General features: G+C 39.5%; 93 protein-coding genes (2 of these 93 only partly in view). 43 read left to right on the top strand and 50 right to left on the bottom strand.

The genetic code is table 11. The annotated features are described in order from the left end of the window. Positions 1-508, bottom strand: partial view of a thioredoxin family protein gene (locus AB657_RS08100; RefSeq protein WP_047246030.1) — the 5' portion only. 53 nt of this gene lie to the left of the window's left edge; the window shows 508 of its 561 coding nt (coding positions 1-508); it begins with the start codon at positions 506-508; its stop codon lies beyond the left edge, outside the window. 315 nt (positions 509-823) lie between these two features. Between AB657_RS08100 and AB657_RS08095 the strand changes: the two genes are divergently transcribed. Together AB657_RS08095 and AB657_RS08090 are read left to right on the top strand one after the other, a co-directional pair. Further along, positions 824-1,744 (top strand): bile acid:sodium symporter family protein, encoded by a 921-nt coding sequence (locus AB657_RS08095; RefSeq protein WP_047246029.1) that lies wholly within the window; start codon positions 824-826, stop codon positions 1,742-1,744. Next, a complete protein-coding gene (locus AB657_RS08090) occupies positions 1,741-2,793 on the top strand; it encodes a lysophospholipid acyltransferase family protein (protein WP_198146893.1) in 1,053 nt (350 codons plus the stop codon). The genes AB657_RS08095 and AB657_RS08090 overlap by 4 nt, the downstream gene beginning before the upstream one ends. Positions 2,794-2,860: 67 nt before the next feature. Here the strand turns inward: AB657_RS08090 and AB657_RS08085 are convergent, their stop codons facing one another. Then, the gene (locus AB657_RS08085) at positions 2,861-3,241 is read right to left on the bottom strand and encodes a PUR family DNA/RNA-binding protein (RefSeq protein WP_047246027.1); all 381 of its coding nucleotides are present in this window, start codon (positions 3,239-3,241) and stop codon (positions 2,861-2,863) included. 67 nt (positions 3,242-3,308) lie between these two features. Continuing rightward, a complete protein-coding gene (locus AB657_RS08080) occupies positions 3,309-5,060 on the bottom strand; it encodes an ABC transporter ATP-binding protein (RefSeq protein ID WP_047246026.1) in 1,752 nt (583 codons plus the stop codon). A 227-nt stretch (positions 5,061-5,287) separates the two neighbouring features. Between AB657_RS08080 and nusB the strand changes: the two genes are divergently transcribed. The 3 genes from nusB to yajC are packed head-to-tail and all read left to right on the top strand — an operon-like array spanning position 5,288 to position 7,061. After that, entirely contained in the window at positions 5,288-6,235 is a 948-nt protein-coding gene (gene nusB, locus AB657_RS08075; protein ID WP_047246025.1) for a transcription antitermination factor NusB, read from the top strand. Between the two features lie 41 nt (positions 6,236-6,276). Then, positions 6,277-6,747: a DUF1573 domain-containing protein gene (locus AB657_RS08070; protein WP_047246024.1), complete on the top strand. Its 471-nt coding sequence runs from the start codon at positions 6,277-6,279 to the stop codon at positions 6,745-6,747. A gap of 26 nt (positions 6,748-6,773) precedes the next feature. Continuing rightward, positions 6,774-7,061 carry a preprotein translocase subunit YajC gene (gene yajC, locus AB657_RS08065; RefSeq protein ID WP_047246023.1) on the top strand — a complete coding sequence of 96 codons (288 nt, stop codon included), beginning with the start codon at positions 6,774-6,776 and terminating at the stop codon, positions 7,059-7,061. A gap of 69 nt (positions 7,062-7,130) precedes the next feature. Here the strand turns inward: yajC and AB657_RS08060 are convergent, their stop codons facing one another. Together AB657_RS08060 and pepT are read right to left on the bottom strand one after the other, a co-directional pair. Next, positions 7,131-7,730: a YdeI/OmpD-associated family protein gene (locus tag AB657_RS08060; protein ID WP_047246022.1), complete on the bottom strand. Its 600-nt coding sequence runs from the start codon at positions 7,728-7,730 to the stop codon at positions 7,131-7,133. 4 nt (positions 7,731-7,734) lie between these two features. Next, positions 7,735-8,961 (bottom strand): peptidase T, encoded by a 1,227-nt coding sequence (pepT, locus tag AB657_RS08055; protein ID WP_047246021.1) that lies wholly within the window; start codon positions 8,959-8,961, stop codon positions 7,735-7,737. A 70-nt stretch (positions 8,962-9,031) separates the two neighbouring features. On the opposite strand from pepT, the gene AB657_RS08050 reads away from it, so the two are divergent. Together AB657_RS08050 and AB657_RS08045 are read left to right on the top strand one after the other, a co-directional pair. Further along, a complete protein-coding gene (locus AB657_RS08050) occupies positions 9,032-9,481 on the top strand; it encodes a hypothetical protein (RefSeq protein ID WP_047246020.1) in 450 nt (149 codons plus the stop codon). 82 nt (positions 9,482-9,563) lie between these two features. Further along, positions 9,564-10,601 carry a quinone-dependent dihydroorotate dehydrogenase gene (locus tag AB657_RS08045; RefSeq protein ID WP_047246019.1) on the top strand — a complete coding sequence of 346 codons (1,038 nt, stop codon included), beginning with the start codon at positions 9,564-9,566 and terminating at the stop codon, positions 10,599-10,601. A gap of 31 nt (positions 10,602-10,632) precedes the next feature. Here the strand turns inward: AB657_RS08045 and AB657_RS08040 are convergent, their stop codons facing one another. Continuing rightward, entirely contained in the window at positions 10,633-11,058 is a 426-nt protein-coding gene (locus AB657_RS08040) for a Dabb family protein (RefSeq protein WP_047246018.1), read from the bottom strand. A gap of 72 nt (positions 11,059-11,130) precedes the next feature. On the opposite strand from AB657_RS08040, the gene AB657_RS08035 reads away from it, so the two are divergent. Together AB657_RS08035 and AB657_RS08030 are read left to right on the top strand one after the other, a co-directional pair. Further along, positions 11,131-11,763, top strand: a complete 633-nt coding sequence (locus AB657_RS08035) for a LysE family translocator (RefSeq protein WP_232304861.1) — start codon at positions 11,131-11,133, stop codon at positions 11,761-11,763. Between the two features lie 55 nt (positions 11,764-11,818). Beyond that, complete coding sequence (locus AB657_RS08030) at positions 11,819-12,688, top strand: hydroxymethylglutaryl-CoA lyase (protein ID WP_047246017.1); 870 nt, start codon at positions 11,819-11,821, stop codon at positions 12,686-12,688. 54 nt (positions 12,689-12,742) lie between these two features. Here AB657_RS08030 and AB657_RS08025 read toward each other — a convergent pair whose 3' ends face one another. The 4 genes from AB657_RS08025 to AB657_RS08010 form a co-directional block, all read right to left on the bottom strand. Further along, the gene (locus AB657_RS08025; protein WP_052958658.1) at positions 12,743-14,941 is read right to left on the bottom strand and encodes a PepSY domain-containing protein; all 2,199 of its coding nucleotides are present in this window, start codon (positions 14,939-14,941) and stop codon (positions 12,743-12,745) included. An 8-nt stretch (positions 14,942-14,949) separates the two neighbouring features. Then, the gene (locus AB657_RS08020; RefSeq protein ID WP_047247880.1) at positions 14,950-15,441 is read right to left on the bottom strand and encodes a DUF2271 domain-containing protein; all 492 of its coding nucleotides are present in this window, start codon (positions 15,439-15,441) and stop codon (positions 14,950-14,952) included. A 77-nt stretch (positions 15,442-15,518) separates the two neighbouring features. Further along, entirely contained in the window at positions 15,519-17,015 is a 1,497-nt protein-coding gene (locus AB657_RS08015; RefSeq protein WP_047246016.1) for an ankyrin repeat domain-containing protein, read from the bottom strand. A 4-nt stretch (positions 17,016-17,019) separates the two neighbouring features. Beyond that, on the bottom strand, positions 17,020-17,925 hold the full coding sequence (locus AB657_RS08010; RefSeq protein WP_047246015.1) for a DUF6607 family protein: 906 nt from the start codon (positions 17,923-17,925) through the stop codon (positions 17,020-17,022). A 101-nt stretch (positions 17,926-18,026) separates the two neighbouring features. On the opposite strand from AB657_RS08010, the gene AB657_RS08005 reads away from it, so the two are divergent. From AB657_RS08005 to guaB, 4 genes are all read left to right on the top strand, one after another. Next, the gene (locus AB657_RS08005) at positions 18,027-20,123 is read left to right on the top strand and encodes a TonB-dependent receptor plug domain-containing protein (RefSeq protein WP_047246014.1); all 2,097 of its coding nucleotides are present in this window, start codon (positions 18,027-18,029) and stop codon (positions 20,121-20,123) included. Positions 20,124-20,128: 5 nt separating this feature from the next. Beyond that, positions 20,129-21,004, top strand: a complete 876-nt coding sequence (locus AB657_RS08000) for an IPT/TIG domain-containing protein (protein WP_084696401.1) — start codon at positions 20,129-20,131, stop codon at positions 21,002-21,004. 245 nt (positions 21,005-21,249) lie between these two features. Further along, positions 21,250-21,498, top strand: a complete 249-nt coding sequence (locus AB657_RS07995) for a hypothetical protein (protein WP_047246013.1) — start codon at positions 21,250-21,252, stop codon at positions 21,496-21,498. A gap of 140 nt (positions 21,499-21,638) precedes the next feature. After that, complete coding sequence (guaB, locus tag AB657_RS07990) at positions 21,639-23,111, top strand: IMP dehydrogenase (RefSeq protein ID WP_047246012.1); 1,473 nt, start codon at positions 21,639-21,641, stop codon at positions 23,109-23,111. 18 nt (positions 23,112-23,129) lie between these two features. Here the strand turns inward: guaB and AB657_RS07985 are convergent, their stop codons facing one another. From AB657_RS07985 to lysA, 3 genes are all read right to left on the bottom strand, one after another. Continuing rightward, on the bottom strand, positions 23,130-25,715 hold the full coding sequence (locus AB657_RS07985; RefSeq protein WP_047246011.1) for a M1 family metallopeptidase: 2,586 nt from the start codon (positions 25,713-25,715) through the stop codon (positions 23,130-23,132). A gap of 133 nt (positions 25,716-25,848) precedes the next feature. Beyond that, entirely contained in the window at positions 25,849-26,364 is a 516-nt protein-coding gene (locus AB657_RS07980; protein WP_047246010.1) for a thioredoxin family protein, read from the bottom strand. Between the two features lie 289 nt (positions 26,365-26,653). After that, complete coding sequence (lysA, locus tag AB657_RS07975) at positions 26,654-27,895, bottom strand: diaminopimelate decarboxylase (protein ID WP_047246009.1); 1,242 nt, start codon at positions 27,893-27,895, stop codon at positions 26,654-26,656. A 150-nt stretch (positions 27,896-28,045) separates the two neighbouring features. Between lysA and AB657_RS07970 the strand changes: the two genes are divergently transcribed. From AB657_RS07970 to AB657_RS07960, 3 genes are all read left to right on the top strand, one after another. Next, positions 28,046-28,684 carry an LON peptidase substrate-binding domain-containing protein gene (locus AB657_RS07970; protein ID WP_047246008.1) on the top strand — a complete coding sequence of 213 codons (639 nt, stop codon included), beginning with the start codon at positions 28,046-28,048 and terminating at the stop codon, positions 28,682-28,684. A gap of 141 nt (positions 28,685-28,825) precedes the next feature. Continuing rightward, complete coding sequence (gene sucC, locus AB657_RS07965) at positions 28,826-30,019, top strand: ADP-forming succinate--CoA ligase subunit beta (protein ID WP_047246007.1); 1,194 nt, start codon at positions 28,826-28,828, stop codon at positions 30,017-30,019. 426 nt (positions 30,020-30,445) lie between these two features. After that, positions 30,446-30,781 carry a hypothetical protein gene (locus AB657_RS07960; RefSeq protein WP_047246006.1) on the top strand — a complete coding sequence of 112 codons (336 nt, stop codon included), beginning with the start codon at positions 30,446-30,448 and terminating at the stop codon, positions 30,779-30,781. A 46-nt stretch (positions 30,782-30,827) separates the two neighbouring features. On the opposite strand, the gene AB657_RS07955 is transcribed toward AB657_RS07960, so the two are convergent. Continuing rightward, positions 30,828-31,190, bottom strand: coding sequence for a DUF1456 family protein (locus AB657_RS07955; RefSeq protein ID WP_047246005.1), 363 nt, complete (start codon positions 31,188-31,190; stop codon positions 30,828-30,830). A 271-nt stretch (positions 31,191-31,461) separates the two neighbouring features. On the opposite strand from AB657_RS07955, the gene AB657_RS07950 reads away from it, so the two are divergent. The 7 genes from AB657_RS07950 (at position 31,462) to AB657_RS07920 (ending at position 39,952) form a co-directional block, all read left to right on the top strand. Then, complete coding sequence (locus tag AB657_RS07950; protein ID WP_047246004.1) at positions 31,462-31,935, top strand: CAP domain-containing protein; 474 nt, start codon at positions 31,462-31,464, stop codon at positions 31,933-31,935. A 310-nt stretch (positions 31,936-32,245) separates the two neighbouring features. Next, the gene (locus AB657_RS07945) at positions 32,246-35,266 is read left to right on the top strand and encodes a T9SS C-terminal target domain-containing protein (RefSeq protein ID WP_047246003.1); all 3,021 of its coding nucleotides are present in this window, start codon (positions 32,246-32,248) and stop codon (positions 35,264-35,266) included. A gap of 40 nt (positions 35,267-35,306) precedes the next feature. Further along, entirely contained in the window at positions 35,307-36,233 is a 927-nt protein-coding gene (locus AB657_RS07940; RefSeq protein WP_047246002.1) for a PorP/SprF family type IX secretion system membrane protein, read from the top strand. Positions 36,234-36,244: 11 nt separating this feature from the next. Then, complete coding sequence (locus tag AB657_RS18230; protein ID WP_047246001.1) at positions 36,245-38,188, top strand: OmpA family protein; 1,944 nt, start codon at positions 36,245-36,247, stop codon at positions 38,186-38,188. Between the two features lie 122 nt (positions 38,189-38,310). After that, a complete protein-coding gene (locus AB657_RS07930; RefSeq protein ID WP_052958657.1) occupies positions 38,311-38,709 on the top strand; it encodes a TerB family tellurite resistance protein in 399 nt (132 codons plus the stop codon). Between the two features lie 122 nt (positions 38,710-38,831). Continuing rightward, positions 38,832-39,233, top strand: coding sequence for a hypothetical protein (locus tag AB657_RS07925; RefSeq protein ID WP_047246000.1), 402 nt, complete (start codon positions 38,832-38,834; stop codon positions 39,231-39,233). A 293-nt stretch (positions 39,234-39,526) separates the two neighbouring features. Further along, positions 39,527-39,952, top strand: a complete 426-nt coding sequence (locus tag AB657_RS07920; RefSeq protein ID WP_047245999.1) for an Hsp20/alpha crystallin family protein — start codon at positions 39,527-39,529, stop codon at positions 39,950-39,952. 657 nt (positions 39,953-40,609) lie between these two features. On the opposite strand, the gene uvrB is transcribed toward AB657_RS07920, so the two are convergent. The 5 genes from uvrB to AB657_RS07895 all read right to left on the bottom strand — a co-directional run bounded on the left by uvrB (position 40,610) and on the right by AB657_RS07895 (position 59,579). Further along, positions 40,610-42,601, bottom strand: coding sequence for an excinuclease ABC subunit UvrB (gene uvrB / locus AB657_RS07915; protein WP_047245998.1), 1,992 nt, complete (start codon positions 42,599-42,601; stop codon positions 40,610-40,612). 77 nt (positions 42,602-42,678) lie between these two features. After that, entirely contained in the window at positions 42,679-43,512 is an 834-nt protein-coding gene (locus tag AB657_RS07910; RefSeq protein WP_047245997.1) for an ABC transporter permease, read from the bottom strand. An 11-nt stretch (positions 43,513-43,523) separates the two neighbouring features. Further along, positions 43,524-44,426, bottom strand: a complete 903-nt coding sequence (locus AB657_RS07905; RefSeq protein ID WP_047245996.1) for an ABC transporter ATP-binding protein — start codon at positions 44,424-44,426, stop codon at positions 43,524-43,526. A gap of 70 nt (positions 44,427-44,496) precedes the next feature. Then, a complete protein-coding gene (locus AB657_RS07900; protein WP_198146892.1) occupies positions 44,497-46,941 on the bottom strand; it encodes a DUF11 domain-containing protein in 2,445 nt (814 codons plus the stop codon). A 224-nt stretch (positions 46,942-47,165) separates the two neighbouring features. Continuing rightward, on the bottom strand, positions 47,166-59,579 hold the full coding sequence (locus tag AB657_RS07895) for a T9SS type B sorting domain-containing protein (protein ID WP_047245995.1): 12,414 nt from the start codon (positions 59,577-59,579) through the stop codon (positions 47,166-47,168). Between the two features lie 210 nt (positions 59,580-59,789). Here AB657_RS07895 and AB657_RS07890 point away from each other — a divergent pair, with 210 nt between their 5' ends. Beyond that, positions 59,790-60,869: a hypothetical protein gene (locus tag AB657_RS07890; protein ID WP_047245994.1), complete on the top strand. Its 1,080-nt coding sequence runs from the start codon at positions 59,790-59,792 to the stop codon at positions 60,867-60,869. Here the strand turns inward: AB657_RS07890 and AB657_RS07885 are convergent. From AB657_RS07885 to AB657_RS07845, 9 genes are all read right to left on the bottom strand, one after another. Beyond that, positions 60,866-61,924 carry a nucleoid-associated protein gene (locus AB657_RS07885; RefSeq protein ID WP_047245993.1) on the bottom strand — a complete coding sequence of 353 codons (1,059 nt, stop codon included), beginning with the start codon at positions 61,922-61,924 and terminating at the stop codon, positions 60,866-60,868. The two genes, AB657_RS07890 and AB657_RS07885, sit on opposite strands and share 4 nt — an antisense overlap. Before the next feature lie 48 nt (positions 61,925-61,972). After that, a complete protein-coding gene (locus AB657_RS07880) occupies positions 61,973-62,470 on the bottom strand; it encodes an IS1096 element passenger TnpR family protein (RefSeq protein WP_047245992.1) in 498 nt (165 codons plus the stop codon). A 26-nt stretch (positions 62,471-62,496) separates the two neighbouring features. Then, a complete protein-coding gene (locus tag AB657_RS07875) occupies positions 62,497-63,531 on the bottom strand; it encodes a COX15/CtaA family protein (RefSeq protein WP_047245991.1) in 1,035 nt (344 codons plus the stop codon). A gap of 104 nt (positions 63,532-63,635) precedes the next feature. Further along, on the bottom strand, positions 63,636-65,549 hold the full coding sequence (locus AB657_RS07870; RefSeq protein WP_047245990.1) for an OmpA family protein: 1,914 nt from the start codon (positions 65,547-65,549) through the stop codon (positions 63,636-63,638). 10 nt (positions 65,550-65,559) lie between these two features. Beyond that, positions 65,560-66,513, bottom strand: coding sequence for a PorP/SprF family type IX secretion system membrane protein (locus AB657_RS07865; RefSeq protein ID WP_047245989.1), 954 nt, complete (start codon positions 66,511-66,513; stop codon positions 65,560-65,562). A 3-nt stretch (positions 66,514-66,516) separates the two neighbouring features. Beyond that, complete coding sequence (locus AB657_RS07860; RefSeq protein WP_198146891.1) at positions 66,517-73,302, bottom strand: T9SS type B sorting domain-containing protein; 6,786 nt, start codon at positions 73,300-73,302, stop codon at positions 66,517-66,519. 255 nt (positions 73,303-73,557) lie between these two features. Further along, the gene (locus AB657_RS07855) at positions 73,558-74,997 is read right to left on the bottom strand and encodes a CCA tRNA nucleotidyltransferase (RefSeq protein ID WP_047245987.1); all 1,440 of its coding nucleotides are present in this window, start codon (positions 74,995-74,997) and stop codon (positions 73,558-73,560) included. A 16-nt stretch (positions 74,998-75,013) separates the two neighbouring features. Further along, positions 75,014-75,583 (bottom strand): L-threonylcarbamoyladenylate synthase, encoded by a 570-nt coding sequence (locus AB657_RS07850; protein ID WP_047245986.1) that lies wholly within the window; start codon positions 75,581-75,583, stop codon positions 75,014-75,016. A 6-nt stretch (positions 75,584-75,589) separates the two neighbouring features. Next, positions 75,590-76,453 carry an ATP-grasp fold amidoligase family protein gene (locus tag AB657_RS07845; protein ID WP_047247876.1) on the bottom strand — a complete coding sequence of 288 codons (864 nt, stop codon included), beginning with the start codon at positions 76,451-76,453 and terminating at the stop codon, positions 75,590-75,592. Between the two features lie 101 nt (positions 76,454-76,554). Here AB657_RS07845 and AB657_RS07840 point away from each other — a divergent pair, with 101 nt between their 5' ends. Continuing rightward, positions 76,555-77,373, top strand: a complete 819-nt coding sequence (locus AB657_RS07840; protein WP_047245985.1) for a glycosyltransferase family 2 protein — start codon at positions 76,555-76,557, stop codon at positions 77,371-77,373. On the opposite strand, the gene AB657_RS07835 is transcribed toward AB657_RS07840, so the two are convergent. Together AB657_RS07835 and glf are read right to left on the bottom strand one after the other, a co-directional pair. After that, on the bottom strand, positions 77,355-78,149 hold the full coding sequence (locus AB657_RS07835) for a glycosyltransferase family 2 protein (protein WP_047245984.1): 795 nt from the start codon (positions 78,147-78,149) through the stop codon (positions 77,355-77,357). The two genes, AB657_RS07840 and AB657_RS07835, sit on opposite strands and share 19 nt — an antisense overlap. Before the next feature lie 157 nt (positions 78,150-78,306). Next, entirely contained in the window at positions 78,307-79,419 is a 1,113-nt protein-coding gene (gene glf, locus AB657_RS07830) for a UDP-galactopyranose mutase (protein WP_047245983.1), read from the bottom strand. 142 nt (positions 79,420-79,561) lie between these two features. Between glf and AB657_RS07825 the strand changes: the two genes are divergently transcribed. After that, positions 79,562-80,590 (top strand): beta-1,6-galactofuranosyltransferase, encoded by a 1,029-nt coding sequence (locus tag AB657_RS07825; RefSeq protein WP_047245982.1) that lies wholly within the window; start codon positions 79,562-79,564, stop codon positions 80,588-80,590. A 3-nt stretch (positions 80,591-80,593) separates the two neighbouring features. On the opposite strand, the gene AB657_RS07820 is transcribed toward AB657_RS07825, so the two are convergent. Next, the gene (locus AB657_RS07820; RefSeq protein ID WP_047245981.1) at positions 80,594-81,409 is read right to left on the bottom strand and encodes a 2,3,4,5-tetrahydropyridine-2,6-dicarboxylate N-succinyltransferase; all 816 of its coding nucleotides are present in this window, start codon (positions 81,407-81,409) and stop codon (positions 80,594-80,596) included. A 101-nt stretch (positions 81,410-81,510) separates the two neighbouring features. On the opposite strand from AB657_RS07820, the gene ruvX reads away from it, so the two are divergent. The 3 genes from ruvX (at position 81,511) to AB657_RS07805 (ending at position 83,030) form a co-directional block, all read left to right on the top strand. After that, a complete protein-coding gene (gene ruvX / locus AB657_RS07815; RefSeq protein ID WP_047245980.1) occupies positions 81,511-81,921 on the top strand; it encodes a Holliday junction resolvase RuvX in 411 nt (136 codons plus the stop codon). Then, positions 81,922-82,512, top strand: coding sequence for a peptide deformylase (def, locus tag AB657_RS07810; RefSeq protein ID WP_047245979.1), 591 nt, complete (start codon positions 81,922-81,924; stop codon positions 82,510-82,512). Between the two features lie 62 nt (positions 82,513-82,574). Then, entirely contained in the window at positions 82,575-83,030 is a 456-nt protein-coding gene (locus tag AB657_RS07805; RefSeq protein ID WP_047245978.1) for a DUF5606 family protein, read from the top strand. Positions 83,031-83,112: 82 nt separating this feature from the next. On the opposite strand, the gene AB657_RS07800 is transcribed toward AB657_RS07805, so the two are convergent. The 7 genes from AB657_RS07800 to AB657_RS07770 form a co-directional block, all read right to left on the bottom strand. Next, on the bottom strand, positions 83,113-84,726 hold the full coding sequence (locus AB657_RS07800) for a family 20 glycosylhydrolase (protein ID WP_047245977.1): 1,614 nt from the start codon (positions 84,724-84,726) through the stop codon (positions 83,113-83,115). Then, entirely contained in the window at positions 84,723-85,406 is a 684-nt protein-coding gene (locus tag AB657_RS07795; RefSeq protein WP_232304860.1) for a GDSL-type esterase/lipase family protein, read from the bottom strand. Before AB657_RS07795 ends, AB657_RS07800 begins: the two co-directional genes overlap by 4 nt. An 87-nt stretch (positions 85,407-85,493) precedes the next feature. Further along, positions 85,494-86,357: an alpha/beta hydrolase gene (locus AB657_RS07790; protein ID WP_047245976.1), complete on the bottom strand. Its 864-nt coding sequence runs from the start codon at positions 86,355-86,357 to the stop codon at positions 85,494-85,496. 12 nt (positions 86,358-86,369) lie between these two features. Next, a complete protein-coding gene (locus tag AB657_RS07785; protein ID WP_047245975.1) occupies positions 86,370-87,092 on the bottom strand; it encodes an MIP/aquaporin family protein in 723 nt (240 codons plus the stop codon). 52 nt (positions 87,093-87,144) lie between these two features. After that, positions 87,145-87,603, bottom strand: coding sequence for a DUF1569 domain-containing protein (locus AB657_RS07780; RefSeq protein WP_047245974.1), 459 nt, complete (start codon positions 87,601-87,603; stop codon positions 87,145-87,147). 38 nt (positions 87,604-87,641) lie between these two features. Then, on the bottom strand, positions 87,642-88,526 hold the full coding sequence (locus AB657_RS07775) for an SMP-30/gluconolactonase/LRE family protein (RefSeq protein ID WP_047245973.1): 885 nt from the start codon (positions 88,524-88,526) through the stop codon (positions 87,642-87,644). Between the two features lie 63 nt (positions 88,527-88,589). Next, positions 88,590-89,420 (bottom strand): sugar phosphate isomerase/epimerase family protein, encoded by an 831-nt coding sequence (locus AB657_RS07770; protein WP_047245972.1) that lies wholly within the window; start codon positions 89,418-89,420, stop codon positions 88,590-88,592. A gap of 114 nt (positions 89,421-89,534) precedes the next feature. Here AB657_RS07770 and mazG point away from each other — a divergent pair, with 114 nt between their 5' ends. The 5 genes from mazG to AB657_RS07745 all read left to right on the top strand — a co-directional run bounded on the left by mazG (position 89,535) and on the right by AB657_RS07745 (position 94,366). Next, on the top strand, positions 89,535-90,311 hold the full coding sequence (mazG, locus tag AB657_RS07765; protein ID WP_047245971.1) for a nucleoside triphosphate pyrophosphohydrolase: 777 nt from the start codon (positions 89,535-89,537) through the stop codon (positions 90,309-90,311). A gap of 177 nt (positions 90,312-90,488) precedes the next feature. After that, on the top strand, positions 90,489-91,856 hold the full coding sequence (locus tag AB657_RS07760) for an MATE family efflux transporter (protein ID WP_047245970.1): 1,368 nt from the start codon (positions 90,489-90,491) through the stop codon (positions 91,854-91,856). Positions 91,857-91,910: 54 nt separating this feature from the next. Next, the gene (locus AB657_RS07755) at positions 91,911-92,138 is read left to right on the top strand and encodes a hypothetical protein (RefSeq protein WP_047245969.1); all 228 of its coding nucleotides are present in this window, start codon (positions 91,911-91,913) and stop codon (positions 92,136-92,138) included. A 3-nt stretch (positions 92,139-92,141) separates the two neighbouring features. Further along, entirely contained in the window at positions 92,142-92,711 is a 570-nt protein-coding gene (locus tag AB657_RS07750; RefSeq protein ID WP_047245968.1) for a phosphatase PAP2 family protein, read from the top strand. Then, positions 92,708-94,366, top strand: coding sequence for an ArnT family glycosyltransferase (locus AB657_RS07745; RefSeq protein WP_047245967.1), 1,659 nt, complete (start codon positions 92,708-92,710; stop codon positions 94,364-94,366). The genes AB657_RS07750 and AB657_RS07745 overlap by 4 nt, the downstream gene beginning before the upstream one ends. Here AB657_RS07745 and AB657_RS07740 read toward each other — a convergent pair. The 5 genes from AB657_RS07740 to AB657_RS07720 form a co-directional block, all read right to left on the bottom strand. Beyond that, complete coding sequence (locus tag AB657_RS07740; protein ID WP_047245966.1) at positions 94,363-95,247, bottom strand: lysylphosphatidylglycerol synthase transmembrane domain-containing protein; 885 nt, start codon at positions 95,245-95,247, stop codon at positions 94,363-94,365. The two genes, AB657_RS07745 and AB657_RS07740, sit on opposite strands and share 4 nt — an antisense overlap. After that, the gene (locus AB657_RS07735; protein ID WP_047245965.1) at positions 95,237-96,190 is read right to left on the bottom strand and encodes a glycosyltransferase family 2 protein; all 954 of its coding nucleotides are present in this window, start codon (positions 96,188-96,190) and stop codon (positions 95,237-95,239) included. Before AB657_RS07735 ends, AB657_RS07740 begins: the two co-directional genes overlap by 11 nt. A 68-nt stretch (positions 96,191-96,258) precedes the next feature. Next, positions 96,259-97,245 carry a methylmalonyl Co-A mutase-associated GTPase MeaB gene (gene meaB / locus AB657_RS07730; RefSeq protein ID WP_047245964.1) on the bottom strand — a complete coding sequence of 329 codons (987 nt, stop codon included), beginning with the start codon at positions 97,243-97,245 and terminating at the stop codon, positions 96,259-96,261. 37 nt (positions 97,246-97,282) lie between these two features. Next, positions 97,283-97,846, bottom strand: coding sequence for a DUF2911 domain-containing protein (locus tag AB657_RS07725; protein ID WP_047245963.1), 564 nt, complete (start codon positions 97,844-97,846; stop codon positions 97,283-97,285). A gap of 38 nt (positions 97,847-97,884) precedes the next feature. Further along, positions 97,885-98,793: an aldose epimerase family protein gene (locus AB657_RS07720; RefSeq protein WP_047245962.1), complete on the bottom strand. Its 909-nt coding sequence runs from the start codon at positions 98,791-98,793 to the stop codon at positions 97,885-97,887. 106 nt (positions 98,794-98,899) lie between these two features. Between AB657_RS07720 and AB657_RS07715 the strand changes: the two genes are divergently transcribed. From AB657_RS07715 to AB657_RS07705, 3 genes are read left to right on the top strand one after another with little or no spacing between them, the layout of a single operon-like run. Next, a complete protein-coding gene (locus tag AB657_RS07715; protein ID WP_047245961.1) occupies positions 98,900-99,442 on the top strand; it encodes an RNA polymerase sigma factor in 543 nt (180 codons plus the stop codon). Beyond that, positions 99,426-100,013, top strand: coding sequence for a hypothetical protein (locus AB657_RS07710; RefSeq protein WP_047245960.1), 588 nt, complete (start codon positions 99,426-99,428; stop codon positions 100,011-100,013). The genes AB657_RS07715 and AB657_RS07710 overlap by 17 nt, the downstream gene beginning before the upstream one ends. Then, a complete protein-coding gene (locus AB657_RS07705) occupies positions 99,985-101,430 on the top strand; it encodes a hypothetical protein (protein ID WP_157491628.1) in 1,446 nt (481 codons plus the stop codon). Before AB657_RS07710 ends, AB657_RS07705 begins: the two co-directional genes overlap by 29 nt. A gap of 2 nt (positions 101,431-101,432) precedes the next feature. Here AB657_RS07705 and AB657_RS07700 read toward each other — a convergent pair whose 3' ends face one another. From AB657_RS07700 to msrA, 4 genes are all read right to left on the bottom strand, one after another. Beyond that, on the bottom strand, positions 101,433-102,167 hold the full coding sequence (locus AB657_RS07700; protein ID WP_047245958.1) for a sugar-binding protein: 735 nt from the start codon (positions 102,165-102,167) through the stop codon (positions 101,433-101,435). 125 nt (positions 102,168-102,292) lie between these two features. Continuing rightward, positions 102,293-103,621, bottom strand: coding sequence for a Gfo/Idh/MocA family oxidoreductase (locus AB657_RS07695; RefSeq protein ID WP_047245957.1), 1,329 nt, complete (start codon positions 103,619-103,621; stop codon positions 102,293-102,295). 3 nt (positions 103,622-103,624) lie between these two features. Continuing rightward, a complete protein-coding gene (locus AB657_RS07690) occupies positions 103,625-105,004 on the bottom strand; it encodes a 3-keto-disaccharide hydrolase (protein ID WP_047245956.1) in 1,380 nt (459 codons plus the stop codon). 163 nt (positions 105,005-105,167) lie between these two features. Continuing rightward, complete coding sequence (msrA, locus tag AB657_RS07685; RefSeq protein ID WP_047245955.1) at positions 105,168-105,869, bottom strand: peptide-methionine (S)-S-oxide reductase MsrA; 702 nt, start codon at positions 105,867-105,869, stop codon at positions 105,168-105,170. Positions 105,870-105,941: 72 nt separating this feature from the next. On the opposite strand from msrA, the gene AB657_RS07680 reads away from it, so the two are divergent. The 3 genes from AB657_RS07680 to AB657_RS07670 all read left to right on the top strand — a co-directional run bounded on the left by AB657_RS07680 (position 105,942) and on the right by AB657_RS07670 (position 107,578). Further along, positions 105,942-106,655, top strand: a complete 714-nt coding sequence (locus tag AB657_RS07680) for a peptidoglycan DD-metalloendopeptidase family protein (RefSeq protein ID WP_232304859.1) — start codon at positions 105,942-105,944, stop codon at positions 106,653-106,655. Positions 106,656-106,833: 178 nt separating this feature from the next. Further along, complete coding sequence (locus tag AB657_RS07675; RefSeq protein WP_047245953.1) at positions 106,834-107,070, top strand: hypothetical protein; 237 nt, start codon at positions 106,834-106,836, stop codon at positions 107,068-107,070. Between the two features lie 265 nt (positions 107,071-107,335). Then, positions 107,336-107,578 carry a hypothetical protein gene (locus AB657_RS07670; RefSeq protein ID WP_157491626.1) on the top strand — a complete coding sequence of 81 codons (243 nt, stop codon included), beginning with the start codon at positions 107,336-107,338 and terminating at the stop codon, positions 107,576-107,578. A gap of 18 nt (positions 107,579-107,596) precedes the next feature. On the opposite strand, the gene AB657_RS07665 is transcribed toward AB657_RS07670, so the two are convergent. After that, positions 107,597-108,292, bottom strand: a complete 696-nt coding sequence (locus AB657_RS07665) for an arylesterase (protein ID WP_047245951.1) — start codon at positions 108,290-108,292, stop codon at positions 107,597-107,599. 61 nt (positions 108,293-108,353) lie between these two features. On the opposite strand from AB657_RS07665, the gene AB657_RS07660 reads away from it, so the two are divergent. The 3 genes from AB657_RS07660 (at position 108,354) to AB657_RS07650 (ending at position 112,098) form a co-directional block, all read left to right on the top strand. Next, a complete protein-coding gene (locus AB657_RS07660; RefSeq protein ID WP_047245950.1) occupies positions 108,354-109,043 on the top strand; it encodes an ABC transporter ATP-binding protein in 690 nt (229 codons plus the stop codon). Positions 109,044-109,090: 47 nt separating this feature from the next. After that, on the top strand, positions 109,091-111,589 hold the full coding sequence (locus AB657_RS07655; protein ID WP_047247874.1) for an ABC transporter permease: 2,499 nt from the start codon (positions 109,091-109,093) through the stop codon (positions 111,587-111,589). A gap of 251 nt (positions 111,590-111,840) precedes the next feature. Continuing rightward, the gene (locus AB657_RS07650) at positions 111,841-112,098 is read left to right on the top strand and encodes a hypothetical protein (RefSeq protein WP_047245949.1); all 258 of its coding nucleotides are present in this window, start codon (positions 111,841-111,843) and stop codon (positions 112,096-112,098) included. A gap of 305 nt (positions 112,099-112,403) precedes the next feature. On the opposite strand, the gene AB657_RS07645 is transcribed toward AB657_RS07650, so the two are convergent. Then, positions 112,404-113,618 carry a sensor histidine kinase gene (locus AB657_RS07645; protein WP_047245948.1) on the bottom strand — a complete coding sequence of 405 codons (1,215 nt, stop codon included), beginning with the start codon at positions 113,616-113,618 and terminating at the stop codon, positions 112,404-112,406. 504 nt (positions 113,619-114,122) lie between these two features. After that, a protein-coding gene (gene secA, locus AB657_RS07640; RefSeq protein ID WP_047245947.1) for a preprotein translocase subunit SecA crosses the window boundary here: on the bottom strand, positions 114,123-115,343 show its 3' portion. The gene runs 2,142 nt beyond the window's last position; 1,221 of the gene's 3,363 nt are visible here — the last part of the coding sequence; its start codon lies off the right edge, out of view; it ends in the stop codon at positions 114,123-114,125.

Genomic DNA, 115,343 nt, shown 5'->3' with positions numbered 1-115,343 from the left:
TAATTTTGGTTCCTTGTAAAAGGGAATCCATGGCCGCGCTTAAATCGGAACCGGTCAAATCGATACCATTTTCAGGTCTAGAATCGTCGAGCTGCCCCCTGTACACCAACTTCATTTTAGAATCGAACAAATAAAAATCCGGAGTACAGGCGGCATCGTACGATTTGGCTACTTCTTGGGTCTCATCATATAGATAAGGAAATGTATACCCCTCTTCCTTGGCCTTTATTTTCATTAGATCAGGTGCGTCTTGGGGATACTTGTCGATATCATTGCTCGAAATAGCAATGAATTTTATCCCTTTTTGTTGATAAATTTTGGCCAATTCCGAGATTTTTGGGTTTACATGTACAACAAAAGGACAGTGGTTGCATATGAACATAATAACGGTGCCCTTTTCACCTTTTATCTCGTTCAGTTCCATCATTTGGTCGCTGACAGTATCTTTTAGTTTAAAATTGGGGGCTATCGTTCCCAATTCTAACATATTGCTTTCGGTTCTCGCCATTTTGCTTTTTAATTGGTTCAAAGTTATAATAAAATGATAATCTATTCTTATTTGTGCCAGGGTATCCCCTGTAAAAACCTAATTTCTTCATATCATTGTAAACCGTATTTTATAGAAAAAGAGATTCTTGTTCAAGGTCTAATAGATACCTGTAGCGTGGTTCTAATGGGGAGCTACAAGAATTAAGAAAGGTTCATACCAATTAATAATGGGCGGTTTCCTCAGAAAAATATTATCTTGGGATTTGTCCTAAGTGAGAAAAGAAATTTTTTTGGGGCAAATTTTTCGTAGAACATTCATTTAACACCAAGATATTTGACCGAAAATTTATTGGATAACGTTCAGATCAACTTTGATAGCGGAGCCCTTTGGACAATGAACATTGTTTTGGCCTTTGTTATGTTCGGAATAGCCTTGGAGATTTCCGTAAAAGATTTTAAACAACTTTGGCAAGGCCCCAAACCTGTTTTGGTGGGTGTTTTAAGTCAGTTTCTTTTACTACCGGCACTCACTTTTGCATTGGTCTGTATTATGGAACCATACCCTAGTATTGCCTTGGGAATGTTTATGGTGGCGGCCTGCCCCGGAGGAAATATTTCTAACTATATAACACATTTAAGTGGGGGCAATGCGGCCTTGTCCGTTTGTTTAACGGCCATTGCTACCTTGTTGGCCATAATTATGACCCCTTTTAACCTTCAATTTTGGGGTTCGCTTTATGAACCCACTTCAAAGCTATTGGCATCTGTAAATATAGAACCATTGGAAATGGTAAAATTAGTGGCTTTGTTGTTAGGCTTGCCTCTGGTATTAGGTATGTTGGTGAATCGGTGGAAACCGATACTCGCCTTAAAAATGGCCAAGGTATTTAAAATAGCTTCTTTGTTGTTCTTTGTGTTTTTGGTTTTTTTGGCCCTTTTTAAAAATAGGGAAATATTCATGGATTATATTCTGTACGTTTTTTGGATCGTTTTGCTTCATAATATACTGGCATTTGCAACAGGTTTCAGTATTTCTAAAATATTCTTGTTAGACGATAAGAACGTAAAGTCCATTACCATAGAAACGGGAATCCAAAATTCCGGTTTGGGACTTTTATTGATTTTTACTTTTTTTGATGGTTTAGGTGGAATGGCTCTTTTAGCGGCCTTTTGGGGGATTTGGCATATAGTATCTGGTCTGTTGTTGGCTAGTTATTGGAGTATTAAACCTGTTGAGGATAAAAAATTGGTGTGAGGAATTTTATTTATAATCTAGTAAAGCTCTATGTGAAAACAGGGCTTCGAACATATTACAAAAAGATTGAAATAGTGGGGTTGGAAAATGTGCCAAAAAACAAACCGGTGCTTTTTTTGCCCAATCATCAGAGTGCTTTAATGGATGTGTTGCTGATTGCGGTTGATTGCAATAGAAAACCTTATTTTTTGACCCGTTCAGATGTTTTTGGGAAACCCTTGTTGAATTATATTTTTAATTATTTCAGAATGATTCCTGTATATCGTATGCGGGACGGCAGAAATACTTTGAGCAAAAATGATCTTATTTTTAATAATTGTGCCAACATATTAAATGCAGGTGAGTCTATAGTTATGTTTCCCGAGGCCAACCATAATCTTAAGAGAAGGGTTCGGCCATTGAGCAAAGGATTTACAAGAATACTTTTTAGGGCTATGGAAAGAAACCCGGATTTAGATATACAAATTGTGCCAGTAGGGTTAAATTATCAGGATGCCACAAGTTTTCCCGATTCGGTAGCTATCCACTATGGAAAAGCCGTTCCTTTAAAACCTATGTATAAAAAAAACGAGTTGTTAAAAACCGAAAAAGAGGTCAAAAAGAAGGTGGCCGATAGCCTAAAGCAATTAACAACACATATATCTTCTGAGAAACACTATGATGCAATAATTGCTTATCTAAACAAGCGAAAGGTCAATTTTTTAAGGCCACAGGAGGTGAACCGATTGGTAGGGAATGTCCGCCTCGATATATTGCCTAAATCCGCCAACGTACCTATAAAAGAAAAAAAATCTTTGTTGTATCCTTTTTTTGTACTGTTAAATTTACCTGTTTGGGCCTTTTGGCGTTTTTACATGAAACCAAGGGTATGGGAGTTGGAGTTTACGGGAACATTGAGGTTTGCAACCGCCTTATTGGGCTTTACGCTTTATTGTGCCATATTGTTGGTGGGGTTTTCTTTTTGGGTAAACTTTAAGTTTGCCCTACTGGTCATAATGCTGATTTTTCTGTTCGATTGGATTTATATAAAATACCTGGCATCATCATAAAGTATTGTATTGAGAAAAAAAAGGCTCTTGAGAATCAAGAGCCTTTATACATTTTTTTGTAAAACGACTAAATATCGTCGAAACTTACATCGGTAAAACTACCGCTAGAAGTCTCTTGGCTCGCTACATTAGTTGCTGCCGGTTCTTCTTTTTTGAAGTCTTTTTGGTGTCTTTCAGAAATTACCTCAGTGCCTTTTTCGTTAATAATAAATTCCATCATTTCTTCAACATTTTCCTTGAAGGCTTCAAAATCCTCTTTGTAAAGGTAGATTTTATGTTTTTTGTAATGGAAAGAACCATCTTCATGAGTGAATTTCTTACTCTCCGTGATGGTCAAATAATAGTCGCCTGCTTTTGTGCTTCTTACATCAAAAAAGTAAGTTCTTCTACCTGCTCTTAAGACTTTAGAGTGAATTTCTTCTTGATCCATTAAATCTCTTTCGCTCATTTCCTATAATTATTCTATGGTTAGTCTACCAAAAATGAAAAAAAAAAAACTATTCAACAACAATTTTTTAATTTTCTTTACCAGATAGTTGATTCTCGTAAAGTTCTTTATAGTAGCCTTCCTTCGAAATTAATTGGTCATGAGTACCTTCTTGTATAAGTTGGCCGTCTTCTAAAACAAGTATTTTATCCGAGTTTTTTGCAGAAGAAACCCTATGGCTTACGATCAGGGTGGTCTTTTCTTTTGATGCCTTCTTTAAATTGGAGAGTATTTCTTCTTCTGTCTCGGTATCCACTGCCGACAGGCAGTCGTCAAAAAGATATATTTTTGGGTTTTTCATAAGGGCACGGGCTATAGATATCCTTTGCTTTTGTCCACCGCTTAAGGTAATGCCCCTTTCTCCGAGAACGGTATCGTACGCTTTTCCGAAACCAATAATATTCTCGTGAACAACAGCCTCTTTTGCAATAGAGACCACTTCGTCGTCAGACGCTTCTTGTTTGCCAAATTTAATGTTGTTCTTTATACTGTCAGAAAATAAAAAGGCGTCTTGTGGCACTGCGCCTATACTTTCTCTTAAACTGGTCAGGTCTATTTGTTTTATCGGTACATTGTCTATTAGAATTTCTCCAGAACTAACATCATACAATCGAGCTACCAAGTCCAGTATGGTAGATTTTCCTGAACCCGTTTTCCCGATTATGGCCACCGTTTCACCGGCATTTATCGTAAAAGAAATATTTTTAAGGGCCGTAATCTCGGTATCTTCATAAGTGAAGATTACGTTTCTAAACTCTATTTTACCTTTAATGTCCTTCAAATGAACCGAACCATTTTTAAGCTCAGAATCTTGTTTTAAGAATTCGTTTATTCTTTTTTGGCTTGCTTCGGCACGTTGTACGATAGATGTTAACCAACCAACAATGGCCACGGGCCATGTGAGCATATTTACATAAAGAATAAATTCTGCAATGAGGCCAACTCCTATTTCACCTCTTAAATATTGCATGCCGCCGATATAAATGACCAATATGTTGCTGATGCCGATCAAAAGGATCATTAAGGGAAAAAACCAGGCATTTACCTTGGCAAGGCTCATACTTTTGTTTTTTCCGTCGTCTGCCAAAATTACGAGTTCATTATTTATTTGCGGTTCAAGGGCATAGGCCTTTATTACCGAAACCCCTGAAAAAACTTCTTGTGTAAAGGTGGAAAGCGAAGAGAGGTATTCTTGAACAATGGTGCTTCTTTTATGTATTACTTTACTTATCTTATATATCAATACAGATAATATGGGAAGGGGAATCAGGGTGTAGGCCGCCAGTGTTGGGGCCTTTATGAACATTAGGGGTACAAGGCAAAAAAATAATGTCAGTGTCTGTATACCGTACATAATGGCTGGACCGGCGTATAAACGAACTTGGTTTACATCTTCACTGATACGGTTCATTAGATCCCCTGTTCTATTTTTTTTATAAAAATTGAGACTTAGCTTTTGGTAGTGGTCAAAAATCTCATTTTTTAGATCATACTCTATATAGCGAGATACATTAATGATCGTTTGCCGCATTAAAAAAGTAAAGAACCCTGAAAGCAAGGCGGCTCCCACAATAATAAAGATGTACTCCAACAATAGGGATTTGGCCTCGGTCTTGGCTATTTCCGTATTTATGAATTGTTCTACCACCGTAATGGTTTTGTTCACGTATGACGGCATCACAAGTTGAAAAAGTCTTGCGATAATGGTAATAATGATTCCAATAAAAAGCTTGGGCCAGTATTTTTTAAAATATTTGTTCAGGTGCCTGAGTTCCTTCATGGAAAAAAGCTAAGTAGCAAAGTTAAATTTTAGATTTGCCAAAGATAGGTTTTTGACTATAAATCAAATGTTATAAATAACCTAAGATAATTACGAATGTGGTTTGTTGTCCATATTAATATAGAAATCAACGAATCTTTAAAATAAGATGGAAATGGTTTTGTGGCACTTTAAATAGATGCTTACTTTTGCGCAGAAATAATCAATCATAACAAAAGTTCTTTAACATGCTTACAAGAAGGCACATTAGGGTTAAGGTAATGCAGTGTATTTATGCCTTGATCCAATCCAAGGATGACTCCCTGCAAAAACAGGAAAAATTTTTAAAAGTAAGTATAGAGAACACGTATACCCTTTATTTGTTATGGTTAAGCCTGTTTGTAGAGATACAAAAGAGAGCGGCCGAACAGTATCGTCTTTCCTCAAAAAAATACCTTAACGATGCCAAGCAAAGCTATCCAAACCAAGAAAAATTCATAAAAAACAGATTGCTTCTTCAACTGGTGGAAAACCAGTTGTTAAAAGATGAATTGTCCAAAAGAAAATTGGACAACTGGTATTTGAACGAAGAGTACGTTAAGCTTATTTACAAAGCTATTCTGGAAAGCGATATTTATGATGATTACATGTCAAAACCAGAAAGTAGCTATAAAGAGGACAAAGAACTCGTAATGGAGTTGTTCAAGAGTATAATGGCTCCAAACGACAAGATTTACGAATACTTTGAGGACGATAAATTAACATGGATAGATGATATTCCGATTGTAAACACCTTTATTCTTAAATTATTTAAAAAGGCCAAGGGAAATGAATCCTACGGGTATTTTTTGCCTAAATTGTTGAAAGATGATGAGGATATGGCTTTTGCCAACAGGTTATTGTCAAAGACATTGTTGAAAAATGACGTTTTTGAGAAAGAAATAGAGGGCAAGACACCGAATTGGGATAAAGACCGTATTGCAGAGGTAGATTCGATTCTTTTAAAAATGGCAATATGTGAACTTTTAGAGTTTCCATCGATTCCCGAAAAGGTAACGATCAACGAATATCTAGAGATTGCCAAAGAATACTCTACCCCTAAAAGTAGTATTTTTATCAATGGTATTTTAGATAAGCTCACCAAAGAGTACAAGAAAGATGGGAAGCTAAATAAACTAGGTAGGGGGCTGTTATAAAAATATTTTCTAATTTTGTTCGAAATATAAAAAAATCAATAATGAAAAAAGTAGTTTTTGCCCTTAGTGCGGTAGCGTTATTTGCTTTTACTTCCTGTAAGGATAATGCATCAAGTAAAATTAAATCTGATAATGTTGCAGAGGCAGCAGCAAGAGATGAGGCGGCCAAAGCGTTACCGGTTATGTCTTTTGAGAAATCGGAACATGATTTTGGTACTATCGAACAAGGTACACCACAAGAAACCGCTTTTAAATTTACGAATACAGGTAATGCCCCATTGATCATAACAGATGCGAAAAGTAGCTGTGGTTGTACAGTGCCAAACCCTCCAAAAGATCCTATCGCACCGGGCGAATCCAGTGAGTTGATAGTTAAGTTTAACGGTTCTGGACAAAACCAGGTAACCAAAACCATAACTGTTACGGCAAATACCGAAAAAGGTTCTGAGGTTCTTAGGATCAAGGCTTTCGTAAACCCTAAAGGAGCAGCTCCACTTGGGCCTGTTAAATAAGTTTTTAATTAATATATATTTAGATAATGGGTGATATAGGACAGTTTCTTCCAATGATTTTGATATTTGTGGTCGCATATTTTTTTATGATCAGACCTCAAATGAAAAGACAAAAGGACGAGAAGAAATTTGCAGCAGAATTAAAACGTGGCGATCGTGTAATTACTAAAAGTGGTTTGCACGGAAAAGTAGTGGAATTGAACGACAAGGACTTTTCATGTGTCTTGGAGACTATGGCAGGTAAACTAAAGTTTGATAGATCGGCCATATCAATGGAGATGAGCAAGAAATTATCCGCTCCCGAGAAAAAATAGCTGAAATCTACACAGCGATTCAAAGCACCAATTGTACAATTGGTGCTTTTTTTATGAATAAGAATAAACTCATCTATACTTATCGTTTAATCCTTTGCCTTCCATAATCATAGGTAAGATTTTCGCAAGCCTCGAAGTTTTTGTTTTTTCTTGTTTGGCACTTGATATGTATTCGACATACTCTTTTTGTTTATATGGAGATAAGTTGCTGTATGCACTTTTTGCTTTGGGGTTGTGCATAAAGGCATTGCTTAAGAACAAAGGTATTTTTGGGTTGCTTGTACGTTCTTTTTTTAGGGGAGGCAGTTCTATTCCCCTTCGTTGGTTTTCTATGGCTTCGTTGATATAGATGTCAAGAATGGTTTTGTCTATCTCGTCTATTTTAGTAAACTTCCAGTGCCTCATGGCCTTGGTCTTGCCCTTTTGTGCGTTTTCCAGCACTTTATGTGAGTCATTTAAAAAGACACCGTTAAAGAACCAGATGCCAAAATGGTTTTTAAACTTACATATGGCCAATACATTTTTATTGTTCAGCGTGTAGGTAGGGAAACTCCATTTAAAGGTTTCTTCCAAATCTGTTTTTAATACGCGATCTCTTAAAAGGGAAATGGCTTTTTTAAAACGATGCTCTTCGTTGTAGTAGGCTTCGATTTTTTCCGATTTCTCCATGATGTTAGTTTTTGTCAGCTGTAAGTTCGCAAATTTTGACGATAACTTCAACGGCCTTCTCCATGCTTTCTACGGGTACATATTCGTACTTGCCATGAAAATTATGACCGCCAGCAAAAATATTTGGGCATGGTAGTCCCATAAAACTAAGCTGAGACCCATCGGTGCCTCCCCTTATGGGTTTTATAATGGGGGTGACACCTACCTGTTTCATGGCGCGTTCCGCTATCTCCACAATATGAAAAACGGGTTCTACCTTTTCTCTCATATTGTAATATTGGTCTTTGATTTCAATACTGATTGTATTGGCATGTGTTTTATTTAAAGTTCTAACGATGTTTTTTAAGGTGGTTTTACGTTCCTCGAACAATTGACGGTCGTGGTCGCGAACAATCAGTTCTATTTCAACATGCTCTATGGTGCCGGTAAAATGGTGTATATGAAAAAAACCTTGTCTGCCAGAGGTTCTTTCGGGTACTTCATCTTTTGGAAGTAGAGAAATAAGTTCGTTTCCTATCAATATGGCATTGATCATTTTGTTCTTGGCATAGCCAGGGTGTACACTTTTACCTGTAATCGTAATCTTGGCACTGGCGGCATTAAAATTTTCATACTCCAGTTCACCGATCTGGCTTCCGTCCAGGGTATAGGCCCAATCAGCACCAAATTTTTGAACATCAAAATTATGGGCTCCCCTTCCAATTTCCTCGTCGGGGGTAAACCCGATCTTAATAGGGCCATGTTTTATTTCCGGATGGTTTATAAGATATTCCATGGCCGAGATTATTTCGGCGATTCCGGCTTTATCATCGGCGCCCAGCAGAGTAGTACCATCCGTAGTGATAAGTGTTTTTCCTTTGTATTGTAGTAAATCTTCAAAATAGTCGGGAGAAAGTATAATGTTCTTTTCTTTGTTCAGTATAATATCTTTTCCGTCATATTCAGAAATAATCTGAGGATTTACATGCTTTCCCGAAAAATCAGGAGAAGTATCAAAATGGGAAATGAATCCAATTGTAGGCACGTCGTAATCAACGTTGCTAGGCAAAGTGGCCATTATGTAGGCGTTTTTATCTATATGTACATCTTGCAAGCCGATTTCGTTAAGTTCTGACACGAGTTGGTTGGCAAGGTCCCATTGCTTTTCGGTACTTGGGGTCGTATTCGACGAAGGATCGCTTTGGGTATCTATTTTTACATAACTGATAAAACGTTCAACGATGTCTTTCATATACTAGGTTTTAGGTCAAAAATAGGTTTTAAATTGTATTTTCGTATCTAAGAAAAGATTGAAAAACGATATGAATTTTTTTAAGAAACTCTTTTTTGGAGGGGCATTTATAATATTTTCAACGACACTAATGGCTCAAGAAGATTGTGTTTTGGGAGTTGGGTTTACGGATGACGCCATTCTTGTAGATGTTTTTCAGATGAATGAGATACAGCAACAACAGCTAGCCGATTTTAAGGGAGAACTAAAACATAGGAACAAAAATTTAAATGCCAAATTAGAGGATATTACTACGCGCCATCCACAAAGTACGGTAGAAGAGCTTACCGAATTGGCGGATAAATATAATGGGATCATGGATAGTATGCGCCAGGCGCAGGCTGTTATAGACAAGAAGGTTTTGGCAATTTTTAATCAAAAACAATATGATCTATACCTGTCTTTATGTAAAGAGGCGAACCGTACTCCTTATGTGGTAGCACCCAAGGTATATGGTGATAGTATCATAAAAAAACAATGATTGCTGTTCTTGCATATATTTTATTGAATACCCAAAAAGTTTATCCTGCTCAGTTCGTATTTTTGCCACAAACCAAACTCGCATGTACAAATCCATAATTCGTCCAATTTTCTTTTTGCTTGATCCCGAAAAAGTTCATCATATCAGTTTTTCTTTGATCAAGATGTTGTCTAAAATTGGGGTTTTGGGCTTGCTTAAGCCGATTTTTGTGGTACAAGACCAACGATTGGAACGTGAGGTATTCGGAATCAAGTTTAAAAATCCGGTTGGTTTGGCGGCAGGTTTTGATAAGAACGCCGTGCTCTATAACGAATTGTCGAATTTTGGTTTTGGTTTTGTCGAAATAGGAACCCTAACACCAAAGCCCCAAGACGGGAACCCCAAAAAAAGACTGTTTCGGCTTAAAGCCGATAAAGCTATTATAAATCGCATGGGCTTTAACAATGAAGGGGTTGCCAATGCAGTGGCACGATTAAAAAAGGAACATAAAGTTCTGATCGGAGGTAATATCGGCAAGAATAAAGTTACGCCCAACAACGAGGCGGTACAGGATTATCTGATCTGTTTTGATGCTTTGTACGATTATGTAGATTATTTTGTGGTAAACGTGAGTTCTCCCAATACCCCTGGGCTACGCGAGTTGCAGGATAAGGAGCCGTTAACGGCTTTATTGATGAGGTTAGAAGAGGAAAATAACAAATTGTCCGCTGAAAAAGGAGAAAAACGGAAACCTATTCTTTTAAAGATAGCCCCTGATTTAACCAATGATCAATTATTGGACATTATCGATATTGTAGAAGATACAAAGATAGATGGCGTAATAGCCACAAATACGACGATTGAACGTACAGGTTTAACATCTGACCCAACATTGCTTAAAGAAGCTGGTGGACTCAGTGGAAAGCCTTTAAAGGATAGGAGTACCGAGGTCATAAAATTTTTGGCGGAGAAAAGTAAGAAGGCATTCCCCATTATTGGGGTAGGAGGTATCCATTCTCCCGAAGATGCCTTGGAAAAAATAGATGCCGGGGCAGATTTGATCCAGATTTGGACCGGCTTTATTTATGAAGGGCCGGGCCTGGTAAAAAAAATAAACCAAGCTATTTTAGACCGCGGCTAATGGTTGCCTATTTTAATGCAGGGCTTGTAGCTCAATGTTTGGTCCAATAATCTATAACCAGAACATCGTCTAAATGAGGGCCAAGTACATCGCCAAAAGCTTTATGGTCGGGGTGTGGTAAGTAAACTGCCCGATCTTCCTCGCTTTTAAAGGTTAGAAAAAAACTGTGGGTAAAACCTTTGTCCAAGTCTTCAGGGCTATTGTTGGTACCCCATTCGTATCCCGCAATTTGTGGAATTTTAGAAGGTAATGCAGAGAAGGCTTCTTCTACTTTCTTAATATCGGATGGTGAGGTGCCTTCTTTGAACTTGAATAAAACAACGTGTCTTAATACACTGTCATTATATTGGACCATATTGTTTTCTGCCATTTTTTCGGTGGTGTATTTTTCGTATGTCTTAAAGCTGATTAAAGTAAATGCCAGCAAAGCAAAAGCTGCTATAAATTTGTATTTCATAGGTTTATATTTTTCACAAGATAAGTAAAATACAATTAGCTTATTATTCGTAATTTTCTGTGGTCTTTAAGAATGGGAAACACATTGGATTATTCTGTATTAATTGCTTTTTCTTTAGCTACGGCCACACTGGCCATAGCGCCAGGACCGGACAATATTTATGTATTGGTACAGAGTATTTCCAATGGTAAAAAATACGGATTGGCCACCGTGGCCGGTTTAATGAGCGGATGCTTGGTACATACCTCTTTATTGGCCTTTGGGGTTTCTGCCCTGATTAGAAATACCCCATCCTTGTTTTTAGGGATCAAAGTATTCGGGGCCGTTTACCTGCTCTATTTGGCATACCAGGTTTTTAAGAGCGATGGGGATATATATTTTGACAATGCGGAGAAAACAGATAAAAAGTTGATTACCCTCTATCGCCAAGGGTTTGTCATGAATGTTCTAAACCCGAAGGTCACTATTTTTTTTCTTGCATTTTTTCCAGGATTTTTATTCTCCAAAGAATTGGATAATGTTGTTCAATTTTATGTGTTGGGCCTGCTTTTCATTTTAGTTTCGTCTTTTGTATTCGGAGCCATAGCCATACTTTCGGGAAGTATAGGTACCTTTTTAAGGCAACACCAAAAAACAGGTCATTATCTCAAATGGTTACAGATAATAGTTTTTGTTTGCTTAGCGTTGTACCTAATACTAGGTTAGTAGTAATGTTGTTGATTTTGTTCTCTTGTAAAAGCTAGTTTGTATTTTTACATATATGTCCAACACAAAAGTAAAATTAATAGAATGTCCGAGAGATGCCATGCAGGGCATTAAGCATCTTATTCCTACAGAGGATAAGGTAAGGTATATTCAGTCGTTGCTAGGCTGTGGCTTTGACACCATAGATTTTGGTAGTTTCGTGTCTCCCAAGGCCATACCACAAATGGTGGACACGGCAAAGGTATTGTCGTTGTTGGATCTATCAAGGACAAAAAGTAAGCTATTGGCCATTATTGCCAATGTGCGTGGGGCACAAGATGCTGCGGAGCATCCAGAAATAGATTATTTGGGTTTTCCATTTTCGATTTCAGAGAATTTTCAAATGCGTAATACCCATAAAACTATAGAGCAGTCTGTACAAACCCTTCAAGAAATCTTTAATATTGCCGATAAGGCAAACAAGGAGGTGGTCACCTATATATCTATGGGCTTTGGAAACCCGTACGGCGACCCTTGGAATGTGGAGATAGTAGGGGAATGGACAGAAAAATTAGCTACGATGGGGGCTAGAATATTATCCCTGTCCGATACTGTAGGAACGTCCGATGCCGAAACTATCAATTACCTTTTTACCAATCTGATACCCAAATACCCACATATCGAGTTTGGTGCACATTTACATACCACACCCACCAAGTGGCACGAAAAGGTAGATGCAGCCTACAAGGCGGGATGTAGAAGATTTGATGGCGCGGTTCAAGGCTTCGGGGGGTGCCCCATGGCTAAAGATGAGCTGACGGGTAATATGCCCACAGAAAAAATGCTTTCATATCTAACGGAACAAAAAGCCGATACAGGGGTTAATTGGATGGTTTTTGAAGCTGCTTATAACAAAGCCACTGAGCTGTTCTCAAAATACCACTGATTTTATATGATGTAGGGTCGTACAGTCTGGTTGGTTTATCGGGTTGTTTTATTGTTAGTAACAATCTAATTTTAACTGCCCATTTTCTTCATATTCGATCAACGATTTCTCTAAGGAGGTTTGTGTGCTGTTTTCAATAATGTCAAGAACGGCATTTTGCATTTGTAAAGCTCCACAGATCATAACATGTCCGCCTGCAGTAAAAGTGTCCAGAACTAAGTTTAGGTTTTCCTTGATTAGGTCTTGCACATAATCATTTGAATTTTCTCTGGAATAGGCAACATGTAATTGGGTTAATTTATTTGATTTAAGGGCATTGTCCAGCTCATCTTTATATATTTCAACCGATTTTTTGTTTCTGACCCCTAAAAAAAGATGAACGGGAATATGTTTTTTGTTTTCGTGTAACATACCAAGAAACGGGGCCAATCCCGTTCCATTGGCTATCAGTATTACCAAAGGTGATTTTTTAGGGAAATGAAATTTCTTGTTCCGATGTATGTATATCGGAATCGTAGTGTTTATTTTCAATTGGTTCAAGTAATTGGAGCAGACCCCCAAATCATGTCTTTTTATACTTAAGAGAATATCATCTTTGATTCTTGCGATGGAATAGGATCGCTCTATCCGATCTTTTTCGGGTATGATACCCGCTAGATCACCAGATTTAAAAGATAATTTTTTTTCTGGTCGTAATTTTAATAGAAAGGTATTGTCCCCGTTAGGATTTGTTTTTGCTATTACCTTAAAAAAAGAAGGTTTCGAGGCCTTGTTCTTGACGACCGTATTTTTCAATTTGATCGGCACTCCGGTTTTTGCAGACCATTTTTCGGTCCAATCATGAAAATCGGTAGCATTTTGATTGTTTATTTTGTATACTGGGAGCGTCTCTTCAAAACCATCTTTTTTTCTTAGTAAATTGTCTATTTCAATGGCAAAGGCACAATAATTAGGGTATTGTTTAGAGCCAAAACCCACTACCGTATATTTTAGGTTGTGCAGGGGGTCGATGGTTTCAAATTTAGATTTGAATTTTCTGGCATTGCTCGTAGACTCACCATTGCCGTAGGTAGCTGCTAAAATAATCAGATGTTCCGCTTTGTCATAAGTAGTGTATTCGTTCATATGTGACATATAAACTGTTTTTCCACTATTTATAAGGGCTTCCTTTAATTGTTTGGCAAAGTTGAACGTAGAGCCGGTTTCTGAAGCCACCAGAATAATATGCGTAGATTCATCTTTATCGGTTGCGGCAGTATCTATTTTGGTGTTATTTACTCTTTTTCTCCACATTATCAATCCCGAATAGATAAAAAAGAGGATAGAGATGCTCACTGTCAATAGTGCTATGGACCATATGATAGATCCTCGCCCTGTATGTAAAACCAAGCTCCACTGCTTGGCCAAAAAACTAAAAGGGTAATGTACTTCGCTTAGTATTTCACCTGTATATTGATGAACGTATAGTTCTTTGTCTTTAAGTGAAATTTCAAAATAGTCCTCAGGGTCTTCGGAAAAAGGAAAGTTTACCAAACGGACTTCATGCAGGTTTAGCTGCTTTAGCAAGGCAAGATCGGCAGGTTTTTTGTCCAGGTCTATCTTGGTTTCTGATATCGATATTTGATGTTTAAGTCGGTTTAATGGTAGTAGATTAAATTTTTCTGCAGAGAGATAGACGCCGGTTACCGATACAATTATAATCGGAATTAAGGTCCATCTGCCCAAAATAACATGGTAGTACATTTCAAAGTACTCTTTCTGTACTTTCGAAAATAAACGTAATAAGCCTCCTTGTCTTTTTATGATCAATAAGAGTCCGGTAATGGCTATAAAGCATAATAAAAGAGAGGCAATGCCAACAAAGGCTCGCCCTAAACCCTTTAAGAACAAAGAACGGTGTAAGGTTCTTGTAAAGGAAAAAATGGCGGATTCGGGTTTTGGGCTGCCCAGGTTGTCTCCTGTTAAGGGGTCTATGTAGATGGTCTCGTTATTTCCCTTGTTCGTTACTACGGAAGCAAGTACAAAATCATTTTCATCGACCTCTATGCTAAGAACTTCATCGTAGGTACTGTTCAACGCATCAATGGTTTGAGCCAATGAGATTTTTTTAATATCATGCCCACCATAGGGCAGTACGGCTTTTTGTATCGGTTCAAATGATAAGATAAACCCAGTGACCGATGCTAAAATTAAAAAAAGTGATGAAATTAAGGCCAAAAGTAAATGGCTGTACCTCCAAATAGATAGGGTCATAAACCTTTTTATTGCGGAATCATACGTATGTATCTAATAAAACCTTTACCTTCTATTTTTGAATTTAGATTGTCTTGGGTAAGGTCGAACTCTACATCATCTTTGTAATATTCTTGGTCCTCTACGGCAGACTCGAACCTAATTTTATAGCCCGAATCAATTTTATCTTCAGGTATGCGGAGAATTGTCATTTTACGTTGTCCTCCGGTAACCGTTTCCCCTGTAATGGCATCGATGTCGGGTCTTTTTTTGCCGTAGTACTTTTTCCACCATTCTTCAAGGTCGCGGTACCATTCATTGTCGTCACCTTGTACATAAAGTGTTTCTATATAGTCATTGTTTTTATCTAAAATAGATACTACTATATATGCACCTTCTCCAGTATAATTGGTCAGCTGTATCATACATTTATAGTTGATGTTTTTAGGTGGGATGGTAAAAGCTCCTAAAACAAAAATTAAACCTATGGCTACAATTAAATTTTTTATATGTGTTTTCATGTTTTTTCCGCTGTTGGCAGATACCAACAATTTTCTATAATTGATAATGTATGTGTCTTAGAACTAAATTTTTGGGGCTACTTTAGAAATGTTAAACCTATTCCATGTTTTTTTAATTGCTCGTTTTCATTCGCCAAATCATAGACACTTTCTTCAAAATCTGTTTTTATGTTTTTATCCGCTCCTATTTTAATAAGGTATCGTAAGATATCATCATTTTTAGAGGTCATGGCGGCTATATGTAAGACAGTATTGCCATCGTTGTTTTTTTTGTTGATGTCAATGTCGAATTCTTCTAGGCGTTTTAGTAGCTCAAGGTTGTTTTCTTTGGCGGCCAAATGCAGTAACGTATTTCCGTTGTTTTGGGTCTTGGTTAAGTCCAAGCCATGTTTTTGTAACAAGTTAAGTTTGCTTTCGAAAATTTCTGGATTCTTGGCATTATAATTTCCAAGAAGATAAAATGCTAGGTTATTTCCCTTCTTGTCGGTCGTATTGATATCCGCTCCTTTTTCCAGTAAGAAATCGATAACTTCCACCTTGTTTTTGTCAACGGCCATAGCCAGGGCAGAGCGTCCGTTCTTGTCATGGGCGTTAATATCCTCAACATAGTTGAACAAATATTTTACAACCTCTAAGTCGTTGGTTCTTGCGGCGTTCATAAATGGCGTTGTCCCGGATGCATCCTGTTTTTTTACATCGACACCGTTTTCAATAAAAAACCTGTAGGTGTCAATATCTTTGTTGCGACCAGAGATATAATGAAGAGGGGTTTTACCTTCCTTATCCGCAATATTTACAGGTATACCCAGTTCTTTTAGGTATTTATACACTTCCAAAGTGTTTTGGGTACGCCTTGTGCCTTGGCTGGCAAGAAGCATGGCATTGCTTCCTTTTTTGTCGATAGTGTTATAAGGAAGACCTTTTTCTACCAATTTCTTTAACACCGGAATGTTTCCGCCTTTGACCGCATAGTTGAAAATACCGTTTTCATATATGTCTATACTATTTATGCTAAGCCCTTTTTCTACAAAATAATCTATGATTTCAAAGTCTTTCGCGAAAGAAGCGGCCAATAAAAGGGCATTGGCCCCATCATGATTTTTTTCGGTTTTTAGGTCAGCACCATTGGCCAATAGAAAATCATACATTTCAGTGTTTAATTGACCTGTTACGGCAGCAAAATTTGCAACGGAATAACCATGGCTATCTTCAATATTTACCTTGGCCCCCTTTTGTACCAAGTATTTTAATATTTCCAAATTGCTGGTGTTAGCAGCCCAAAAGGCATAGGTTCGACCGTCATGGGTCAATTTATCCACGTTGTTTCCATCTTTGCCCAACAAATATTTAATGGTACCGTTGTCCGTTTTTGCCAATAGGGCAAAACATACGGGGTCGAACATAGAACTTGTTAGCTCGGCAGGGTCATTGCCTGCGGCAATATCTTTTTCGATTTGTTCTATTGACGGGTTTGTTTTCCAATAATTTCTATTCAAGAATTTATTCTCTTGGGCCGATGCTAGGGTCGTTATGAATAAAAGAAACGCGACAGTGTTTTTGATCTTAGTTCTCATATTTTTATTGTGTTACAAACGAATCTATAATGGACTCTATCTTTTTATCGGTAGTTACTTCATCATCAAATAGGTACTTGTACAACAGTTTGTTATTTACCTTTTCTTTTAGTGTCAAATCTGTGTTCTTGGCATAAACCTTATTCCACTTAGCGCGTACCTTGGCCCATTTGTCTTGGTTTTCTTTCCACCAATCAGAAGCGGCCTGGCAGCGTTCGTCAGAAACTCTTACATAGGTGTTGTATCCTTTCTCTTTTGCCAAGATGACATCTTCTTTACCGTCCTCTCTTATGATTTTGTCGTTGTCTTGGTCGTGAACCCAGCCGTTATCGGTAATTTCATGACGGTTTCCCCTCATGGTAAGGTTGTAGTCGCCACGGGTTGTATACTCTCTTCTTGGTAATGGGGCCGGGGTAGTGTTTTCCCAGAAACTTTTACCGTCTACATGTACCCATGTAGCCGAGCCTTCATAACGTGGGCTGTCGTCAACCTGATATACTTTTTGTGTCCATTGCCCTTTTACTTGAGAAGAATCTTCCTTTTTATAGGTCCATTCGTTGTCGGCATTATATAGGTAAAAATCAGTGTTCTCGTACAACCAATCTTGTCTCCAATGTTTTACGATCATAGGCTTAGATGGGTTTCCGACTTGCAGTAAGTGCTGTATTGATATTTTATCGTCTTCATCGGTTACCAATTGGGCCCATTCCAAGCCCTTGTCAATTTTTGTTTTTGACGGGCGGTATAAAGAATCGTTGCTATAATTGAATGTTTCCGCAAAATTGAAGGTTACTTCAAAACAACCGCACATGCTCTTAATGGCGTCTTGGTCTTTTTGTTTTTTGTTCTCGGCATTTTGTGCGAATGCGGTGATACCGGTAAACAATACGAGGTATAGTAGTCTTTTCATTATATGTTACTCTTTAAGTATTAGAAATTCGAAAGCAAAAATATAAATTTAATTTAGATTGAATTAAAATAAGAAACTATATTTGCTCAAAATTATTAGGAATGAATCTAAATAAGGTTGTTTTATCCTTTCTTTTTGTATGTGCTACGGTTGGTTTTGCACAGAAACCCGAAACCAATAAGGATTCGGTATTTGTACAAAATCTAGATGAGGTTATTGTCACGGCGACCCGAACCATTAGGCAAATGTCTTCTTTGCCATTGCCCGTCACCTTAATAAATAAAAAACAACTACAACAGACCGGCGTAACTCGTTTGGATCAAATACTAAGAGAGCAGACTGGAGTAATTTTAACTCCCGATGCCACTACGGGAGGTGGTGAAGGGGTGCAAATGCAAGGCATTGCCTCAGATTATATTTTGGTACTGATAGATGGTGTACCGGTGGTTGGGCGTAGCTCCGGTAATTTGGACCTGAGCAGATTCGCTATTGGCAACGTTAAGCAAATTGAGGTGGTAAGAGGGCCTTCTTCCAGTCTTTTTGGATCGGAAGCTTTGGGTGGGGTCATCAATATCATAACGGAAAAACCGACAAAAGAGATTTTTTCGGGGGAAGTGTCGCACCGTACCGCAACGTTTAACAATCAGAATACCAATATTAGTTTAAGCCAGCGAGCTAAAAATTTTGGCTATTCAATATTTGTAGATAGGTTAAGTACCGATGGTTATGATTTAACGCCAGATGAAGAAGGGCAGACCGTAGACCCGTTCTTTAATTATACTTTTAATGGGCGGGTGTATTATGATCTAGATGATAAATGGAAGTTTTTTGCCTCTGGCCGTTACTTCTTTCAAGAATTTGATGTGGCATCCGGGGCCAGTGAAGAAAAGGATGCCAATGCACAGTTAAAAATAGACCATAAGGTTTCCGATAAAAGCAACTTTCAATATGAGTTGTACTATACCAATTATATCACCGATGAAAATTCTATTGATGTCGATAGTGGAGAATTGCTATTGGAAAATGATTTTAATCAAAAGCTGTTAAGACCCGAAATACGTTATAATCTGACATTTAAAGAAAATAAGACCTTAACTATTGGCGGAGGGTATAATTTTGAAGTACTTACGCGTTCTTTATTTTCTGACAAGGTTACTTTTGACTCCCAATATTTATATGCCCAGTACGATTTTAAGCCCTTGGAAACCTTGAACGTAATTGTGGGCGCCCGGTTCGACCATCATAGTGAATATAATTCGCAGTTAAGTCCAAAAATTTCGGCAAAGTATGACATCACTCCATCTTTTGCCATTAAGGGATCGGTAGGTAGTGGTTTTAAGGCACCCGATTTTAGGCAATTGTACCTTGATTTTACCAATGCTGTCGGTGGAGGTTATTCCGTTTTTGGCAAAGAAGTAGAGGAGGAAGGTATTCAACGACTGCAAGATAATGGTGAAATAGCCAACTTACAGGTGTCCCCAGATGAGTTGGGAGAACGCTTGGATGCCGAAAGTTCTATCGGTTACAATCTCGGATTTGTTTACAAGAAGGGGAAATTAAGTTCTGAGTTGAATTTTTTTAGAAATGATTTCAAGAACCTTATAGACACAAGAATACTGGCCTCCAAAACAAACGGTCAGAATGTTTTCGGATATATAAACCGTGAAAGTGTTTATACCCAAGGTTTGGAAGTGGATATAAAATATATGCCTTTTCCAAATTTTGACCTTTCCGCTGGCTATCAATTGTTGTATGCGTACGATAAGGATAAAGAAGCGGACATCGAGAATGGAGATGTATATGCAAGAGATCCAGAAACGTTACAAACGGTGAGTTTGTCCAAGTCCGATTATTTTGGGTTGGAAAACAGATCGCGTCACACGATTAATTTCAAGATTTTCAAAGAAATTCCGGCATGGAATGCAAATGCCAATTTAAGGGTCGTCTACAGGAGCAAGTTTGGTATGGCAGATCGTAACGGTAATGATATATTGGACACTTTCGATAATTCTTTTGTCGATGGCTATGCCTTGGTAAACCTCACTTTTGCCAAAACTTTCTATCGCAATTTTCAGCTGCAAGTTGGAGCTACGAATCTTTTCGATTATAAGGGGTCAAACCCATTGGCCGCTAGCGGTACAGAAGTTTTAATTAACCCTGGAAGACAATTATTCACAAAACTTAATATTAAATTTTAAATACCATGAAAACCACATTAAAGTTATTTAGCTTACTATTTATTTTTACGGCATTCGTTAGCTGTTCCGATGACGATGGCGATTCGGCTTCGGAGTTCGTTATTACAGAGGTTTCACCAACTTCGGCAACTGTAGGGGCGGAAATCGTTATTACTGGGACAGATTTCCCTACCGATACTTCCGACATTTCCTTGACTTTTAATGGTGTTGAGGCAACTATTGTTTCCGCTACCAGTACCCAAATAGTGGCCACAATACCTTCCGGAGCTACCACCGGAGAATTGGTGTTGGTTGCTAATGGCTATACAAAATCGTATCCTACGGATTTTACGGTTTTATCCGATTTGATCTCGGAGACGGTAAGCAATCTAGAAGCACCTCAAACGGGAGGACAAGGAGAAGCTGTTGGAGGGCCTTTTACAAAATTCAGTTTCGAATCGGGAGCTGTAACCGATAGCGACACCGATTGGGATATTGCCTTTAGAGGAACTACTATTGCCGTAAATGGAGGCACTGCTACCGGTACCGAAGATGAGCCCGTTCGTAATGGGGATGCAGGGGTTTCTATAGAAAGCGGTGTTTTCTCTGATATCACAAGTGCTGAGGGTCTTACTTTCGCTCAAGATTCGGAAGGGGCTTTTGCCATCGCCACAGGGAGCGATAATGGCTGGTATAATTACAATTCCGCAACCTATACCATTACGCCTATACCCGGAAAAATATTAGTGTTCCGTACGCATGACGGTAAGTATGCAAAAGTGGAAATTATAAGCTATTATAGAGATGCACCAGCGGAACCGGATCCTTTTACGGACGAATCTAGGGTATATACATTCAACTATACCTATAATCCGAATGAAGGAGATACCGCTTTAGAATAAGTTCTTTTAGGTGGTTATAATTTGATAAAAATCCGGCTACGTAATAAGTAGCCGGATTTTTTTTGAGCATGGTACTATATGGCGAGTCTTTATGATAGATAGTGTTGGAGTCCCTCCCCTGCGAACTGTTCCCATGTAATTTTGTTTTAAATCAATCTAAATACAAACAATTGTTTTTCAGTTATTTATATTGTTTCTATCTGTTTTTTCTTTTAAGTTTAAGATGAATCAAAAAACAAAATGCTATGTCGATAAGATTGGGGAATAGTTGCGTTAACTGCGAAAATTTAATAGAAGGAAACATATGTAAGGTCCATGCTGTTAAAGTGGGCAATAGTTACACGTGCGATAGTTTTGAAATGAAAGCTACCTTGAAAGATAAAGAAAACTGTGTGAGTTGTATACGTTATGAGACCAGTGATTGTGCCAACCCGCAAAAAGCGGCCCCAGGTATGTATTGTAGTCATTGGGCTCCACAAAATGCTTCGGCTTAGGTAAAAAGTGGCATAATATAAAGAGGCTAAAATTGGTGCGTACTCTTTTTGAGAACTCTTAATATAACGCTATGTGCTTTTCTATGTCTTAAAACCAATTAAAAACATTATATTTGCACGCAATTAAATCCTTAATTGCTATGCAAGCCCACCAAAACAAAATACTAGGAGAAGGTCTAACTTACGATGACGTACTCTTGGTTCCGGCGTACTCCGAAGTACTACCTAGAGAAGTTAATATTCAATCGAAATTTACTAGAAACATTACCATTAATGTTCCTATCATTTCTGCGGCGATGGATACCGTAACCGAATCGCGTATGGCCATTGCCATGGCTCAAGAAGGTGGTATCGGTGTGTTGCATAAGAACATGACCATAGAGCAACAGGCCTTAAAGGTTCGTAAGGTGAAGAGAGCCGAGAGCGGAATGATCCTGGATCCCGTTACCATGCCATTGAACTCTAAGGTAAAGGATGCTAAAGCTAATATGAAAGAGCATAGCATAGGGGGTATACCAATTGTTGATGATGAAGGTAAGCTTATTGGTATCGTCACCAACAGAGATCTACGATTCGAGAAAAATAATAATAGACCGATTGCGGAGGTGATGACCTCTGAAAATTTGGTCACCGCAGGTGAGGGCACTTCGCTCTCAGAGGCTGAGGATATATTGCAGGAACATAAAATAGAAAAACTTCCGGTTGTAAATGCCGACAATAAATTAGTCGGACTTATTACCTTTAGGGATATCACCAAATTGACGCAGAAACCAATTGCCAATAAAGATCAGTATGGTCGTTTGCGTGTAGCAGCCGCCATAGGGGTGACCGGTGATGCTGTGGATAGGGCAGAGGCCTTGGTCAATGCCGGTGTTGATGCCGTAGTTATAGATACCGCCCATGGTCATACCAAAGGAGTGGTTTCGGTATTAAAAGAGGTAAAGCGTAAGTTTCCGGAGCTAGAGGTAATAGTGGGTAATATTGCAACTGGTGATGCTGCCAAATATTTGGTTGAGGCCGGAGCAGATGCCGTTAAAGTTGGTATTGGCCCTGGATCTATATGTACGACTAGGGTAGTGGCAGGTGTTGGTTTTCCACAATTTTCTGCAGTATTGGAGGTTTCGGCAGCGATAAAAGGATCTGGTGTACCTGTAATTGCTGACGGAGGTATTAGATATACCGGTGATATTCCAAAAGCGATCGCGGCCGGAGCAGATACCGTAATGTTAGGTTCCTTGTTGGCAGGTACCAAAGAGTCTCCAGGGGAAACCATTATTTATGAAGGTAGAAAATTTAAAAGCTACCGTGGAATGGGCTCTGTAGAAGCTATGAAACAAGGTAGTAAAGATCGTTATTTTCAAGATGTTGAAGACGATATTAAAAAACTGGTCCCCGAGGGTATCGTTGGCCGTGTACCGTACAAAGGTGACCTATTCGAAAGTATCCACCAGTTTGTAGGAGGTTTACGTGCAGGTATGGGCTATTGTGGCGCCAAGGATATAAATACCCTGAAAGAGACCGGACGCTTTGTTAAAATAACGGCCAGCGGAATCAACGAAAGTCATCCGCACGACGTTACCATTACCAAAGAATCTCCTAACTACAGTAGGTAATATTTACAGGTTAAGGTTTTAGTTACTGGATCTATCGATGTTCTTGTGCAGTGTTTGTACACGGCGCAAATCATCGGCGGCCTGCCATACCTTATTTTTTAAGGACGGATTAAGGTTTGGGTTTTCCGAAAGATAGTTCAATAGAATTTCGTAGGCATCGGCAGAGGTGTAATTACCAATGGTGCTGCTTAACCATCTTTTTGGAAAGAAAATGTCTCCGGTTTTTTGAATCTCATCCAATAGGTCTAAACTGGATCTTAGGTATTTTATAGCGTCTTTTTGATGTAAAGGGTGGTTTATATTGTTCATGGCCGTTGCGGCCCAAGCTTCCTTAGCCCTATTTTTTTCCTCTTTTAACGAGGCTATAAAATCATCTTTTATTTGCTCGTTCGCAGATAAAGAGGGTAGTAGGTAATCGAACCTTTTCAATTTATCGGGATTTTTAATGGCTTCCTTGGCGGTACTGAGAATTTCTTGTTGTTTTGGATGTCCATATAGAGCAAGATCCATGGCCATTTGTGTAAAGTCATCTTGATTTAACCGTAGGTCGGGTATTTCAATATCCTTATTCCATACTTTATATAAAAGCGTTCTGGAATCACCCTCGTAGGCCAATGATTTAAAGGTAGAGAATAAGGTCTTTTTTATGTTTGGGGAAATATCTTTCCGTTGCAGTTCGGTCCACAATTTTTTGCTCACCGTTTCTTGTTGCTGTAAACGGTCTTCGGGTGACAGGTATTTCCAAAAGATGGATTGCAGGTAACCGGAAACAAGATTGGACAAAAGCTCGTTTTTTTCTTGATATAGGTTTTCTGCATAAAAATCCAAAATCGTTACAGGCTCTATAGTGCCATTGAGAGTATTTTCATAAGCATTAATATATAAAGAACCTCTTGTAACCTCGTCTTCCAAATAGTGTGTGTTGTTAAGTGTAGTGGGGCGTAACGGAAAAACTCCATACCCCATTCCGTTAGAATTATATATGATAGCCGTCGGTTTCGGTTTTCCAATGGCTTCAGTGAGTTCTATGGTGCCATTTTTCATAGCAACGTTAAATACTTCTTTTTTGTCTTTATAAATAAAGGTGAGGTCAAAGGTTTGGGGCCAAATATGGTCTGTGCCGTCCTCTGCCGTTTGCTTTATTTTAAAAGAGGCGATTTCTCCTTTTTGATTATAGGTGATACTGTCGGTAAAAATAGGCCTACCGGAACTGTTGACCCAAACTTGGCTCCATTCCAAAAGGTTCTCGGGAGTGTTTTTGTCCAGAATTTGAACCAAGTCGTTCCATACGGCATTTCCATTTTGATAAGTGTCTATATATTCTTGAATCCCTTTTTTAAAATTTTCTTTTCCTAAAACCATCTCTAACTGGCGCATCATTATAGGGGCTTTGTTGTAAATGATACTACCGTAAAGCGATCCTGCGTTGTTGAGGTTTTCAAGGTTTTGTCTAATTGGGTTGGTGCCTTTTGTTCTGTCCTCCCCGTACGCCCTTGGGTAATGGCTTACCATAAAGGCAAGTTCATGGTTAATTTCAGGAAATGCCGGATTCACTATTTTATCGGCCATAAAATTGGCAAAGACCTCTTTCATCCATACATCATTGAACCAATCCATGGTCACCAGGTCACCAAACCACATATGTGATGTTTCGTGGGCAATGAGTTTTGCTCTTCCCAATTTTCTGTTCGTAGTAGCACTCTCGTCCAAGAAAAGGGAACCTTCTTTGTACTGGATGGCCCCTACATGTTCCATACCTCCATATTGGAAGCCGGGAATGGTAGCAAAATCCAATTTTTGAAAAGGAAAAGCATGGGCCGTATATTTTTCTAAAAATGATTTTGATCGCTCATGCAGCTCAAATATGGCGTTGGTGCTATAGACTACCTTACTGGAATCGGTTTCTCTGTATAGCATGTTCATGGGAAAATTACCGATGTTCTTTTCTGCGGTGTTGAAAACACCTGCTACAAATGAGAACAAGTAGGTGCTCATTTTGACCGAAGGGGCAAATTGATGTGTTATATAACCATTTTTTTCTTGTTGGTTCGTTTCTGGGGCTGCACATAGCACTTGCCAATCTTTAGGGGCAGTGATGTTTAATACGTATGTAGCCTTTATATTGGGTTGATCAAAACAAGGAAAAAGTGTCCGGGCCCTATCGGGTACCAATAGGGTGTAAAGGAAATCGTCATTTCTGTTTAACGACAGTTCACCTGCCAAGAAATCTATTTCAATGGTATTGGCACCTTTTTTTAAATAGGTCGGGGAAATCTGTATATGCTCATTTTCATGTACCATGTTGATTTCTTCGTCATTGGCGACTATCTTTTTAAGATGGTTGGATTCTTCTTTAAAATCTAGATATAACGGAGCGTTTAGCTCGTTTATGGTGAGCTCCAATCTTAATTTAGATGGTATTGGGTCATTTTTTGAGTCCGGAATGTTAAAACTTAGGCTGTAGGTAACATCGGAGACTTGCCTTTTTCTTAACTCCGCAAGTTCTAACGGAACTCCATCCGCTATTTTGAGGGTATTGGAAGGCTTGTCGTTACAGGCACAAAGTAAAAATATAGCTAAAAAGAAAAAGTAATAGGGTCGCATAATTGTTTGTGTTCGATCATATATCAAACACGAAAATTAGGGAAATACTTAAGCGAATACAAGGGTATTATATTTATTTTGATGAAGGGGGGTAAAAAAAACGCCCCACTTATAGTGGGGCGTTTTTAAAGAATTATTTTCCTTGACCGGAATATGTTTTCCAATCTTTTTCTTTGTAGATATTATCTCCGAAATATCTGGCTATGTTTAAGAAAGGTTCTGGTTTTTGATATCCTGGAACAGGAGAGAGCATATTCATTTCCTCATCTAAAAAGATGGTGGTAGGGTAACTTAACCTGCCCTGCATAAGAGCAGCGGCCAATTCATGATAGCCTTTTCTGCCGGATGGAACAAACTTATAGGTTTTTCCTTTAAACTCAATAGGATCTTGACCTTCACCGTCCAATTTTACCATATAGTAATTCTCTGACATGTAAGCGGCCACTTCAGGATTTTGAAAGGTGTCTTTGTCCATTTTCTTGCACCAACCGCACCAATCTGTATATACGTCTATAAAGACTTTTTTAGGATTCTTGTCGGTCGCTGTAAGTTCTACGGCCTCTTCCCAGGTAAGCCAATTTACCTCTTGGGCTTTGCCCTGAAAAAATAAAAGACCAAAGACAAGAACAAGAATATATTTAGGGTTCATAGTAAAAGTAGTTTTAAAGCATTTGTTAGGGTTAGTCTCATAACTATATCAAAACTAACGATTTTTTTCTCTCTTTATTTTTAAAGTATGGTTGGTTTTACCTGTTTTAAGTGGATAAACCGGTTGAAAATAAGGTGGGTGAGGGCGAAAATGTCCTTTTTTATCTAAAAAGGTATTGCCTAAAAATATAGTTTTTGGGGTTATATCGGGGCGGATGAAGAAAACGATCGAGATCCTAAATGATTAGGAGCGGTATGTAGCCTATATAAAAGACCAAAGGTCGCGATTGTTATTCAACCACGACCTTTTTGTTTTTTGGTGCAAATAGCTCTTTGTGATCTACTTGGTTTCTGATCAGATCATCAAAGGTTTCTCTTTCCCTTATAAGGATAGCCTTCTCTTGATGCCAAAGAACTTCTGGTGGCCTAAACCTAGAATTGTAGTTGCTGGCCATGGTAAAACAATAGGCACCTGCATTTTTAAAACATAAAATATCTCCCTCCTTAATTTCGTTGATTCTTCTGTTGCTGGCAAAGGTATCCGTTTCGCAGATATATCCAACTACAGAGTAATAGCGCTCGCGACCATTTGGATTGGAAATGTTTTCGATGGTATGTGAAGCCCCGTATAGCATGGGTCTTATTAAATGGTTGAAACCAGAATCGATACTGGCAAAGACGGTAGAGGTGGTTTGTTTGACCACGTTAACCTTAGCCAAGAAAAAACCGGCCTCACTGACCAAAAATTTACCAGGTTCAAAGGCCAAGGTCAGATCTTTACCGTATTCCTTGCAGAACTCGTTGAAACGAGAACCTAGTTTTTTTCCCAGCTCTTCTACGTTGGTTTCTATATCACCTTCTTTGTACGGAACTTTAAAACCACTTCCAAAATCTATAAAATCCAGATTCTTGAAATTTTTAGCGGTTTCAAAAAGAATTTCAGAGGCATATAGAAAAACATCGATATCTAAAATATCGCTACCGGTATGCATGTGAATACCGTTGATGTTCATTTTGGTCAACTCTACAATACGTAGCAAATGTGGTATTTGATGTATACTGATGCCAAATTTAGAATCGATATGCCCTACTGATATGTTAGAATTTCCCCCGGCCATAACATGCGGATTTATACGTATGCAAACAGGTATGTTCGGGTGCTTGCTTCCAAATTGTTCCAGTATGGATAAGTTGTCTATATTGATTCTGACACCAAGTTTTGCCGCTTCTTCTATCTCTTCCAAAGAAACGCCGTTCGGAGTAAAAATGATACTCTCTGGTTTAAAGCCAGCCAATAACCCCAGTTGTACTTCTTGTATAGAAACGGTATCCAGACCACTTCCCAAACTGTTCATTAGTTTAAGTATGGTAATGTTGGACAATGCTTTTGCGGCATAATTAAGTTTTAACTTCTTAACTGAACCAAAAGCCTTTGTTAATCTATTAAATTGCGAGATAATTTTTTCCGAGTCGTATACATATACGGGATCTCCGTATTTCTTTGCGATTTTTAGTAAATCCGAGGTGTTCATTATAATAGCTTTTGCGCAAAGCTAGTGCTATGTGTGGTTCTGAACAAAAAAAATAACTTAAAAATAAATAATACAACAAAATGTGATAAATATAACAAATGATAAAATAAATACTTTGTTCTGTTCAATGAGGTTTGTATTTTTAAAACTATGAAATTACCGTTGTTTCCATTAAGGTCTATTTTTTTTCCAGGTGAAACCGTGCCCTTGCACGTTTTTGAGCCTAGGTACAAGCAATTGATCAACGATTGCCGATCAGAGGCCATTACATTTGGTATTCCCGTATTTATAGACAATAAGTTGGAATATGGGACGGAGGTACAACTGGTAGAGGTCGTGAATACGTATAAAGGAGGGGAGATGGATGTTTTATGTGTGGCCAGACAGGTATTTAAGATGGTCTCTTTTGAAAATCAGATGGAAGGTAAACTATATGCTGGAGGTACGGTGGCGCTTTTGGATTACGATTATATTTCTGAGCCTAGTTTTAAAATGGCGGTGATAAATAAAATACAAGAACTCTATGAGGTTATGGAAATTGCTTCCCCGGGTATTGAATTTGAAAAGTATAACAGTTATGTACTGGCCCATAAAATAGGGCTTTCGTTTAGGCAAGAATATGAATTGTTGCAAATGCCCAAAGAAATGGACAGGTTAACATATATCTATAATCATTTGTTGGCTACCATTAAAATATTGACCCAGGTAGAAAGAACCAAAAAACGCATAGAGTTGAACGGACATTTCAAGAATTTTGACCCTTTGGACTTTAATAATTTGGAAATTTAATCACGTAAACCATAGACCAATGTTTGTTTTTTATGGGATTATTTGATAATCTCTAAGTTGTTTGATCAATTATTCATTGATAATTTTCTATTATTACCATGTCTTTCCTATTTTTGCCATCAAATAAAACTACCATAACATATGAACCTTCACGAGTATCAAGGAAAAGAGATATTAGCAAGCTTTGGCGTTCGCATTCAAAGAGGAATTGTAGCACATAATGCAAAAGAAGCAGTTGAGGCTGCTAAAGAACTGACAGCAGAAACAGGTACTGGATGGCATGTAATAAAAGCACAGGTACATGCTGGTGGTCGTGGAAAAGGAGGCGGTGTAAAGCTAGCAAAGAATTTAAAGGAAGTTGAAGAGATTGCAGGTCAGATCATAGGTATGAACTTGGTAACACCACAGACTTCTGCGGAAGGTAAAAAAGTACACCAAGTATTGGTTGCCGAAGATGTGTATTATCCCGGGGATAGTGAGACCAGCGAATTTTACATGTCCGTTCTATTGAACAGGGCTACCGGAAGAAATATGATCATGTATTCTACCGAAGGCGGTATGGATATAGAGGAAGTTGCAGAAAAGACGCCGCATTTGATCTTTACGGAAGAAATTGACCCTGCTACGGGTCTACTAGGTTTTCAGGCAAGAAAAATAGCTTTTAACCTAGGTCTTTCGGGAACCGCTTTCAAAGAGATGACAAAATTCGTTTCTGCATTATATAAAGCATATGTTCAGAGCGATTCTAGTATGTTCGAAATAAATCCGGTATTAAAAACATCGGATGACAAGATTATGGCCGTAGATGCCAAAGTATCCATAGATGACAATGCTTTGTACAGAAGAAAGCAATATGCAGAAATGCGTGACCTTCGTGAGGAGAACCCAATTGAAGTGGAAGCTCGTGCGGTAGGTCTAAATTATGTAGACTTGGATGGTAACGTTGGTTGTATGGTCAACGGTGCCGGTTTGGCAATGGCCACTATGGATTTAATTAAGATGGCCGGTGGAGAGCCTGCTAACTTCTTGGATGTTGGTGGTACTGCAGATGCCAAAAGGGTAGAGGAAGCTTTTAGGATTATTTTGAAAGACCCAGCAGTAAAAGCAATTCTAATCAATATTTTTGGAGGAATCGTACGATGCGATCGTGTGGCGCAAGGGGTTGTAGATGCCTATAAGAATATGGGAGACAGTATCAAAGTTCCTATTATTGTTCGTTTACAAGGTACAAATGCCGAAATGGCAAAAGAAATTATAGATAACTCTGGTTTAGCGGTACATTCGGCCGTTCAATTCCAAGAAGCAGCTGATAAAGTAAAAGAAGTGTTGATGTAATTTTATAAGCATCATATATAATATCTAAAAAGGCAATGTTTTATTAACATTGCCTTTTTTGTATTTATTTGAACAAAATGTGATTTTTCGTATTTTTAATACAACACTTTCTATTTACTGTTTCATTCTTTTTACTATTTTTTCACTATTTAACAGATAATATTCTTCTCTCTTTTTTATATGTTTTTTCTGTTGTTTAATGTAAAGGTTAACCATTTAAAATAACGGTTAAACATAACATTGTACGTTTTATAGATCACTTTTCATTCTAACTTTGACCTGTCGAAAGACAAGATGATTTTAGTGAAATAAATGTTAAAGCGGTAATTTGTTGTAACATTCTCTTTTTTGAGGCGTCTTTTTAATAAATCATCATCAATCTAATATTAATCAATCTCCATTTAATGGAGGAAAAAACAAAAAGTCATGAGAAAACTAAGTTTAATTTTTGTAGCTGCAATGCTATTGTCAACAGGGAATATTTTAGCTTCTGATATCGATGGGGTTAAACCTTCCAAAAGTCTTTCTACTCAAATCACAAAATTATTGGAGGATAATTCGTTTACCGATGAAGAAACCGATTTAACGGCACAGGTAAGATTTACCCTTAATAGTGAAGGTGAAATAGTGGTGCTTTCAGTTGATACCGATTATACGGATCTAGAGCGATTTGTAAAAAGTAGACTTAATTATAAAAAGGTAGATGTTTCTAAAGTAGAAGAAGGCAAGTTATATACTGTGCCGGTTAGAATAGCTTCTTAAGGGAGAAACATATAGTGGTTAAAAAATCCTGGGGGTAATGATGCTTTCAGGATTTTTTTTTGTTCTTGTATTTGACCGGGTCAATGGCCCTATCCACTTTTTTAATCTGCTTGTCCTTAAAAGAAGCTCTTGGTTTCTTTTTTTCTGGAACCATGCCTTTCAATAAAACTTCACCGGGATTTTTAGGATTCTCTTTTGTGCCCCTTAAATGTATGATCAATCCGTTTAAAAAATTTCTCAATATCTGATCGCCACATTCCATATAGTTTGGGTGGTCCTCTTTTCTAAAAAATGCACCAAGTTCACTTTTAGAAATTTTGAAATCTACCAACTTAAGAATATCCACGATTTCATCGTCCCTAAGTTTTAATGCCACTCTTAATTTCTTAAGTACATCATTGTTCGTCATTGTTCATAAATTTGGGCGCAAGTTATCACATAAAATCAAGAATTGAGGAAGTATTGGTCACATAAAAGCATAAATATCTTGCTTTTAAAGGTTGCTATGACCAGATAAAATGTACGATAATTCCGTTTTGTTTTTTTTGAAAAATACACCTATTGAACAAAAGAAACTAAAAAAGAGCCGTTTACCTAGAGAAGGGTCCATTGCTCGATCTTTGTATTTGAAGACTTTGTTGCGAAACTAGTTTTGCACTCGCAAAATTAAAATGTAGCATATGAAGTCCCCAATTCTTATTTTATTAATGGTCGCAATACTTTTAACTTCTTGTTCTAAAGATGTGGATGAAGTTTATGAAAAAGTAGCGCTTACAACGAGCACAACAGATATAGAAGAACAGGTGGTAGATCTTGTAAACGAGTACAGGGCCAGTAAAGGTTTGGTCATTTTGGAAATAAATAGTGTAGCAAAAAATTACGCTATATCGCACAATGAATATATGATCTCTAAAGACGAGATTAGCCATGATAATTTTTTACAACGCGCATCTGATTTGTCCCTTGAAATAAATGCTACACATGTAGCGGAGAACGTTGCACGTGATTTTAATACGGCAGAAGAGGTTTTTAACGCATGGTTGTTAAGCGCGGCCCATTTGAAGAATATAGAAGGGGATTTTACGGAAACGGCTATTTCTGTTGTGGCCGATTCGGAAGGTAGGCAATATTTTACCCAAGTTTTTATTAAATAAAAACGACGATTAAGATTATTAACATAGTTAAAGCCCTGTTGTCAGCAACAGGGCTTTTTTTGTGCAGTATATCTTATAACAATAGCGTGATTTGCCTTAGTTTTTAGAGAGATATTAAGTGGTTCAATAATTTATATGTAAGAAAACTCCTTTAAAATCATAGCACATTTTTAATTGAAAGTGTATTTTATCGATGAATATGGTATTTTATCGGTAAAACGAAGCACTTTGTCATATTCGCAGGCCAAACAGTACTAACTATGCGTATTTTCCGTTTTATTTGTAAGAAAAAACTTATAAATCAATTGTAATGGAAAAAACCTACTTTCAAAGTTTCCTGTCAAAATTACTTGTTTTGGTAATTTTTTTAGGGTGCTTCATAGGAAATTCACAAACTATTATTTATGCGGAATCAATTGCGGGAGAAAACAACGTAGATAACTCAAGCCTTTCTATAGATAGTGATCTTATAACAAAGGCGGAAATTCGAGCGAACTCTGGACTGGTTGCAGGGTTGGGGTCGTATTCAGGATATATAGAGTTGCAGTTTCCTTCAACTTTACCGGCCTTTCAGACAACCTATACCAAAATTGAAACTGAAGACGGGTTGTTAACACCATTGCTTGGCGGTAATTTAGGAGGTTTGTTGTCAGATGTTGTGGGGGTGGTTTTAATCGGAAACCAAGAATTTAATGTTCAACTAAAAAATGGGTCGACCGTTGTCTCAGAAGAAGATTCTGGAGTGGCAAATCCTTTTTCTACAGATGAAATAAAGGTTGTTATAGATAAGAATGAGCAATATTTTATAGCTGCCTCACCTAGTTTGCCTTACAATAGAATAAGGCTTACCAATAGAACCGGAGGGTCTTTGTTGGGGTTGGGTACTACCAAAAGATTAGGAGTGTTCGATTCATTTTATACTGATGCAACGAGCGAGTGTGTAGGGGCGGAGTATACCTCGTTTTTTGGAAGCGGCCTTACTCTAGATCTTCTTGGTCTAGGAGGGGCAGGGGTAGATAATCCGCATTTGGCAATAGATGATGACTTGGGTACCTATTCTAATATAGGTCTGGGGGTAATAGGGGTTGCTGCGAGTATAGGGCAAACTTTCTACTTGAATAGGCCTTCGGTAGCGGGAGAGGTTTTTTACCTTAAGGTAGGTGTTGATCCGGATCTTGTACAGGTCGGTCTTTTGTCAAATATTCAGTTGAGTGCAAAAAATGGGTCCTCCGCAGATGTGGATAACCTGTCTTTGTCCAGTCTTTTAGATTTGGATCTATTGGGGCTTTTAGGTGAAAATGGTACTGTGGATATTCCCTATACTCCTTCTTCTTCAATAGATAGAATAAGTTTAGAACTATCTTCTTTGTTGAATGTTAGTATAAACCAGGGAATACAAGTTTATGGTGTATACAGTGCTCCTATGTTGCCGACAATAGATGCAGGTTCTGAGGATGTCTCTGTTTGTTCAGATACGTCTACTAGTTTAATAGCAACGGTACAAAACCCATCTGAAGAAGAGTTAAGGTGGTACGATGCCCCTGAAGATGGTAACCTTTTGGCTACTTTGACGTCGGGAGACGCCTATGTGACCCCAAATTTAACGGAAACCACAACCTATTATGTAGCGGCAAAAAATGTTAACTGTGCTTATGAATCACCAAGAGTGGCAGTAACCGTAACCGTTATAGATACACCCACGGCAGATGATATTGATGTTGCCTTAAGGGCCACTTGTAATGTTGGGGAGTTAAAGTTGGTTCCTTCAAGTGATATTGCCGGAAGTTTTAACTGGTATTTGGATAGTGATGGAACGAACCAGATTACCGACGGTATGGTTTCCAGTGGTATTACCTATACCATAGAAAGCGATGATACGTTGACGATAAATGGTCTTACCGATAGCAATATAGGGTATAGTGTATATGCTAGTTTGGTGGAGGATACAACTTCTTGCACCAATGAGGCCGGTAACCTAAAAGAGGTCGTTGTATCCGTAACCGACTCTAGTCTAGAAGTGGATATAAATCTAGATACGGCCCTTACAATCGATGATCTTATCAGCATAAGCGATGGGGGCTCCCTTATTTCTTTAGAGGGGTCTGCTTCTGGTGGTGCCAATGAAGGTGATACGGTGACCATTAGTATCGATGGACAGCAATTTTTGGGAGTATTGGATTCCAATTTGGAGTTCTCCATTGACGTAGACGCTTTAGGCTTATTGGAAGATATAGATTCTACGGTAGAAATAACCTTAAAAGAAGGGCTTTGCGCCACCACAGATTTAATACCGATTTCTATTCCCGAATTAACTACTGATATTGTCGATTACGTGTTCTGTGCCGCCGATAATGCTACTGTTGCCGATTTAGAGCTGTTGGTCGATAACGGAGTGTTTTTCGATGCCCTAGTGGGAGGAAACCTTTTGGATGTAAATGCTTCATTGGTAGATGGAGGGTCTTATTTTCTCGGCCTTTTGAATATTCCGGTAGATGTACTTGCAAGAATACAGATCAATGTGGATATCATAGAAGTACCTATGGCAACTACCAATAGCGATTTTCAGTCGTTCTGCTCCGACACCGATCCGATAATAGGCGATATTCAGGTAAATGAAACCAATGTTGTTTTTTATGATAGTGCCACGGGCGGTAATATTCTTGATCCAGATGAGGATCTGACAAGTGGTGATTACTATGTGGCCCGTACAATGTCTTCTTGTGAGAGTGAAAGGCTGCAGATTACGGTAGAAGTTTTGGATGGTGAGCCGGCAAGTTTGGTAGGTCAGATAGAAAATGCCTGTTTAGATAGAAGTTATACGTACAATACCGATGAAGGTAAGACAGATTATGTTTGGACGGTTATTGGGGGTACCATTATAGATGGTGGTCAAAGTACAGATGATTTTGTGAGTGTAGTCTGGACTAGTATGGAAGAGGCAAGCGTTGCGGTTTCTTATTCGGATACAACTGCTTGTGACGCAACAAAAGAGAACCAATTAGAGGTAGAAGTGGTTCGTTGCGGTGAAATATTAGGAGAAGATTTCTGTCTATTGGTCTTCAATGTCTTCTCTCCGAACGGAGATGGGTTTAACGACTATTTTGAAATACAGTGTATCGAGAATTTTATAGACAATACCGTAACCGTCTATAACAGAAATGGTAACAAGGTATTTGAGGCAGTTAACTATCAAAACAACTGGGACGGTATTGCAAACGTCGGTGGTGTTCTTAACAAAGGAGACCATTTGCCCTCAGGCACCTACTATTATGTGATTCATCTTCCAGAATTAGATAGGGATGTTGTTGGTTGGTTACAATTGGCCAGATAGTCTACGCTTAAAATTCGTCCAAACTTTTAAAATAAATAACATGAAAAAATATATATATAATATCAAATACTTAGTGTGCTTTGTTTTTGGCTTAAGTATGGCAAATTCTTTTGCGCAGCAAGCACCGCAGTATACCCAGTACATGTACAATACAGAGGTAATTAACTCTGGTTATACAGGGTCTGCAGGTAAGTTGGCGGCCAGTTTGTTATACCGTTCACAGTGGGCCGGTATAGAAGGTGCGCCAGAAACACAGAGCTTTGCAGTACATGGTCTTGTAAAAGACAGGATAGGTCTGGGGCTAACGGCCATTAATGACAATCTGGGAGCTTCCAATACCATTCAGGTAAACGCAAATTTTGCATACCACCTTCCAACAGGCTGGAATACCAAATTAGCTTTTGGGCTAAACGCCGGTTTGGATATCATGAATATAGATTGGTCAAAAGGAAATATTTCAAATAATCTAGATCCTGTTTTTCAGCAAGACTTAAATGAGGTAAGGCCCATTGTAGGGGCAGGGCTTTACTACTATAGCGATAAATGGTATCTAGGTGTTTCCAGTAGCAATTTGTTGAATTCAAAATTGTATAACGACGATTCGGCTACCGTAGTAGACCGTAAGAGTCAATATTACTTCATAGGAGGTTATGTTTTTGATTTGTCCTCTACCGTTAAGTTTAAGCCTGCAGTGTTAACAAAGCATGTTTCCGGATCGCCTTTAACGGTAGATGTGTCGGGTAACTTTCTGCTTCAAGAAAAGGTGGCATTGGGCGTTGCCTATAGGTACGATGATGCAATAAGTGCCATGGCGGGAATATATCTGTCGGATAAATTCTTCCTGGGGTATGCCTATGATTATTCCGTTACGGGATTGCAAAACTATAACGACGGTTCACACGAGATAATTTTAACCTACAATTTGGATGGCTTAAAGAAAAGAGCCCTATCTCCAAGATTCTTCTAAAAAATAAGACCATGAATTTAAAATTACGATATACAATTATAGCTTTAGGTTCTTTTTTGATGATGCAGGGCCAAACCAAGGAAACAAGGGCATTGACCTATTTTGAGGATTTTAAGTTCGATAAGGCTATTGAGCTTTATTCGGAAATAGCCCAAAGAAGAACAGATGAGGAAATACTGCAAAAGCTGGCGGACAGCTATTTTAATATAGGTAACTATACCCAGGCGAAAGATTGGTATGCAAAACTATATCTTCTTAAAGGGAAGGATGTTGGTGAGAACAATATCATAAAATTGGTACAATGCCTAAAGGCAAGTAACGATATACAACGCGCAGATGAGGTGTTGCTATCTTTCTATAAGGATAAAGATAGGTTGGACATGATTTTGGCACAACAAAAGAACTTGGATAGCGTGTTGTTGGAAGAACCTGGTTTTGCCATAAAAAATGTGCCTTTCAATAGTAGAAAATCCGATTTTTCCCCAGCCTTCTACAGAGATAATAAATTGGTGTTTTCAAGTACGCGAGATAGCATAAAGGCAGGAGGAAAAATATACCCTTGGAACAATCAACCTTATCTAGATCTCTTTGTGACAAACACGATGTTCGATGAATTTGTACCCGAAAAATTTGTGCAAGGTCTTTTGTCCGATTATCATGATGCTTCCGTTGTGTTCGGTAAAGATATGGAGACTGTTTATGTTACCAGAAACTACCTAAAAAAAGGTAAGTTAAAGACAAATAACGAAGGGCTTTCCAATATGCAGATAGTAAGGGCCGAAATTTTCAATGGAGAATTGGTGAACAGTACGTCGTTGTCGTTTAACAATATCGAGTACTCCTGTGGTCACCCTGCGATCAGTACAGACGGTAAGTATCTTTATTTTACATCAAACATGCCAGGCGGTTATGGGGACAGTGATATTTATGTGGTCTCTTTGTCTACTACCGGAGAGGTTACTTCCCCTCCCATGAATTTGGGACCCTCCATTAACACGAAAGGTAGGGAGATGTTTCCGTATGTCGTAAACGATGTGTTGTATTTTGCTTCTGATGGTCATTATGGAATGGGCGGTCTGGATCTGTTCAAATCCAAGATATTCTCAAAAGACGAATATTCGATGCCATTGAATATGGGAGCACCATTTAATAGTAATATGGATGATTTTTCATTGATAAAGGATCCACTGACCAATACGGGTTATTTTGCCTCTAACAGAATGGGCGGTATGGGAGACGATGATATATACTATTTTGAAAAAGTGGCTCCGACCGATTGTTTGGTATACTCCGGTTACGTGTTGAACGAAGCAACCAATGAGCCTATTGCTAATGCCAATGTTGAGTTGAAAAATCCGGAAGATGGGTTGGTAGAAATTTTAAAGACAGATGAACAGGGGTATTATGAGCTGTCTTTGCCCTGCAATAGACGTAATAGAATGGTATTTTCGAAACAAAGGTTTTCTGAAAAAACGCAGTTTGTTACAACGACGGAAAATCCTGAGTCGGATTCAGAAAACAATATAGTGTATCTAACGCCATACGATAGCTTAATAGTAAAAGAAGGAGATGTGGAGAAAATAAAGGTAGATCCTATTTATTTTGATTATGACAAGAGCGATATAACCCCAAGAGCGGAAATAGAGTTGGAAAAAGTATTGTTCGCAATGAACGAGTTTCCCGATATCAAGATTAAGATAGAGTCTCATACAGATTCTCGTGGATCGGATGATTACAACCTTAGGTTGTCCGATGCCAGGGCGAAATCTACCCGAGACTATCTCTTTTCAAAAGGTATAGCCCGTGATCGCATAGAAAGTGCCATTGGTTATGGAGAAACTCAACTAAAGAATAAATGTAAAAATGGTGTCAAGTGCTCTGAACAGGAACATTTGATAAATAGACGGTCAGATTTCATAATACTGAAGAAGAAGGCAAGCGAACTTGTAAAATAGCCTTTTGGTTAAAATAGGTATTTACCATTGTGTAACCGGATAATTGGCCCTGTCACATACGGGGCCAATAGGTTTTAGGTAAGGATGGATGGCCGTAATTGAATAATAGGGAAAAGTAATGTATGGACTGTAAGAAAGAAAGGCTTCAAATAATTTCTGGGATGCTCGCTTCTGCTGCCGTTGATGGTACAATAAAACAATCGGAACATGATTTTTTATTAAAGGTAGGAAGGCATCTAGAAGTTAGTGAGAAAGAATTCAATAGTTTGTTGAAAGAGAATAGAATCTATGTTTTGCCTGCTTCTATCTCAGAACGTATAATTAAGTTTTATCGATTTGTGTTGTCCTACTATGATCAAGGCAAAAAGATAGATTATAAAAATATTAGAAAACTATATCAAAAGGGGGTAGAAATGGGGTTAAGTCCCAAATCTGTTAGAAAAACACTATATAATATCTATAAATCGTCTCAATCCAATATGTCATCAAATAATGTCAATGACTTTTTAAGTGTTAATTAGTTATAAAATTCTTCCTTATAAAGACTTTTTTAAGATCTTGTGCTACAATGGGTTATTTCGTAGTTTTTATGGTATACTATATCCTATTTTAAGTAGTTGTATAACCAATTGGTAGTATTAAAATGAATACAAAAAAGGAAAAATTAAGTATTCTTTCCGAAATGATCGCTTTTGCTAGGGTGGATAATACCTTAAAAAGGTCCGAATACGATTTTCTTTTTAATGTGGCCCAGCAATTAGAAATCAGTAAAAAGGAATTTGATTCTTTGTTCAGTAAAAAGGTAGAACATATAATTCCTAAATCACAGGCCGATAGGTTGGTACAGTTTAATAGGTTGATCTTGCTCATGAACGTTGACAATAGTAATGATCTAACCGAGATAAAACGTTTACATGATATTGGATTGGGAATGGGGCTACCACCCTCTGCAATAGAACAAGTTTTGGCCATTATGCACAAATATCCCAATAGGATCGTTCCTCCAGATGTGCTTATCAATATCTTTAAAGCTTACGATAATTAGCCTAAAGAACACTTCTCTTTTGTTTTACTCCCCCTTTAAAGGATCTCTTGCTATTTATGTAGCATTGTTCTAGGGCTGTTACCCATGCTTTTTTATTTATGAACTCTATATATACCAAATTGGTAAAGGTGCCATGAGAGATAGATGGTCTTAGCATCTCCAAAACGCATAAAAGTGTCAATATGTCATTTAAAACTTATAAAAAAGCGACATATTGTCTTGTTTTTTTGGTTGGTATAGGATTTGCCTTTTGCTAAGCGTAAAAATGTTTAATCAAAAAAAAATATATAGTTATGAGTTTAGTTAAAAGAAACGACGTGTTATTTCCTTCATTGATGAACGAAATTTTTAAACCAGATTGGTTTGGTGGAATGGAAAACTTTGGCACTAATGTTCCAGCTGTGAACATTAAGGAAGGAGAAAAAGAATTTGAAATGGAACTAGCTGTTCCAGGAAGGTCTAAAGATGATTTTAATATTGAAATAGATGATAGTCTATTGTCAATTTCCTCTGAGGTAAAATCCGATAAGGAAACAAAAGAAGATAACTATACTAGAAGGGAATTTAGTTATTCTTCTTTTAAAAGATCTTTCACTTTACCTGATTCTGTAGACAGTGATAAAATAAAAGCTACCTATGAAGATGGTATCTTAAAATTCACATTACCTAAAAAGAAAGAAGCTTTACCAAAACCAAAAAGAATGATATCGTTGTCTTAATTAGAAGAGACGTAAATTCTGTTATTTGGATTTTGTAATAGTTGAATAGTTGGTTGGTTAGGCGCCTTGAGAAATCAAGGCGCTTTTTTTTATGCTCAAGGAGCAAATGACCGTGGTAAAAATAAATATCAAAACAAGACATCGATATTCCAAAATCTATTTCTCAATATTTTTTGGAACTGTTTTTAGCGGTAAATCGGGTTTGTGGTATTCTGGTTATTGCACCTAAAATTATTTTTATAAATAGGGTAGTGGACTTTCTGTTTTAATGGTTTTGATTTTTGGCTTTTGGGTGTTGGAGCCAACATGTCTTTGGGGTATTTTTTTACTTATGTCGTAGGTTTGAACTATCTTTTTTTATCTCTAAAAATGTTGTAAATTCGACATGGTTTCAATGGGTGCTTTCTGCTAAGTTCATCTCGAATAAAGAAATGGCTTCCGCTCAAAAAAACAAAAAAATCTTATTAGGGAGGTAGCTGTTTAGAAAGTGGTTTTTGTTGTCTTTTTTCTTCTGGGATACAAAGAAAATATCAAATTTAGTCTAGCCTAAAAATATATGTAAATTACATGTATTCAGTATAATACTTGTTTTTGTGTTAAGTATTTGTTGATATTTTGGCTAAAAAGGCAATGTGGATCTTTTTTACACCGTATTTTTTAGTTTTCTTGTTCTTGAAGGGCTTTTATTTCGTCTCGTAATCTTGCCGCTTGCATAAAATCGAGCTCTTTTGCTGCCTTCTCCATCTCCTTTCTTTTCTCCCTTATCAGCTTATTGATCTGATCTTTTGTAAGATATTCCAAGTCGGGTTCCGCAGCTCTTAATTCTTCTTTTTTATAGTGATATGTAGAGACCGAATTTTGAACCAGGACACTGTCAAGATTTTTGTTCAGTGCTTTGGGTACAAGGTTGTGTTCTGTGTTATAATTTATCTGTTTTTCTCTTCTGTAATTTGTCTCGTCAATGGTTCTTTGCATACTGTCCGTTATCTTGTCGGCATACATGATCGCCTTACCGTTTAGGTTTCTTGCAGCTCTTCCTACTGTCTGTGTTAGTGATCTGGTATTACGAAGAAAACCTTCTTTGTCCGCATCTAAAATTGCCACCAATGACACCTCTGGCAGGTCTAGACCTTCCCTTAAAAGATTTACACCGATCAGTACGTCAAAAATACCTTTTCTTAGGTCTTGCATGATCTCTACACGTTCCAAAGTATCAACATCGCTATGGATATATCTACACCTTACACTTATTCTATCCAAATATTTGGCAAGTTCTTCGGCCATACGTTTGGTAAGTGTGGTGACCAATACCCTTTCATCTTTCTCTACCCTTTGGTGAATTTCTTCCACAAGGTCATCTATCTGGTTAAGGCTTGGCCGTACTTCTATGATCGGGTCCAACAGGCCTGTAGGTCTAATAATTTGCTCTACATACACTCCTTGGCTCAGTTGTAGTTCATAATCCGCTGGGGTGGCACTTACATATATTACCTGATTTTGAAGTGCCTCGAACTCTTCAAATTTCAAAGGTCTATTGTCCATGGCAGCCGGTAGCCTAAAGCCGTATTCTACTAAATTCACCTTTCTTGACCGGTCTCCGCCGTACATGGCGTGCACCTGTGGAATGGTAACATGGCTTTCGTCTATTACCATTAAATAATCGTCCGGAAAGTAATCTAACAGACAGAAAGGCCGTGTACCGGGTTCCCTACCGTCCAAGTAGCGCGAATAGTTTTCTATACCGGAACAATAGCCAAGCTCCCTGATCATTTCCAGGTCAAAGTTTGTACGTTCCTCCAACCGTTTTGCTTCTAGGGGTTTTCCTATTTCCTTAAAATAATCAAGCTGTTTTACAAGGTCGTCCTGTATGTTGTGAATGGCATTCTGAAGTACATCTTGGGAGGTAACGAACATATTTGCCGGATAAATATTCAGGTTTTCATATACCTCCAGTACTTTATTGTTAAAAGGATCAAAAGCTTCAATTTCCTCTATTTCGTCTCCAAAAAAATGAATTCTAAATGCGTGGTCGGCATAACTGGGGAAAACATCGACCACGTCTCCCTTGACCCGGAAATTTCCATTTCTAAAATCTGCGGTTGTCCTAGAATATAGACTTTGCACCAGTTGATGCAAAAATTTGGTTCTAGAGATTATTTGTTCTTTTTGTATAGAAATGACATTTTTTTGAAATTCAACAGGGTTTCCGATACCATAAAGGCAAGAAACCGAAGCGACCACCAATACATCGCGTCTTCCAGAAAGTAAAGAGGAGGTGGCGCTGAGCCGTAATTTTTCAATGTCCTCGTTTATAGAAAGGTCTTTTTCTATGTAGACCCCACTGGTAGGAATATAGGCTTCGGGTTGGTAATAATCGTAGTACGAAACAAAATACTCAATAGCATTATCTGGAAAAAATTGCTTAAACTCCGAATATAATTGGGCGGCCAAGGTTTTATTATGGGCAAGTACCAAGGTAGGTCGTTGCACCTTTTCTATAACATTGGCGATTGTAAAGGTCTTACCAGAACCAGTTACACCCAATAATGTCTGGTATTTTTCGCCGGTTTCCAGTCCGGTCGTTAATTCCTTGATGGCATTTGGCTGGTCTCCTGTCGGACTAAATTCGGATACTACTTTAAACTTCATTCAATAAAAGTACAAAACACTCTTTGTAATATTATTTGGAAAATGGGTTAATTGCCAAAAATGGATTTAGTATAGGGTTATAGGTCCCGTTTTTTGAGCAAGGCATAGGATAAATAAATGAAAATAGCGGTCCAAGCCATTACTATTACGATTTCGTACCAATGTACACGGTAATTTAAATTAATGTGCTCGCCTACCTGATTCGCCACCGTTTGTACGGCTTCTAATCTGGTGAAAGGTTCTTTTATCAAATTGAACATGGATTGTAAGGGGAAGAAGCCCATAATGGTCTCCGTGGTATCCCCGTCGAACAATTTCCAACGAATCAAACCTCTTATAATGCCTTCCAATACCTGCCATAGAATTAAGAAACCGAGGGCAAAGGCGGAACGTTTTACCAGAATGCCCAGAAAAAGGCAAAAAGAAAAGAATCCCAATAATTTGAAGAAAAAGGCCACGATGAATTCCAGATCGGAAAATATAATGGATAGTTCGTCATAGTCCGAATACATCAAACCTAAAATTAAGGATACAATGAAGACGAATATCGTAGAAATCAAGGCGAAGGAAACAACGGTCAAAAACTTGGAAAGAATAAACTCTTTTTTCGAGAGTCCGTCTATCAAGTTCTGTTTAATCGTTTTATTACTGTACTCGTTTGCCATCATCGAAACGATAACTATAGCCAGGAATAATTTAAAAAAGGCTGTAATAAACGTGTTGAAATGCCAGATATAGGGAAAATTGAAAATACCTATTTCTGCCATGTGGAACTTAACCGGGCCTATATCAAATTTTATGGCCGCGACCAGTGCAATGGATGTCAATATAAAAAAGTAGGAGATGATCAATATCTTGCTGGCCCTATTGTTCCAAAGCTTTATAAATTCTATTTGTAGTAAACGTATCATGTCTTGGTCGATTAGTTTGATTGATTTTTGGTCAAGGTCAGGAATTGTTCTTCCAAGCTTTCTTTTCTTTTTACCAGGTGCGATAGTACAATGCCGTTTTTAAATAAGGATTCATTGAGGTGTTTAGCATCCATTTCTTCTTTTAGAAAGGCGGTAACGAGGCCATTTTCTTGTTTGATCTCCAGAAAACTAGGGTTTGCCTTTAGGGTAGAGACCAACTTTTTCATATCATCACATTTTAATTCAAAAAAGCCATGGCTTGCCAACATGCCATCTACACGGCCGGCATATAGTTTTTCTCCTTTTCGCAGTATAATCACATGGCTACACACTTTTTCTACTTCGTCCAACAAATGGGAAGCCAATAAAATGGTGGTGCCTTCAGCGGCTATTTTGGTGATTATTTGACGTATTTGATGAATACCTTGTGGGTCTAGCCCGTTGGTCGGCTCGTCCAAGATTAAAATTTCAGGATCGTTAAGTAGGGCAGAGGCAATGGCCAAACGCTGCTTCATACCTAGAGAGTAGGTCTTAAACTTGCTGTTCTTGCGGTCCAATAGGCCCACCAATTCCAATTTTTCCTCAATTTTATCTTCGCTTACCTCTTTGATCTTACAGACCAATTTTAAATTTTGGACTGCCGTCATGTAAGGATAGAAATTAGGTCTTTCAATTATGGCCCCTACTTTTTTAAGGGCTTCATGGGTAGAAACCGAGCCGTCGAACCAATGAAAATTGCCACTTGTTTTATTTACCACGTTCAGTACAATGCCCAATGTGGTAGATTTGCCACTGCCGTTAGGGCCTAGAATGCCATAGACATGGCCTTTCTCTATTGAAAATGATAAATCCTTTACGGCAGTTAGATGACCAAACTTTTTAGTAAGGTTGTTTACGGTGAGTATTGTGCTCAAAGCAAGTAGTTTTTGATTGATTCTACTTACTTGACGAGAACGAGCAATTTTTGTTACAGAACCTTATAAATTAATTTAGTTTTACCCTGTAGGTGATATTTCTATTAGTGATTACGGTTTTAGGTCTTCCTAGGGTAATCACGGTAGGGTCATCGGGTTCCCCATCACCGTTACTATCTACGTCGGAACTGTTATTGGGGTCATCAGAAGTATCGGAAATACTAAACCCGTTGGGTAACAAAGCCTGAGCGGTAGCGGTGTTGGTAACTTCTAAGGCACTTAGTTCGGAATTTGTAATACTATGTGTAAGTGTAAACGTTACAGAATTGGACGGTGCCAATGATGCGACAGATGCGGGGCTAATGCTTCCGGAATCTGCCATGGGGTCTGTAATGGTTACATTGGTTAATGTAGAGGGACCATTATTGGTAACGACCAATTCATATGTAATTTCTTCTCCTAAAGAGTCGTAGGAACCATCAGGAGCGGGCAAGGCCACTTTTGTAACCGTAATCTCATTGTTCGAAATCGTCAAAGTTTCACTTAGGTCGTCCGATGTGATATTCGCATCGGTCTGGTCTTGGGAGTTGGAAACAGTATTAGTGTAAGACGACACCGTAGAATCAAACGGCAGCTCATCCGCCTGAACCTCTAGTACAAGTGATACCAATTCACCTTGGGAAAGTGTTCCTATCGTCCATTCGGGAGCGGACCAGCTACCAACACTGGGGTTCGCGGACAGCAATGTTAAACCATTGGGAATAACATCGGTAATCTTTAGATTGGTAACATCGTCGTCTCCCAAACTTTCTACGGTAATCGTGAATTCGACAATATCGCCTTCTAAAATAGTATTCTTGTCGGCTGTTTTTTTGACTACGATATCCGGTAGACAATAATAGGCCGCTATTGGTTGTGAATCATAGGTGCAACCACCTTTGGTCACTCTTGCATAGTAATCACCTGCTTCGGTTGGGGTGTAACTCGAAAAAATTGCACCGGGAACTAGGGTTCCGTTTTGGTACCATTGGTAGGCATCGTAGTTGGCATCGACCACTTCTATTACAGAACCTGGCAAGCAACCGCCCCCTTGAACTTGTAAATCTACTTCGGGTACGGTATCAAAACCCGAGAAATAGCCTGCAATTCCCCTTGCACCACTATAGCCTATAAAACCTACGGCAATAGGTCCGGTAGATTCTACAGATACATTGCCTGTAAGGTTTGCTACATAATATGTTTTCCAGTCGGTAGACCCAGCTACTGGGGTAGAGGAAGGTAGTGTTACCGCTCCATTATCGTCTGTTATTGAAATATTGGCATCTGGTGTTGAGGTAGAGGCTACTATGGTAACCCCGCCCGTCATTGTAATGCCCGCCGCATCCTGAATATTTGGAATGTTATCTACTGTATCGGGCAACAAGCAGTTTACGGGAGCCACAAAGTTGAGTCCTACTGTAACTATAGATGATCCCCCTGCCAATGATTGGTATGCGTAGGCATCTTTAGTGGTGGTTACGAACATGTTGCCTCCAGCGGATGTACTGGAATAATAGCTGTCGGGGATTTCAAAATAATCCCCATTGTTAATGGTGGCAATGGGAGTCGTGGCGCCGTTCACATAAATTTCTGTATTGTTCTGCGTTCCGATTATGATGGGTTTTTCTGTTTCACTAGTACCCTGACCACGAATAAACACATATTCCTTTCCTATTTTGTTTTGTGGTACGGGCTGGTCGATGGCGGCATCTCTACTGGCATTTCCCGATCGCACCGCAATGTTCAATCCCCCGTTGCTTATTACTATATTTTTGTCCGATTCTACGGTAGCGCCGATCCAACCGTCTATATTGGCGGTTGTTTCGGCAACATAGGCCTCAAACACAAAAGATTCGTTGGCATCTAAATTAATGGTATAGGTATCATTTGTGATTCCGTCACGATCGTTTCCCAACCTAAATTCACAGTTTTGGTCATAACCGTATAGCTGTACGGTGGTGTTGTCTTCGGTGGCCATTATCCCCAAGGTATTGGTTAAACTGGCATGAGTTCCCCTATTGGGTATGCCTCCCCATTTAAAAAGGGTTCCCATCGCCTGCCTACCCTTACTGGTAAGCGATGTGGACTGAGAACCGGAACTACCTCTATAGTTTACATAGAATTTTTCTCCTCCAGGGGCTTCAAAATGCAATCCGCTAGATGAAAGCACTACCCCGGTATTGGCATCGGAAACAAGGGTTATGTCGTTATTGCCGTTGGCAAGAGTATACGTTACCGGAGTCGCGTTAGACAATGACAGGGTCGCTATAGGGGCGGCTATGGCACCTTGATATACGTTTACGGTAAAAGCCGTAGTTTCGGGAGTGGACAAATAAACGGCTTGTTCCCTTATAGCCTGATTGTTGCCTCCTTGTTTTAATGGGGGTAAATAGTGTAAATCACTTAATTGGGCATATCCATTTATAGCACATAAAAAAAGGAGTAATAATAATATTCTATTTTTTAAAAATGACATACGGCTCAATATGAGGGATTTTTTTACTTTAATTTTCAAAGTAAGACTATGTACGACGTTTGTACAATAGTTTGTTGTCTACCGACGGTGTAGTGTTGTAAAAGGCCTATATGGCATTATTAATGCTATTGTGTGTATAAGAATATTTTTCTTGTATCTTTCTATATTATAACCAAAGAAGCCATCTTTTTTAAGATGGCTTCTTTGGTTAAAAAAGTATTTGGTTATCTATACAGGGTGAAGTGGCCGACAAACTCTCGCTCATCTTCTTCTCCGTTCAATTTTATGATATACCAATAATCCCCGGTAGGTAATTCTGAATTGTTATAGAATCCGTCCCAACCGTCTTGGTTGTCCTTGAACCTATATACTTCACGTCCGTATCTATCGAAAATTGTGATAAATATATCAGGGAATATCTCGATGTTGATAGGCGTCCATATATCATTTTGACCATCACCATCAGGGGTGAAGAAGTTAGGTATTTCAATATCGATGAATTCCATGAAAATAGTGGTAACCGATTCACAACCATTGGCATCTACAACCCTTACCGTATAGGTATCAGTTCTCCTGATATAGAAGGTGTTGTCATCACCATTGTCTTGGTCGTCAAAATAGAAGGTATATCCTTCTTTTCCTCCGGTGGCAACAGCGGTTATTTCATTTAGGTTTTCTTGGATCGCAATCAACTCTAAAGGTTCAAAACCTTCTACTTCAAATTCCAATATATTTATACATCCATTGGAGTGTGCAATGGTAATGTAATGACTGCCAGGGGTCAGGTTCCTAAAATCTGCTTCTAGCATATAGTCGTTAGGGTCTGTTGAGTCCAATGCGTACATTACTTCAGAAGAAACGGTTTCGTCTTCCAAAACAAGATCAATGTAATTGTTCGGTGTATCCCCGGTACATTCATATATCACTTCTGCTGTAGCATTTAGGTTGGCCCCGTTCTCTATTCTAATGATATCGTTCAGGGTACATCCATTGGCATCTTTTACAAAAATGATATAGTCACCACTGGGCAGCGAATCAAAGCTGAATCTGTCTTGAATAAAATCTGCATCATCGCTACTATTGATACTGGTACTGTACGGTGCCGTTCCGCCAGATATGCTGACAGAAATGGTGCCATCTTCGTCGCCGGCACAAATTTCTGGTGTAGCAGTCAGTGTAATATCAAGTGGGGATGGCTCTGTTATCGTAAACTCTACAAGTTCGTAACAACCGTTACTATCTTGTACGATGATAGAATAATCTCCAGGGGAAAGCGCATCAAAGATGTTTTCGTCATAAAACTTATTAAGGTTGGGGGAGATGGCGAATTGATAATCTCCGGTACCACCTGTTACATCAATTTGAACGCTACCGTCATCCGCACCATTACAGCTTACATCGGTTACGGTAGGCACCACTACCAAAGGATCAGGTTCTGAAATAAAAATCTCTTCAGAGACAATTTCACAATCCCTACTTTGAACTCTTACATAGTACGTTCCGCTTGGAAGGTCTGTAAAAGTTCCGTTGGTTTGGTTAGGTATTATTTCTGTAGTCAAGGTCGCATCGGCAAATAATGCATATTCATAGCTGCCAAGTCCACCATCGGCATCTGCAATGATCACGGCCGTACTATCGCCCGAACAATTGATTTTTGCTGCAGTGGTGTCCAAGGTCATTGTAAGGTCTTCAATTTCGTTTACGGCTATTTCGTTCGAAATTACAGAGACACAATTAAAGTCGTCTTTAACAAAATAGCTATAGGTGCCCACAGGCATGTTTTGGAACAAATGGGTGTCTGTGCCATTGATCTGGTTCATGCTATTGTAGGTAACGCCATCCTCGCTCCAAGTGTAAGGGGCTGTTCCACCAGAGGCTACTAATAGTAGGTCTGCGCCATCAAGACAACTATTGGGGCTATCCGTAATTAAAATAGCGTCTACCTGTGTTGGATCTACGATTTCTACAATTGCAGTTTCGTATTCACAGCCAATATCGTCCGTAACACTGATACTATAGAAGCCAGCGCTTAGATTAAAGAAATCTGGACTTGTCTGAGTTGCGGAGTTACGTAATAACGTTGTACCTGCCGCATCATCATACGTATTAAGGCTATAACTATAATTAGGTGTTACATTTCTTGTTGGGTCAATGGTAAAGGAAACAGATCCATCGGTATCACCCGTACACTCAAGCTCTGTATGGGTAATGGTACCGGTTATGGCATCTGGCTCTATAAGTTCAAAGGCACTAGTGAAAATTTGTGCGCACCCAAGGGCATCGGTGACCTGAACGTTATAAGTACCGGCCTCTAATCCTTGGAAAAGATGTGCGTTCACCTGTGTGACATCGTATACAGAACCGGTGTCTGTATTCTCTAATCGAATATCATATAGAGATTGACCGCCAAGAGGGGTAATTTGGGCCGTTCCTTGACTGTTGGAGCAACCTACGCTGGAAGTATCTATCGTATCCAAAGTTAATGCGGCAGCAGGTGTCGTAATGGTAAAAGTACGCTCTTGACTACATTCTGGGAAGGCAGCCTGTACCGCTCTAACAATATAATTACCTGCAGCTACCGGTATTGGGGCAGATGTTCCTGTACCCGAGAAAGTACCATCATCATCGGTTCTTGTGGTCGGAGTACCATCGGCATTTAAAATTTCCCAGTCAAAGTCACCTGTATAGGTGGCATCGGCAAAGGTTATTTGTATACTGCCATCTTCACCATAACAGATAACATTGGACAGTACATCTACGGTAATGTCAAAAGTATTGGGCTCTTTTACAACATGTTCTGTCGTAATTGAACATCCTGTCGTCGTATTGGTTATCTCAATGGTATGGGTACCCACTTGTAGATCCGCGAAAATATTTGACGCTTGGGCAGTACCCGAAGGTAATAGCCTATATTCATAATCTCCAGGGTTCGAGGTATAGGTATTGCTGTTGGTTACCACATCAACCCTTATTTCTTCTCCTGTGTTGGTGCTTGAACAACTAATAGGTGTAAGCACATTTGTCGAAGCTGAAACCAATGGGTCATAAGTGTTTACGGTAACCGTTTGTTCGGCAGAGCATCCGGCATCATCGAATACACGGACAATGACATCACCGCCGGCATAATCCGTATAGGTATATGTGGGACTTGTACCACTTTGTAAAATAGTACCAGTGGCAACATCTTCAAACTCATAACGGGAATAAGTGTTACTACCTCCGGTTATACTAGTTTCATCTAAAACAATAGTTGCATTGTTTGTAGTATTATCCGATGTACAACCAAATTGGGTTACATTTGGTGTAGCAAATGCCACTACATTTGGTTGCCCTACCACTATGGACGATCTAGTAGTTACACAACCGTTTGGCCCTGTACCTATAACATCATACGTGCCTGCAGCTAGGCCTTCAAAACTATTTGTAGTAGTGTTGAACGTAGCACTAGCCGGACTTAAGACATAGCTCAAAGGGTTGTTGCCGTTGTTTATTTCCGTTATTTTGATGGCGCCATCCGAGCCTCCATTACAAGTAACGTCTGTTGGGGTTGCCGTAAAGTTTGGTTGAATAGCGGGGGGTACCTCTACAGTGAACGTTCTAAAACATTCTGGTGTAGATGTGTTTGCATCAAAAACCTGAACGGTATAAGTATCTGCAACTGTTACCACTGCGCTAACAGATGTTGTAAATGCTGTTCTGGCAACAATTTCTGTAGCAGATGAATTTTCAATTCGATACTCATAATCTCCAGAACCTTCTGATGCGCTTATTAAAATTTCTGCATCATTGGTACAACCTAAACTTTCTTTTAAAGTTGCAGTAGCTTGTAAAGTGGGGAAAACTTCTGTAGCGAATGAATCTGTACAACCATTACCATCTTTTACAAAAACAGTATATGTACCCACAGCTACATTATTAAACACACCTCCGTTTGAAACGTAATTTGTACCACCATCTATAGAATATACAAGTGTAGCAGAATCTCCTAGTGTTGTATTAACGGTTACGGTTGCAGTAGTACCGCAATTATCTACATCAACACCATCTATGGTTGGATTAGCAGCTAATGACATATTAATTGTTCCTAAAGGATACTCGCAACCATATTGGTCGCTTATACTTACCGCATAATTACCAGCTACAGAACCTGCAGGAATTTCTAAAGGATTATCAGGTGTGCCAGTAGCAATTACCGTTGCAGAAGGATCTGTTAGAGTAAATGTATATGTACCTCCGCCACCTGTGATATTTTCTACAGCTATAAGTCCAGGACTAGCACAAGTAATATCTTCTAATTTCCTTAAACTTGCAGTAATAGGATCTAATTCTTCTAACAATACATTCTCCGATGCGGATATACACGTATCGGTAACACCGTCAATTTCTGTTACTACAATGTAGTATTCGTCTGGCACCAAATCGGTTATTTGTAAATTATTATCAAAAGTAACTATTGTGCCTGCCATACCAGGAGTTGTGCCATTGCCACTAGATCTAATAATGTTACCTGCTATATTATACAGCTCCCATCTGTATTGAGACCCAAATGGAGCTTCATGATCTGTAATTGTAAAATCTATTGTTGCATTATCTGCACCATCACAAGAAGGAGTTGAGGTAAAGTCAACATCTAAAGGAAGGGGGTCTACAATATCGTTCACGTTCACATCACTCTGGCGTACACAACCATTAAGATCACGCACATAAAAAACATAAGTTCTACCAGGTGTTAAGCCTGTCCATAAGTAATTACCGTGTCCTGCCGGAACTGCGACAGGAGACCCGGAAGAATCGTTTACTGACCCACCAGCGATCCAAGTAGCAGTAGCAGGGTTAAAGTTTGCTGGATCATCAGAGTATGAATACTCATAACCAGGAGTACCCTCAGAACCTTGCACTTTAACCTGTAGCTCATTACAATTTACAACTACAGCGTCTATAGTAATATCTAGATTATCCAAAGGATAAGGAATTGTATATCTTGGAAAATCTGTTTGACAAATAGTATTTCCAGAGCCATCTACCGTTCTCATAGAAGGATAAACACTATCTCCAGATAAATAACCAGTTAACCTATCTGATGTTCCGGGTACAGAGTTATCTGCAGTCCAAGTAGCACCACCATCTGCACTAAACTCTATAGTTCCTAAAGTAGATGGGTAAGCATCAAATCTAAAACCAAAGTCACTAGCAGTACCAGTACAAGTATTAGGGGTAACACCTATAATATCTGCCGTTAGCTCATCAGGATTATTAATAGTTACATTAGGGGTTGTAGTAACCGTACAACCACTGGCATCTGTAATATTAATTGTGTAATTTCCTGGGTTCAGGTTATAAAAAGTTTTTGTATTGTTGATTACGTTGGTAACTGTTTGGTTAGAAGCACCAGCGTTATCTATGTCTATAATTTCATAGGTGTATGGAGCAATACCAGATGTTACTTCTACTTCAATTGTTCCTAAGCCGTCATGACATTCCGGGTCTGTTGGTGTTGCTGTGAATGTTATAGGTGTTGCTGGGTTCACGGTCACGGTCTCCATAAACTCACAATGTGGGTCTGCTGCACCATTATCCCATACATAAACATCATAAGTACCTGCATCTGCTGCTGCTACAGTAAATGTATCTGTTACTGAAAAATCTGCTGCGGTAACAGGCGTTGTTGTTGGTACAAAAGCATACGCTAAATTACCATCTCCACCACTAGCATCTACGGTTATACTACCATCCGCACAAGAACTAACGTCTACAACTTTTACAGTTGCGTTTAAGTTTGGTTGTATAACTATTGTTTTTAATGTCGATGCACATCCAAAAGCATCTGTAACTTCAATATCATAACTACCATTAGATAAACCGGAAAAAGTATAAGTCGTATCGGTTGTTGGGGTAGGGGTAACCCATCCACCGCCATTTAGCCTAAAGGTATAGTCGCCATTACCAGAGGTTACATTCACGGTAATAGTAGCATTGTTTGCGCCGTCATAACAAGAAGTAGCGGTTAAATCAAAATCTACATCTTCAAATTTATCTACTGTTACAGCTACTGTTGAAACAACCTCGCAACCTTTATCATCTTTTACACGTAAAACATAATCGCCCTCGGTAACATTTACAAAATCAGCATCTGTTTGGTATGCCCTAACAATAGAATTATCTGCAGCTCTTTCTAACTGATATTCATACCCTGGCGTACCACCCGTAGCGGAAGCCTCTAAAGTGGCACCGGTATTAAAGCACGTATATTCTGAAGTTCGTGTTAGACCGGGAACTATCGTCGCCGGAGCTGTCAAGATTACCGATGTGGCCGATGTGGCCGTACAGGTATTGTCGCTTACCTTACGGACCATAATAGTATAAGTTCCGTCCGCCAATGTGGAAGGTGTGGTGACGATGGCGGCTGTTTCAACGGTCCAATTGGTACCACCGTCGGTTGAATATTCATAACCTGTCGCTGCATCAAAATTCTTGACCTCAAAACGAATGTTACCGTCGCTGTTACCGTTACATGTTGGGTTTGTGCTACCCAAAATGCTGACACTAAATTCTTTGTTGTCCTCTACAACGATTGTTAAATCTTGTGTGGTTTCACAAACTTCAGGAATTTGGGTAGCCTGAATGTCATCCAAAACCAAGAAGTTTCCGTCGTCGCTATCCAAGTTGGTACGTAAGACAACGCCAACGACCGTATTTGATCCAGGATTGAAGGTTACCTCTCTTAGGTGCCAATCATCGGCATCGTTGTTTTTAGGAATTGCTGTTGTAGCCGTACTGCTGATTACATTGCCTGATCCATCTATAAGTTCTACAAGAACCTCGGGGTCGTTGCCGGAAGCACTGTTGATTAGTATGTTGTACGCGTAGAATGAAATGGTAATATCTTGGTCGGCCAAAACTTCCAATCCGGTTCTGGACCATAAAACATTGTTGTTGCCCGCCGAGGTACTTACCCCTATGGCCATGAACCTTCCATCCGTTAAACCGGTACGGTCGTTAGGGCTTCTCCATGAGGTATTGGGGTTGGTAACTACCGAGGTAACGGCATACTCACCATTTACCAAAATACCGTTAGGGCCAAGGTTACAGGCCGTGGTACTGCCATCTTGTGGTTCGTAACAATACCCTGGACCTACTTCTCCTATTTGAGTAGTAATGCCCGTGCCAAAGTTCTCTAGGAATAAGGTGCTTTGAGTGGGTGTTATGGCGCTTGAATAGCCTACGGTAACCGTATGCGTGCCAGCTCCTACATTGTTGAATACATTACTGTCCTCAGGGGTATTTGTGGTACTGTCAAGAGTATATGTGTAATCAAAATCCGTAGTATTGCTCGGCGTAATGGTTATGGTACCAGATCCATCACAAGCATAATCGATTGTGCTGTCGAAACTTGGGTCGGCCATAGGGGCATCCACGGTTATTTCCATGGCATAGGTACAGCCTAAGTTATCTTTAACAGACAAGTTGTATGTACCTGGAGCTAATCTTTGTTCATTTGTTCCGGTGTAATTAGATCCACCATCAAAACTATAAGAGTAAGGTGCCTGACCTCCATTGGGATTCAGTATTTTAACCAAGGCTCCCGAAGGGTCACAAGAAGCATCCTCTACGATTGCGGCAGAAGCCGTTAATCTATAAGGTTGATCAATTTCATAGTCCAATGTTGCAATACATCTTGAGGTTGGCGATCCACTGGAATCCCGAACGGTAATTGTATAGTTACCTCCACCTAAATTAGTAAAAGTGTTGGTGGTTTGGTAATTGGCACCACCATCCAAACTATATTCATATGGAGCCGTACCTCCGCTTGCTGTAATTGTCAATGTTGAGGTAGCCGAGTCGGCACAGACAATATCCGTATGGGATGCGGAAATGGTTACTGGACCTAAATCTTGTAAGGTGACACTATTTGATAGGGTGCTACAACCATTATCATCAAAAACGATAAATACGTAATCATTGGCGTCACTACTATCGGTGAATACGAAATCATTGGTCGTTTGAAGTTCGGAGGCAGGTACATCTTCTGGACTTGCATAAAGTTCGACTCCACCAACGCTCCAAATGGCCATGTCGTAATTTGGGTCGGGATTACCGCCGCTAGGGGTCAATGTTATCATACCCGAATTACAGGTGATGTTTTCGCTAACACTGGCCGTTAAATTAAGTGCTGGGTACTCATCTACCGTAATGTTTTGAGAATCGGTACAACCATCTTCTGTAGTGGTAATAACGATATAGTCGCCGGCAGGTACACTATCAAATGTATAGGTGTTGTCTTCTACAGAAACCATTTCTTGGAAAAATGTTCCAGCTCCGCTATTGGTGCCGTCATCCAAACGAAGTTCGTAGCTATAATCTGGCAATACATTTAGGGCCTGAATTGAAATGGTTCCAAAACCACTACAGTCCGCCGGAGTTGTTTCTATGTTCACTTCATAGTCCATTTCCTGAATACCGATATCCTCGGTCTCAAAAATACAGGCGTTGTCTATAGAGTCTCCCGTTGAAGGGTCCAATGTAGTGATCTGTACCTTATAGGTGCCACTAGTGGTAATATCAAAATTAGGTCCATTGTTATCGGAAAAAGGTATTATGATATCATTTGTGGTAGCGTTTACCAGTTGATAACCATAATTGGAACTTGGATTGGTAATTCTTATGTTTCCAGAAGTATTACATAAAATATCGGTAGGGATATAATCGATGTCCAAGGTGTTTTTGTACACGTTGAAGTAAAAACGACTGAAGCAACCATGTTCATAATTGATCACCACTCTATATTTGCCGCTATCGGTTACCGTATAGTTATCCTGTATAGCAAGCTCTGTCCATGAGCAACCCGAGTTGGTAGTGGCACAATCATCCTCAATATCAGAACAACTGTCTTCATCCAATTGTTCCCATACGATACTTACGGCATCCGTTATTCCTAGTTGTAACGTAGCTTCATCGTTTTCGCCGCATAAGAATATATGTGGCATTTCACTACCATCAATAGAACAGGAAACGATTTCTCCTTGTAAATCATTATCCGTGTTTGCGTCTGAATTTACTTGGTTGAAGTATGTTATTATTGGATTGGTCTGTGTAGTACCAAAACGTTCTACTGTTATTAGTTCGACCAAGTCGGCACATCCATCAGCACCACTTTTTTCTACGATGTAATTACCAATTTCCGTAACTACCAGTGTGCTGGGATCGCTATCACCATCATCAATGGGTGTTTCGCCTGCGTCTATTTGACCGTTACCATTGGCATCTATTGCCCACGTGTATGTTGTAAACCCTGCACCTGCGCTCAAAGTAGCGTCATCACCACATAACTGTACGGTTCTAGCTGTATTACAACCTTGTAGGGCATTTGATAGACTGTTGGTGGCGACCGCAGTGGTATCGTTACAGGTTGGGGTCAGTGTGGATCCCGGTTCATCGCTATATGTATTGGTGTTTGTAACCCCTTGATAGGTGGAGTATGCAAAATTTTCTATAGTTTCTGAACAGGCATTTACAAACTCTGAACAATTAGAGGACAGGGTAACCGTTATCCGGATCGTATATTCCGGATCGTTTACTTCTACTAGGTTGTCAGGAATTTGAAAGGTTATGATATTGCTTACTGGGTCGTGGCTATATGTTACACTACTGGATGCTCCCGACAAATCAACATTGTCCAAGGTTACATTGGCAGGTAATATATCTCTAATAGTGTATGATGTCGCATTGTCATTTCCTGTGTTTTGAAAACGCAGGACATAATCAAAAGTGTCGCCAAGATCAATCTCTTGTCCGTTAATATCATTTGTTGCCAAATCTTCGGCCGTATTTTTCAAAACAATTTGGGGAGCTAAGACCAAGGTGTACGAGGCTCCGATTACGGCACCTGTATTCGGGTCAACTGCAGGTGTACCTGTACCGTATTCGCCTCCGTCATCGCCATCGGCACTGTTGTCTTTGTAAAATTCATCGGCATCGGTACAACCGTCGTCGTCACTATCCAAATCAAGGTTGTTCGGGTATCCGTCACCATCAGAATCTATACAGGTTTCAGGAACAAGAATGTTTATTTTTACATCATCGATAAAGTTACCCACAGAAATACTACCATCGGCCGTAGATACGGCCTCAAAAATAAAGACAGTGTTGGTTTGCCCAACAGGTACGGTATAGGTTCCTGAATATAATACCCAAGCCGTATTATCTGTGGTCATTGTTTCTTGTACGGTAGCACTGGCAAGATCGGCCCCGATCCTCAGCTGCATTACATCGGTACCGGCTCTTCCCCTATGTCTGACCGACCAGCTCATCTCTGTACCTGGGGTCAAACATAAATTTTGGTATAATGCACCGTAGTTGTTTGCATTAAGTTCAACATGTTGGTTACCGTCATAAGAATTTACGCCATAGAAACCAGATTCCCAGATTTCAATTTTTTTATCGGTGGCGGTCGAATACCATCCGGGAACACTACTTTCATCTAGAATGGCAAAACCGGAAACATCGGGATCTTCAAAACTTTCGTTGACTATCGATTCAAAGCAAAAAGCACCTTCGCATTCATCGCTATCGTATATACCATCATTATCATCATCCACGTCTACGATATCTACAACCCCATCATTGTCAAAATCGTTGTGAACGATAATACTGGCGGAAAGAATATCTTCTGTAATATTTTCATCTACTTGGTCCTGGGTATGCGATACGGTATTGGTGACATTGATAAGTGGTTCAATATCAATTTCATCCCCCACTACTTCAAGGTATAGAAATACGGGTTCTCCAGGTTCTAATGTTCCTATGTCCCAAACCGATCCATTCCATGTTCCGGTAGTGGTAGTTCCGTTTACCAGAGTCAATCCGGCAGGAATATTGTCCGTAACCCTCAAGTTGGTAACGGGTTCAAAGTTTTGATTTTCTACCCTAATCGTAAAAGTCGCGGTCTCACCTTCTACAATTTCTGGCTTGTCCACGGTTTTATTGACTACGATATCTCCTTCACAATAGAAAACGGTGATGGATTGCGAATCGTAGGTACATGGTCCCTTGGTACCCCTAACATAATAATCACCGGCAGCTGTCGCCGCATATTCGAATGAATTGGCGCCTTCGATCAACTGGCCGTCATAAAACCATTGATAGGCATCAAAGTTGTCGTCCGAAGCTTCAAAAATCGTAGCTCCGGAAAAACAATCTCCTTCGGCACCTCCATTAATTTTCAGTACTACTTCTGGAACGGTATCAAAACCTGAAAAATAACCAGCTACACCTTGGGCTCCATTATAACCAAAAAAACCAATGGCCATTGGTCCGGTAGAGGTAACACTGATATCACCATCCAGATTTGGAATAAAAAATGTTTTCCAGTCTGCAGATCCTGTAACGGGGTTAGAGGCAGGTTTGGTAACTTCTACACCGTCTTCGTATACTTTAATATTTTCATCTGGGGTGTTTACCGATGCTGTAATGGTGAGTCCACCTGTAACCGTGCTTCCTGCGATGTTTCTAATATCGGGAATATTGTTCATGGTATCTGGCAATAAACAGTTCACAGGTGCAACGAAATTGAGTCCCTGTGTATATAGATTACTGGAACCTGCCATTGATTGATAGGCATAGGCATCTTTTGATGTTTGTACAAACATATTTGCCCCTACGGTATTTGAAGAATAATAGGAACTGGGTATTTTATAGTACTCGCCGTCGTCTATTGTGGCAACGGGAGTTGTACTACCATTGATGTATATCTGGGTATTATCTGCCGTGGCTATAATTAAAGGAAACTCGGTAAGTCCATTGGTATTACCATTACCTCTGATAAAAACATAATCTTTGCCCAATCTGTTTTCAGGAACAGGTTGGTCTATACCGGCATCTCTATGGCTTTGACCAGATTCACTACCAAAGTTGATCATACCGTTACTGATCACAATATCTTTGTCAGCATCAATAGAGGCCCCGATCCACCCGTCTTCATGTGCAGGGGTTGGCGAAGTACCTATGTAGGTTTCAAAAACAAAGGATTCGTTGGCGTCCAGGGTTATTGTATACGCATCAGCTGTAATGCCCGCCCTGTTACTACCAACCCGAAATTCACAACCAGGATCATAACCTGATAAGGTTACTTTTGTATTATCCTCGGTGGCCATTATACCGAGGGTGTTGGATTTTGATGAATGGCTACCTAGGTTTGGAACACCGCCCCATTTAAAATGCTGGCCCAGTGCCTGTCGTCCTTTGGCGGTCAATGATGCGGCCTGTGAACCAGATTTACCCCTATAGTTTACATAGAACTCTTTACCACTGGGCGATTCGAAACGTAATCCACTATCGTCAAGTACAACCCCGGTATGGTTATTGTCTACCAGTGTAATATTATTGTCTCCATTACCAAGAGTCCACACGACCGGGTTAAGGTTGTCTATACTGAAAGTCTGTACGGGGGTTGGATCGGTTCCCCTATAGACATTCACCGTAAAGGGTGTGGTTTCTGGAGTAGATAAATATACAGCCTGATTCTGTATACCTTGATTGTTTTGACCTTGTTTTAATGGTGGTAAGTAATGAAGGTCACTTAATTGAGCATGTCCGAAAATTCCAACAAACATTACTAGGACACAAAACAATTTTTTCATCATTCGTTCTATTAAAGGTAAATTTCGCCCCTAAAAAACCACAATTTATTAGGCCTACCAATGAATTGTTGCCAATGGGGTGTTAGCTGTGGTATTAATCAATATATATGTTGACAACTTTTATGAAACCTTTAAGAATGTACAGCTAGATCGATTATCTGCACTTTTAACTTACAATCTCTTTATTGTATCTTTATACAAAGAAATCCCAGTATGGAAGAACGATTAATGTCAAAGAAAAAACCGGCATATCCGGTCAGTAAAGAACTGGACGAGTATCTGGAGTATTACAATCGAAAAATTGAGATACCCATATTTTATGACGACTTACTTCGTTTTTCGGGGTCTGTGGCAGTGTACGATAAGAATGATGAGGACACTTTGTGGATACGCGTGTTCTATTCCGAATTTGAAAGAAAGGAAATAGACGAAAGTTTAAAAAAAGTGTATTCTATTTTACTTTCTGATGGTAATGAAAGCATTCACCAATATCTGAATGTGGATTCTGTCGATTTTTGCACCTTCGGAAATTCGAAACCCTTTAGAATTAAGGTAAGGAATATTCTAAATGATAATTTCACCAACTTTTACATAAAAAAAACCGATGCATCGCGCATTTACGGACTAGAGTTGGAGCATATGTTGTCTCCCTATAACCTTAGTTTTTTGGTGTATAAGGATACATTGATAGAAGAACATATTGCGGGTATACCTGGTGATGAGTTTATAAAAAATAATCTTCCTTCCTGTTCCGAGAGAGAGAAGGCCCTATTGGCAAAAGAGTTCGTAAAATTCAACGAGCGTTGTATGATCAGGCTCTTGGGAGATATGAGGTCGTATAATTATGTAGTAGTGGCAACTCATGATTTTGATCATGTAAACTATAAAATACGGGCCATAGATTTTGATCAACAATGTTTTGAAGGAAAACTAAAAGTGTATCGTCCCCAATTTTTTAAAGAGAACTATAAAATGGTAGAGTTGGTAAGGGACAAACTTTTGAAGGATTCTATAGATCAGTATAAATTGGAAGAAAGGTCTATGGTCGCCAAAAGAATTCTGAGTTCGGGCAATAGGATCAAAAAGTTAAGGGCCATTTGTAAGAAAGACCATATCTCCACAGATGAGAACATAGATATGTTAAAAGAGGAAATAGCGGAGCTAACGTCCGATCTCAATTTTAACAAATGCAAGACCATGGGAGAAGTCTTGGATCTGGCCCTTGATTTTGTGCGTCGTAATTACGAGGATGTAAGTATGAGACAGATTATAGAGAACAGAATTAAGGTCTAGCTTTTCTGTTCTTTATTAAAATATACTAGGTAATAGTACATTTGGCGTTCTTCGTCCCACCCTTTTTCAACAAATTTTTCGGCCGATTCAGGATTTATAAAATCCAATTTTATCTGGATATTGGTGTCGAGGTTTATAACATTCTTGATTTTTTTTCTGACATCCGATACAGCCTTATTGGCAATATCAAAGTTAGAAACATCCTCGATACTATATTTAGGCCCTTTTTCTACCTTGTAATGTTTAAATTCGGGTATAAGCTCCGGATTGTCCATTACCTCGTTCAAGAAATTGCTTTCTTCAAAAGAATCGTTTTTTGCAAAATGGTTCACCGCACGGTTCATGAACAATACTTCTTGTTGTTTGTCCTCGGCCGGTAAAACCACGTCTTTTGCAAAATTCTGACAAAACTTCAAGTAGTTTTTTGTCTTAAAGTTATCATCTGACAAAGGTACGGCACCAAGAAAATGGTCTAACCAGTATTTGGTGTCATACTTATTACTATCTACAGAAAGTACTTTGTACCCTTCTTCTTGGTTGACATTAAAAATAAGACATCCTTTGTCCAGTTTGTTAATGTTGATCCCTTGCTGGACAATAATGTCCAAGTTAGATTCATTTTCTTGAAACTGAAGAAAATCGTGTTTTAGCTCACTTTTAAAAATACCAATGGCCTCTACCTTTTCATTATCCAATAGCACGTTAGACAAATAAGTGACGTACACTTCACCACTTTTAATATGTGGATGGTTAGATTGTTCAAATAAATGGGTTGCTATTTTTTTTGAGGACAAGTGCGTGTTTGATGCATCGGAGAACATCTCAATGGCAACCTTGTATATTTCGTTGAATTCTACATCTACCTCATGCGACAGTTTATAATAGTTTTCTTCTTTTTCTCTAAAAGGCTTAAAGAAATACTCTTTTAATAACCCTGTGGTCTCGTCGTTTAACGAAAAAGGCTCCGCGGATAAAAACACGCTTTCACCTTTGTTTTTGTTTCCTACTCTATGAATGGAAATATGTTCAATTTGGGTTGCATATAAATTTATCATGGGTATATATCAGGAGTTAAAAAGGGTTTTGTTTTTTTCAAACGAAAATTAATTCCAATTCTCATCGAAATCTAAATCGTCATAATTCTCAAAAGTATCATCAAAATCGAAGGCGCTGTTTTCGGATTCGAACTTTCTTTCTGGAGGTGACTCTGGAAGCTCCCCAAAACTGAACAATACGTTGGGGTAGGCTCTACCATCTTCTTTTTCTACAATATCGGCCAATTCTACGAAAAAGGTCCACATATTCAGAAAATCATAGACATAGATAAGCTTTGGCGAATTCTCCGTTAGTACATCTTCTAAGAATGTTTCGTTCATCAATCGTACATCAGAACCGGTTTCGCTCATGTCAAAAAGAGCTATCTCCTCATCTTGTTTCCATTCTTCATCACAGGTGTAGAAAGAAGCCATTTCGTTTCCAAGAAAACCAAAAGCCTGTGTAATGGCATTATGAAATTCTTCTAACGAGTTATGAGCCTCTATTTCCAAGTCTCTGAAGATGTCTTCTTCAGCGTCCAGTATTATCCTTATTTTATAGACCATGCCTTATTTTTTGCGGGAAGGCAAAGTTACAAAGTTTTAGGACTTATTTTAGGCTTTAAGGCATCTAATACCAAATAGAACTGTACACCGAACAAAATGGAGGCCAGAACCAAATGTAAAGGCTGGCTCGTAAAGGGGAAATTAAGGTAATACATAGAAATTCCGGAGAACACCTCTACAATGAGAATAAAAAGAATCCAATACATTTTAAAGTGCCCCAGTTTTAACTTATAGATGCGGTAGGCCAATAGGCAATTGATCAAAACTACCAAGATGGAAAAGGAGCGATGGGCATAAAATATAATCGAGGGATTTTCTAGCCACATACTTTTTGAAGTTTCTCCGAACAAGTCTATTTGATGGTCCACAAATTGCCGTACCTGGGCACCCATTGCGATTTGTACAAGGGTGAAACATAGGGCAACAATGGCCATGATCAATGTCTTTTTATCATATATAATCCGCTTGTCCTCGTTGTTGGCCATATATATTATATAAAGTAGCAGGGCAACAATAAACAGTGCCATTATCATATGAACGGTAATTTTAACCGGTTCCAGTACTGAATATACTACTGTGGCCCCTAGCCATGCCTGAAACCCCATAGAAAAAACTACCAGCCAAGAGAGTATGGTAATCCGTTTTTTGGTTTTCCAAAATTTAAAAGATGCTATGGCGAGGGCGAGTGTGGCCAAACCTGCCAGTGCACCACATAAGCGGTTTACATATTCTACCCACGTATGCCATGGGTTAAAAATGGCGTAGTCATGTTTTGTATAGGTCTCCCAGTTTCCCTTGTTATATTCCAAAGAGGTACGAAAATCTTTTTTGGCTACCTGTAAGGTCTCGTTGACAATAATTACTTGGCCTTTTTTAAATTCTCTATTGGGTTCCCATTGTAATTCTGAAGGTTCGGTAGGTGGTATATAATATCCAAAGCATTTGGGCCAATCGGGGCAGCCCATTCCGCTACCGGTCATACGCACTACAGCCCCTGCTAGAATAACTAAATATACCAGTATAAGTGATATTTTAGCGAGTTTTCGGAAGAATTTGGTCATGGTAAAGTGTTTACACAAAATTACCATTCTTTTAAAATATAAGAAAATACTTATGATTTAAAATTCTTCTGAAAAACCTACTTTTTAGGTTAAAAAAAGCGTTGTTATTCTTTAATTATAAATTCTGAACGTCTATTTAATTGGTGTTCTTTATCTGAGCACTTTACGCCGTTGGCACATCTGTTTATAAGTTGTGTTTCTCCATAACCTTTACCGGTAACACGACTACTGTCTATACCTTTGGAAATAATGTAATCTACCGTTCTTTGTGCCCTACGGTTCGATAGCCATAGGTTGTAGTTGTCTTCTTCACGACTATCTGTATGGGAGCCAACTTCAATTTTAACCTCAGGTCTTTTTTGCATGTATGCAACTACCTTGTCCAAATTTTCAAAGGCATCCTTACGTAGATATGAACTGTTCAAATCAAAGTATATGGGGGGCAGTTTTAACACTTTGACCAAATCGGCACCTACCACGGCAACTTTACTCGTCTCTTCCATTTCTAACCGCACATTACTTAGTTCTTTATTGTCTTCTGAGTGGGGCAGGGGGAGAAGACTTTCTTCGTATCCATCCCGATTACCTACAATATTGTACCCGTTTTCTTGACAGGGAACCTCAATTTTAAAAGCGCCTACTTCATTAGTATAGGTTTCACCTATGCTACTCTCTGAGGCATCCAATACAGAAATATGTGTATTGGGCAGAACTTCGTTAGAATCTTTATCGACCGCAATACCGGTTATGTTAACGGTGCAGTCAATCGTCTTTAGGTAATAAATATCATCGTTTCCAACCCCTCCGGCACGATTGGAGGCAAAGAGGCCGGAGTTTGTTTTTTCGTCAAAAATTAATGAAAAGTCATCATTGGGACTGTTTATGGGGTTTCCAAGATTTTTTACGGAGTCTTTCTTTTTTAAATCGAAGGAAAAAAGGTCAAGTCCGCCCAAACCCGGATGCCCGTCAGAAGCAAAATATAAAATTCCCGAATCTGAGACAAAAGGAAAAGTTTCTTTGCTTTCGGTGTTGATCTCGGGGCCCATGTTTTCGGGTTGTCCAAAGCTACCGTCGGCATTGATGTTTACTACAAAAATGTCCGATGCTCCCAAAGTGCCGGGCATATCGGATGAAAAATACAATTTGGTCCCATCACTGTTCAAAGCCGGGTGGGCCACTGAGTATTTATCGCTGTTAAAAGGTAAGTCTTCAATATTTCCCCATATGCCATCATTAAGGGTTGCACGGTATATTTTTAATCTGCTTATTCCTTTTTTATCTCTGCCAAAAGAACCTTTTTTATAGTTGTTTCTTGTAAAATAGATGGTTTTTCCATCTTTAGAAAAGCTTGTGGAAGATTCATTGGCCAACGATTTAAGCTCTTCTGAAAAAGGTGATGGGGTATTGTTTTCCCTTAGCGTAAAATTGGAAGCGGTATAAAGATTTAAGTATGGGGTAGCGGTCCTCGATGTTGTCTCTAAATCTCTTGCTGTAGAAAAGACGAGACCATTATTGTAAAAAGAAGGTGCGAAATCCGATTCTTTAGAATTGACAAAGGTTAAGTTTTCGACGGTATATTCATCCGAAGGGGCCATTAACCCCATAAAGTACTCTACATCCTTATTATGTTTTTGAGCTCTTATATCGTTCTCTTTTTTCTTTCTGAACTTTTTCATCCAACGTATAGAGCCCTCATAATCTTTAGTAGATTTTAAGGCCTGTGCATATCTGTACAGATAATCTGTTTCAATAAAAGTATTCTTTAGTTCAAAAAGTTTGGCATACCAATAGGTCGCCTCTTGGTATTCAGCTTTTAGGTAGGCCGCGTTGCCTAGGTTTTTACATATTTCCTCATCTGACAATCCTTTTTTTGTGAGTTCTTCATAAGTGGACATATCCACCATATATCCATAATGCTCAAAATTATCTTCGGTCAACTTATTTTTCCTATCCTGGGTGAAGCCTACCCTAGGGATAAGAAATAGCAAACAAAGTATGTACGATAAATTGAATCTCATTTTTGTTCGTTTAAAAGAATCTGGGGGTTAGGTCAATTTTGGTATTTTTAAGAAACTCGTATCTAAGAAATATTTCAAAAGAACCATTGTTAAACTTGGTACCTCCTAATTCTGAAATTTCACTATCATAGGCAAGGCCTAACATTAATTGCTTGCTGATTTGAAAACCGAAAAGAGCACTTAAGGCAGCGTCCCATCTGTAGGCCGCCCCCATTGTAAATCTGTCGTTCAGTAAAAAGTTAGCGGAAACGTCGGCCTGTAACGGGGCTCCTGGTGTGGCTTTTAATAAAAAGGCCGGTTTAAATTTTAAGGAAGGAGACATGTTAAAAACATATCCGGATATTAGGTACCAAGTCATTTCATCTACGGAAATAATATTGTTGTTGCCCCCCGAAGAACTGTCAAAGTGTTCCGTTTTCATAAAATTTGGTACAGACAGTCCTGCATAAAATGTATTGGTATGGTAGTAGATACCGGCACCAAAATTCGGAACAAATTTTTTATATAGTTCTGTAGATATGACAGTGCTTGTACTGGCATTGTAATTTCTTAGATTATTGAAATCAATATTTAACAAGTGTCCGCCTGCTTTAATACCAAATGATAGCTTATTTGTTTCAGAAGTCATTATGGTATAGGAAAAAGCGGCATCAAAATAAGTGTTTTGATTGGTGTTGTTCCCTATTTCATCATTCACTATTGATAGGCCCAGACCAACTTTATTCGAAGTAGGGCCATGAATGTTCAGGGTTTGGGTATTTGGTGCGCCATCTCTGCCAAGCCATTGTGATCTATGAAGTGCGGCTATACTCAATACTCCTCTAGACCCTGCGTAGGCCGGGTTTACCGATAGGGTATTGTACATGTATTGTGTGTACTGGGCATCTTGCTGGCAAAAACCGATGTAATGCGAGCCTAGAACAATGATCAAGAATAAAAAGGCGATTTTTTTGATGTTTTTCATCCCTTATCGAATTACATGGAGGTATCCAGTTAATAATTTCTGTTTTCCGTCCGCTTCATATCTTATATCATAGAAATAGACCTCGGTTGGTAGTTCTTTATTTTTCATGATAACGGTTCTTCCATTTGAATATCCATTGAATGCATTAATACCATTTTTGTAACCTTGGGTTTCCCATACCTTTACACCCCATCGGTTGTAGATTTCAACTTTGTTGTTTGGGTATTTTTCTATATTGATAATTTTAAAACTCCCATCCATGGAGTCTCCGGATTTTACCAAGTCTGACTCTACATATATTTCACATGTTACACCATTTGGTGGAGTACCTCCGATAGAATCGCATGGATCAAGTGGGTCTGTGTTGTCGTTTACTTCTTGGCCATCGTTTATGGTGTCACCATCCGTATCGGGGTTTGTGGGGTCGGTACCTCTGTTTACTTCCTGTTCGTTGGTCAGGTTGTCCATATCACAGTCGGTTTGGTTCCATTCCAGGGTAGGTGTCAAGGTTTGGCTTTCCAAAATAAAATCGCAAGGATCCATGGGGTCGGTGTTATCTGTTACTTCTTGCCCATCGGTTACACCATCTCCGTCCGTATCCGGATTCGTGGGGTCGGTACCCAATAGGGCTTCCTCTTCCTCCGTTAGATCGTCGTTATCGCAATCACTGGTGGGCAATGGGGTGCCGCCGATGGAATCGCAGTCGTCGAAGGGGTCGGTTCCGTCCATCATTTCCTGACAATCCAAAATAGTATCTCCGTCCGAATCCAAGTTGGAAATGGTAACGGTTACCGTAGCGGTCGAGTTGGCACCACAAACATTGCCTGTTACGGTGTACGTATAGGTTCCGGCACCGGCGCCCTCGGGGTTGGGGCTCCATGTTCCTAGAGGGTTGTCTGTTCCCAAGAGTGTAAGAAGCTGGGCTTGGGTTACCGTCTCGTTAGGACATATGGAGAGGGTGGCATCGGTTCCGGCATTTGGTTGTATATCCTCGGTAACGGTTACGATGGCGGTCGCATCCTCACATGCGTTTCCGTCAACGGTATAGGTATAGGTTCCGGCGCCTGCCAGAGCAGGGCTCCATGTTCCCCCCGTATCGGGCGTACCTCCGAGTTGGGCAAAGAGCTGTGCAGCGGTCACTGTCTCCCCTTCACATATAGTGAGACTTCCATCGGTTCCGGCGTTCGGTGCTGCTTGTTCGGTTACCACCACTTGGGCCGTATCGTTTCCGGTACAGGGTGCAGTAGCCGGTGCGGTATAGGTATAGGTTCCGGCGCCTGCCAGGACAGGGCTCCATGTTCCCCCTGTATCGGGCGTACCTCCGAGTTGTGCAAAAAGTTGTGCAGCGGTTACTGTCTCGCCTTCGCAGATCGTTAGTGTACCATTGCTTCCTGCGTTTGGTGCCGCTTGTTCGGTGACCACGACCTGAGCGGTGGCATCCTCGGTACAGGGTGCAGTAGCCGATACTGTATAGGTATAGGTTCCGGCGCCTGCCAGGGCAGGGCTCCATGTACCTGCTGTATCGGGCATACCTCCGAGTTGGGCAAAGAGCTGTGTGGCAGTCACTGTCTCCCCTTCACATATAGCGAGACTTCCATCGGTTCCGGCATTCGGTGCCTCTTGTTCGGTCACTACAACCTGGGAGGTGTCATTTCCCGTACAGGGTGCCGTGGCGCTTACGGTATAGGTATAGGTCCCGGCACCTGATAGGGCAGGACTCCATGTTCCCCCCGTATCGGGCGTACCTCCAAGTTGGGCAAAAAGTTGAGCTGCGGTCACTGTGGTTCCCACACATATGGTGAGGGTTCCATCACTGCCCGCATTGGGCTTGGCCTGTTCGGTGACTACCACCTGTGCGGTGGCATCCTCGGTACAGGGTGCGGTGGCGGGCACGGTATAGGTGTAGGTTCCGGGACCATTAGGGGCAGGGCTCCATGTCCCCCCCGGATCATGGGCGCCCAGCTGAGCAGAAAGCTGAGCCTCGGTCACGGTTTCTCCCATACAAATCGTCAATGTTCCGCCTGAACCTGCATTGGGCTTCGCCTGTTCGGTGACCACGACCTGAGTGGTGGCATCCTCGGTACAAGGTGAAGTGGCCGGCACGGTATAGGTGTAAGTCCCGGCACCTGATAGGGCAGGACTCCATGTTCCGCCCGAATCGTGGGCGCCCAGTTGTGCGAACAATTGTGTCTCGGTCACGGTCTCCCCTTCGCAGATCGTTAGGGTTCCATCGCTACCTGCGTTGGGTTTCTTTTGTTCCGTTACTACAATCTGAGCGGTATCATTTCCAGTACAAGGTGAAGTGGCCGACACGGTATAGGTGTATGTCCCGGCACCTGATAGGGCAGGACTCCATGTTCCGCCTGAATCGTAAGTTCCCAGTTGTGCAAAAAGTTGCGCCTCGGTCACTGTCTCGCCTTCGCAGATCGTCAGTGTCCCATCGCTGCCCGCATTGGGCTTGGCCTGTTCGGTAACCACAATCTGAGCGGTGGCATCCGCTGTACAGGGTGCGGTGGCGGGCACGGTATAGGTGTAGATCCCGGCACCTGATAGGGCGGGAGACCATGTCCCCCCGGAATCATGGACACCCAGTTGAGCGAACAATTGGGTTTCGGTCACTGTCTCGCCTTTGCAGATCGTCAGTGTCCCATCGCTTCCTGCGTTTGGTGCCGCTTGTTCGGTGACCACGACCTGAGCGGTGGCATCTAGGGTACAGGGTGCGGTCGCGGTTACGGTATAGGTATAGGTTCCGGCACCGGCCAGGGCAGAGCTCCATGTTCCCCCTGTATCGGGAGTGCCGCCGAGTTGTGCGAAAAGTTGTTCAGCGGTTACGGTCTCCCCCTGGCAAATTGTCAATGTCCCATCAGTTCCCGCATTTGCTTTAGCTTGTTCCATCACGGTTACGGTACTGGTATCGTCCACGGTACAGGGTGCTGTAGCGGGTACGGTATAGGTGTAGGTTCCCGGACCGTCAGGGGCGGGCGACCATGTTCCATTGGTATCCGGGTCACCTCCAAGTTGGGCAAAAAGTTGTGCCTCGGTCACCTTTTCATCTTTACAGATGGTCAGGGCTCCATTGGAACCTGCATCTGGTGTTTCTTGTACCGTCACGACAATCTCTGCCGTATCTTCCACGGTACAGGGTGCTGTAGCGGGCACGGTATAGGTGTAGGTACCTGCCACTTCGGTAGGGAAGGACCACGTTCCTCCCGAATCGTAAGTTCCCAGTAGGGCAAAAAGTTGCACCTCGGTCACTGTCTCACCTTCGCAAATTGTCAGGGTTCCATCGCTGCCCGCATTGGGCTTGGCCTGTTCGGTCACTACCACCTGTGCGGTGGCATCCACGGTACAGGGCGCGGTGGCGGGTACGGTATAGGTATAGGTTCCGGCGCCGTCAGGGACGGGGGACCATGTCCCGCCGGCATCATGGGCGCCCAGTTGTGCAAAAAGTTGGGCCTCGGTCACTTTTTCATCTTTACAGATCGTCAGTGTACCATCGCTTCCCGCATTGGGCTTTGCCTGTTCGGTCACTACCACCTGTGCGGTGGCATCCTCGGTACAGGGCGCGGTAGCGGGCACGGTATAGGTATAGGTTCCGGCGCCGTCAGGGACGGGGGACCATGTCCCGCCGGCATCATGGGCGCCCAGCTGTGCAAAAAGTTGAGCTGCGGTCACTGTCTCACCTTCGCAAATTGTCAGGGTTCCATCGCTTCCCGCAATGGGCTTTGCCTGTTCGGTCACTACCACCTGTGCGGTGGCATCCTCGGTACAGGGCGCGGTAGCGGGTACGGTATAGGTATAGGTTCCGGCGCCGTCAGGGACGGGGGACCATGTCCCGCCGGCATCATGGGCGCCCAGCTGTGCAAAAAGTTGGGCCTCGGTCACTTTTTCATCTTTACAGATCGTCAGTGTCCCATCGCTTCCCGCATTGGGCTTTGCCTGTTCGGTCACTACCACCTGTGCGGTGGCATCCTCGGTACAGGGCGCGGTGGCGGGTACGGTATAGGTATAGGTTCCGGCGCCGTCAGGGACGGGAGACCATGTCCCGCCGGTATCATGGGCGCCCAGCTGTGCAAAAAGTTGTGCCTCGGTCACTTTTTCATCTTTACAGATCGTCAGTGTCCCATCGCTTCCCGCATTGGGCTTTGCCTGTTCGGTCACTACCACCTGTGCGGTGGCATCCTCGGTACAGGGCGCGGTGGCGGGTACGGTATAGGTATAGGTTCCGGCGCCGTCAGGGACGGGGGACCATGTCCCGCCGGCATCATGGGCGCTCAGTTGTGCAAAAAGTTGTGCCTCGGTCACTTTTTCATCTTTACAGATCGTCAGTGTCCCATCGCTTCCCGCATTGGGCTTTGCCTGTTCGGTCACTACCACCTGTGCGGTGGCATCCTCGGTACAGGGTGCGGTGGCGGGTACGGTATAGGTATAGGTTCCGGGACCATTAGGGACGGGGGACCATGTCCCGCCGGCATCATGGGCGCCCAGTTGTGCAAAAAGTTGTGCCTCGGTCACTTTTTCATCTTTACAGATCGTCAGTGTCCCATCGCTTCCCGCATTGGGCTTTGCCTGTTCGGTCACTACCACCTGTGCGGTGGCATCCTCGGTACAGGGCGCAGTGGCGGGTACGGGATAGGTATAGGTTCCGGGACCATTAGGGACGGGGGACCATGTTCCGCCCGAATCGTAAGTTCCCAGTTGTGCAAAAAGTTGTGCCTCGGTCACTTTTTCATCTTTACAGATCATCAGTGTACCATCGCTTCCCGCATTGGGCTTTGCCTGTTCGGTCACTACCACCTGTGCGGTGGCATCCTCGGTACAGGGCGCAGTGGCGGGTACGGTATAGGTATAGGTTCCGGGACCATTAGGGACGGGGGACCATGTTCCGCCCGAATCGTAAGTTCCCAGTTGTGCAAAAAGTTGTGCCTCGGTCACTTTTTCATCTTTACAGATCATCAGTGTCCCATCGCTTCCCGCATTGGGCTTGGCCTGCACGGTCACGATAACCTCTGCCGTATCGTCCACGGTACAGGGTGCGGTGGCGGGTACGGTATAGATATAGGTGCCCGCAACTTCAGTAGGGGAGGACCATGTTCCAGTAGTATCCGGGTCACCGCCGAGTTGTGCAAAAAGTTGTGCATCGCTCACTGTCTCGCCTTGACAAATTGTAAGGGCTCCATTGGAACCCGCATTGGGCGCCACCTGCACGGTTACGACAACCTCTGCCGTATCGTCCACGGTACAGGGTGCGGTGGCGGGTACGGTATAGGTGTAAGTGCCCGCCACTTCGGTAGGTGAGGACCATGTTCCTCCCGAGTCGTAAGTGCCCAGCTGTGCAAAAAGTTGAGCCTCGGTCACGGTCTCGCCTTCACATACTGTTATAGCTCCGTCTGTACCAGCGTTGGGAGCTTTCTGCTCCGTAATCGTCACGGTGGCATGTTGGGTATACCCTTTGCCGTCCCTTATGCCATAGATAAAACTATCTGAACCCGTATAACCAGAAGCAGAAGTATAACTGATGTAGTCATCGATAGGGTCTGTTGGTGTGCCATTGGTATCGACGGTGGCCGATCCTGCACTAGGGGAGCTCACAATAAAGATACTTCCGGACGAAGGCCCGTTTCCTTCAAAATCATCATTGGAGAGAACATCAATGTCAATAGTTCCTTCTTCGCAGACCGAAGCGATATCGTCTGTTGTAGTCGGAAAATAACTTATCGTAGGGTCATTTTCGGTATTTCCATCGGTATCGATACCATCATCCGATAGGTCGCTTACATCGTTGGTTCCGTAGGGGCTGTCGGCCAGTACACTTACTTGATTTATAACGCCTCCCACTTGCAATACCGGGTCGGTAAGGGAAAAGCTAGCGGAATAGGTTGCCGTTTCACCAGCTTCGAGGCTGCCTTCGGTAGAACCCTCGGAGGCACTGACGAAGGTAGGGCCACTGATTAGGGTAAGGTTGTTCGAATCTATATCGGTAAAAGTATCGGTAAGGGTTATATTGCTAAGAGTAGTATTTCCTGTGTTCTCTATCGTAATGGTATAATCTAGGGTATCTCCGGTACTGACGGGGTCGCTAAAGTTTTCGACCACCGTTTTGGTGGCTTCGATTTTAGGGTCGGCAATGATCAGGTCGGTAAGAACAAACTCTACTTCATCGATGGCTGGAACCAACCCCAAGAGACTCAACAAACCTCCGGTCACGTTAACCTCCATTTCAATGGACTGGGTAACCTTATCTACCCGTAAGCTGCCTCCGCCTGTTCCGTTATTTATTCCATCTTCGCATTCACCTCCGATACTGGCCAAAAGGGCATCATCGTCGATATTAAAGCGGGTTGGGGTTGATTGAAAGATAGGCCCGTTGGATTCTAGTTCCGTCCAAGTGCCGTTGGTACTAGTGAAATTTCCCGTGGCGGAACCTCCGCCAAGAATGGGAAGAATGGAATAGGTTCCTACCTTATCTACGTGTAGGATGGGCTCTACGATATATACCGGATCACCGGTTACGGCATCAAAGAAATAGAAACTAATAGTACCGGTAGCAAATGAGCTGGCGGATATTTCCAGGGATAGATTTCCGAAGACATTAGGGTCACTATAGGTAGCGGCACTGGTACAGCCCATAATTTCTGAACCGTCAATGGAAGCACCACCCGAAACCCTAGCTTCGACACGAACCGAGCTATCATTGGTTACCGACTCCCAAACGGTAGATGATACCTTTGTCCATTCAGTCGTCTGTTGTGTGTATGCAGATGTGGTTGTCATGAATATCAAAAACATGACAAACAGTCTAAATTCTTTTACTCTGTAAGTTAAATTGATTATTTGGCGTAAAGTCATTCTTTGTATGAATCCCTGAATTTATTTAAATATTTGAGTTAATCATTACCTTAGGGTTAATACATAAGTAGGTTGTTGTAAAAGTAATCTTACAAAATTGACTAATGAACAAAATGTTGTAAAGAACAGAAAACAAATAGTAAATAGGGTATTATTTGTGGATAGCTGTTAAATTACCTTGTGTGGAAGGTTTTTTTATTGTTTCTTACCTTGAGGAAAATTAATGGGAACAAGTCCGAGAGATTTGCCCTTTATTATCATATATTCTTTGGCCGCATTATATTCATTAGGGATTTCACCTTCCAAAATAGCCTCTTTTATGGCTTCTTTTATGATTCCGATTTCTTTTGACGGCTTTAGGTCGAATGTCTGCATAATCTCCTCCCCAGTTATAGGGGGTTGAAAATTACGTACCCGATCACGTTCTTCGACTTCTTCTATTTTTTCCCTGACAAGTTTAAAGTTGTTTTTATACCTGCGCTGCTTTTTGGGATTTTTTGTGGTGATATCTGCCTCGCATAAGGTCATCAAATCATCAACATGTTCTCCTGCATCGAAAATTAATCTTCTGACCGCAGAATCGGTAACGAATTCTTCGGCAAGTACAATAGGCCTAGAACTCATTAGAACCAATTTTTGTACATACTTCATTTTATCATTAAGAGGCATTCTTAATCTTTTAAAAAGTTTGTACACCATTTTGGAACCAACAAACTCATGACCATGAAAGGTCCATCCTATTTTTTTATGAAAACGTTTTGTTGGGGCTTTGCCGATATCATGCAGCAGTGCCGCCCATCTTAGCCAAAGGTTGTCCGTTGCCAAAGAAATATTGTCCACAACTTCCAAGGTGTGCCAAAAATTGTCTTTATGGCGTTGTCCCTCTATCTCCTCGATACCTTGCAGTGCAGTAAGTTCTGGTAATATAATTTCTAAAAGTTCAGTTTTATGAAGTAAGGAAAATCCAATAGAAGGCTTTTTGCAGCACATTATCTTGTTTAGCTCATCAACGATACGTTCTTTTGATATAATCTTTATACGGTCTTTATGAGCCGTAATCGCTTGTAAGGATTCTAATTGAATATCAAAATCCAATTGGGTGGCGAACCTAATAGCCCGCATCATTCTTAAGGGGTCATCGGAATAGGTGATACCGGGTTCTAACGGTGTTCGGATCAATTTGTTCTTTAGATCTTCCAAACCGTTAAAAGGATCCAATAATGTACCCCAAGTTTTTTCATTTAAAGAAATAGCCAAGGCATTAATGGTAAAGTCCCTTCTTTTTTGGTCGTCTTCCAAAGTGCCGTTTTCTACTACCGGCTTTCTACTATCCCTATGGTAACTTTCTTTTCTGGCCCCAACGAACTCAAGTTCTAAATCTTCATGTTTTACCATGGCGGTTCCAAAATTTTTGAATACCGACACTTGTGGTTTTCCTGGTAGTTTTGAAGCAACTTTTTCGGCAAGTTCAATGCCACTGCCGACCGCGACTATATCTATATCTTTTGCGGTACCCCTTTTTAGTATGTAATCTCTTACAAAACCACCGATTACATACGAATCCATGTTAAGTTCATCGGCAGATTGGCCAATAATCTTAAAAATTTTGTTGCTTAAAGCTTTTTTGTAGTCCATTAGATTTTCTCCACCATTATTCCCTAATCACTTTTACAAGCCCGTCGCTACCCAATTTTATGATAGAGGACGGAACGGGGCGCTCATTTTCAGGCTGCAAATTTACCACATAGTCTACACCTGATAAAATGGCCTTGTCAATTTCTTTGAAACTAGTCGGGGTTTTATGGCCTGCTATATTCGCAGAGGTAGAGACTATGGGTTTTTTAAACTTACCTATTAGGTATTTACAGAACTTATCGGAAGCGACCCGTATGGCTATAGTGTTGTCTTCAGCTATAAGGTTTTTGGCAAATCCTTTTGGTTTATCATAGATAATAGTAGTAGGTTTTGTCGCTATATCCATAATATCATAGGCCAGCTCCGGAACGTGCTCTACATGTTTTTCGAGCATAAAGTCGTTGGCCACAAGGCAAATCAGTGCTTTGCTATCGGCTCGTTGTTTTAGCTCGTATACTTTTTTTACCGCTGTGGTATTAGTGGCGTCGCAGCCAATACCCCAAACCGTATCTGTAGGGTAGAGTATGAGTCCTCCATTTTCCAGAACTTCGATACATTTATTGATTTCTGTCTGATCAGGTTTCATGTTGAACTAAATTGTGGTGATATATTTTTGGCCTTTTGGAATTTTGGGCAATACAAAATAATCGCCTATTATTTTGTTATACTTTTCAGGTAAAAATCTTTTTCTTGCATCCGTAGGATAAAATGTCATTTCCCCGAAAACGGTCTTTCCTTCTATTGAGTAAAGGTCTACCCTCACAAAAGGGAACTTTTCGGAAAGTTTTATGGCTACCTCTTTCATTTCATCAAAATTGGATGGTTTTTGTACCTCTCCCGTATAAAATGGATTTTGTTCGGTATAGAATTCCTGTTTGTTCCAATCCATATCGTAATAACATCTGTAATTGTTGATGCCCCTTTCCAAGTCTATTTGAACAAATTTTGGTACTCCGTTGAAACAGAAAAATTTATAATCGTTGATGATGTCTTGCCCCATCTCCTCTAAATATTTTTCTACTAGAAGCAAAGGTTTTACATCTTTGTAAGCCCATTCCATGCCTCCTCTGTAATACTGGTTTTTATTCATCCATTTTTTGAGTAAATACCTGGACTTCATTCGGTTGAGTTTGGATTTGTCCTTTACGATCAGGTTAAAATGAAAACCGTGCACTCCTTTGATGACAAATTGATCCGGAAGAGAATCGAAATCTATTTTAGAAACACTGTCGTACACACCAATAGTTTCGTTTAGAATATGGTCCCCAACTTTTTTTTCTACATATGACTTTACATGGTATTTGTCTACCAACTGGTTTAAAATCTTAGGTCTAAAAAAAACCTTGTACCATGAAATTCTTTCGTTGAAATCTTTAGGGTCGTCATAATCAAGTTTGTTACCCGAATAATATTCGTAATAAATCTTTACATAAAGTTCTTGTGGTAAAAACTTCATTTTTTTAAGAAGGCCGTAAATTATCTTTTTCAAAGTGGTTGAAATAAAATTTGTGAAGAAAGCAAAGATATACAATAAGACTTTTATATTTTTGTCCGACTATGGAGATTCCTAAAATATCTGTCATTGTAAGTACCTATAATTCCGAAGAATGGTTAAAGAAGGTACTTTGGGGGTTTAATTGCCAGACTTTCAAGAACTTTGAAGTTGTTATTGCGGACGACGGTTCTGGGCCAAAGACGAAAGAACTCATCGAAGAATACAGCAAAAAGGTATTTTATCCTATAGTTCATGTTTGGCAAGAGGACGACGGTTTTCAAAAATCGCGTATTCTTAACAAAGCGGTAGTTGCCTGTAATGCCTCGTATATAATTATGACCGATGGGGACTGTATTCCCCGAGAAGATTTTGTTCATGTACATTATTTGAACAAAGAAAAGGGGTATTTTATATCTGGAGGTTATTATATGTTGCCCATGAACATCTCTAAGCAGATCACCCTTGAAGATATTGAAAAACAAAGATGTTTTAATATTAATTGGTTAAAAGAAAAGGGTATACCGAAAACTTTTAAGAACAATAAATTGACGGCCCACGGGTTTTTGTCAAAGTTTTTAAACTGGGTTACGCCTACGAATGCAAGTTGGAACGGTCATAACTCATCTGGGTGGAAAGTTGATATAATGAATGTTAACGGTTTTGACGAACGTATGCAATATGGCGGTCAGGACAGGGAGCTTGGTGAACGTTTGTTTAATTTTGGAATAAAGTCCAAACAATTGAGGTATAGTGCTGTTTGCGTGCACCTAGACCACAAAAGAGGATACAAGACCCCTGAATCTATAGAAAGGAATTTAGGAATACGAAAGAAGACAAAACAAGAAAAGAGGGTGTGGACTTACTATGGCATTACCAAATAGTAAGCTAATTTGTTTTTTAGTTCCAGTCTTTTTAGTTCTTTGAATCTTTCCAATACACCCAAAGCGTTTAAGTAGCAGATTATGAATCCTTTTTTACCGTCAAGGATACCCAACCTTAAGAAGTAGTGGTTAAAGAATTTCCAACCGGTCTTTAAATACATGGAAATGTAGTTGAACTGTTTTTCCTTGTAAAAACATTCGATAGCCTTTAATTGCCCGTATTTAAGCATTTTAGACTTGTAATCTTCGTAATTTTTGTAACAGTAATGTGTTAGTTTTGACTTTAAGATGCCAGATTTTCCATCAACATCCAATGTCTCATGAACTATTTTTCTATCTGAAAATTTAGCTTTACTTTTTCTGAAAAGTCTGTAATTTTTATCGGTTTGCCACCCACTGTATTTTAGCTTTTCATTTTTGAACATGAACTGTCTATAAAACCAATAGGCAACTTCGTCCTTGTCGGACGATATGGTGGCTTTAATTTCTTTTTCCAATTCGTTGGGCACTACTTCGTCGGCATCTAAGAAAAGAACCCAGTCATTTGAAGCTTGTTTTAGGGCAAAGGATTTTTGAGCCGTAAAATTTTCAAAAGGATTTTGAATGACCTTTACTTTCGGATGCTCTAAAAGATATTCGTACGTACCATCGTTACTAAAAGAATCTACTACAATAATTTCATCGGCAAAAGAAATGGAATCGATACATTTTTGGATGTATCCCATTTCGTTATAAGTAATTATTAGTGCGGTTAATGATTCTTTTTTTACGCTCATTTTATTGACTTTAATTAAATCAACTTGTTGGTTGACAAAGTTATAACAAAAAAGAAATCAAAAAATTGTAAAAAGAGGTATTTTTCTTACAAAATTTATTTTACGTTTCCTATATAATTCGTTTTTATTTAGATTCTAAAAAATAGAATGGTTGCGTCTATTTTTCGAAAAGATTTTTAGTTTTTGTCAAGGCGGCCGCTATTACCTGATGCATATCATAATACTTGTATTCGGCTAGCCTACCACCGAAAATAACAGAGTCTTTGCTGGCCTTCTTTTTGTATTCTAAATATATTTTATTATTTCTGTCATCGTTGATAGGGTAATAGGGTTCCGATTCTGTAGAAGCTTCTAACGGAAATTCTTTGGTGATGACCGTTTTTTTCTGTTGGCCGAATTCGAAATGCTTATGTTCTATAATTCTGGTGTATGGTATTTCGTTTTCTGTATAGTTGATTACGGCATTGCCCTGGTAATTATCGGTATCTAATAATTGGTGGTCAAAACGTAGTCCTCGATACTGGAGCTTGCCAAACTCATAATTATAAAATTCATCTATTTTTCCTGTAAAGACGATTTGGGTAGCTTTATCGTCAAGGGCTTTCTTGTGCTTAAAGTAGTTGACGCCTAGCTGTACATCGATGCCTTCTAATAATGCTCCCGTTAACTCATTGTACCCTCCTATAGGTATACCTTGATAACTATCGTTAAAATAATTGTTGTCGAACGTGAAGCGCAAGGGCAGTCTTTTTATAATAAATGCAGGAAGTTCGGTCGCTTTTCTTCCCCACTGTTTTTCTGTATAACCTTTTATCAATTTAAAATATATGTCTTCCCCTACAAGTGATAATGCTTGTTCCTCTAAATTTTCGGGCCTGTTTTTTTTGTGTTTATTACTTTGTTTTTCAATAATCTCTTTGGCCTCCAAAGGCGTTTTTACGCCCCACAATTGGTAAAAGGTGTTCATGTTAAAAGGTAGGTTGTACAATTTACCTTTATAATTTGCTACAGGGGAATTCGTGTATCTGTTAAAGGGAACGAAATCATTTACATAGTCCCAGATTCTCTTGTCGTTAGTATGAAATATGTGGGCGCCATAGGCATGTACGTTAATGTCTTCTATTTTTTTACAAAAAGTGTTGCCCCCAATATGTTCTCTTTTATCTATTACTAAACTACTCTTGCCGTGTTTTTTAGCTTCGTGGGCAAAGACGGCACCGTATAATCCGGCACCGACAATAAGAAAATCATACTTTTTGTTTGCTGGCATAATTCAATATTTGTGGTGCCAAAGATACAGTTTGGAATATTTATTTTTGGAGCCGCAATAATTATAAAATTAATATGGGAGTAATATGTTTGTTCTTCAAATATGCTAAAATTGCAATTCTTGAATCTTATAAAGTCTTTAAATGAACTCTAATTATTATATATCTAGAAATTATAAATTCTCTAAAAATGCCGCATCCAAGCCAAAGATGGATTGTGAGATGGTTTTGGAAAAGAACGGTTTTAAAAATTTGGGTTTTAGACAAACCAATCACCCAAGTTCTGCCTTAGGGGCGATCATTAGTTTTTTTGGTATTACCAAGGGGCTGTTTTTATTGCCCCGAAAGTCGGTTTTTTGTATGCAATATCCACTGAGTAAGTTCTTCGGATATATGACAAATATCGTGGCCCTTAAAAAATGTAAGCTTATCATTATTGTACATGATGTAAAGTTTTTGATGGGGAAGACCTCTAATCTCAAAAAAGAAATGGCCAAATTCAACAGGGCCGATTTTTTAATAGTTCATAATGAATCTATGAAAAAATGGTTTCAAGAAAATGGGTGTACTGCCCAGTTGGTGAGTTTAGAACTGTTCGACTATTTACATAAAAGTGAAAAACACGCTACCTTGAATACGCCCTATGATGTTGTTTTTGCAGGAGGATTGGGAAAGGAGAAAAGCGAATTTTTGTACAGTGTGGACCAATTGAAGCCATCTAGTTACAAATTGAAGTTGTACGGAAACGGTTTTAAGGCTTCCGATATAGAAAGGTCCGATTCTATTTTAGATTATCAAGGTGTTTTTTCGCCCGATGAAGTCATCGACAAAATAGAAGGATCTTTTGGGTTGGTCTGGAACGGGAACGCCCTTGATGAATGCTCGGGTGATTTCGGAAAATACCTGTTATATAATAATCCGCACAAAACATCATTATATCTTTTGTGCGGATTACCTGTTATAGTCTGGAAAAAGGCCGCCATTGCCAAGTTTATAGAAAAAGAGCAAATAGGTATTACCTTAAATTCTTTGAACGAGATGGACGAGGCCTTGGCGAACATTGATCACCAAACATACAATGCCATGGTAGATAGGGTCGAAAAGATAAAGTCGAAAGTATCCTCTGGCCACTACCTATCTGCGGCAATACAAAAAGTATTGGAAAAGATTTGAATCTTAAACCGCTACATCATATTCTCTTAGGGCATCGTTTAACGAGGTCTTTTTGTTAGTGCTTTCTTTCCTTGTTCCAATAATCAAGGCACATGGTACTTGATATTCGCCTGCTGGAAATTTTTTGGTATAACTACCAGGTATTACTACCGAACGTGCTGGTACTACACCTTTTCTTTCTACAGGGGTATCTCCGGTAACATCAATTATTTTGGTAGATGCCGTAAGAACTACATTGGCTCCGAGTACGGCTTCTTTTTCGACCTTTACGCCTTCTACAACAATGCATCTAGATCCGATAAATGCATTGTCTTCGATGATAACGGGTGCTGCCTGCAAGGGCTCCAGTACCCCTCCGATACCAACACCGCCGCTTAAATGAACATTTTTTCCAATTTGAGCACAACTGCCCACCGTGGCCCAAGTATCTACCATAGTGCCCTCGTCCACATAGGCCCCAATATTTACATAACTGGGCATTAATATGGTACCTGGAGATATATAGGCTCCGTGTCTTGCAACGGCATTTGGTACTACACGTATACCTTTTTCTTTATATCCTCTTTTTAGGGGCATTTTATCATGGTATTCAAAAATACCTGCCTCTAAGGTTTCCATTTTTTGTATTGGGAAATATAGTACCACTGCTTTTTTAACCCACTCGTTTATCTGCCAACCATCTGCAGTAGGTTCTGCACAGCGCAGTTTTCCTAGATCGATCAGGTCAATAACCTCTCTAATGGCTTTTTGGATAGCTTCCTCTTTTAACAAGTCTCTATTTTCCCAAGCTTTCTCTATGGTATTCTTTAATTCTGTCATTTTTATAGAAAATTTTGTCAAATATAAGTGGAAGTGTATGAATTCCCCATGAGTAAAACCACATATAACAAATTATCCTTTATTTTTGCCAAAAATTAAGTTTGGGAAGGATTCTTGCATTGGATTATGGACAAAAGCGGACGGGTATAGCGATCACTGACGAACTTCGTTTGATAGCTTCTGGGTTGACAACGGTTCGCACAGAGGAACTAATTTCTTTTTTGACCAAATATCTAAAAGAAGAAAATGTGGACGAGTTGGTCATAGGAGAACCAAGGCAAATGAACAATGACCCATCTGAATCAGAGGCTTTTATTGGTCCGTTTATTAAAAAACTAACAGAACATTTTCCGCATATCCCGATCAAACGCCAAGATGAACGCTTTACCTCAAAGATGGCGTTTCAAAGTATGATTGATGGCGGACTAAAAAAGAAACAAAGAAAAAACAAGGCATTGGTAGACGAAATCAGTGCAACGATTATTTTACAAGATTATTTAAAGAATTTATAAATGATATTACCGATTATAGCCTATGGTGATCCTGTTTTAAGGAAAGTAGGTAAAGATATAGATAAGGATTACCCTGATTTTAAGAACCTTGTGGCCAATATGTGGGAGACTATGTACAATGCCAGTGGGGTCGGATTGGCCGCACCTCAAGTGGGTTTGCCCATCCGATTGTTTGTAATAGATGCCTCACCTTTTTCGGATGATGAGGACCTAACCGAAGAGGAACAAAAACAACTAAAAGGCTTTAAGCAGGTATTTGTAAACGCATACATAGAAGAGGAGTCCGGTGAGGAGTGGGCGTTTAATGAAGGCTGTTTAAGTATACCTGAAATACGAGAGGATGTAAGTAGAAAGGGTACTATCAAAATAACTTATTTTGATGAGAACTTTAAAAAACATACCAAGACCTACGATGGTCTTTTAGCCAGAGTAATCCAGCATGAGTATGATCATATAGAAGGTATTCTCTTCACGGATAAATTATCTTCCTTAAAAAAGCGACTTTTAAAAGGAAGGTTGTCCAATATATCAAAGGGAAAAGTTAGGGTAGATTATAGAATGCGGTTTCCCGAACTAAAAAAAGGACGTTAAATACATTCCATAATCAAGAGAAAAATGTAATCTTTGTCCATTAAAATTTTTAAATAAAGCATATGGGATTGGAGAAAATATTGTCAGTTGCCGGAAAACCAGGTTTGTATAAACTTATTACCCAAACTAGGACCGGTTTTGTAGCTGAGTCCTTATTGGATGGTAAAAAGATTAGCGTAGGTTTAAGAAGCAATGTCAGTGTACTTTCCGAGATTGCGATTTATACATTGGATGAAGAATTGCCCCTAAGAGAGGTCTTTGTGAAAATTCAGCAAAAAGAGGACGGTAAAAAAACATCTATTAGCCATAAAGACGAAAAGATAAAACTAGAGGAATACTTCTTTGAGGTATTGCCTAATTACGATGAAGATAGGGTATATGCCAGTGATATAAAGAAGATCATTCAGTGGTACAATATATTGGTAGATAAGGGAATTACAGATTTCTCAAAGAAAGAAGAAGATGTTGTAGAAGCCAAAGAAGAGGCCAAGTCTGAAATAGAGGCAGAAGACAAATAGATCATAGACCTTAGGTCTTACTGTAATATAAAAAAGCCCTGATGTAGAATCAGGGCTTTTTTATACGTGTATAATTTTATGGTCAGTCTTTTTCGATAGTCTTATAGCTAAATCTGCTCTGCTTCCAATCTATTAAGGGTGATGGGTAGTATTTTACGTTCATCCTGTCCAAGAAGGGAGCTTGATCGGCAAGACGTATTTTGTAATTTTCCCAATCCCTATTTTCAGAAATGCTCCAACTTAACTCCGAGTAACCTATGATTCTCGGAAAAGCTAGGTACTCCAACTCATCAATATTGCTGATGGTCTCTGACCATAAGGGGGCTTCAACCCCCAGAATATTCTCCATGGGTATGCCATATTCTTCCGGAGTCCATTGGTAGGCAGTATCTACCGGAATATAGGCCGCCCAGTGTAGCCCCAGTTTGGATAAGCTGTCATATTGCATATCCAAGTAAGCCTTTTTAGCAGGAGATAATATCACTTTCATATTTTTCTCAACCGCTTTTCTTGCATTTTTTTCACTGGCCCACCATTGTGATATTGATGTAGAGTCAATATCGGCATTGGCGATCTCGTCCCAACCGATCATGCGTTTACCGTACTTTTGAACGATTTTTTCGACCTTGTTTACGAAGTATATGTAATCATTTTTCTTTGTTACATGGCTTTCGTCTCCGCCCATATGAAAATAAGGGCCTGGTGTAATTTCAGATATTTCCCTTACCACATCGTCAATGAAGGCATAGACAGTATCTTTTCTGGTGTCAAAGGTGCTGAAACCTACCCGCATGCCCTCGTATAGTTTTGGTGTTTTTCCGTTTCCGTTTAAAAAGGGGTACGATACGGATGCCGCATTGGTATGGCCCGGCATATCTATCTCTGGTATAATGGTCATAAACCTTTCTGCGGCGTACCTTACTATTTCTTTGTAATCTTCTTGGGTGTAGTATCCGCCACTTTCTCCACCTACTTCCGTGCTTCCACCTATCTCTGTAAGTCGTGGCCATGATTTTATTTCAATTCGCCACCCTTGGTCATCGGATAAGTGAAGGTGAAGTACGTTTATTTTGTAATAGGACAATAGATCTATGTATTTTTTTACATCTTCTATACTAAAAAAATGACGGGCAACATCCAACATAGATCCCCTATACGAAAAATTAGGGTTGTCTATAATTTTACCGGACGGTACGGGCCAAATTTTCTGAGGGGCCAACGTGTCATTGCTTTCATGGGGTACAAGTTGTCTTAAGGTCTGAATTCCCCTAAATGCGCCTTCTGCCGTATTTGCATTCAGTATAATGGAATCTTGGTTAATATAAAGTTGGTATGCCTCTGCACCGTCCAATTCCAAGCTGTCCGATTGGTTTATGAAGATGATACGTTCTACCGTGTTCGAGTTTTGGCCGTTTACAGGAATATCCAATGCTGTTTTGGCCTTTAGTTTATCGGCCAAAAAATGGGCGACTTCCTCAAAACCTGTAGCATTTTTGGGAGTGTAGATAGCGGTAAACTGATCTAACGCAAATGCTGAGTTGGTTGGTACCGTTTTTAAAGGTTTTGGTATAAGGCTTGCCTTTGACAAATCTGTAGAAGGCATAGGAATACGTTTCTTTTGTTCTTCTTGGCATGATAAAGCGATCAAACCAAGGGTAAAGAAAAAGGTAATTCTGATAATAACAGTTCTTATCATTTTATGGTTTTTGGGTTGTTTACAAAATCTTTTACGGCCATGTACCATAGGTCGTATCCCTTTTGGTTCATGTGTAAGCCATCTGATATAAAAATATCGTTCTTTACTTTTCTTCCATCCATCATTGGTGTCCAAACATCTATAAAGTCCAAAGATTCATCTTTTTGGGTTAACCTTCTTAGCTTTCTGTTCAGTTTTTTATACTTTCCTCTAAATTTCCATCTGCTAAGACTTGGTTTTGCAGAAAGCAATATAATTTTCACTGTAGGATCGTTCTGTTTGAGCCTATCTATAATTTTTTCAGTCGTAAAAATCACCTCTTTAGGTTTTTTCTTTGCGAAGATGTCGTTGTCACCTTCGTAAATAAATACTTTTTTTGGATTGTATTTTAATACCAAATCATCTAAAAAGTATAATAGGTCGGATGCTTGCGAACCTCCAAAGCCCGTATTTAAAATCTGATGTCCAGGGAATAGGGAAGGGAGATTTTTCCACATACGGACAGATGAGCTTCCGGTAAACACGATGGTTTCTTGTGTAGGGTCCCAGATAGTATCATATTTTTGGGACAATTCCTGTACTTCATTGAAAAAAGGGACAGTTTCTTGTGCGTTTAAATTTATGGTAGTGCCTATTATGAAAACTACCAATGCCTTGATCAAATGTATTCTGTTGTTCAATTTATAGATATGTTTTTAAGGGTTGTAATTACAGATAAACATAAGAATAATATAGGATAAACCTCTAATTATATCTAGTTGTCCTATCTATTTGACGGGTATTTCCAATTTGGCCCATTCGTAGAAACGTTGGATCCAATTATCGGAGGGTAACCCTTGCTTTTTCATGCCAAAACCGTGTCCACCTTTAGAGTACATGTGAAGACCGGCCGTTTTATTCGCTTTCAACCATGAGGTATATAGTTCTATGCTGCCGGTAGCGAGGCCCAATGGATCGTCCGTAGCACAGATGACCAGCATTGGAGGGGCATCTTCAGGAGCTTTTTGTACAGGTAGGGCGGTGGTCCAAGGGTACACCGGTACAATAAAATCGGGTCTGTTCTTTTCGTTGTAATTGTACGCTACCCCCATGGTTACGGCTCCTCCGGCAGAGAAGCCCATGAAGCCTATTTTTTGAGGGTTAAGGTTCCATTTAGAGGCATTGGTACGTACGTACTCTATAGCAGATAGGCCATCTTGAATAGAAAGAGGCATTACTGGTGTTATTCTTTCGGCAATGCGCTGAGGGTTTGTGGAGCCTTCTACAGTAATTTCTTTTACGCCGTCTTCACCAGTAGGTACTAGTCTATATTTAAGTACAAATGCCGTGATTCCTTTTTCGTTCAGCCATTTGGCAACGTCGGTACCTTCACTTTTGATACTTAGGGCGTACAGACCTCCACCTGGGGCAATAATTACACTTTTTCCATTGGGATTATCCGGTACAAAAACCTGTATGGTCGGTATGGATACATTGGTTACTACCTCGTTTTGCCATATATCTGAAAAATATTCTTTTTCGCCACCTTTCCAGGTTACGTTGTTGTTGGTCTCAAAAGGCAATTGAATAACAGTCTGGGCAAAAATAGAAGTGGTCATACACAGGATCAAGCTTAATAATGTGATTTTCATAATTGTTGTGTGTTAGTTTAAAAGGGTAAAAGCAAAGGCAGCCAATATGGCTCCCAAAACTGGGCCAATAATGGGCACCCATGAATACTGCCAATCACTACTCCCTTTGTTTTTAAGAGGTAAAATGGCATGTAGGAGCCTTGGTCCAAAATCTCTGGCAGGGTTAATAGCGTATCCGGTAGTGCCTCCAAGTCCAAAACCGATACCTATAACCAATAAGGCTACGGGAAGGGCATCTAATGAACCTAGGGAAATAGTTTCCTCGCCTATGGCGCCTCCTGCAATATAAAATACACCGAATACCAAGACAAAGGTTCCTATTGTTTCGGAGACCAAATTCCATCCCGGACTTCGTATTGCCGGTGATGTACAGAAGGTAGCTAAAAGTGCTCCTTGGTCCTCAGTGGCATCATATTGTTTTTTATAGGTCAACCAAATTAATAGATTGCCCATCATGGCCCCTAAAATTTGAGCTACGACATAACCCGGCACCATGGTCCATGAGAACTTGCCTGCCGTGGCCAATCCGATAGATACCGCTGGGTTTAAGTGGGCGCCACTGCCATCTGCGGAAACAAAAACCCCTATAAATACAGCAATGCCCCATGCCAATGAGATACCTGTCCAGCCTGCATCGGCACCTTTGGTCCCTTTTAATACTACATTGGCAACAACACCGTTACCTATTAATATTAGCATTGCCGTGCCAATGAATTCAAAAATGTAAGAGGTCATTTGGTTTTTTGTTTTAGCTTATTAAGATAAAAAAATAAGAGTATTTATATTATTAAACAGCAAATTGCTGAAGGTGGTGATCTAGATGCTTAGAGAAAAGAACATTCCATTCTTTTTCGCTCAATTTGCCAAAGGCATGTGACTCTTTGCCATCAAAGTATTCGCCTCCCAACTGTTGTGTTTTTTGAATATGGGCAATAAGTCTATCCCGTTCCCTTTCAAAATCCCTTTCGTCGCTTATAATAAAAATAGGGGAGGTGCGACTGTTCTTTTTATAAGGTTTTGGGCCTACTACGATATTTTTTGCGAATAGTTTTATCAAAATTTTTTGAAACCCCTTTGGCTTTTTATACTTGTTCGTATAAACCAGTTCATAAGTAACATTGCAATGTGCGAGCATCTGCGAAACATTCATTTTACCCCATTTAGGACTAGTTTCGGGAGTCAAGAGGTTAATGCGTTCTATTATCTCTTCGGATGCGACTTTGTCGAATAAATTTTTCCAAACCATAATTTTAATGTGATAGGTTTTTGTTGTTTTTTAAGGAGTTATCTAACTCCGTTAACGGCCATCTCTAAGGTGTAAACAGCGTTCATTGCCGTGATGAACAATATGTTTTGCGAAGGTCCGCCAAAGGTTACATTAGCGGTCCATTCTTCGGGGACATCAATATGTTGGATCTTGTTTCCTTTTTTATTAAAAACTGTTACTCCGTCTCCTGTAAGATATACATTTCCTTGGTTGTCGATGGTCATGCCGTCAGATCCCATTTCGCAAAAAATTTTCCTGTCCGTAAGGCTGCCATCTTTTTGAATGGTGTATTGGTAGGTTTTTTTATCACCTATATCCGATATGTACAACTGCATGCCATCGCCAGAACCTATAATACCGTTCGGATTTATAAAATCATCGGCCACTATTTTTATTTCTTGGTTCTTTGGGGTGTAATAATAAACACGTCTTTCTTTGATCTGCTCTTTTGTATGTTTCCACCAAGACCGTTCGTAATATGGATCCGTGATATAGATGCCACCTTGGGCATCTATCCATAAATCGTTGGGCCCGCCCAATAATTTGCCTTCATAAGAATCTATTAGGACGGTAACACTTTTCTCGGTATCGATTTTCCATAACTCGTTTTTTTCGTCTGCGCAAGAAATTAGATTTCCTTGATGGTCAAAGTAAAGACCATTTGAACGGCCGCTAGGTTTCATCCAAACGCTGACCTTATTGTCTTTATAGCTCCACTTTACGATTCTGTCGTTGGGTTGGTCCGTAAAATAAACATCCCCGTTTTTGTCAACTGCAGGTCCTTCGGTAAACTCAAAACTGTCTGCGACCAAACCCAGTTTTGCCCCATCGGCAATAATATTTTGGGCGAAAATTGTGGTATGGAAAAGAAAAAAAGAAAGTAATGGTAAAAGAAATTTCATGAGGTCTTTAGTTGGTTAAAGAGTTGTACGTTGGTTTTCGATGATATTAAATAATAAGAAATACTATAATCGTTTTAAATATGCCATATTATGTTTCATACTTTCTAAAGGAGTGCTGGCATATTCTTCCTGTTCTATTAATATGTGTTTCACCCCACTGGCTTTTTGGTTCTGCATCATAGTTTTAATGTCAAGAACTCCTTTCCCGAATTCGGTGCTTTCTTTCTTTTTCATGTCCATGTCTTTTAAATGCCAAAGAGGAAAGCGTCCAGGGTATTTTTTAAAATAATGTAATGGGTCCTTGCCGGCAATCACCACCCAACCTAAATCTAATTCCATATGAACAAGATCAGGTTCTGTATGGTCCATTAAAACATCATAAAGTACTTTTCCTTGGTCCGATTCAAATTCATATTCGTGGTTGTGGTAACCAAAGTGTATGCCGAGAGATTTACATGCCTCCCCTGCATTGTTGAATTTTTCGGCGACTGCTTTATATTTGTCAACGGTTTGTCCTTTTGAAGGCATCGATGAGCAAATCAAATATTCTTGGCCTGCCTCGGCTGCCTCGTCCATGGTGCGTTCAAAGTTTTTGTCTAAATGTACATGGCCGCTCACAAGTTTCATTCCTAGGTCTTCACATGCTTTTTTCATGTCTTTTGGGGATAGGCCATAATAATGCCCTTTTGCACTTTTTGCGGATTCTATTTCTTTGATTCCTATAGCTGCGATCTGTTTTAAGGTACCCAATGCGTCTTTGGCCATGGCATCTCTGAAACTATATAGCTGCACTCCAAATTTTTGTTGTTCTATAGAAGGTGTTTTAAACGAGGGCAGTAACATAGCCCCTGCGGATAATATGCCGGATCTAACCAAAAAATCTCTTCTTTTCATATTGTTGGTTTGTTAGTTAAAATGCTGCGAAAAATTAAAATTAACGGCAACTAGTTTGGTAAGTTACTAAATATAACAACACTTTCTGTGCGTATAGATTTGTACTTTTGCAGCATGAATACAAGAAAGGAAAAATTAGAGGCTTTTGATCGATTATTGACAATAATGGACGAGCTGCGCACCCAATGCCCATGGGACAAGAAACAGACCATGGAGAGTTTAAGGCATCTTACCATCGAAGAAACGTATGAACTTGGTGATGCTATTTTGGATTACGATATGAACGACATAAAAGGTGAATTGGGCGATTTGTTGTTACATATAGTTTTCTATGCAAAAATTGGGTCGGAAACCAATGATTTTGATATAGCGGACGTAGCCAATGGAATTTGCGAAAAGTTGATAAACAGGCACCCGCATATATATGGTGACGTTTCTGTAGAGAATGAGGAAGAAGTAAAACAAAATTGGGAAAAAATTAAACTGAAAGAGGGCAAAAAAAGTGTATTGGAAGGTGTTCCTAGAAGTTTGCCCGCATTGGTGAAGGCCAATAGAATACAAGATAAGGTGGCCGGTGTGGGTTTTGATTGGGAAGAGCCCGAGCAGGTTTTTGAGAAGGTGCAGGAAGAATTGGGGGAATTACGGGAAGAAGTAAAGTCAGGGAATAAGGACAAGATAGAGTCCGAGTTTGGTGATGTACTTTTTTCAATGATAAATTATGCGCGATTTCTGGGTGTAAATCCTGAAAATGCATTGGAGCGTACCAATAAAAAGTTTTCAAAAAGATTTCAATTTTTAGAAAAAGAGGCGACCAAGAAGGGTACTTCGTTAAAAGATATGTCCTTAGAAGAAATGGAGGTTTACTGGGAGAAGGCAAAAAAAATGGATTAGTATCGTACAACTGTTATGTACAGGTACATGTTCTTTATAAGGGAACCTGGTAACAAAACGGTTCATCACAATTTTAAATCGACAATAAGTTAAGGGATTTTAATTGGGGTAGGGTAGAAAAAGAAATGCATATGGCGTTTTTAAAGGGTATCTTTGCCCCTTCAAAATTTTAGTCAATTGTTTAAGAATTATACAAAAGAGTTTGGTTACAATATTAAACTCTCGGTTCCGGTCATTTTAGGAATGTTGGGGCATACCTTTGTACAGTTTGCAGATAACATAATGGTGGGGCAGTTAGGTACGGCCGAATTGGCGGCCGTATCTCTGGGCAATAGTTTTGTGTTCATAGCCATGTCGTTGGGCATAGGGTTTTCGACGGCTATTACACCATTGGTGGCAGAGGCAGATGGTGCGGGTAATAAAAGTAATGCCAAAAGTGCCCTGAAACATGGTTTGGTCCTATGTTCCATTTTGGGCTTGTCTCTGTTCTTGTTAATATTAGGGGCAAAGCCTCTAATGTATTTTATGAAACAGCCAGAAGAGGTGGTTACCTTGGCCATGCCCTATCTTGATCTGGTGGCCTTTTCATTGGTGCCGATGATTGTTTTTCAGGCCTTTAAACAGTTCTCCGAAGGGTTGTCGCAGACAAGATACCCCATGTATGCCACTATTTTGGCAAATGTGGTGAACATTACTATAAATTATTTATTGATTTTCGGTGCTTTTGGTTTTCCTAAATTGGGCATTGTGGGGGCGGCCATAGGAACCTTGGTGTCTAGATTGGTCATGGTGCTTTATATATGGATGCTTCTAAAGAGTAAGAAAAAATTTCATGATTACGTGACAGGGTTCGATTTTAAGAATATTGAACGGCGCGTGATAAAAAAAATAATCTCTTTAGGTTTTCCTTCTGCATTGCAAATGTTTTTTGAAGTGGCGATTTTCACGGCGGCCGTGTGGCTAAGCGGGGTGCTGGGCAAAAACCCCCAAGCGGCCAATCAAATTGCCCTGAACCTTAGTAGTATGACATTTATGTTCGGAATGGGATTGGGCGTGGCCGCAATGATTCGCGTTGGTAACCAGAAGGGGTTAAGGAATTTTACCGAATTGCGAAGAATAGCACAGTCTATCTTTTTTCTCACCTTTTTGTTGGAAATAGTTTTTGCCATTCTTTTTCTTGTGGGGAGAAACTGGTTTCCGACCTTGTATTTAGACCTTGACGATGCCGCAAACTTTGTAGATAACACAAAGGTAATAGCCATGGCTGCCCAATTATTGTTGGTAGCTGCATTTTTTCAGATTTCAGATGGGGTTCAAGTTGTAGTATTGGGGGCGCTCAGGGGATTGCAAGATGTTAAAGTTCCCACCTTTATTACATTTGTAGCGTACTGGTTAATTGGTTTTCCTACGTCTTATTTCTTAGGCCTGCATACAGGGTTAGAGAGTATGGGAATATGGGTGGGACTGCTCACCGGGCTTACGTCATCGGCCATTATGTTGTATCTTCGATTTAATTATTTAACCAAAAAATTAATACAGAATTAAAGTGTTCCCATTTCGATTATCGAAAGAAGGGATTCTATATTTAAAACGTTATCAATGGAATTACCCAAGTTTTTATTAGGAGACAATACAGATTATCCGAATGCCATATTTATTGTCCACACAGATTATCCTCGTTTTGTCATTAATTTGGAAAATGATGAGGTAGAATGGTTAGAGGAATTCTCAAAGGAAGACGAAAAAGAGCTAGAGACCGAAGCGGAAAATCTTATTGAGGCGGCAACAGCTTTCTATGATAGGGAGGTGTCTAGGTATGAAGAATAGTATATGCTGGAGGAATTAGTACATATAGACAAAGAGGTTTTTATCTATTTGAACGGATTGGGCAGTCCTGCTTGGGACAACTTATGGCAATTTATATCCAGTAAGTATAGTGCCATTCCCCTTTATCTTTTTTTATTGATACTCTCGTATCAAAAATTAGGATTAAAAAGAACCTTTTTATTAGTGGTTTCGGTGGCCTTAATGATTACCGTTTCCGATCAGTTAAGCAATTTTTTCAAGTATGGTGTAGCCAGGTTAAGACCATGTCATGATCCCGATACCATGAATGTAATGCGTTTGGTAAAAAGCTATTGTGGAGGTAAGTATGGCTATTTTTCCGCCCATGCCTCAAATGCCTTTGCCTTGGCCACCTTTTTTGGTGTCATCTTAAGGTCGCAATTAAGATATATAGGTGTATTCCTGTTGTTATGGGCTTCTTTGGTTGCGTACAGTAGAATCTATATCGGAGTACATTTTCCTTTAGATGTACTTACGGGACTGCTCATAGGAACATTGTTTGGGTGGGTATTTGCAAAGTTGTATATATTTGTACTTCCGAAATTTCCCCTATGATATCCAACTTAAGGTATTGGTTTTTAGTGTCTCTCGTGGTATTGGTGTATATCGCGGGTTCTTTTGTAACACTGTTTGAAAACGATTCTGCACAGTTTGCGGTAATGGCCATGAGAATGGTTCAAGAAAATGATTTTATTAATCTTTTTAAGGGGCCTAATGAATATTTGGACAAACCTCATATGCATTATTGGTTGGCCGCCCTATCGTATAAAATATTCGGGATACATGATTGGGCTTACCGTATACCGGGGATATTGGCGACTCTTTTAGGGGCTTACAGCTGTTTTGGGCTAGGTAAACTTCTTTATAACAAGAATACCGGAAAACTGGCCGCATTGATTTTTATGACGGCCCAGACCATTGTCTTGGGTGCTATAGATGTGCGTACGGATGCAGTTCTCACCGGATTTACTATTTTTTCTATTTGGCAATTGGCAAAATATGTTGAAAAAGGAAAATTAAGTGCCATACTTTTAGGGGCTTTTGGTGCCGGTATGGCCTTTTCTACAAAAGGGCAAATAGCTCTTTTGGTTATTGGGCTGCCTTTGTTATGTCATATTGCCTATGCCAGAAAATGGAAAAGGTTTTTAAGTTGGAAGGTAATATTGGCCTTGGTGGTTTTTGGTTTGACCATAGCGCCCATGTTGTATGCCTATTACCTACAGTTTGATCTGCATCCGGAAAAAATTATTAGGGGAAAATCTAACCGCAGCGGTATCTTTTTTATTTTCTGGGAACAAAGTTTTGAACGTTTGAGCGGTGAGGGTATAGGAAAGAACAGTAGTGACTATTTTTTCTTTTTTCATACCTTCTTGTGGGTTTTTCTTCCGTGGACAATTTTGGCATTGACCGCTTTTTGGTCCAAGGCCAAGACTTTTATAAAAAGTAAGCTTGTCCATAATTCTAAGTACGAATTTTTGACACTTGGCGGTATTACCTTGGTGTTTATTCTTATCAGTTTTGCGCAGTTTAAACTACCACATTATTTAAATGTTACCATTCCCTTGTTCTCGGTACTTACGGCTTCGTTCGTGTACGACCTTTATGCATCTGACAAAAAGAAGACAACAAAGATACTATTGAGGGCACAGTGCTTTGTTTTGGGTATTGTGTTCATTGCTTCGGCACTGATCTGTTTTTTTGTATTTGAGATTACTCAGGTGTATGTTTATGTTTTGTTGATGGCTTTTGCAACCATTACGGCATATTACACTGTAAAATCGGAGGATAAGAACAAAAGATTGGTAACTATTTCCGTTTGTGCCTCTTTGCTCTTAAATGCCGTTTTAAACCTTCATTTCTATCCACATCTTTTAGGGTATCAAGGAGGGTCTAACATGGCGAAGCTTGTAAAGGAAAACAATATACCCGTCGAAAATATTTATAAGATCGGAACGGATTATACGTGGTCTTTGGATTTTTACAATCAATCTCCTGTTAAGATCAGTACAGTAGAGGAGGTAAAGAATAAAAAGAATATATGGGTGTATGCCAACGAGAAAGAATTGGAGCGACTGAGGACATCAGGGTTGGATTGGGATAAGGAATATATCGTAAACCAATTTAGAATTACCCGTTTACAGGGAAAATTCTTGAATCCGAATACCCGAAACCGCGTTGTCAACAAGAGGTATTTGGTACACGTATATTAGGGTCGTTCTTCTTTATGTGATACTTCTAAGGGTATCTTTTTAAAATGATATTGGATTCCTATAAGGGAGACGACAGCGGTAATCAGAAAAAAAACAACGCTGATGCCCACAGCGGTATTTTCATCAAGATTTAGAAAGGCGGCACCATAGAAAAAGGTAACCTCTCGGCTTCCTACACCTCCTATGGTCAATGGCAATACAGATATGATCGACGAGATCAGAAATATGACCATATAGGCGATATTGTCCATTTGAATGTTCAAGGCCTCCATTATAAACCATACGCAGATAAGTTGTGCCAGTTGCACTAAAGAAGAATATCCTAACGACTTCCAAAATACGGATAGTACATAAGCAAAAAAGTATCTGTTCAGTACATAAAAAACCGATATCGAAAGCGGAATTCCCAATGCGAACAAAAAACGATAGGCTTCCAGTTTGGGGTTGTTGAGCAGTATGATCAAAGAACAGGCATAGATGAACAAAAGTAAAAGACCACTTAACCGGTCCAGTACAAGTACACTGACGACCCTTTTTGTGGGTACATCAAAGTTTTTTTTGATGAGATACCCTTTATAGGCATCGCCACCAATGCCACCGGGAAGAAAAAGATTATAGAACATACCTAAAAAATATAGTTTTAGGTTGCTTTTTTGGGTAAGCCAAACATTCAACTTGTGAAGGTACTCGTTAAGTCTTACGGCTGAAATCACTTTTGAAATGACAAAAAACACCAAAGCTAATGTTAGGTACCATATATTGCTTTTTTGTAATGTTTTGCCTATTTCTTGAATATCGATCTTTGTCCATATAAAATAGATAAGCAAAACGCTTATGACAATTTTTAGGGCAGTAGTAAAAGTCTTGCGCCTACTTGCCACCGATGGTCACTTTTTTAATGCGATATGGTCTTTTCTGTTGAGACTCATAATAGGTTCTTATCAATAATTCCATTACAATACCAATGGTAAACAACTGTATTCCTCCTAATATGAACATCATTCCGAACATTAGCAAGGGGCGGGTACCAATGTCCTGGCCCAAACCAAGTTTTACGATCAGTAGATATATATTGATCAACACCCCCAACAAGATCAATAGAAAACCAAAGATCCCGAACAAATGTATAGGACGTTGAAAGTACTTGCGAATGAACAATAGTAACATCATATCCGCTACCACTTTAAAAACACGCTCCAATCCATATTTGGAAACGCCGGCATGTCTTGCATGGTGTTTTACGGGTACTTGTTTTATCTGTGCCCCTTCTAAATGGGCCAGTAGGGTAATAAAACGGTGCATTTCGCCGTAAAGATTTAGGTCTTTGGCGATGTCTTTTGTGAAAACTTTTAATGCACAACCATTGTCTTTTATATCTAGTTTGGTGACCCTTCTTACTAGATAATTGGCAATTTTTGATGGTATTTTTTTAACCAACGAGTCTTTACGTTTTTGACGGATTCCGGTAACCAGATCATAATCGTCATTTACCGCATATGATAGCATTTGTGGTATATCGCTCGGATCGTTCTGCAGGTCACCGTCCATTGTAATAATATAATCCCCCTCTGCATAATCTATACCTGCGGCCAAAGCCAAACTTTGTCCATAGTTCTTTTTTAGTTCTATAAGATGAACCTTGTCATCGTTCATGGCCTTTACAACCTGCTTGGTTTTATCGGTAGAAAAATCATCGATATATATTATCTGATAATCATACCCAATAAGGCTTTCATGTATCTTTTGGGTCAAAAGGGCTACATTTTCTTCTTCGTTGTAAAGTGGAACTACTATTGAAAGTAGCGAATGGGTGACAATATCCATCAAGTCGGTTTTGGATTAAAGGGCAAAGTTATGTTTTTATCCTTAAAATGACGGAAAGGATTTACTAGTTAACCATTTCTATATATTTCAAGTAACTCTTCGGCCGCTTTAAAAGGGGAGAGGTGCCCGTTTATCACTTTTTCCTCTATCTCTATAAGTAGGGGCTTTATCTTCGGGTTTTGATAAAAATCCGTTTTAAGATGATGATCTATATGTTGTATTAACCAGCTTTTGTTTTGTTGTTTTCTACTGGCCGCAAAATGTCCGGATGCTTTGGTTTTGTTCACGAATTTTTGAATGATGGACCATATGGTGTCCAGACCAATATTTTTTAGGGCAGAACAGCTGGTCACTTCTGTCGCCCATCCATTTTCTTTAGCAGGAAATAGGTGTAGGGCCCTTTTAAGTTCGCTTTCTGCTAATTTCACCTGTTTCATATTTTCTCCGTCCGCCTTGTTAATGGCAACGGCATCCGCCATTTCCATAATGCCCCTTTTTATTCCTTGTAGCTCATCACCGGCACCGGCCAATTTTAAAAGTAAAAAGAAATCGACCATATTGCTTACCGCAGTTTCACTTTGGCCCACGCCAACGGTTTCAACAATAATTACGTTGTAACCCGCTGCCTCAAGAATAACAATGCTTTCCCGAGTCTTTTTTGCTACACCTCCCAGCGAATCTCCTGCCGGGGAAGGTCTTATAAAAGCATTGGGGTCCTTTACCAGTTCTTGCATACGGGTCTTGTCGCCCAAAATACTTCCTTTGCTAAGACTACTGGTCGGATCTATAGTGAGTACTGCTACTTTTTTACCCAATGAGGTAAGCATTTTCCCGAAGTTCTCTATAAAGGTGCTTTTGCCTACGCCGGGTACCCCGGTAATACCTATACGTATGGTATCGGTCTTTTGAATAAGGCACGCTTCTATAATCTGGGCAGCTATCTTTTGGTGTTCATGTTTTGTGCTTTCAACAAGTGTTATGGCCTTTCCAAGGGCAGTGGTATCATTTGCCAATATGCCTGCGACCAACTTGTCTGTAAAATCGGATGAACCCATGATGTTGTAGCTATTTTTTACCGGTTACGGTTCTATTTTATTTGTTAATGGGAACGTTGGCTATTTTGTCGTCCCAAGAAAGGCTTAGGTACAACTGGTCTCTGTCTTCGATAAAATCGATGGTAAAATTTTCGATAGGTTGTTGGGTATTGCGTGCAGGTACCTCAACCTGTATAACATCTTCACTGGCATTTCTGGTAGTTTGTGTACCGCCACTTAGAATGCTTACGCCCCAATCGGGAATTTCTTTATTGAAGATTATCTTCCATACGTCTTTATTTGGGATGGTCCAAAGAGAATAGGTGCCGGCGGACAAAGGTTTGTCTATGATCTTAATGTCTTGCGATGTGGTAAATGTAGTAGGTTCATTGGCGCCGGTACGCCAAACTTTGTTATAGGGCACCAGATTACCGAATATGGCACGACCTTTTTTTGAGGGGCTTGAGTAGTCTACCAAAAGTTCGGCTCCCTCTAAGTTATAGGTGGCCGTTTTTTCAGGGCTATGCTTTTTGGTCTGTTTCCTCATTAAAGGCATACCCACCCAATAAAATAAAGCCCCTATAACCAGAAGGCCGATAAGTAATCTCTTAAGTAATTTCATGAGCGGCAATTTTTTATCGTTTTTAGAATAATCGTATTCTAAACTATTAGGTCAAACTTAAAAATGGATATATTGTTATAGGTTTCTCCAGGTCTTAAAATAGCACTGGGGAAATCTTCTTGATTGGGTGCATCCGGATAGTTCTGTGTCTCAAAACAAATGGCAGAAAAATCTTCGGGGGTATATACGATCAATGCAGGTTGGTTGGTGTATACCTTCATGGAGATGCCCGACTTTTCAGAACTTAGTTCGGCTACTTTCTCGTTGCCCAAATCTTTAATAAAAGGCGTATTAAAGCGTTGTACCCCAATTTTTTTCGGAAGCAGAAAATCGTAGTTCGTTTTTCTAACAGGTAGAATATTCCCCGTAGGCAATAAATTTTCCTGCATCTCCAACATATAAGGGCAATTTAATTGAAGTCTGTTGTCGTCTATATAAGGTTCGTCGTCCAGTTTAAAATAAGAGTGGTTGGTAAGATTTACTACCGTACTTCTGTCCGTTACCGCTTCGTGAATTACCTGAAGGGCGTTGTGCACCAATTTGTAGGTGATGTTCACCGTAAGGTTGCCCGGATACCCTTCTTCCAAATGTTTGCTTTTGTAAGATAATTTTACATAGGGATCGTCAGAATACGAAACTTCTTCTATGGTCCAATACTTTTGATGAAAACCTTCTTTTCCGCCATGTAAATGAACACCATCTTCTTGGTAGAGAAAAAACTTTTCACGGTCCAAGGTAAAACCGCCATTGGATATACGCCCGGCGTAACGACCAACACAGGCACCCAGACAATTGTCATCCAATCGGTATCTACTTGGATGGTTATAGCCAATGACAACATTATGGTGCTTGCCATCTTTTCCCTTGACCAATAACTTCTGTATTATGGCACCATAATCCAGCACCATAAGGGTCATAAACTCGTTGGATATCGTAACTTGTTTCAAACGCGAATTTTAAAAAGATTTATAAAAATAGCAGTTTTTTGCAACATCCCTTTTTTTCTTTCGTCCTTTAATTAACAACAACTAAAAACAAACACCAAACCGACCAATGTTTCCTATTGATGTTGTAGAGAAATGCAAGGCCAATGACCGATCTGCGCAGTTAAAATTGTACAGGCAGTATTGTGATGGTATGTATTGTGTGGCCATGCGTTTTTTGAAAAATTCGGACGATGCGGAAGATGTATTGCAAGAAGCGTTCATAAAAGCTTTTCAAAAAATACATCAGTTCGAAGGAGAGGTAACCTTTGGTGCTTGGTTAAAAAGAATAGTCGTTAACAAGTGTATCGATTTTTTAAAATCAAAAAAAGGAAATACCATCGCCCTGGATGAAAGTTATATGGTGCCCGTAGAAAATGACGAATGGACGGTAAGTGATGAGATTTGTGTAGAGGATGTGAAAAAGGCAATAGAGAGTTTATCTGGTAAATATAGATATGTGGTGATGATGTTTTTGTTTGAAGGGTATGATCATAAAGAAATATCACAGGTGTTGGAAATATCGGAAACAGCCTGTAGAACCAGATTATTGAGAGGAAAGTCACAATTGAAAAAAGTATTAAAAGCGAAAAAATATGGCACAGGATCTTAGGGGATTGTTCGCTAAAGAACGGGAAAACGAAAAATTTAAACTTAAACAGGGCCATGAAGAACGTTTTATGGCAAAATTGGATTCCGTTATGCCAAAACGTAAAAAGCCTGTTTGGACGGTGTGGAAAATAGCAGCTTCTATTATTGTGTTAATCGGCCTAGGTCTTTTTGCATACGAGCAAATAAATAAAACGGAAAGTATAGAAACTATTGTGGTAGATAAGGCAAATGTAGATAATGAAAGTGACGCATTTTCTTTTGGCGATTTATCACCCGATTTAAAAAAGGTGGAAAATTATTATATCGCAAATATTGGTATAGAACTTTCTAAGCTACAGGTTTCGGAAGATAACAAAGAGCTGGTAGATAGTTTTATGGAAAGATTATCGGAGCTGAATAAAGAATACGAAAATTTAAATAAAGAATTATATGAATTGGGCCCCAACGACCAAACTATAGCCTCGTTAATAGAAAATTTACAATTGCGGTTGCAATTGTTGCAGAAGTTAAAAAGAAAGTTAAATCAATTAAAATCATCAAAAAATGAACAGATCACTGAAAGTAGCATCTAATCAATTCATCATTGTATTAGGGGCATTAACTACATCGTTGTCCGCCTTGGGACAAAAGGAAAGTACTTCGTTTACCGAAAGTTTTAATGTGGCCGACGATGCAGTTTTAAATATCAATACCAGTTATGCGGATATTGAATTTGAAACATGGAACAAGAATACGGTAGAGGTGGTTACCACTATAGAATTGGAAGGTGCCACCAAGAAAGAGGCAGAAGACTATTTTGGTAAACAACCGGTAAAGGTGATGGGCAATAGTAAGTCTATCGAGATTACCTCTGGCACGGATAGGTTTGGGTTGTTCGGCCCACAAGAATTCAATTATAGTGATTTTAATATCGAGATTCCCGAAGTTACTCCGTTTGTGGTAGAAATACCTGAAATTGCTCCTTTTCCCGAAATTGCGGAAATGCCTCCCTTGCCAGATACAAAGGCTTTCAAGTTTGATTATGAAGCCTATGAAAAAGACGGTGACAAGTACATGAGAAAATGGCAAAAGAACTTTGAGAAGAGTTTTGATAAGAAACACCAAAAAAAACTTGAAGAGTGGGCAAAAAGAATGGAAGAATCATTTCAAGAGGAACAATTAAAAGCGTATGAAAAAAGAAGAGAGGACCTTTTGAAGAAAAGGGAAGACCTGTTGGAGGAAAGCCAGAAAAGAAGAGAACGATTATTAGAAGAAAGAGAGGAGAAATTGGACAAATTACATAAAGAAAGAGACGAACATATAGAGTTTATACATATGCGTAGGGATAGTTTACGCAATGCTCCGAATATATTTTATTATTCTACCGGCGAGGAACACAAGAAGTTCAAAATCAAAAAGACAATAAAAATCAAGATGCCGAAGTCAACCAAAATTAAAATGAACGTGAGACATGGAGAAGTGAAATTGGCGGAAAATACCAAGAACCTGAATGCGACTTTGTCGCATTCCAGCCTTTGGGCATCTACAATAGAAGGGGATGAAACGGATGTTTCCGTTTCATATTCACCGGTAAGCATCCAAAGGTGGAACTACGGGCAGTTAAAGACCAATTATTCGCAAGATATTGCCTTGAACGAGGTAGATAATATTCAGCTACAGATAAATTCCTCTGCAGTTACGATCGATAAGCTTTTAAGAAAAGCCTTTATTAAGAATGATTTTGGTTCACTGCAGATAGGTGCTTTATCCAAAGAGTTGGAAGAAATGGATGTTTCGCTCAAAAATGCCGAATTGATATTTTCTCTTCCGACAATAGCTACGGAAATTTATATTAAAGGGAATTCTTCTGAAATTAACCTGCCAAAATCATTAAAATTAAATAAAACGACCAATGGCAATACCACGGTATATAAGGGAAATCATTTAGGTGGCAATACCAATGCATCCATAGTAATTACCTCCGATTATAGTGAGGTTTTTGTTGAGTAATTTTATTTAGACAATAACAAGGTCCCAAAAATATCGGCATTGATCCATCCTTGATTTTTATCTTCTCCTTCTACAAATACCGAACCTATAAAATTCTCTCTTTCGGTACTTTTATCATTATCACAATATGCCAGGGCAAAACCTATTTTTTTTCCAGGTTTAAGAGAAACGGGAGTATTCTGGGTTCCGTCCATAAAAGAGTCGTCAAATACTTTTACGGCCAATTCCCACGTGGTAAGGTTGTCTTCGGTAGTGTGGGCAGAACTTACATGATCGTTGTAAAGTCTTGGTTTTTTGTCCGGCCCTAAATCCACCACATTACCATCTAAAGCTACGTGGTATGCAAACGCATTATGGCTAAATTGATGTAGCCCCCCAGAATTGTCCTCATCTATAAAAATTTCGACACAATCATCGTTCCACCACAGTTTTAATGGGTCTTCGGTACGATCTAGTAGAATATCGTCGGTAATTTCTATCAATATATACAAGGCTTCTTCGTTCCAGGCAAGTTTATAGCGACCGTTGAAATCGCCATGTTCATAGGGGCCTCCGATCCAGTTTTGGTCTAGCGGTAACCAATCGCAAAGGTTCCAGAAGGTTTCTGTAGGTTTACCATCTAAAAGAGGAGCTTTTTCGGTGTAGTCTACTTTTATAACACCGCTATCTTGCTTTTCTTTGTGTTTGTTACAAGATAATAGAACCAATATAAGAGCCATTGCCACAATACTTTTCATAAGTCGCAAATTTGTGGTTTGTTGTACTAAATATAGTAAAATACTTCTCAAGAAAATGTTTTCCTGATGATTGTTCTTGCGTTACAAAAGGTATTGTGACTTGGCAAAATAGCTTTTATTGGTTATTATAGTTTGGGTTCCCAGCCTTCGGCATATTCCCTTTTCCAAGTTTTCATTACCTTCTCGTTGTTCAGTACTTTTCCTGTGGTTCTATCAATTTTTAGGGTTTCACCGGCATCCTGGGCCATATTGCCCAAATGACATAGCATGGTAGAGATGCTGGCGTCTTTTATGTCGGAATGTAAGCTCTCGTCCTTTCTTATAGCACTAAAAAAGTTGGATACATGGTTTACGTCAAGTGAGCCTTCTCCACGGGTATTGGTAGTCTGGCTTTCCCCACCTTCTTTTTCCTCTTTGATCAGGTTGCCCCCTAGATCGTACAATTGGTAAAAATTACGATCGAGCATAATAGAACCCTTGCTACCGTATATGGTAACTCCCCTGCCTGGCCTGGTAGGCTTTATAAGCCCTCTGCTATGCCCCGTCCAAGTAATAAACTTATCATCGTCAAATGTATAGGTCACCTGCTGATTGTCTACAAATTCCCAATCATCGTTAAAGGTATATTTTCCGCCAAACGATGTAACGCTATTGGGTAGGTCTACCCCTAATGCCCAACGGCAAATATCTATCTCGTGCGTACCGTTATTATGAATTTCACCGGTTCCCCAATTTTTAAACCAATGCCAGTTGTATGGGTGAACATTATCTCTGTAATTTTCCCTGATAGCCGGACCTTGCCATAGTTCCCAATCCAAAGTTTTTGGAACATCTACCTCTTTACCGATACCAATAGAACCTCTGTTGTTAGAGTAATACGCCTCACCTTTATATACATTTCCGATAATACCTTCTTTAATGTCTTTAATTGCCATTATAGATGTATGGGCAGAACGTTGTTGGTTGCCCATCTGCACTTTTAAGCCATACTTTTTTTGTGCGGCTACCAAAAGATCGTTCTCGTACGGATTGTGGCTACAGGGTTTTTCGACATAAACATGTTTGCCTGCCTGTAAGGCCATAATGGCCATGGGCGCATGCCAATGTTCGGGGGTAGCTATAAAAACGGCATCCACTTTTTTGTCTTCCAATACCTTTCTAAAATCTTTTTCGACCTTGGGTACATATCCGATGTTCTCTTTGCACCAGGCATTGTGTTCCTCTAATATTAGGTCGTCTACATCACAGCTATAAAGAATTTTAGCGTTGGCATCCGCGTTAATTGCCTTAACATGGGCCTTGGCCCTGCTTCGTACGCCTATTACGGCACAGTTTATCTTGTCGTTGGCTTCTAAAATATTTGCATAGGAACTTGAGGGCATTACTAGGCCGCCCAAAGTTACCGCCGCCGTACCAGCTGAGGTTTTCTTTATAAAATTTCTTCTTGTGGTCATAATTTAGTCTTTGGTGATTGGTTTTATTTTAATGTTTTTAAAAGAAACGCGATCACCGTGTTCCTGTAATAAAATATGACCTTTTTCAGCGGCTCCAAAATTAGGCCATTTGGCATATTTGCTTTCAGACACTAATTTTAGGTATTCATCACTATTTCTTTCGTATTCAACTACTTTCATACCATTTAACCAATGCTCTACATGATTGTCTACTGATTTGATATGGGCAGTGTTCCACTCTCCGGGAGGATTCATGGGTTTGTTGGGGTCTGCTTGTATAAGGTCATATAAGGATGCAACCGTACGAATGCCTTCCTTTCTTCCCAATTTGGCATCCGGATGTCTGGCATCGTCCAATATCTGATATTCTAATCCTATGGACGACCCTTCTCCTTTGTTAAGGTCGGTGTTCACATAGTATTTTATACCGCTATTGGCACCTTCGGTAATCATAAAATCTACCTTTAGTTCAAAATCGCCATATAGTTCTTTGGTGACTATATCTCCACCTGCGGCAGATTCTTCACCTCCAGAAGACAATACCGTCAAGACTCCATCTTTAATTTCCCAACCATTGGGTGGAAATTCATCTAATTTGGCACCACGCCAACCGTTCGTGGTTTTTCCGTCCCAGAGCATTTTCCAACCATTTTTTGCTTCGTCTACCCCTAGGGCATTGACAGTAACAATAGGGGTCAGCGGGCTTTTTCTTGCATATTTAGATACACTGTCTGTAAGTATTTTAATGTTTTTCCAAATAATTTCGGTTCCTTCTTTTTGATCAGGACCAATGCTGTGAACTTGCAACGCTATAAAGCCTTTAGATGTTTTATCGTCTATTAAATAAGAGGCCGGTACATCGTTTATCCATGTTTTAATTGTATCTCCGATAGCTTCGATCCTGTAATGGTTCCAGTCATTTTGTTTAAAAGCTTCTTGTGCGGCCTTGTTTTCTGTCATTGTATGTAACCAACCTCTTCTGGCCTCATCATAAATGCCTGCGCTCCAAGCACGTTCAGAGGGGTCTATTTCTATTTGGTAACCGTGGGTTCTTCCGTTCATGTAATGTGGGTAACTATTGCTACGGATCTGTATGCCCGAATTCATACTGGGGTCTACCTTATAATCTAGCTCAAGAATAAAATCATCGTACAACTTATCGGTGGCCAAAAAAGAATTAGGCGTATCGTGAACCGTACTTCCGACAATACTGTTATCTCTGATGGTATAGTGTGCCTTACCGCCTATTTGGGACCATCCAGATAAGGTTTTGCCGTCAAAAAGTGATACCCAGGGAGTGTCATCTTTTGGTTCATGCTTGCAATTGGTAAATAGTGCCAAGCCCAGAAAGAGCCCGGAAAAAACAAAAAATCTTTTAATCATGTTGTTTTGGTTTGGTTATAATCTAAAGCAAAAAGCGTCTTAAAAAGACGCTTGAAGATACTAAAATTTATGTTTCTTGGCCGAAAAGAATCAACTGGGACTTTAAAAAGGAGTCTCCTAAAAAGATCTTGTATTTGTATCAGTGATTGATGGTCAGAATAGGCTAATGTATGTCTTCTTTTAAAAAATCGCCAAAATTTTGTTTAAACCTGTTCAACCTTGGAATCGATACATTTTGTATATAAGGATTGTTGGGGTGGTTGCGCTCATAGTCTTGATGGTAATCTTCCGCTTTATAGAATTTGGTAAAAGGGGTGACCTCGGTGGTAATTGTAGCGCCGTCATAGACATTTTGGTCTTTTAGGGCCTGTATATAGCTTTCTATGATTTTCTTCTCTTTGTCATTTTTGTAAAACGCAATAGAACGGTATTGAGGACCTTTATCTGGTCCTTGTCGGTTTAATGTCGTAGGATCGTGCGATCCAAAAAATACTTGTACAAGAGCCGTAAAGGAAATAACCTTTGGGTCGTAATATACCTCTACAGCTTCGGCATGTGAAGTTTTTCCACGGCCTACCATTTCGTAGGTAGGGTTTTCCTCTTTGCCACCTGCATAACCAGAGATTACTTCTTTAACACCTTTGACACTTTCAAATATGGCTTCAACACACCAAAAGCAACCACTGGCAAAGTATGCGGTCTCATATTTGCTCAGTTGTTGGGGGGTAAGCTTTACGGTTTCTGGCGAGGTGGCGTTCGCTACAACAGCATCTTCCTCTGCAATTTTCGTGTTTTTTGTTTTTGATTGGCAACTGGTGACAAACAATAGTGTAATACTTATTATTGTAAATCTAATCGGAGTCATTTTATTTTGTTTGTTTATTGGTAGGTAAATTACAAAGTACTTACGATGCAAAAGGTTAAAAAGTGTTAAGTAATGAACATACCGTATTATTTTTACGTCATGGATCTGCTTATAGAAAAACTTACGACACTTTCCCGAGAACCCATACGACCATTGGATAACACTATTCCCTTATCGGCATATGTGCCTTTGGATCTATCTAGGGATAATGAAATTTTAAAAGGAATGGATATTGCCCAACCCAAAGAATGTCAACGGTACATAGATAATATTTTGTATAAAAACAATGGTGAGGTGGCTTATGGAGGATATTTGGAAAATAGGGATCTTTATGCCGATAAACAGAATTTTAATGCTCCCGGCAACGAACCGCGAAATATTCATCTTGGCATAGATTATTGGTGTAAGTCGGGAACAAAAGTTATAGCCCCTATAGAGGGGATAGTCCATAGTTTTAAAAATAACAGAGGAATCGGGGATTACGGACCTACCATAATTTTAGAGCATTGTTTGGATGGTATAGTATTTTATACCCTGTATGGACATTTAAGCCTAGAATCACTGGAGGGACTCACTTTGGGGAAGCAATTCTCTGCAGGTAGTACCTTAGGCTTTTTAGGTACACCGGATATTAACGTGAATTATGCACCACATCTACACTTTCAGATAATTAAGGATGTGGAGAGCTATTATGGAGATTATCCAGGTGTTTGTTCTTTTCAAACATTGGATTTTTACAAAAAGAATTGTCCCGATCCTAATTTGTTGTTTAAAATAGGGTCGTAATATCCGTTGAAAGACACTTATAATAGATAAAGTGAAATAGGCGCCCGAACCGTTCATCGAGTGAATTTCGCACTTTGTCCGTTTACATGTCGGATAACGAGAAATTGGGGTTTTTGAGCGATTCGCCCCCCTTCAAAATACACTTGCGGTAGTTATAATAGTGTAACAAACGCAAGTCATGAAAACAGTAGCAACCATCTTCTTTATCCTTTTTATCGGAACAACACTACAGGCCCAGAAAAACACTACGGAAGAAAAGGTGGAGACCATGCAAACGACCATCGTTACCGAAACCGTTAACTCTACCGATTTTAAAACCAACACCGAGGTTGCAAGGTTGTACAAGTTCAAAAATGCAAGGGTAACCAAGGCATTGTCTTTTACGACCAAAAGAAACAGGGCCAAAATGGCTTAATTGCTTTTAATATGTATCCTGATTATATTTCTCTTTCCTCAAAGACATCTAAATAAGTCCAATTTTTTGTAGGAATTAATTTGAAATATCGACGAAATGTATAGAATTATCGATGAAACAAACCTGATTTTGTAGGAAAACTTTTGTAGGAATAGTGTTGTTGGTCGAAAAAAATGCATTTGACCGATAAATTGATACCGTTTATCGAAATGGAAATTTGAAATTCAATAAGCGAGAGTTATATATTCACCAAATTGATCTACTAATGAAACCTACTCTTATTTTTATTTCAATGCTTGTTACCTGCATGGGAGTTTTTGCCCAGGCTCAGAAAAATGATATTGAAACAAAAGCGAAAGCTATTTCAATGCCAATTACTGAAACCATGGCCCAAACTAACTTGGGCAAAAGCATCCCGTCAGTTTCAGGTATATACATATCAAAACATTCTAGGGTAAAAAGGGCATTGGCCTTTAAGTCGAGAAAAAGGAGGCCTAGATTGGCTTAGTCGGATATTGTTTTTCCTTTACTTTGGCGAAACAACGGGTTCTAACACCTTCCATACATTATTGGCGACTATTTTTTGTCCTTCAGCTGTAGGATGAATACCGTCCTCTAAATTCAATTCGGGTATTCCGGCAACATTTTCCAAAAGAAAAGGAATAAGCAAAACATTGTTTTTCTTTGCCAGGTCCGGGAACATGCTTTTGAATTCGGTGGTGTAATCTTGGCCCATGTTTGGTGGAATTTGCATGCCGGCCAAGAGAATGGTGGTTTCGTTATTTTTTTCTCTTACCTTGTCTATTATTTTTTGAAGGTTTTCTTTGGTTTCTGATAAAGGTATGCCCCTAAGTCCATCATTGGCCCCAAGTTCTAAAACAAATATGTCTATCTTTTGGTTCAAGACCCAGTCCAATCTATTGAGTCCCCCAGAGGTGGTCTCACCACTTAGACCAGAGTTGATCACCTTGTAATCTAAACCCAAAGAGTCTAGACGAAGCTGTATTCTATGTGGAAACCCATCTTCTGTTTCCAGACCATAGGCAGCGGTAAGGCTATTGCCAAAGAACAGGATAACCTTGCTTTGGGTCTGTTTTTCTTCTTTGTTTTCCTCCACTGTAGATTCAGTAGTGTTATCGGTTTGCCTTTGTTTTTTACTTTCTCCACAGCCAATTAGCAATAAAACGAGAAAAAAATAACTAAACTTTAATAGTTTGCGCATAGTGTATCCTTCTTAAAACCAAAATCATTTAGTTATTTTGTTAGCTTGTACTAAATGAGTTATGACAAAGATATTAAACGTAAAGAACCTAAGGAAAACTTATCGTAGCGGCACAAAGGATTTAACGGTATTGGATGGTATCACCTTTGACATAGAAGCAGGGGAAACTTTTGCCATCGTAGGACCGTCGGGAAGTGGAAAAACAACCTTGTTGGGCCTCTGTGCGGGCTTAGACCAGTTAGATGAGGGAACCATAGAGTTATGCGGTACAGAACTCAATGCCCTTAATGAAGATCAACGGGCCTTGTTGCGAAACCAAAAAGTTGGGTTTATTTTTCAAAATTTTCAGCTGTTACCTACATTGACCGCTATAGAGAATGTGAGCGTTCCGTTAGAATTACAAGGGGCTGCCGACGCTACTAAAGAGGCAAGGGAATTATTGGAAAAAGTGGGTCTTGGGGATAGGTTTGATCATTATCCATCACAATTGTCGGGAGGAGAGCAACAACGTGTGGCTTTGGCCCGGGCCTTTTCTACAAAGCCTGCCATATTATTTGCAGACGAACCTACAGGAAACCTGGACGAAGAAACAGGTGAAAAAGTCATAAAATTATTATTTGAACTAAATAAGGAAATGGGGACCACCTTGGTCATTGTTACCCATGATCTAGATCTGGCCCGGCTGACCCAACGGGTGATTAAACTTAAGGGCGGTAAAATTGTTGCTAACCAATCTGATATTGTAGTTTGAGCGATTTAAAATATACTTCAAAGGCTTCGTTGGGCTGGTTGTTTAAAATGGCATGGCGAGATGGTAAGGCAAGCGGCAAAAGATTGCTGTTGTTTATGGCATCTATTGTATTGGGGATTGCAGCGGTAGTCTCCATACAATCTTTCAGTGAAAATTTAAAGGACAACATTGGAAATCAGTCAAAGGCCTTAATGGGAGCCGATTTTTTAATAGATAGTAATGAACCTGCCAATGAGCGGGTATTGTCTATAATGGATTCACTTGGTGGTGCGGATGCTATGGAGGTAAAGTTTGCATCTATGGCCGCATTTTCTAAAAACGGTGCCACTAAATTGGTACAGGTTAGGGGAGTGGAAGGTAATTTTCCTTTTTATGGTGAACTCGAAACAGAACCTGCGGATGCGGCAGTAAGATATCAAGCCGAATCTGGTGCCCTAATAGATGCTACCGTTATGCTCCAGTTTAATCTAGTGGTGGGAGACAGTGTAAAATTAGGGAACAAGACCTTTCCCATAATTGGTTCGTTGGTCACGGCCCCGGGAAGCACGGGAATTGGAACTTCGGTAGCGCCACCGATTATGGTTCCTTATGGTTTTATGGAATCTAGTGGGTTGTTGCAGAAGGGAAGTAGGTTGGATTATGCCTATTATTTTAAGGCCCCTGATGCAGACCTCGAAAAGTTGGATAAAGAACTAGATCCTTTGTTGGATGAGCAAAATGCAGATCTTGATACACACACCTCTACGAGTCAGAGGTTGGGAAGAAGGTATGACAATGTTGGGCGTTTTTTGAACTTGGTAGCCTTTATAGCATTACTGTTAGGCTGTGTGGGTATAGCCAGTTCCGTTCATATTTATATAAAAGAAAAATTAAAGGCGGTAGCAGTCTTAAAGTGTTTGGGAGCTACCAGAAAGCAGACATTTCTTATTTTCTTGCTGCAAATTGCGGGAATGGGATTGCTGGGAGGCATCATAGGAACAACGATCGGGCTACTATTGCAAGAATCCTTTCCTTTGATCTTACAAGAGTTTTTGCCTTTTCAGGTTCAAATATCTACCTCTTATCAAGCCATTGTCGTAGGTTTGGTCTTGGGCATATTAATGTCGGTTCTTTTTGCATTATCGCCCTTATTAAATACTTGGTTTGTATCTCCATTACAAGTTTTAAGGGTACAAGAGAATGTTGGGGGCAAATCTAGAAAAGCTCAAATATTTGTATTCTTGGCCATAGTACTCTTTGTATTTTTATTCGCGTATTGGTTGCTCGATAATTTTAAGTATGCCTCTAGCTTTGTAATAGGTATATTGGTGACTTTTGCGGTTTTATGGGGTATGTCGCAATTTTTTATGCGATTGGTAAAACGTTATTTTCCTAAATCTTGGAGTTTTGTTTCAAGACAAAGTTTACTAAATCTTTATAGGCCCAACAATCAAACCGCGGTATTGATCTTGGCCATTGGTATTGGAACCTTTTTGATAGGAACCCTCTACTTTACAAAAGATTTTTTGTTGGCCAAAACCTCATTGGAGGCCAATGAAAAAAGTCCTAACCTGATTATGTTCGATGTTCAAAATGGACAAAAAGAAGATATGATCAAGGCTATAAAGGCAAAGAAACTGCCGATTATAGATAATATTCCGATTATTACTATGCGTTTAGATCGGATCAAGGATCGAAGTGTAAACGCCATACGTTTAGATTCGACTACGACAATAAACAAATGGATATTAAACCATGAGTTTAGGGTAACCTATCGTGATTCTTTGATCGGTTCAGAAAAATTGATTTCTGGAGATTTTGACGCAAAAGTGGTTCCGGGTAGGCCGGTACCCATATCGTTGTCCGATAATGTGGCCAATGACGCTCAGGTTGTGGTGGGAGATACTTTGGTCTTCAATGTTCAAGGGATGCTGATGGAAACAATTGTTGGAAGTATTAGGGAAGTGGATTGGGGAAGAATGCAAATGAATTTTTCGGTGGTATTTCCGACAGGGATTTTAGAGAACGCTCCACAATTTCATGTGTTGACCACCAATGCTCCAGATAAGTTGTCGTCCGCCAATATTCAGCGCGAATTGGTGAAAAGCTTTCCGAATGTCTCTATTTTAGACTTGCGACAGGTACTTACCTTGATAGAAGGTATTTTGGACAAAATTTCTTGGGTGGTCACATTTATGGCTTTTTTTAGCATCTTAACGGGCATAATTGTTTTAATAGGTTCGGTAAGAAACAGTCGGTATCAGCGAGTTAGGGAAAGTGTACTTCTTAGGACAATCGGTGCCAAGAGCAATCAGATACTAAAGATGGCCGCTTTAGAATATTTGTACCTAGGGTTGTTGGGTACTGGAATGGGGATTTTACTTTCGTTGATCAGTAGTCAGTTATTGGCATATTTTATTTTTGAAACTCCGTTCGTACCCTCAATGATTCCATTTTTTGTCGTGCTTCCAGGTATTACGTTATTGGTCTTGTTAATAGGATTGTCCAACAATATTAGTGTTCTTAAAAGTCCTCCATTGCAGGTGTTGAGAAAAGAGGTTAATTAGTCCATTTATAATACATCATAATTAGGTTTTCTTCTCTTATTTAAAGAGGGATGGGGCTTTTTGTAAAGAGAAAACTGCCGATTATCTACCTGTTTTTTCGATGTGTTGATCGTGGTGCCCAAAACGTTCATCGACAATTTTGTACCCTTTATCCAACCTTTGTTTTGTTATCGAAAAACCTTGTATTTAAACGATAGGTAACGATACTTTTTATCATCTGAAGTTAGCTTTATATAACCCAAATCAATGTTATGAAAGCTATTTTAACCTTGTCTTTAACTCTTTTTTTCGGAGCTGTTTCTTTCGCACAAAGTGCAAATGTTGAGCACAAAGTTGATGTGTCTACAGTAGGTGTGGTGCAAATGGCAGAAAACCTAAAAGTAGAAGACCTTGGCCAGAAAGAAAGAATTGAAACCAATGGTGTGGCCAGGTTATATCGCTACAAAAATTCAAGGGTTAAAAAAGCCTTGTTTTTTACCACAAAAAAGGATAGACCAAAATTGGCATAACCTTTGTAATACAATTGTAGAGTGCAATTAAGTACTTTATTAAAACAAAATGCTATGTTATTATTTATTACCATAATACCCGTTGTTTTAGTTGTTTCCCATTTATTGATATTCCCAAAATCAAAGGGAAGTCTTAAACCTATAAAGGTTCCTGTTCAACAAAGAAAGTTCTAAGGGGCGGTAGTATGTTTTTTATCGCACACTGATTTTTTGTGTACGGTATGCCAGAAGGTCTTTTGGAACCCGCTTGTATTGGTGCAAATGGGGCTTTAAAGATAGGGGTGATAGTTTGGTTTATTTCAAATTTATGCAACCGGAGATAGCTGTTGTTTTACTTCTTGAAATTTAATGATGTAGTTTGTGCCTTTTTTGCTATTGTCTTTTTGTATAGTGCCTTTTAACTGTCTTGTAAGGTTGTAAATTAATTTTAACCCCAGCGATTTGGTGTTTTTATAATTGATCGTATCTGGAAAACCAACACCGTTATCTCCAATATTAAGAGTATACTGTTTGTCCAGTTCTTGTTTTAGGGCAATATATATTTCTCCTTCTTCATCATCTGTAAATCCATATTTTAAGGCATTGGTAACCGCTTCGTTAATAAGTAAGCCTAAAGGTATGGCGGTATCTATGCCCAATTTAATATCTGGAATATCAATCTTCAAATTCACTTTACTGTCGAGTCCTTTTATAGACCTGATCAAATATTCGCTCAGTTCTTGAACATAGGATTTATATTCTATTTGGCTTATATCTTTTCTCATGTAGAGCATTTCATGGACCATAGCCATAGAAATGACCCTATTTTGGGTGCTTTTTAGTAACTCTTTCATTTTTCTTTCGGTTACACTTCTACTTTGTAGGCTAAGTAGACTAGAAACGGTTTGTAAGTTGTTTTTTACCCTGTGATGCACTTCTTTAAGTAACATTTCCTTTTCGTACATCTGTATTGTCAATTCCTTTTTTGAAGTATAGAGCGAGTTATGGGTCTTCAATAATACTTTTCCAAAAATATTGCCCAATAAGTACAGCGAGAACAAAATGGATATTAAACTGAAAACATTCCTATACTCTGTTGGGATAACATTTTCGGTAAAACTTAATTCAGGAAAACTTTGGGTAAAAATTAGAAGTACGAGTACGAAAATAAAATTGAGATAGACTTGTCCGTTTCTTTGCGTATTAAGATAGGCCGCAAATACAATTATCGCCAGCATAAATATAAATGGGCTATGGATGCCCCCACTGTATAGTGTAATGGTCAAAGCACTTATCAATGCAAGGATAGAAGAAATATTGTATGTAAGGGTAAGGTTCTTTTTTAGTTTAAAGAACTGGATGTTGATGAAATTCAACGATCCGAAAATAACCAGTACGTAAGGTATAATCTCCTTTATATCCAGTAGAAAGAAACAAACTAATCCAAAAGTAATTGCAATAGCACTTGCGACATAATTTACTTTTAGAACTAACTTTATTTTATTTCTAAGACGTTCTTGTTCTATTAGAGAATCTGGCATAGTTTCTGTTTAGTAACCGGTAATCAAGTATTTTGTGCGTAAATCTAGTTATGTTTTTAACATAATACTAAGATTTTTTGGTTTACCTTATTTTTGATATCCCATAAATAACTTCTTTTGTACGTACATCTATAAACTCTTGATTTTTATCGAGTTTAATTAATTTTAATACAATTTATAATTATGGGCTGGTAAGTTTTAGATAGCTTATTGTTTTTTGAGATAAAAATAAAGCCAAGCAAAACTATAGTTTTTCGAATTTGTTATGACAAAAAACATATAAGAGTGTTTTTGGCGTTGATTGCCATGTGCCAATGGGCGAATTATGGTTTTTCATTAAATTTTTCATTGTGTCTCGTTATAGGTTCTTTTAAAGATATATAAAATTTGTAAATCAACTCGTAGGCTGAGGTTACATATTTTACGGATAGGACCTAGACAGGTAGGCAATAAAAAAGACACTGAAGAGTGTCTTTTTTATTGCAATTATATAAATAACTTGTACTAATCTTGGGTAATGACCCATTCGCCCTTGGCGATCAAAGGTTCGGCTTGTTTATATTTAACAACCTTGCTCTCGCCCGACATTACATTTTTTATGGTTACCCGTTCGTTTCTGCCAATTTTAGGCTGTTCTCTGGTAATTGTTTCGGTAACGGCGGGTCGTTGCCTTTGTGTTTGTCCAGCGGCCCTGTTCTGTGCTGCAAGCTCGTCACTGTTAGGAATCTCTTCTTTCGAGGTCTGTATTTTTTCCCTTTTTTGTTGAACATTTCTTGCTTCTCTGATCTCATTGGGGTTCCCTGAAGGTAGCTCTCCTTTGAATAGGAAAGAAACTATTTCTTTGTTTACCTTCTCTATCATTGATTTAAAGAGTTCAAACGCTTCAAATTTATAAATCAACAAAGGGTCTTTTTGTTCGTGAACAGCTAATTGTACCGACTGCTTTAATTCGTCCATTTTTCTTAAATGGGTTTTCCAAGAGTCGTCTATAATGGCAAGAGAAATATTCTTTTCAAAATCAGTGACCAATTGTTTACCATCACTTTCATAGGCTTCTTTGAGGTTGGTAACAACGTTAAGTGTTTTAACCCCGTCCGTAAATGGTACTACGATACGTTCAAAGTTATTGGCATTGTCTTCGTATACTTGTTTTATTACAGGAAATGCAGCTGCGGCATTTCGTTCCATTTTTTCTTTGTAATGATCGTATCCGGCCTTATAAACCTTTCCGGTAATTTCTTGGGCACTCATCTTTCCAAATTCCTCTTCGCTTACGGGAGAGGTCATTGAGAAATATTTGATCAGCTCAAATTCGAAATTTTTATAGTCGTTGGCCGCTTTGTTGCCTTCTACGATTACTTCACAAGTATCATAGACCATATTGGCGATATCCACTTTTAAGCGATCACCTTGTAGTGCATGTCTTCTTCTTTTGTAGACAACTTCACGTTGGGCGTTCATTACATCATCATATTCCAATAAACGCTTACGTACCCCAAAGTTGTTTTCCTCTACTTTTTTCTGGGCTCTTTCTATAGATTTGGTCATCATACTATGTTGAATGACCTCACCATCTTCCAATCCCATTTTGTCCATCATCTTGGCAACCCTGTCCGATCCGAACAAACGCATTAGGTTGTCTTCTAAAGAAACATAGAATTGCGAGCTTCCTGGATCTCCCTGACGGCCAGAACGTCCTCTTAACTGTCTGTCTACACGTCTAGA

The organism is Maribacter thermophilus (assembly GCF_001020565.1).
Lineage (GTDB): Bacteria > Bacteroidota > Bacteroidia > Flavobacteriales > Flavobacteriaceae > Maribacter > Maribacter thermophilus.
The sequence above is the reverse complement of the archived record's forward strand: the minus strand, read 5'-3'. Positions and strand labels throughout refer to the sequence as shown.

Coding starts and splice junctions, on each gene's coding strand:
- AB657_RS07755 (WP_047245969.1), top strand. CDS start 91,911: ATGGAATTACCCAAGTTTTTATTAGGAGACAATACAGATTATCCGAAT.
- sucC (WP_047246007.1), top strand. CDS start 28,826: ATGAACCTTCACGAGTATCAAGGAAAAGAGATATTAGCAAGCTTTGGC.
- AB657_RS07945 (WP_047246003.1), top strand. CDS start 32,246: ATGGAAAAAACCTACTTTCAAAGTTTCCTGTCAAAATTACTTGTTTTG.
- glf (WP_047245983.1), bottom strand. CDS start 79,419: ATGCCAGCAAACAAAAAGTATGATTTTCTTATTGTCGGTGCCGGATTA.
- def (WP_047245979.1), top strand. CDS start 81,922: ATGATATTACCGATTATAGCCTATGGTGATCCTGTTTTAAGGAAAGTA.
- AB657_RS08050 (WP_047246020.1), top strand. CDS start 9,032: ATGAATTTTTTTAAGAAACTCTTTTTTGGAGGGGCATTTATAATATTT.
- nusB (WP_047246025.1), top strand. CDS start 5,288: ATGCTTACAAGAAGGCACATTAGGGTTAAGGTAATGCAGTGTATTTAT.
- uvrB (WP_047245998.1), bottom strand. CDS start 42,601: ATGAAGTTTAAAGTAGTATCCGAATTTAGTCCGACAGGAGACCAGCCA.
- AB657_RS07680 (WP_232304859.1), top strand. CDS start 105,942: ATGAACATACCGTATTATTTTTACGTCATGGATCTGCTTATAGAAAAA.
- AB657_RS08025 (WP_052958658.1), bottom strand. CDS start 14,941: ATGACCCTATCTATTTGGAGGTACAGCCATTTACTTTTGGCCTTAATT.
- AB657_RS18230 (WP_047246001.1), top strand. CDS start 36,245: ATGAATTTAAAATTACGATATACAATTATAGCTTTAGGTTCTTTTTTG.
- AB657_RS08020 (WP_047247880.1), bottom strand. CDS start 15,441: ATGAAAACACATATAAAAAATTTAATTGTAGCCATAGGTTTAATTTTT.
- AB657_RS07775 (WP_047245973.1), bottom strand. CDS start 88,526: ATGAAATTTCTTTTACCATTACTTTCTTTTTTTCTTTTCCATACCACA.
- AB657_RS07655 (WP_047247874.1), top strand. CDS start 109,091: ATGGCATGGCGAGATGGTAAGGCAAGCGGCAAAAGATTGCTGTTGTTT.
- AB657_RS07955 (WP_047246005.1), bottom strand. CDS start 31,190: ATGACGAACAATGATGTACTTAAGAAATTAAGAGTGGCATTAAAACTT.
- AB657_RS07845 (WP_047247876.1), bottom strand. CDS start 76,453: ATGAAGTTTTTACCACAAGAACTTTATGTAAAGATTTATTACGAATAT.
- AB657_RS07940 (WP_047246002.1), top strand. CDS start 35,307: ATGAAAAAATATATATATAATATCAAATACTTAGTGTGCTTTGTTTTT.
- AB657_RS07910 (WP_047245997.1), bottom strand. CDS start 43,512: ATGATACGTTTACTACAAATAGAATTTATAAAGCTTTGGAACAATAGG.
- AB657_RS08000 (WP_084696401.1), top strand. CDS start 20,129: ATGAAAACCACATTAAAGTTATTTAGCTTACTATTTATTTTTACGGCA.
- AB657_RS07980 (WP_047246010.1), bottom strand. CDS start 26,364: ATGAACCCTAAATATATTCTTGTTCTTGTCTTTGGTCTTTTATTTTTT.
- msrA (WP_047245955.1), bottom strand. CDS start 105,869: ATGACTCCGATTAGATTTACAATAATAAGTATTACACTATTGTTTGTC.
- AB657_RS07805 (WP_047245978.1), top strand. CDS start 82,575: ATGGGATTGGAGAAAATATTGTCAGTTGCCGGAAAACCAGGTTTGTAT.
- AB657_RS07925 (WP_047246000.1), top strand. CDS start 38,832: ATGAATACAAAAAAGGAAAAATTAAGTATTCTTTCCGAAATGATCGCT.
- AB657_RS07750 (WP_047245968.1), top strand. CDS start 92,142: ATGCTGGAGGAATTAGTACATATAGACAAAGAGGTTTTTATCTATTTG.
- AB657_RS08030 (WP_047246017.1), top strand. CDS start 11,819: ATGTCCAACACAAAAGTAAAATTAATAGAATGTCCGAGAGATGCCATG.
- mazG (WP_047245971.1), top strand. CDS start 89,535: ATGAATACAAGAAAGGAAAAATTAGAGGCTTTTGATCGATTATTGACA.
- AB657_RS07835 (WP_047245984.1), bottom strand. CDS start 78,149: ATGAGCGTAAAAAAAGAATCATTAACCGCACTAATAATTACTTATAAC.
- AB657_RS08045 (WP_047246019.1), top strand. CDS start 9,564: ATGTACAAATCCATAATTCGTCCAATTTTCTTTTTGCTTGATCCCGAA.
- AB657_RS07820 (WP_047245981.1), bottom strand. CDS start 81,409: ATGACAGAATTAAAGAATACCATAGAGAAAGCTTGGGAAAATAGAGAC.
- AB657_RS07825 (WP_047245982.1), top strand. CDS start 79,562: ATGAACTCTAATTATTATATATCTAGAAATTATAAATTCTCTAAAAAT.
- AB657_RS07960 (WP_047246006.1), top strand. CDS start 30,446: ATGAGAAAACTAAGTTTAATTTTTGTAGCTGCAATGCTATTGTCAACA.
- AB657_RS08080 (WP_047246026.1), bottom strand. CDS start 5,060: ATGAAGGAACTCAGGCACCTGAACAAATATTTTAAAAAATACTGGCCC.
- AB657_RS07885 (WP_047245993.1), bottom strand. CDS start 61,924: ATGATAAATTTATATGCAACCCAAATTGAACATATTTCCATTCATAGA.
- lysA (WP_047246009.1), bottom strand. CDS start 27,895: ATGAACACCTCGGATTTACTAAAAATCGCAAAGAAATACGGAGATCCC.
- AB657_RS07690 (WP_047245956.1), bottom strand. CDS start 105,004: ATGATTAAAAGATTTTTTGTTTTTTCCGGGCTCTTTCTGGGCTTGGCA.
- AB657_RS08040 (WP_047246018.1), bottom strand. CDS start 11,058: ATGAAATACAAATTTATAGCAGCTTTTGCTTTGCTGGCATTTACTTTA.
- AB657_RS07985 (WP_047246011.1), bottom strand. CDS start 25,715: ATGCGACCCTATTACTTTTTCTTTTTAGCTATATTTTTACTTTGTGCC.
- AB657_RS07790 (WP_047245976.1), bottom strand. CDS start 86,357: ATGAAAATCACATTATTAAGCTTGATCCTGTGTATGACCACTTCTATT.
- AB657_RS07950 (WP_047246004.1), top strand. CDS start 31,462: ATGAAGTCCCCAATTCTTATTTTATTAATGGTCGCAATACTTTTAACT.
- AB657_RS07710 (WP_047245960.1), top strand. CDS start 99,426: ATGGCACAGGATCTTAGGGGATTGTTCGCTAAAGAACGGGAAAACGAA.
- AB657_RS07715 (WP_047245961.1), top strand. CDS start 98,900: ATGTTTCCTATTGATGTTGTAGAGAAATGCAAGGCCAATGACCGATCT.
- AB657_RS07650 (WP_047245949.1), top strand. CDS start 111,841: ATGAAAGCTATTTTAACCTTGTCTTTAACTCTTTTTTTCGGAGCTGTT.
- AB657_RS07855 (WP_047245987.1), bottom strand. CDS start 74,997: ATGGACTACAAAAAAGCTTTAAGCAACAAAATTTTTAAGATTATTGGC.
- AB657_RS07695 (WP_047245957.1), bottom strand. CDS start 103,621: ATGACCACAAGAAGAAATTTTATAAAGAAAACCTCAGCTGGTACGGCG.
- AB657_RS07700 (WP_047245958.1), bottom strand. CDS start 102,167: ATGAAAAGTATTGTGGCAATGGCTCTTATATTGGTTCTATTATCTTGT.
- AB657_RS08070 (WP_047246024.1), top strand. CDS start 6,277: ATGAAAAAAGTAGTTTTTGCCCTTAGTGCGGTAGCGTTATTTGCTTTT.
- AB657_RS07780 (WP_047245974.1), bottom strand. CDS start 87,603: ATGGTTTGGAAAAATTTATTCGACAAAGTCGCATCCGAAGAGATAATA.
- AB657_RS07930 (WP_052958657.1), top strand. CDS start 38,311: ATGGACTGTAAGAAAGAAAGGCTTCAAATAATTTCTGGGATGCTCGCT.
- AB657_RS07890 (WP_047245994.1), top strand. CDS start 59,790: ATGGAAGAACGATTAATGTCAAAGAAAAAACCGGCATATCCGGTCAGT.
- AB657_RS07725 (WP_047245963.1), bottom strand. CDS start 97,846: ATGAAATTACTTAAGAGATTACTTATCGGCCTTCTGGTTATAGGGGCT.
- AB657_RS07920 (WP_047245999.1), top strand. CDS start 39,527: ATGAGTTTAGTTAAAAGAAACGACGTGTTATTTCCTTCATTGATGAAC.
- AB657_RS07875 (WP_047245991.1), bottom strand. CDS start 63,531: ATGACCAAATTCTTCCGAAAACTCGCTAAAATATCACTTATACTGGTA.
- AB657_RS07735 (WP_047245965.1), bottom strand. CDS start 96,190: ATGGATATTGTCACCCATTCGCTACTTTCAATAGTAGTTCCACTTTAC.
- AB657_RS07900 (WP_198146892.1), bottom strand. CDS start 46,941: ATGTCATTTTTAAAAAATAGAATATTATTATTACTCCTTTTTTTATGT.
- AB657_RS07645 (WP_047245948.1), bottom strand. CDS start 113,618: ATGCCAGATTCTCTAATAGAACAAGAACGTCTTAGAAATAAAATAAAG.
- AB657_RS07705 (WP_157491628.1), top strand. CDS start 99,985: ATGAACAGATCACTGAAAGTAGCATCTAATCAATTCATCATTGTATTA.
- AB657_RS07670 (WP_157491626.1), top strand. CDS start 107,336: ATGAAACCTACTCTTATTTTTATTTCAATGCTTGTTACCTGCATGGGA.
- AB657_RS07800 (WP_047245977.1), bottom strand. CDS start 84,726: ATGATAAGAACTGTTATTATCAGAATTACCTTTTTCTTTACCCTTGGT.
- AB657_RS07860 (WP_198146891.1), bottom strand. CDS start 73,302: ATGTTTTTGATATTCATGACAACCACATCTGCATACACACAACAGACG.
- AB657_RS07895 (WP_047245995.1), bottom strand. CDS start 59,579: ATGATGAAAAAATTGTTTTGTGTCCTAGTAATGTTTGTTGGAATTTTC.
- pepT (WP_047246021.1), bottom strand. CDS start 8,961: ATGAAAGACATCGTTGAACGTTTTATCAGTTATGTAAAAATAGATACC.
- AB657_RS07970 (WP_047246008.1), top strand. CDS start 28,046: ATGAAATTACCGTTGTTTCCATTAAGGTCTATTTTTTTTCCAGGTGAA.
- AB657_RS07880 (WP_047245992.1), bottom strand. CDS start 62,470: ATGGTCTATAAAATAAGGATAATACTGGACGCTGAAGAAGACATCTTC.
- AB657_RS07770 (WP_047245972.1), bottom strand. CDS start 89,420: ATGAAAAGAAGAGATTTTTTGGTTAGATCCGGCATATTATCCGCAGGG.
- guaB (WP_047246012.1), top strand. CDS start 21,639: ATGCAAGCCCACCAAAACAAAATACTAGGAGAAGGTCTAACTTACGAT.
- AB657_RS07865 (WP_047245989.1), bottom strand. CDS start 66,513: ATGAAAAACATCAAAAAAATCGCCTTTTTATTCTTGATCATTGTTCTA.
- meaB (WP_047245964.1), bottom strand. CDS start 97,245: ATGGGTTCATCCGATTTTACAGACAAGTTGGTCGCAGGCATATTGGCA.
- AB657_RS08035 (WP_232304861.1), top strand. CDS start 11,131: ATGGGAAACACATTGGATTATTCTGTATTAATTGCTTTTTCTTTAGCT.
- yajC (WP_047246023.1), top strand. CDS start 6,774: ATGGGTGATATAGGACAGTTTCTTCCAATGATTTTGATATTTGTGGTC.
- AB657_RS07745 (WP_047245967.1), top strand. CDS start 92,708: ATGATATCCAACTTAAGGTATTGGTTTTTAGTGTCTCTCGTGGTATTG.
- AB657_RS08005 (WP_047246014.1), top strand. CDS start 18,027: ATGAATCTAAATAAGGTTGTTTTATCCTTTCTTTTTGTATGTGCTACG.
- AB657_RS08085 (WP_047246027.1), bottom strand. CDS start 3,241: ATGAGCGAAAGAGATTTAATGGATCAAGAAGAAATTCACTCTAAAGTC.
- AB657_RS07665 (WP_047245951.1), bottom strand. CDS start 108,292: ATGCGCAAACTATTAAAGTTTAGTTATTTTTTTCTCGTTTTATTGCTA.
- AB657_RS08015 (WP_047246016.1), bottom strand. CDS start 17,015: ATGAGAACTAAGATCAAAAACACTGTCGCGTTTCTTTTATTCATAACG.
- AB657_RS07995 (WP_047246013.1), top strand. CDS start 21,250: ATGTCGATAAGATTGGGGAATAGTTGCGTTAACTGCGAAAATTTAATA.
- AB657_RS07660 (WP_047245950.1), top strand. CDS start 108,354: ATGACAAAGATATTAAACGTAAAGAACCTAAGGAAAACTTATCGTAGC.
- AB657_RS08060 (WP_047246022.1), bottom strand. CDS start 7,730: ATGGAGAAATCGGAAAAAATCGAAGCCTACTACAACGAAGAGCATCGT.
- AB657_RS08010 (WP_047246015.1), bottom strand. CDS start 17,925: ATGAAAAGACTACTATACCTCGTATTGTTTACCGGTATCACCGCATTC.
- AB657_RS07675 (WP_047245953.1), top strand. CDS start 106,834: ATGAAAACAGTAGCAACCATCTTCTTTATCCTTTTTATCGGAACAACA.
- AB657_RS07840 (WP_047245985.1), top strand. CDS start 76,555: ATGGAGATTCCTAAAATATCTGTCATTGTAAGTACCTATAATTCCGAA.
- AB657_RS07785 (WP_047245975.1), bottom strand. CDS start 87,092: ATGACCTCTTACATTTTTGAATTCATTGGCACGGCAATGCTAATATTA.
- AB657_RS07850 (WP_047245986.1), bottom strand. CDS start 75,583: ATGAAACCTGATCAGACAGAAATCAATAAATGTATCGAAGTTCTGGAA.
- AB657_RS07870 (WP_047245990.1), bottom strand. CDS start 65,549: ATGAGATTCAATTTATCGTACATACTTTGTTTGCTATTTCTTATCCCT.